Below are 112637 nucleotides of genomic sequence, written 5' to 3' on the forward strand. Positions count from 1 at the left end.
GGTCCATCGATCCGGTCAGCTCGACGATCTGGCCGCCGCCGCAGTCGATCTGCAGCGGGTTGAGCGTCTGCTCGACGCTCGTGAAGTTGAAGCGCGGCGAGATCTCGCTGCAGTAGATGGCGTGCAGCGCCAGGCCGATGCGCTCGGCGTCGCGCACGGTCAGGTCGTCCTGGTTCATGTCGACATCGCGCTCGGGCTCACGCAGCTCTTTCACGAGCACGTCGGCCGCGTCCATCGCGCTGACCGGCTCCGCGCCGACGAGGCGGCCGCGATCGAATGCGGCCGTGCTGGCGTGCACGGCGGTGCCCAGCTGTGCGCGCAGGCCCGCGGGCTTGCGGTAGCCGAGGATGTGGACGCCTTCCCACGCGTACGCGCAGTCGAAGAGGTTGCCCCAGCTCGACGCCCGCACCTTCAGCACGTTCTGCGAGGCCGCTCGCGGCACGATGTGGACAGGGTGGTCGATCATTGGTTGCTCACGTTGTCGATGAACGAGCCCAGCGCCCACAGCAGCAGGATCAGCACGAGCGCGGCGATGGTTGAGAAGCGGTCGCTGCGCTGCGACGGCGCATCGGGCGGCGTGAGGTGATCGGGCGAGCACATCGACATGTCCGGCTGCGGGCACGCCCATTCGCCGGTCTCGTCCATGGCCTCGTGATCGGGCTGCGCGACAGGGCGGTCGAGCGTCATGGCTGGATCCCCTTGGCCATCGCCACCAGGAAGTTGGCCAAGCCAACGATGCCCATAGCCAGGCTCGCCACGACCAGCGTGAAGTCGCTGAAGGCCCAGTCGGTGGGATCGATGACGGGCTCGGCACCGACCTCGGTGCAGGCCTCCGCCGGCATCGGCGGCAGCGGTTCCGTGATCTGCGCGATGCGCAGGTCGAGGTCGCACTCCGTGCACGCGCCCGGCGCGGGCAGGCCCTGGTGGAAGAGGGCGCTCATGCCGCCACCTCGCGCCGCTGATGCGTCGGGCCCCAGTCGCCGACCGGCGCGAAGCGCGCGTCCGACAGGATGTCCTCCGCGTGGCGCTCGATCAGGTCCTCCAGCTTCGCGCGCATATTCAGCGCCAGGCGCTGCGCCGCGATCTCCTGCTCGCGCGCCTGCAACTCGCCGCGCGTGAAGCTCTCGCGCTCCAGCGTCGTCTCAGCCTCGGCGCGCAGCGCTCGAGCAACGCGCGCCTTCTCGTCGTACTCGCGCTGCTGGCGCTTGAACCCGACCAGGTCGCGCATCGTCTCCACGATCGCCACGGGCAGGATCACGGTGGTGGTTCCGGCCGACATCACTGAGCCTCGCCGTTGCTCGGGACCTGCGCCGACTCGGCACGCAGCTCCGCATTGATCATGGCCAGGAACAGCTCGTGCGCGCTCAGCTGCAACTGCTCGCACGTCGGAGCCAGAGCCTTATCTGCCGCGGCGCGCGCCTCACCGTAGGTCGGCGCCGATAGGGCGGCGGCCCAGGCGGCGGCCCAGGCGGCGTCCCAGGCGGCGGCCCAGGCGGCGTCCCAGGCGGCGTCCCTGGCGGCGTCCCAGGCGGCGTCCCTGGCGGCGTCCCAGGCGGCGTCCCTGGCGGCGTCCCTGGCGGCGGCCCTGGCGGCGTCCCTGGCGGCGGCCCTGGCGGCGTCCCTGGCGGCGGCCCTGGCGGCGTCCCTGGCGGCGGCCCTGGCGGCGGCCGCAGCGCTGCGCGCCTTATCGAGTGTGGGTACCGCAGCCGCAAGCGCCTGCTCCCCATGAATCGGTGCCAGCGCACGCAGCGCCGCAGCGTGCTCGGCCATCGACGGCGAGAGATCCAGCCACGCCGGGGTGCACACGCGGATCAGCCAGTCCGCCGCCATCCAGCCGCGCAGCTGGCTCAGCTCCGCGCCCTGGTTCGTACCCGGCAGCAGCGGGATGTAGCGCTTGAGCTGCGCGCGCTCCTCGTTGCTGCGCATGCCGTCGTTCCACGAGCGGCCGAACTCCGCCAGGATCGGATCGACGCACGCCGGCGAGTCACCGAAGTCCTCGCCCGCGAACAGGCTCACCACCTCGAGGAGGCAATGGCCGGCGTCGGGACCAGGGTGGCTGCCGCTGTCGAGCTCGAGCGCCTCGAGCTGCTCCGCTGTCAGGTTGCCGGTCGCGCCGACATTCGCTTGCTGTTCCATCTGCCCTCCAAGGCGCCGGGGTGGCGCGTCGATAGAGCAAGAATAAAGCAATGCTGTACAAAATCAAGCGACGCTGTATACCCGACTCGTCGAATCAAGTATTGCTTGATACGATGTGCAGGAGGAAGCCCGCGCGGTGCGGGCTTCGTCAGAGGCCGTCAGGCCAGGAGATCAGAGATGGATAGACGCAGACTTCTACTCGGTGCGGCCGCATCGTTGGCTGCCTCGGCGGTTGCGAGCGCCCGCGGCGTCCCGTCCCCTTTGGATGACGCGCCACGGCTTCAAGCAATGCTCGATGCTGGACTGCCCATCGTCGGGGGGGATTACTTCATCTACAGCCCCCTGAAGCTGCGCAGCGGATCCCACATCCTGCGGGCCAACTTTCGCATGCCGCGCGCCATCAACCTATTCGCCGCCCCAACGGGCAGATTTGAAAGGCAGGCGATCGTCTCTCACTGCACTGTGACGGGGGTGTAGTTGGCGCCTTCATCGAAGGACTAGAGCAGATGGGGTGTCCCGGAAGGTGCTACCGCTTATTGATAGGCCCGCGACACTCATCTGCTTTTCTGTGATTTCACAGCACACACCATTCACCCAGAACAACCCAGTCACGGCTACGGTGTTCTCATCCAGAATTCGCGCGCTCGCGATTTTGTTTCCATCTGCCGATATGGCCTTGACGGAGCCAGGCTTGACCTCAATCGAAACCCCATCCGCGCTATCGACAACTTGATTTTTCTTCACCCGAATCAGGCGTCTTCCGTCCTTATCGAGTACATCAAAGTCGACAACTATCTGACCATTTTCTCCGACCTCGCGCAGGTTGAATAGTTCCGTCCCATACATAGTCACGGCGGATCCGCAGTTGATGTACCGGTTGTTTCCGAGAACGATCGTTGCCATTTCTCTCTCCCTCATCACCCGGATGCTCCGGGCGCGCTTGTCTACCAGTTTTCGCGAATCGTGTGGCGCGCTTGGCGCAGCGCCAACGGAAGATATTTAGGCGCAGCCATCAGGCATAACCAAAGTCCGATCGCGAACGGCACGCCAATCGCCGGAGCGAATGCACGCGCGATCGAGAAACTAATAAGTGCCCAGAGAACCCAAACTGCTCCTCGAAGCACGCGCCGAATGTTGCCATTGCCTTCCATGCTTTCACCCCCATCGGGCCTCCACGGCCGTTAGTACTGCGAGTATGCGCAGGCCATCCCTCTCGCTGTCCAGCGCCGCGTAGGCGGGATTCATCGCGTGCGCCTCCCAATGACCTTGGCGCCCGGAACGGAATAGCCGGAAGTAGACCTCATCGGCCATGTCCTTCACGAGCACACCATCGCCAGGACGCGGGTTATTCGCGATCGAGGTGTTGAAGACGAGTTTGTCCCCGGCGCGCACCCGAGGCGCCATGGAATCGTCATTCATCGCGACAGAGAAAAGAGTTGGTAAGTCTTTTGTATTCACGAGCAGCTCCCAATCAAACGGTCTTATGCCGTCGACTGTTTCTGCCTTGAGGCTCGCGTATTGAGCTACCCCCGTGGATAGGGTGGTCGCGCTGAATCCGAGGCTCGCACCGAGCAGTTGCTCGACCACGGGAATCCACGCCTTGTCCATGCGGCCAGTGCGCCGCCACTCGGAGACCGCCTGCGGCGAGCACGGGCGCCCCGAGAGCCGCGCACACAGGCGCGCGAACTCCGCCTGGCTGCGGCCACGCTCCGCAGTCTTCCAGGTCTCAAACAGGGCGACGAAACGCTCCCGAAGGGCGTCCGCCGTGCTGGTCTTCTCGTCAAGCATCGCTTGATTGTCCGGAGCCGCCTTGCAATACGGCAATGCTTGATGCATCATGTACAGCAATGCTTTACTTGGAGCCGCAATGAACGAGCACGTCAAGCGCGCCATCGACATCGTCGGGGGTGGGGCCAAGCTGGCCGCTGCAATCGAGCGCAGCCCGCAATTCGTGAGCCAACTGCTGAAGGGCGAGCGCAATGTGCCGGCGGAGCTGTGCCCATCCATCGAGCGCGCAACGCGCGCGGCGGTCGCCGCAGCTGGAGGCGAGGCGGTGCTGTGCGAGGACCTGCGCCCGGACGTCGACTGGGCGGTCGTGCGCGAGAACCCGATCGCGCTGGCCGAGCTGGCGACCGCCGACGCCGCGCAGGAGTGAGGCGTGGTGACCCGCATCCTTGAGGGCGACTGCCGCGAGCTGCTGGCCGGCATGCCTGAGGGCTCGTTCGACGCGTGTATGGCAGATCCGCCCTACGGTGACACCTCGCTCGACTGGGACAACCCCGTCAAGGGTTGGATCCCGGCGGTGGCACGCGTGCTGAAGCCAGTCGCCAGCATCTGGGTGTTCGGCTCGATCCGCTTCCTGGCGAAGACCTTCGCCGAAATGGAGGAGCACGGCTTCCGCTACAGCCAGGACATCGTCTGGAAGAAGCAGAACGGGACCGGATTCCACGCCGACCGCTTCCGCCGTGTGCACGAGCACGCGGTGCTGTTCTACCGAGGCGCCTGGGGCGACGTCTACCACCAGCCCCAATACACCCGCGACGCAATCGCGCGCACGGTGCGCCGCAAGTCTCGTCCGACCCATACCGGGCACATCGAGGCCGGTCATTACGTCAGCGAAGACGGTGGCCCGCGCCTGATGACCAGTGTGCTGGAGGTGCGCAACGAGCATGGCCGCGCGATCCATCCGACGCAGAAACCGCTGGAACTGCTGGCTCCGCTGATCCGCTACAGCGTGCCGCCCGGCGGTTCCTTCGTCGTGCCGTTCGGCGGCAGCGGCTCGGACCTCGTGGTGGCCAGGGCTGAGGGTCTGGACGCGGTGGCGTGCGAGCTGGTTCCCGGACACGCCCAGCGAGCGGCGCAGCGCCTCGCCGCCGATGCGCCGCTGTTCGCCGAGGTCTGACCCATGCGCGCTCACCTCCACGCCCTCAGCTGCTGCGCCAGCTCCGGCTCGCCTGCGCCGGCCAGGCGGCGCGCGACCAGCTCGAAGAGCTCGAGCACCTTGGCATGCGCCCAGTCCATGTCGGCCTGGTTGATCTCTCGCTTCATTCGTCTCTTTCCAGCTGTGTCCTCCCGTCGCTCCGCCGTCATGGCGGTGGCCTCCGTTCGCGGTGGTGCGGCGGGTTGGGCCCAGCTGGAAGGACTGACCTATCGAGCCTTCATCGTCTGCGCGGCCCAACCGGTGCATCAACCGGTGCAGCCATCGCATTTCCTCAACCCGTTCAAGGAGGCCACCTTGCAACACACTCTTCCGCTGCTCGGACGCATTGACGCGCCGAGCGTTGTTCCCCCGTCCCTGCTCAAGCACATCCGCTGCTACCGCGCCGCGGTGCGCCTGTGCTGGGCGCTGCGCCGCGCCAAGGGGCTGCGCGTGTCGGACCTGGGCCGTGACCACGGCTTCACCCGCCAGCACGTCAGCGACTACCTCAACGACGACGACCTGCCGACCAGGCGCAGCCTGCCCGCCGAGCAGATCCACCTCTTCGAGGACGTCTGCGGCAACACCGCCATCACGCAGTGGCTCGCGGGCCGCCATCGCTTCACGCTCCTCGAGGAGCTGCAGGCGGAAAGGGCACTGGCATGAGCGCGCCCATCAACGACGGCGGCCCGGCGTTCCCGATCGCCGAGACGGGCAACAACGGTCAGGTCTACGCGGCCAGCTACGGCATGTCGCTGCGCGACTTCTTCGCCGCCCAGGCTCTGTCCCCGCTGATCGCGCGCGGTACAGGCGATCCGAAGCCCATGGCGAAGGCCGCCTACGCAATCGCGGACGCGATGCTGAAGGCGAGGGCGTCATGACGGCACCGACCTTGCTCAAGCTCGCCCAGGACGCCGAGCGCATGCCCTGGGAGACCGAGCACGACGTTCCCTACGAGCAGCGCAACGCGTTCCGCAACGCCTTCAGCGCCAACTTCTTCCTGGAGATGCTGGAGGCCATGAGGACAGCTCTTGCTGCTCTCGAGAGCTGCACGCCCGGCGACACCTCGACCGGCCACGTCCTGATCCCGTACTTCGACGAGGAGAAGTGCGACAGGGCCGAGACGGCGCTGCGCGGCCTGATCGCGCACATCGAGGGGAAGACATCGTGACCGCCGCCTACACACCACAGCCCGGCACGATCCCCTTCCGCGCGCTGGCGTACCTGCGCACCCAGCCGCTGGGCAAGAAATACTCGACCGGCGAGCTGGCCGAGGCCATCGATGTTGATCCGCTGTCCATGGGCCCGTGCCTCATGACCGCTGTCACGGCCGGCCTGATCTCGCGCACGAAGGCGCCCGGACAGCGCTGGCGGCAGTGGTCGCTGGGCACCGGCGCGCCGGCAGCAGCACCTGCGCCGGCCGCTGACGCTGATGCCGAGGACCCGGCGGACTTCACCCCCAACGCGCCGCGCGCGACCGCGCCCAGCGCCAACGAGGCAGCCCTGCAGGCGTGGCCGGCCCAGCCGCCGGCACCAGCACCGGAGCCGCCGCCCGCTGAAGCGCCCGCGCCCATCGCGGTCCCGCCGGCAGCACCCAAGCCGCGCGCCGCTCGCCAGGCCGAGCCCACCTTCGCCTGCGCGCTCTGGTCCGACGGCCGCCTGCAGCTCACCCGCGGCAACGCCGTGCTGGCGCAGCTCACCGCCGACGAGACGCGCGCGCTGCTGCATTACCTCGACCGCATCGCGACTCCCGAGGTGCCGGCATGACGGCGCCCGCCATCGGCACCTTCCTGCGGCCCGTGGGTCACATCGGCTTCTGCTACTGCTACCGGCTGGACCGCGTGCTCGAGCCGCACATGTGCTGGTGGGGACCGGAGGAGCGGGTGTGGGTCTGCTCGCGGTTCGACCTGGATCGCGAGAACGACGAGCCCGTCGCCAAGCACGTCGAGGACAGGCATCAGATCACCGAGCCGGTGCTGGTCGCCCCAGGCGTCTGGCGCGCTCGCGACGAGGACCCGTGGGACCTTGATCCGCTGTACTGGCGCGAGATGGGCCAGCGCGGCCAGCTCACGCTCTTCTGACCCCGAGGCAAGCCCTTGACCGACACCACACTCCCGCCTCCGCTCGTCGCCGCCGAGGTCGACCTGCGCGACTTCCAGTACATGGAGCTGGACGTGCGCGTGCTGCGCGACTCCCGCTTCGCCGCCCAGGTGTCGGGCGATGCATTCCGCGCCGGCGTGCTGCTCTGGTGCGCCGCTTGGCATCAGGTCCCGTGCGGATCCCTGCCCGACGACGACATCGAACTGGCCAATCTCGCCGGCTACGGACGCTTCGTGAAGGAGTGGCGCAAGGTCCGCGACGAGGCGCTGCTCGGATTCGTGAAATGCAGCGACGGACGCCTCTATCACGAGGTCGTCAGCGAGAAGGCGAACCAGGCCTGGAACTCCAAGCTGCTGCACTTCTTCGAGCGCGCCAAGGATCGACTGCGCAAGACCAATAAGGCACGCCTCGCAGAAGGTAAGCAGGCACTACCGGAAGTGACCTTCGAGGCCTGGAATTCCGCCCGACTCGACGCCTCAATTCCGATGGAAAAGGCCGAGGCTTCCGCCGGAATTCCGCAAAACGTTCCGCCAGCAAATCCCGGAATTCCACCGGAAAACGCTCTTAGAGGGAACGGAGAGGGAACGGAGAGGGAACGGAACGGAGAGTTATTCCTTAAACCCCCTGACGGGGGTAGCGGCGCCGCGCCTTGCGCAGCCCCGCCGCCTGCGCCTCCCGCCTTCGACGGCAGCAATGCCGAAGCCCTCAACGGCAAGGCCGTGGTGCCGATCGCCGGCAACTGGGACCTCCCCGAGCAGTGGGGCGTGGACGCCGAAGCCCTCGGCTGGAAGCCCGGCGAGGTGCTCCGCGAGGCCGAGAAATTCCGCCAGTACTGGGTCGCCGGCAAGGGCATGGGTACGCGCCGCAGCGTCAAGGGCTGGCGTCAGACCTGGTCGAACTGGCTCGACAAAGCCGCGAAGGATCGCCGATGAGCTACCGCAGCAGAACCCAGCAGCGCGACGACGCCATCGTCGACGCCGTCAATCGCGACGCGACCATCGACAGGTCGCTCATGTGCCGCGCCGTCGGATGCCCCCTGCGCTGGAGCGTCAACGGCGAAGGCCGCGTGCACCTGTGTTCCGCCCACGCCTGGGCCGACCCCAAGGACTGGCCGCGCATCACCCAGCACCTGCAGGAGCGCACCGACGCGCAGCTGCTCGGTCACGCCCAGCAGGACCTGCTCCCCGCAGCGAGCCGCCGCGAGGCCCTCGCCAAGCTGCAGCAGTTCGTCGCCAAGCGCCGCGCGCCCGGCGAGCTGCCCCAGCAGCAGCCGCAGGAGGAGCCTTGGTGACCGTCCTCGACCTCCTCACGCGCGCCAACCGCGCCATCGCGCCCACCGCGCTGCGCCGCTGCTGCCGCCTCACCCACGAGAAGCTCTACGCCGAGCTCGTGCACCTCGAGGCCCAGGGCCTGGCTCGCGGCATCCCGCGCTGCTTCCGCCGCCGCGGCCACATGCCCGAGGCCGGCTGGATCTCGCTCCAACCCCAGGGAGAACCCGCATGAGCGACGCACAACAAAACCCCATCTGCCCGCCCTGCAGCGGCAACTGCAACCAAGGTCGGACCTATCCCGCCCGCGCGCGCATTTCGCCGCCGGAGTTCGCCAGCGTGGCGCACTGCCTGCTGACCGGCGGCACGATCGGCGCGGCCGCGGCCTCGGCGTGGTTCCTCATCGTCGGAGGCGGCCTGTGATCGAGCTCGTGCTGCCCTATCCGATCTCGGCCAACCGGTACTGGCGCTCGTTCGTGCCGCGCGGCCACCAGCGCGCGATCGTCACGCTCAGCGACGAGGCCAAGGCCTACAAGCAGGACGTGGGCTGGAAGATCCGCCAGGCCGGCGTGCGCCAGCCCATCGCCGGGCGCGTGGCCGTCGCGATCGACCTCTACCCGCAGCGCCCGCAGGACTGGGAGCGCCGCCAGCGCAAGCTGGGCGACGCCTGGGACGACGGCGTGATGTGCATCGACCTCGACAACGCCAACAAGGTCCTGCTCGACTCGCTCAAGGGCTTCGCCTTCGACGACGACAAGTGGGTGCGCGAGCTGCGCTCCCGTCGCATGGAGCCCGACGCGCAGGGCGCGCGCGTCGTCATCCGCATCACGCCGCTGGCCAGCGCCACGGCGCCGCAGCTGGACCTGCTGGGGGAGACGGTATGAGCACGATCAACGCCCGTGTGGTGCACGTCAGCATGTGCGACCTCGGATTCGTCACGGATGCCAAGGGCCGCGAGTGGACCTTCAAATACCACGAGTACTGCGGCGTGACCGTGCTGCGCGCCGATGGCGAGCAGCTGAAGCGCCAGCCAGGACGGCGATCCCCCTTCTGGCCCGCGCTGCAGGTGTGGCTGGACGAGCGCCGCGCGCACGCCTTCGTCTCTTCGATCGGAGACCAGTGATGTCGATGCTGCTGGATCTGCTGCGACGCTTGTTCGACCTCATAGACGAGATCGCTCAGGCCGTCGTCAACGAGGATATGGACGAATGACGAGCGTCACTCTCATCGATGGACGCCAGGTCGACAGCGCCAGCGAGGAGTGGCGCGCCGAGTGCGCCAAGCGCCACGAGGAAGCACGCCGCGTCGCCGACATGCCCAGCAACGAAGCCCGCAAGCGCTACATCGACACCGTGCGCGCCAGCCGCGGCGACCAGGCCGCGCAGCGGTTGCGCAAGGCGGCGTTCGAGCTGATGGGAGAAGGACGATGACCACTCTCGACCTCAGCCGCGAGCGCCGCGTCGACTGGCCGCGCGTCATCGCCAACCTACAGCGCACCGGCATGTCGCCAAGCACGATCGCCGACTGGGTAGGGGTAGGGCGCAAGACCATCACGGACTACGCCCGCGACGACCTGCCGGCCGAGCCGGCGCACTGGGTCGGGCACTGCCTCATCGTGCTGTGGTGCGAGCGCTGCGGCACCACGCTGGCCGACCTGCCCACGCGCCTGGTGCAGCCTAGCGTCTCCCAGGTGCTGCGCGAGCACGCGTAGCCGCAGGTGGCGGGATTCCGCCATCGGGCCAAGAGGACATTGCGGGCACTTTCCACCGCCGCCGGCGAAGGCGGCACCACCCGCAGGAGCCCCCGAATGGCCACCACGCCCCGCAACGTCCGCACGCCCGGCGCCAGTCAGGCCGCCGCTCCCAAGCCCAACACCCAGCCGCTCGAGCGCACGCCGACCACCGCCGCCGGCGAAGGCGGCACCGAGCTGCCCAACGCGGTCGACGTCAACCCGCGCGCGCTGCGCGCTCCGGTGCTGACGAACCAGGGCTGGATCTGCCCGGACGAGGACTGGCAGAAGAAGCATGCCGCCGAGTTCCAGGCGATGCTCGACGCGCAGGACTGAGCCATGTGCGATCCGGTGAGCGTTGGTATCGGTCTGGTGGGCGGCATGGTCGCGTCCAAGGCGCTGGCGCCGAAGACATCGACGGCCTCGGTGGTCCCGACGACCGACCCGGCCGTCGAGCGATCCGCAGCTGAGGCCGAGGCCGCCCAGTCCGCCAACCGCAAGCTCGCCGAGGATCAGCGCCGCCGGCGCGGGCAGGGCAGCCTGCTCGCCAAGGGCGCGCCGACGCCCACGCTCGGCGACACGACGAGCGCCAGCAACTCCGGCCAGAGCCCGCTCAGCGGCATCCCCACCAACCGCGGCTTGGGCACGATGCTGCGCGGCACGCTGATGGCCGCCGGCGCAACGCCCACCGCGGCCGCGCCCAGCCCGCTGGGCGGTGTCGGTGGTGGCGGCTCGCGCTCGGGCTCTCGCCCCATCCAGGCGTTCTGATGACCTCCCTGGCCGAAAAGATCTGCCTGCGCCTGGCGCAGATGAAGGGCGAGCGCGCCAAGAGCGAGCCGGCCTGGCGCAGCTGCTTCGAGTTCACCTACCCCGAGCGGATGGAAGGCCTGGGCGGCAGCGGCGTCGACGCCAGCTTCGCGCAGCAGAAGAAGACCGAGATCCTCGACAACGTCGGCACCGACGGCGTGCGGATGCTCGCCTCCAACGTGATGGGCGGCATGACGCCGGCCAACGCGGTCTGGCTGGGCTTCGACGTGCCGGACGAGACGGAGGAGGAGCGGCGCTGGCTCGACCACGCGGCCGAGGAGGTCTGGCTGGCCATCCACCAGAGCAACTACGACAGCCAGAAGTACGAGGCGATCGTCGACTCGCTGTGCGCGGGCTGGTTCGTGCTCTTCATCGAGGACCGCAACGGCCGCCCGTTCTTCCTGCAGTACCCGCTGGGCCAGTGCTTCATCGCCTGCAGCATGCTGGGCGGCCCGGCCGACATCCTCTACCGCTCGTTCCAGATGACCGCCGAGCAGGCCGTCAACGAGTACGGCGACAAGGTCAGCCAGACGATCAAGGACCAGGCCGCCGACACGGCCAAGTGCAGCACCAAGCACGAGTTCGTGCACGCCACCTACCCGCGCACGAAGTACACGCCCGGCTCCAAGCTGCCGCGCAACATGGCCTTCGCGTCGGTGCACGTCGAGGTCGCGGGCAAGAACGTCGTGCGCGAGAGCGGCTTCAACGAGCAGCCCTTCGTCTGCCCGCGCTGGATGGTGCTGCCGGACTCGCCGTATGCGCTGGGCCCGGTGTCCAACGCCCTGGGCAACATCCGCGAGCTGCAGGCGCTGCTGGCGCTGGAGAAGGTCGCGCTGGGCCGCGCGGCCGCCGGCGTCTACATCGCCGAGGACGACGGCGTTCTCAACCCGCGCAACGTGCGCGTGAAGGGCGGCACGGTCATCGTGGCCAACAGCGTCAACAGCATCAAGGAGCTGCCCACCGGCGCGGACTTCAACGTGACCTTCTCCAAGGCCGACCAGCTGCGCGCTGAGATTCGCCGCATGCTGCTGGCCGACCAGCTCGCGCCGCAGGACGGACCGGCCATGACGGCCACCGAGGTGCACGTGCGCGTCGCGCTGATCCGCCAGCTGCTGGGCCCGCTCTACGGCCGCTTCCAGTCCGAGGACCTGGCGCCAACGATCGACCGCGTGTTCGGGATGATGTACCGCCAGGGCCGCCCCGAGCTGGGCGGCGAGCCCGGCCCGGTGCTCATCGACGACGCGCCCGAGACGCTCGCCGGTGTGAAGTTCTCCAACCGGTACCTGTCGCCGCTGGCGCGTGCCCAGAAGCTCGAGGACGTGACCGCCATCGAGCGCGTCACCGCGATTGCCGGGACGATGGCTGAGCTCGGCAAGCCCGAGACGCTGGACCTGATCGACGGCGAGCAGTCCATCCGCCTGGCCGCTGACGCGCTGGGCGCGCCGGCCAAGATGTTGCGCACCGAGAAGGGCCTCATCGCTTACCGCCAGCAGCGCGAGCAGACGCAGCAGCAAGAGCAGCAGGCCGCCCAGCAGCAGCAGCTGCAGACCATGTCCGTGCAGGCCACGCTCGACCGCGCTTCCCAGCCGGTGTAAGCGCCCCGCGCCATGTCCGCCACCCCCACCGATTACGAATCGATCTTCATGTTCCCCGAGGGCCAGCGCGTCCTCGAGGACTTGATGGAGCGATTCGCAAAGGCGCCCTTTGTCGCCGGACAGCCCGACCAGACCGCATTCAACTGCGGCACCAAGGCCGTCATCGAGCACATCTGGGCACAGATCGCAGCGGCCAAAGGAGCCTGACCATGAAGAAACTGATCTCCGCCGCCCTGATGCTGGCGGCCAGCCTGACGGCAACCGCCCAGGGCTATGACCCGGTGGTCTCGCAGTACGACCCGACTGGGAACTCCGTCCAGCAGTACTCGATCCCCAAGCCCACCGGCGGTGCCAACGGACTGCTGATGTACGACGGCACGGCCAAGCTGCAGTTCCTGGCGACGCTGGACTCGAAGCTGGTTCTGTCCGGCACGACGCTGACGCTCGACCTGAGCGCCTACACCACCAGCGCCGCTCTGGCGTCGACGCTGGCCAGCTACGCGACCACCTCGGCGCTCACGTCTGGCCTGGCCGCCAAGTTCAACGCGCCCGCCGGCACGACCGCCCAGTACATCCGCGGCGACGGCTCCCTTGCCACGCTGCCCGCCAGCGGATCCGGCACGGTGACCAGCGTGGGCCTGACCTCCAGCACGCTGAGCGTCATCGGGTCGCCGGTCACCACGAGCGGCACCATGACGGTCAACCTGCCCAATGCCGGCACGGCGGGCACGTACAGCAGCGTCACTACCGACCCGCAGGGCCGCGTCACCGCTGGCACCACGCGCAGTTTCGCCAGTCCGTCCCGCGCGCTGAGCTCGTGCTTCCAGATCAGCGCCACGCGCGACGCGCTCGTGTCCTATGCCGTGGACGTGACGACCACGGTCACGCTCGGCGGGGCGCCCGAAGGCGCCGCGTTCTTGCGCACTTACACGAACAGCGCGTGCAGCGCCGGCCAGGTCGGCGTGATCAGCGGGTCCAGCGGCCAGCCCACCACGCTGACGGTCTCGGTCGGCCAGCAGATCCGCGGCTCGGTCAATCTCTACGGCGTGGTGGCCGCCGGGACCTGGGCACGCATCGAGACGGCAAGCACCGGCACGGGCACGGCGCCGACCTTCGCCATCCGCGCCGAGCAGCAGGAAGTGCAGCTCTGACCACCTCGACCTCGAATTCCCAACCGGCCGGCCTGTGAGCCGGCCTTTCTCATGGAGCAACGCGATGTATGTCCGACGCAAGTACTTCAACCAGGCCGGCGCTGATGGCGCTGCTGACGGCGGCGGTGCGCCGCCTGCTGCGGCTGCCGCCCCGGCCGCTCCCGGCCCCGCACCCGCTCCTGCTGGCGGCGCTGCTGCCCCAGGTCCCGCGCCTGCGGTCGGTGCACCAGCTGCAGCAGCTCCGGCACCTGGCAGCCTCATGGCTTCCGGCGGCGCAGCTGCCGCTCCTGGACCTGCACCTACAGGAGCGCCCGCGCCAGCTGGCAACGAACCCGCCCAGGTCATCCCGGAGAAGTACCTCGTCAAAAACGAGGACGGGACGACGAACCACGAAGCGACATCGCTGAAGGTCGCGCAGGCTCACGCGGCGCTGGAGAAGAGGATGGGCGCGGGCGAGGCGCCGCCCAAGGACGCCGACAGCTACCAGCTCGATCTGCCGCAGGGCCTGAGCATGGACACGCTCAAGGACGATCCGCTCTTCGCCGGCTTCCTGAAGGGTGCGCATACCAGGGGTCTCAACAACGCCCAGGTGTCCTACCTGGTCGGCGAGTTCCAGCAGCGCATCCAGCTCCTCGAGGAGCAGCGCAACAGCCCCGACGTTGGCGCCGCCGAGCTGCGCAAGATCTGGCAGACGGACCAGCAGATGAGCACCGGACTGTCGCGCAGCTTCAAGGGCACGCAGGCCTTCGCAGAGGACCAGGACCACGCCGCGCGGCTGGACAAGAAGTTCGGCAATGACCCGGACTTCATCCGGCTGATGGCAAAGGTCGGCAGCGAGCTCGGCGAGGACAAGCCGGTGCAGGGTGTCACGCAGGTGGACGTTGAGAACCGCGAGGCGCTCATGCGCAGCGAGGCCTACAACAGCCCGAACCATCCGGAGCACGCGGCGACCGTGGCCAAGGTCAAGGCCAGCTACGAGCGCCAGTACGCCGGACAGTGAGCCTGGCGGGATTCCGCCACGGGGTGGGCGCGACATTGGCGCCCAACCCGCCCGGCGTGGCAGCCGGATACCGGGATGGATAGCCCGGCTGCCCGCAAAACAGCGCCAAAGCGCAGCGGCCGACACAGCGGCCCGACATGGACACCCGCGACACCACGGCGTGACGACTCCAACGAGGAATCACCATGTCCACCTCTCCGACCATCACCACCGCGAATCGGATCCAGTTCCACGATTCGTTCTTCCTCAAGCTGCAGCAAAAGGTCAGCCGCTTCCAAGGCCGCGTGACTGACCGCGGCATGATCTCCGGCTCGTTGTTCACCACGAACAACATCGGCCAGGTCGAAGCCCAGCAGGTCAACGGCCGCTACCAGGACAAGCAAGCGCAGGACATCGACCACGAGACGCGCCTGTGCTACCTGTCGGACTTCGACGTCGGTCCGCTGGTGGTCGACGCCTTCGACCTGCCCAAGCTGGTGGCGGACCCGACCTACAAGTACATGGACCTGCTGATCGCGGCGACCAATCGCCGCAAGGACCGCACGATCTACCGAGCCCTGCTCGACGGTGCACTGTCTCGCAATGCCGAAGGCGCCACGCCGACGCTGGCCATCATTCCGGCCGGCCAGCAGATCGCCGCCGGCGGCACGGGCTTCACCAAGGCAAAGCTGATCCAGTCCAAGGCGCTGTTCCGCGGCAACGAGGCCGACGAGTTCAACGACGAAGAGCTGAGCATCGCTTACGACAGCGTGATGCTGCGCCAGCTGCTGAGCGACACCACGCTGACCAGCGCGGACTTCATGGCCGTGAAGATGCTCCAGGAGGGCAAGCTCGCGGACAAGTGGCTGGGCTACAACTGGATCCCCTACAACGCGCTGGACGTCCCCGCCGCCAACACCTCCCGCACCGTGGCGTGGGCCAAGAGCGGGCTGCAGTACGGCACCGGTATCGACGTCAAGACCGACATCAGCGAGAACAAGACCAAGCGTGGCAACCCCACCGAGGTCTACGGCTGGATGTCGCTGGGCGCGGTCCGTCAGGACGACCAGAAGGTCGTGCAGATCGACTTCGCCAACAACGTCTGATCGCCCACGAGCTGACGCAACTCCAAGGAGAAAGACATGGCTGAATTCAACTCGCGGCAGGTGGCGAACCTCGCTGCCTCGCCGCTGATCAAGAACCCGCCGTATGACCACGGCAAGGTCAGCATCCTGATCGCCACCACGCCGGCGGTCGCCGCCTACGCGCAGAACGACACGCTCCTGCTGGCCACAATCCAGAAGGGCTCGCGCATCCTGCGCAGCGGCAAGGCCTGGAACGGCGCGTTCGGCGCTGGCGTCACGCTGGCGATCGGCGTGCGCAACGCCAAGACCAAGGTGGTGATCGACGCCGCCGGAATCTTGGCCGCGACATCGGTGGCCACGGCCGGCCTGGTCAAGAACCTGGACACGGGCGCGCTGCTGAACCAGGCCAACGGCTATGTGGTGCCGGACGACGTGGAGGTCTATGCCACGCTCGCCGGCGCCGCGCCGACGGCCAACATCCAGGCCGAGTTCGAGCTGCACTACCTGGGCCCGAAGGCGGGTTGATCGAACGACTGCTGGCCTTCCCCGGCCAGCTCACCCAAGCGGGGGCCATCGAGCCCCCGCTTTTCATTGGAGCCCACGGCAATGAGCGCCACTCCCGTCTCCATCTGCTCGAACGCGCTGCTGATGCTGGGTGACACCACCATCAGCTCCTTCGATGACGGTACCGATCGGTCGCGCCTGGCGGCCAACACGTGGGAATCTGCCCGCGACTACGTGCTGCGCAGCCACCCTTGGAACTGCGCCACCAAGCGCGTGATCCTCGCTCCGGATGCGCAGGCGCCGGCGTTCGGATGGAACTACCAGTTCCAGCTCCCGGCAGACTGGCTGCGCACGATCTCGGTGGGCGAGGAGGGCGAGCGTCCCGGATACAAGATCGAGGGCCGCAAGATCCTCTTCGACCAGAAGGAGCTCAAGCTGCTCTACCTGTGGCGCAACGAGGTGCCCGCCACCTGGGACACGCTGCTGGTCCACACGATGACCCTGGTCATGCGGGCGATCTTCTCGTACCCGATCACGCAGAGCGGCGGCGTCGAGCAGCTCGTGGAGAGCACGCTCCAGCCGATCCTGCGCCAAGCCCGCTCCGTCGACGGGCAGGAAGATCCTCCGGACGCGCTGGACGACTGCCCGCTGCTGCAGGCGCGCTTCATGGGTGGCGGCGGCTACGACCGCTACCGCCGGGGGTGGTAAGCCATGCCGATGGTCAGCCTCAACCAGACGGCCTTCACCAGTGGCCAGCTGTCGCCGCGGGTGCGCGGCCGCACCGACATCGACCGCTACGGCTTCGGCCTCAAGCTGTCCCTAAACGGACGCCCTGTCATCCAGGGCGGCTGGAAGCGCCGTGAGGGCAGCCTCCGCAACGCGGACGCGCTCACGGACGTCGCCCGCTCGTCGATCGCCGTTCCGTTCGTGCAGGGCGATGACCAGGCGTGGATCCTCGAGTTCGGCCACCTCAAGATGCGGGTCTACAACGCTGACCGCACCTACGCCGGTATCGAGATCGCATCGCCCTACACCTCGGCCCAGCTCTACGAGCTCGACTGGTGCCAGTCGGACAGCACGATGTGGGTGTTCCACCCAAACGTGCCGACGCAGCGCGTGGAGCACCCAGCGCTCGCCGTCTGGGCGTTGTCGGCCGCGCCGTTCTCCACCATCCCATTCGACGAGGTCGGCTTCATCCCCGCGACGACGGGTACGCTCTCCCTGGCCACCGTCGGTACCGGCCGCACCCTGACCGCCGGCGCTCCTACCTTCCTGGCCTCCGACGTCGGCCGTGCGGTTCTCAGCGACGCGGGCATTGCCGTCATCACCACCTTCACCAGCACGACCGTCGTCACGGTGGAGATCACACGAGCGTTCCAAGGCACCGTGCTGGCGGCAAGCAACTGGACGGTCGACAGCAGCCCGCAAGCCACGTGCACGCCGCAAGACCTCGGCAGCGATGGCAAGGCAGATCCAGTCGGCTCGATCATCACGCTGACGCTGAGCGCGGACGGTTGGCGCGCGGCCGACGTCGGCAGCATGGTCCGCATCAACGGCGGCCTGGTGAAGATCACGGCCTGGACCAGCGCCACCGTCGTCAGCGGGCGCATCCTGCGGGAGCTGGCCGCCACGGTCGCCGCGCCGGCGCTGAGCTGGAGCCTGGAGCCTCCGGTCTGGTCCGCGACGCTGGGCTACCCACGCACCGGCGCGATCCACCAGCAGCGCCTGATCGCTGCGGGAACGAAGAAGTTCCCCCGCAACGTCTGGGGCAGCCGCATCGGCGAGCCGCTCGACTTCGAACGCTGGACCAACGACAACGACGCCTTCGCCTTCACGATCGACAGCGACGAGTCCACGCCCATCCGCTACGTCTCCGCGGGCAAGCGCCTCATCGTCTTGACCGAAAGCGCCGAGTACACGATGTACGGTGGCGCCAACAAGCCGAGCATCACGCCCACGAACGTCACCGTCGACCCGGAGAGCAACCACGGCTGCGCTCAGGTCCGCCCGGTGCAGATCAATCGCGAGAACCTCTTCGTGCAGCGCGCTGGCCGCAAGATCCGGGCGCTCGGCTACCGGTACGACATCGACGGCTTCAACGCGCCGGACCTCACGGCTCTGTCCGATCGCATCACGCTGTCCGGCGTGGTGGCCATGGCCTACGCGCAGGAGGCCGAGCAGACGCTCTGGGCTTGCCTGGCCAACGGTCGCCTGATCTCGTGCACGATCGACCGGGACCAGCAGCCCAGCGTCGTGGCCTGGGCTCCGCACACGACCGACGGTTTCGTCGAGTGGGTGACGTGCATCCCGACCGGTGATCGCGACCAGGTGTGGCTGATCGTGCAGCGCCAGGTCAACGGCGTGACGAAGCGCTACCTCGAAAGCCTGGACGACACCTTCCAGCCCTGGCACCCCAGCGTGCCGGATCCGGCGCCCGTCGACGACGAGGATGTGCCGCGTCCGACCTACGGTTGCACGGTCGACTGCGGCGTCGTGATCGACAACGCGGCCGGACAGACCGACTTCAGCGTGCCCCACCTTGCGGGCCGGGAAGTCGACATCGTCGCCGACGGCGCCAAGCAGCCGCGCCAAGTCGTCGCGGCCAACGGCGCCATCAAGCTGGCGCGGGCCAGCAAGCGAACGCTGATCGGCCTGCCGTTCCGCACGCACGGGAAGATGCTCACGCCAGAGATGCAGGGGATGCAGGGCAGCGCTCAGGGCAAGGCCATGCGCACGGGCAACGTTTCGATGCTGCTGCTCGAGTCCATCGGCGGGAAGATCCGCAACAACCAGGGCGATGAGGACGAGCTGGCCGCGCGTGTGTTCGGCGCCGGCATCCTCGACAAGCCGCCTATGCCGTTCACCGGCCCCAAGGACGTGACGAAGCTGGGCTGGAAGAAGGGCGTGTCGGAGATCTCAATCATCCAGGACGACCCGATGCCACTGCACGTGCTGGCCATCGTCCGAGACGAGAGCTTCACGGGGTGATCATGCTGACGATCTCTTCCGCACTCCCTTGCGACGTCGCCGACCTGGCCGCTCGGATCACGGAGTTCGACGCGCTCGAACTCAAGGCCGCCGGCATCACCGTGGAGGGTGCGACCGCCAACGTGCAGCCGCTGGCGCTGCGCCTGGCCGGCGAGCTCGTGTGCCTGTTCGGCGCGGTGCCGCACCCTGCCGCCGCCGGCGCCGCGATCCCATGGATGCTCTGCACCCGCACGCTCGAGCGCGTGCCGCGGCGCGCCATGGCTGCAGTCTCGGCCCGCGTGGTCGCCGACTGGTGCGGCCGCTTCACCTACCTGACCAACATCGTCCACCGGCGCAACCGGCGGGCGATTCGATTCGTCCAGTGGCTGGGGTTCACCGTCGGCGACGTGCCGTGCGGGCCCGGCCAGGAGTTCTACGCGTTCGAGTGGAGGCGCAATGTGTGATCCAGTTTCCATGCTGGTCGCGGGCACGACCGTGGCCATCGGCGGTCAGCTGCAGCAGGGCCGTGCCGCGCAGCGCGCTGCCAACGAGAGCGCGGCGCAGGACGAGTACACCGCGCTCGTCGAGCAGGACAACGCCCTAGCGCAGGCGCAGCAGATCCGCCGGCAGGGCGAGTCCGCCCGCGGGCAGATGCTGGCGGCCGTCGCATCGTCTGGCGTCAAGATCGGCGCGGGCAGCACGCTCGACGCCGAGCGCCAGGTCATGCAGGACTACGAGACCGACGCGTCCATGGCGATCCTCACCGGCAACCGCTCGGCCGCAGGGCTACGCGGCCAGGCTGAACTGACCCGCCGCGCCGGCCGCAATGCGCGTGCGGCGTCCAACATCGCCGCCTTCAACACGCTGCTGTCCTCGGGGTCTCAGGGGATGAAGCTCGCCGGCGGAAGCCTGTCGGGCTGGGATGCGCGCGGCCCCAACGGCACCAACGATCGCAGCGCGGTGAGCGTCGGCAACAACATGGACTGGTTCCTGCGCAACGGCACCAGCGGAGACTGACACATGGCACAGATTCCAGTCGGCGCCGGGCGCCGCGTCACCCCCGGCGGCTACCGTGGCCCGAACGCTTCGCCGGCGTCCTACGGCTCCCAGGTTGGCCAGGCGATGGAGCAGCTCGGCGGCACGGTCGCCGGCATTGGAATGGACGAGCTCAGAGAGCAGGCGCGCGTCCGCGAGGAGGAGCGGCGCCAGGCCGCCGCGCAGGCCGAGGCTTCGGCGCGCCAACGCGATCTTCTGGCAGTGCAGCAGGGGCAAGACCAGCTCCGCGACGCCCACGATGAGATCGCGGAGGGTATCGGCAACGGCACCGTTCCGAAGGAGCAGGCCGAGCAGGCCTGGCAAGACCGCGCCAAGCAGATCCTGGCCGACACGACACCTAAGGTGCGGCCGCAGGCCCAGGACCTGGCCACGCGTGAACTTGACGGGCTGCAGGCGCGGCTTGGCAACGGCGTGCGCAAGACGGTCCTCAAGCGCGACCAGTCCGACATCCAGGCCGGCATCGATCAGACGCTCGAGTACCAGGCGCGGCAGTACGGCACCGATCCGGCCAAGGCCTCGGCGATGGTCGAGGCGACGCTGCGCGAGCTGGGTCCGTTCAGCGGCCTGTCGCCCGAGCAACTCCAACGCAAGGGGCAGGTGTGGCGCGAGTCCACCGAGTACACGCAGGGCTTCGAGGCGGTAAGCGGAGCCCGCAACAGCCGGCCCGGGCTCGATCAGGCGGAGAAACTGGTCAACGGCGGGTTGCCCAACATCGATCCGCAGAAGAAGGCCACGCTCAACGACCGGATCCAGGCCTACCGCCTGAGCCTGGACCAGAAGGACGAGATGGCGGCGGCGCGCAGGCAGCGCGAGGCGGAGACGCGGCTCAAGAACGCCGAGGCCGCCTACAACGTCTTCGTGAGCCAGGCCGACAAAGGCACGATGCTGGACCCGGCCTACATCGACTCCGCCATCCAGGTGACCGCCGGCACGCCGTACCAGAACGGCATCGTGGCCATGGCCAAGCAGGCGCAGGAGAGCGGCGGCCTTGCCGCGCAGCCGGTGCCGGTGCAACGTCAGATGCTGACTGAGCTCGACGGAGAGATCGCGAGGAACGGCCGCAACCCCGCGCTGGACAAGCGCCGCCAGCAGCTCGAGAAGGTGCTCCAAGGGTCGGAGCAGGACCTGCAGCGTGACCCGCTGCGCGCTGGCCTGGAGCGCGGCGTCATCACCCAGCTCCCGCCGCTGCAGTTGCAGGGCGGGCTGGAGGGAATCATTCCCCAGCTCACTACCCGCGTGCAGCAGGCCGACCGTGTCGGCACCTGGGCGGGCCGGCCGGTCGCGCCGTTCACGAGCGACGAAGCGCAGAACGTCGCCAGGTTCATCCGCACGCAGCCGCCGGAACAGCGCGCCCGATCCATCCAGGCGCTGGCGCAGGTGATGCCACCGCGCCAAGCGCAGGCGCTGGCCGCGCTGATGGACAAGGAGGACCGGCCGCTTGCGATCGCGTTCGGTCTCGGCGCATCGCGCACAACCTTCGACCGCCCGGTGGCCGAGCTGGTGCTTAAGGGCGCCACTGCGCTGGAGAACAAGACCATCAAGGAAGACAAGACGCCGGTTGACGGCTGGATGGGGCGTATCAACGCCACGATCGCGGGCGTGTACGGCAACACGGAGCAGACCTCCATGGTGTCCGACGCGGCGCGCTACATCCTGGCGGGCAAGGTGGCGGAGGGTGCTGCTGGCAGCGACGGCGACGTGCGCACCGCCATCGACCTGGCCGTCGGCGGCAAGCTCTCCGACGTGAATGGCACGCAGGTCGTCATCCCCGCCGGCGTGCAGCGCAAGGACTTCGACGCGCGCATGCGCCAATACCCGCCGGATGACTTGGCCAAGCAGCTGCCCGACGGCAAGGTGTACGTGCGAGGCCAACCGATGGACCTGCAGGTCTTCCTCAACGGCCTGCCCAGCGCGCAGCTGCGCACCGTCGGCAGCGGTCGCTATGCGGTGGTGGGCGGCGGATCCATCGCCACCAACGCGCAGGGCAAGCCGATCGTGGTGGAGGTCCCGAATGCTCGATGACCTGTTCGAGGCCCAGACCCTGACCAACCTGCGCGACGAAGCGCTGCGGCCGCCTCCGGTGCCGCGCCAGGCGGCCAGCTTCAGCGCCTGGCGCACGTCTACCGCCGCACCTCGAGGCGTCGCCGCCGGCGCGGCGCAGAGCAGCGCCTTCCTGTCCGACGTCGTCGGCGCCTTCGGCCAGGTCCTTGACGCCACCGGGACGGTGAGCGCGCGCGGCATGTTCGCCACCCAGAGCGAGGAGGAGCGCAAGAACAGCCAGGCCGCCGCCGAGCGCATGCGCCAGGGCCTCGACTTCAGCAGCGAAGCTGGCGACCTGTTCCGCGGCGTGGCGCAGGGCTACGCGCCGGACGCCACGACCGCCCACGCGTCGGAGCGGCTGGTCTTCGACTTCGCCCGCGTCGGCACCAAGGCGGCGGGATACATCGCCGCCGGCGGTCCGATCGTCGGCGGCGTGCTCACGGCCGGGGACGAGGGCCTGACGGTCTCCGACGAGCTCAAGCAGCAGGGCGTCGACCTCGGCACCCGCACGGCCGTCGGCGCCGTCGTGGGCGCGGTGACGGGTCTTGGGGTGGCGCTCCCCATGGCTGGCCAGACAGCGAGACAGACGATCGGTCTCGTGGCCGCCGGCGGACCCGGCGCCTTCGTCGCTCAGCAGGCCGGGGTGCGCGCCATCCTCCAGGCAGCCGACTACTCGCACCTGGCCGAACAGTACGACCCTTTCGACCCGGTCGGCTTGGCGGTGTCGACGTTCATCCCGGGCGCATTCGGCGCCCACGGCCTGCGCGTGAATCGCCGCGCCGCCGCGGCGCGCGCGGCCGAGGACTTCCGCACCGGTCCGGTCCCGAGCGATGAGACACCCACGGCGGCCGCCGCGCGGGAAGCGGCGGGGCGCCCGTCCGACGAAGTCGCCGACGCCGCGCGCGTGCTGCTGCAGCGCGACCAGCGCGACAGCGCCAACCCGTTCCGTCCTGACGACTGGCGCGCCTACGCGGCTCACGAGCAGGCCTTCGCGCGCGCGATTGACCAGATAGCCAGCGGCCAGCCGGTGCGCGTCAACGACGTGATCGTGCCGCCCGAGCTGGGACCGGCCCGCCAGTTGCTCGAGCAAATCGACGCGCTTCAGACGGAACGCGCGGATCTGCTGCCGATGGCGGCAGACCTGGCAGAACCGGGCGCCATTCGCGACGCCCGCGCCGAGCTTGGCCAGCTGCGCGCTCGCCCACCCGACACCAGCGACGCCGGCGCGAAGGCCTTGGCCAAGCAGATCCAGGAGCAGCAGGGCGTCAGCTACAAGGCAGCGCTGACGGAGGCGCGCAAGCAGCTGCAAGGCCAGCAGGCTGACTTCGATGCCCGCGTGCAGCGCATCGAGGCCGCGATCGACCGCAACGCCAAAGCGCAGCAGGCGACCCAGCGCATCGGCGAGATCGACCAGCGCGTCTCGGCGCTCGAGCAGCAACTCGGCCCGGAATCGCGGCTTGCCCAGTTCCAGCGTGATCTCGAGGCGGGCGTGCGCCAGCTCGAGCAACAGCCGGCCGCCCGCGTGCCGGTTCGAAAGGAGACCCCACCGGATGCATCAGCACCAGCAGCACCACCGTCGCGACCAACAGAGCCAGCCCAGCCGAAAGCAGCGGATGCTGGCGGCGCTGGAGCGGAGCCGCCACTCCCGCCAGACGTCCCCGGCGAGGGACCTCGAAGTGCCGCGCCCAAGGCCGGACTGGTAGACGACGCCGCGGCCGCGCGCGTCGCGCAGATCGAGCTCGAGCAGCCTGGCCTGCTGGTGCAGTTGGACGGGATGGACGCGCCGCGCCCGTTGTCGGAGGTGATGACGGCCGTGAAGGCCGAAGCGGACGAGTTGCTGTCCGAGGCGGAGCTGTACCAGACGGCGGCGCAGTGCGCGTTGCTCAACCGTTGGTGAATAGCCTGATCAGAGCAGTTGGTCCGTGCTCGACGGCCGCGGAGACAAGCCCTAGTACACCCACCAGCGCAAATGCGGCGATGACCAGACCGTATTCCTTCAGGGCTCCCCACGCGCGACTGCGCGACCCCGTTGCCATCAGCACCGACAGGGGAATGATCGCCAGAGCTACCAGCAGGATCAATACGCCGAAAACGGCTTGGAGAGACATCGATGCACCCGAATTGCCGACAGCAACTGAACACCGCGCGGACTGCGCAAGGCCGCAATCCTCTCACAGACGCCCAGGTGAGGGCGATCGATGACCGGATGGCGGCCACGCTGCGCCAGCTCGCGCGCACCGATCCAGCCTGGCAGAGCCTCACGCGCGACCAGCGCCTGCTCGCCGCCGGCACTCGCGCGATGCAGGACATCCAGGCGGAGGCTGCGCGCAAGGTGGCCAACGCCCAGCGCCAGGCTATCCGCACGGCGGAGACCGAGAACCGGATTCAAGGCCAGCCCAGCGGCTCGCGCACCGAGCGCCTGGTCGAGGACATGAACCTGACGCACGCCTACATCGACGGCATCAAGCGCGACGCGACGCGCAACCTCATGGACCTGATCAACGCCGCCGGCGATCGGCAGGGCGCCTCGGGAATTCGGCAGCTCGGCATGGTGCTGTTCGACGTCCAGAACCCGGTAATGACGCGCGACATCGCGCTGGAGGTCTTCGCGCAGGGCAACGGCGGCACGGGCAACGCCGCGGCGCGCGCCGGCGCGCAGGCTTGGCTGCAGGTGACGGAGGCTCTACGCCAGCGCTTCAACGGCGCCGGCGGCGACGTCGGCCGCCTGGACTACGGCTATCTGCCGCAGGCGCATGACCAGGTGCGCGTCCTGTCTGTCGGCCGGGATGTCTGGGCCAACCAGACGCTGCCGCTGCTGGACCGTTCGCGCTACCTGCACGAGGATGGGCGCCGCATGACGGACGCCGAGGTGCTCGACGTGTTGCGCGGCGCCTGGGAGACGATCAGCTCCGACGGTGCGAACCAGCGCCAGCCTGGCCAAGGTCCTGCGCCAGGAAGCGGCGCCCGCGCCAACCGCGGCAGCGAGTCCCGGCAGATCCACTTCCGCGACGGCGAGTCCTACCTGGCCTACCTCGGCGAGTTCGGCCGGGGCAGCATGTTCGACGCGATGATCGGCCACCTCGGCGGGATGGCGCGGGACATCGGCCTGGTCGAGCGCTACGGCCCGAACCCCAACGCCCAGATGCGTTTGCAGTTCGACCTGGCGCAGCGCGCCGACGGCAAGCTCGAGCGAGTCTTCGGAAACCAGCCCGACGCCTACTGGGCGCTGCTCAGCGGCACCGCCGGGACTCCGGCCAACGCGTCGGTGGCCAACATCGCCTCGCACATCCGCAACATTGAGACCTTCGGCAAGCTGCAGGGCGCGGTGCTGGCCAGCGTCACGGACCTGGGCACGTACTTCGTCACGACCGGCTTCAACAAGCTCAGCTACTGGGACGCGGTGACGAACCTCGGGCGCGCTGGCGGGCGCGAGGCCAAGGACTTCATGAACGCCCACGGCATGATTGCCGAGTCGATGATCAGCGACCTCAATCGCTGGACCGGTGAGAACGTCGCGCAGTCCTGGTCCGGTCGGATCGGCAACGCGACGATGCGGCTGTCGCTGATGAATGCCTGGACCGACACGCTGCGTCGGGCGTTCCAGCTCACGCATATGGCTGGCGTCGGCCGCCTGGCCAAGACCGACTGGCCAAGCCTCAGCGCCTACGACCGCTGGCGGATGGAAAGCAAGGGACTCACACAGGCCGAATGGGATGTGATCCGCAGCGCGCAGCCGGTGCAGTTCAAAGGGCAGGACATGATCACGCCCGACGCGATCTACGCCACTGGCGCACCCAATGCTGGTGAGGTCGTCGCGAAGTACCTGGGCATGCTGTCCGATGAGTCGGAGACCGCAGTGCTCAATCCCGACCTGGCCACTCGCGCGATCGGCACCTGGGGCGCGAAGCAGGCCGGCACGCTCAACGGCGAGCTGGCGCGCGCGGTGATGCAGTTCAAGAGCTTCCCGATCGCGATGATGTCGCGCCACTGGCGCCGCATGCTCGAGACCCCGCAGGGTTTGGAGGGCGCACCGGTGGTGGCCAACCGCCTGGCCTACGCCGGCGCCATGATGGCCAGCCTCTCGATCCTGGGCGCCGTCGCGTTCCAGATCAAGCAGCTCGTCACCGGCAAGGATCCGGTCGACATGACTACGGGGAAGTTCTGGACGCGCGCGATGGCGCAGGGTGGCGGACTGGGCTTCTTCGGCGACATGCTGCTGAGCGACACGACCGAGGACCGTGGACAACTCGACACGCTCGGACGCGCCCTGCTGGGCCCCACCTTCGGCAGCGCCGCCGACGCGTGGGAGCTGACCAAGGGCAACATCGACGAGGCGATCGCAGGCAAGGACACGCACGCCGGAGCCGAGGCGCTGCGCTTCGCCCGCGGGCACCTGCCGCTCGTGAACCTCTGGTACGCGAAGGCCGCGCTCGACCATGCAGGCCTGCAAGCGCTGCAGGACAATCTGAGCCCTGGATACCTGTCGCGCATGCGCCAGAAGGCGCGCAAGGACTGGCAGCAGGATTATTGGTGGCAACCCGGCTCCGACCTCCCGGACCGCGCGCCATCGTTCGAACAACTCGCGGGGCGGTGATGCGGCAAGAACAATTCGAGCGACTTCAGCAGCGGGCCGAGCAACTCATCGACGTCTTCCTGGACGAGTCGGATCCGGCGACCTGGCCGGGCCACGGCGTGCCGGTGGCCACCATGGACAAGTCGACCCGGGGTGACCGGTACTGGTGCAAGAAGAACGCCGTGGCCACGCTGGCCGTGGCGCAGCGCATCTCAGGCCTGATCGACCTCGTGCGCCGCAAGACGGCCGACGGAGACGACAACCCCGCCGCAGTGACCGCAGAGGCGGACGAGCTCGACGTCGCCGCGGCCGAGGCCGAGCGCGAGGCCGAGCGCCTGCTCAAGGGCTTGAAGGACGGCAGCCGCGCCGGCATGCGCGCGAAGCTTGCCAAGAAGCTGCATGGCGACAAGGCGTAAAAAGCCCGCCGATCCGCCCGCGGCGGAAGCGCCGCCACCGGCGCCAAGGCCACGGCGCAAGATCTCGTTCCTCGCCTTCTACCTGATGTGGGCGAAGCACCGCCGCTGGGTGATGCCGCAGGCTCACGTCCGCGCTTGCCAATGGCTCGAGCACCGCGGCGAAGTCGCCGTCTTCCGCGCGCATCGCGGCTTCTCGAAGTCGACGCTGCTGGCCGGCTACAACGCATGGCGCTACTACCGCGACCCGACCTATCGCATCCTCCACCAGGGAGAGGCGGACGGAACTGCATACAAGACCAGCCGAGACACCCAGCACGTGCTGCGGAATCACCCCCTCACGCGCGGCATGTTCCGCGAGGGCGGCGTGGAGCAGTGGTGGGTGCAGGGTGCGAGCGACCCTCGCAACGCCTCGATGTACGCCAAGGGCATCCTGTCCAACGTCACGAGCGCGCGCGCCGACGAGTGCCAGAACGACGACGTTGAGGTGCCGCGCAACATCCAGACGCCCGAGGCTCGGGAAAAGTTGCGCTATCGCCTGGGCGAGCAGACCCACATCCTGGTGCCAGGCGGCCGCCAGCTCTACGTGGGCACGCCCCACACCCACGACAGCCTGTACGACGAGCAGGAGGAGATGGGGGCCGACTGCCTGACGATCCGCATGTTCGAGCAGGAATTCCGGCTGCGCGACGCCGCGGCCGGCCCGCATGCTGTCCCGTTCCCGCCGGAGTTCGTCTTCAGCGGCATCGGCAAGCACGCCAAGCTGCTCGAGCTGGGCAAGGACTACACGATCCGCAATCGCCAGGTCGTGCTCAAACAGCCCGCGGTGCTGATCGACTTCTACGCCGGCGTGGCCTGGCCGGAGCGCTTCGACGGCAAGGAGCTGCTCAAGCGGCGGCGCAAGACCCGAACGATCAACGAGTGGGACAGCCAGTACCAGTTGCACTCCAAGCCGATCCACGATGTCCGCCTGAACCCGGATGCGATGGTGCCTTACGACGCGGAGCCGACCTGGCGGCGCATCAAGGGCATGCTTACCATGTGGCTGGGCGACGTGCAGATCGTCGGTGCCTCGTGCCGCTGGGACCCGTCTAGCGGCAAGCTCAAGTCCGACGTGTCGGCCGTCGCGGTGCTGTTCCAGGACGAGAGCGGGCGCCGCTATCTGCATCGCATCGTCCAGCTCATCGGCAAGCTGGTCGAGTTCCGCGAGGACGGCGCCACCATCAAGGGCGGCCAGGTGCATCAGTTGTGCGACCTGGTCGAGAAGTTCCGCCTGCCGCGCGTGACGATCGAGACCAACGGCATCGGCGGCTTCGCCCCGTCCGTGCTCAAGGGCGCGCTGATGCAGCGCAAGCTCCAGTGCGGCGTCGCCGAGCTGGACAACCGCGTCAACAAGAACAAGCGCATCCTCGAGGCCCTGGAGCCGCTGCTCATGACCGATGACCAGCTCTGGGCGCACGTATCCGTGCTGGACAGCGAGGAAGGAGAGGAGGGCAAAGGCCTGCTGCCGATCCAGATGCGAGATTGGAATGCCGCGCTCACGGACCAGGAGGACGATTACGTCGACGCCGCCGCCGGCGCCGTGACTGAGACACCCGAGCGGGTGATGCGAGCGGTGGCTGGCGATGGCGGGATTCCGCCAGGATCCAACCACGACAGTTGGCGCCCATCAAGCGGCGCGCACCAGATCGAGATCGAAGCCGGAATCGTTGAATGACGTGTTGCGCGCCCCACCAGCGAGGCGCGCATGCCAGTCACCGAACAGACCCCCATTGGCAGCGCCGTCGGCAACGGCGTCGCCACCGTCTTCCCCTTCGATTACTACGTTTCCCAGGCGGCGGACCTGGTAGTGCAGATCGATGGCGTACCCAAGGTGCTCAACGTCGACTACACGGTCTCCGGCATCGGGAATCAGCAGGGCGGCCAGATTGCCTTCGCTGTCGCGCCGGGCGTCGCGACGAGCGTCACGCACTTCCGAGACACCTCGCTCGATCGCAGCATCGACTACCAGACCACGGGCGACCTCTTCGCCAATACGCTGGACTTCGACGTCGACCGGCTTTGGCTGGCACTGCAGGAAATCTACAGCGGAGGGAAGGGCGCACCCACGGCGATTCGAGTGCCGCCTGGCGAGACCGTTCCGCCGCTGCCAAAGGCCACGGATCGAGCCAATCGCGTGATCGGTTTCGACAGCAACGGCAACCCGATCGCAGTCTTGCCGACCGGCGGGGACGCGACGTCTCTGGCCATCGACCTGGCCAGTTCGAACTCCGCGGCGAAAGGCGCCGGACAGATCGGATTCGCGTACGCGTTGGCTTACGGTGCCGGAACGCTCGGGCGCTGGCTGAAAGACTTGGCTCAGTCCGCCGGCTCGTCGTTCATCGGCTTCATCCGCGGCGGGGTCGGCGCGGTCCTGCGCACCGTGCAGGACGTGCTGCGCGAGCGCGTGAGCGTGAAGGATTACGGCGCCGTCGGCAACGGCGTGGCCAACGACGCGGCCGCGTTTCAGGCGGCTGCCACCTATGCCGCAACCGTCGGCGCCGCGGTGTTCGTGCCGGACGGGAAGTACCTCATCAACGGCATCGTCACGCTTCCCGACAAGGTCTCGCTATGGGGCAACGGCAAGTCCACCAGCGAGCTTCAGTTCGGCCCGTCCGGCGCGCTGCGGATCACGGGGACGAACCTGGGCGCCGGGGCCTCCGGTCACCTGTCGATCCGCGGCCTGGGCATCACCAACCAGGGCGGTGGGCCGACCTATGCGCTTCAGCTGAGCTACGCGACGCGCGTCCTCGTCTCCGACTGCGTCATCTACAACACCAGCATCCAGCTCTCCGCCTTCTCGTACATCAACATCGAGAACTGCGACATGTTTGGCGGCAAGATCGTCGGCGACCACCCGACGGTCAACGAGATCAGCGAGGCGCTGAAGATCTCGCGCTGCAACGGCAGCAACTTCGGGATCGACATCAAGGACACTGCCGATGTCCACATCAGCCTGACGCACCTGCTGGGCCCGGCGTCGCAGATCCTGATCCAGCGCGGCGAGCAGAACAGCTCCTTCTACCCGCCGGTGCAGATCGCCAACTGCATCGTCGACAGCGGCGACGACGAAGGCATCTACCTGATCGGTGTGGCGCCTCGGGTGTCCGATACCTTCGTGAGCGGCGGGCGCACGAATCTGAAGTCGGGGGTTCGGCTGAACGACTGCGTGGAAGGTAGCCTGAAGGGCGTCACGTCGCGCTTCTGCGGCAACCATGGTCTGCACTTGGGCTTCTCGAAGCAGATCAAGGTGTTGGGCTGCCACTTCGACGACAACAAAGTGTCGGGCATTCGCCTGGGCGATAGCAGCAACATCACGATCATCGGCAACACGGCGATCAATCAGCCGTCGTGGTTCGGTGGCAACTACCCGCAGGTCAACGGCATCGTCGACGAGCCAAGCAACTGCACGAATATCACGTGCGTCGGCAACCAGGTCTCGGGCAACACATCGACGCAGATCTACCTGCCGGCTGCCAGCAACATCATCCACAGCAACAGCGGCTACAACGAGGGCCGGCTGACCTGCGACAGCTGGCGCCCCAACACCGACAACTCCGCGTCTCTCGGAACTTCTGGCGCTCGCTGGAGCGTGGTCTACGCCGCCTCCGGCACGATCAATACGTCCGACGAGCGCGAGAAGACGTCCATTGAGCCGCTGACCGAGGCGCACCGCCGCATCGCGCTGTTCCTCAAGGGGAAGATCGGCGTGTTCCGCTTCAAGGATGCGATCGAGCAGAAGGGAGAAGGCGCGCGGTACCACTTCGGTGTGGGCGCCCAGACCGTGGCCGCCGCCTTCGCCGCCGAGGGCCTGGACCCGCATGCATATGCGCTCTTCTGCTTCGACGAGTGGCCGGAATTGCCAGAGATGGTCGTCGAGCACCCGGAGGTGCCGGAGGTCCGTGACGATGACGGCAAGGTGGTGATCGAGCACCAGCCCGCGCGTCGCGAGGTCGTGCAAGAGGGCAAGCCGGCCGGCAACCGATACGGCATCCGCTACGACGAGCTCGCGATGTTCATCCTGGCCGCGATCTGAGGCGCATACATGGACCTCGATCCTGACCGCGTTCTCTCCAGCCCGTTCACCGTGGGCGGCTTCGGCGCCGTGGTGGCGCTCAAGTTCGCGCCGGGCACGAGCTGGTGGGAGCGCGTGACCAACGTGGCCAGCGGCGCGCTGGCGGCGGGCTACCTCGCGCCGGCGCTGGTCGACTGGCTCCAGCTCAAAACACCAGGCCTCGCCAACGCGTCGGCGTTCGTGATCGGACTCCTGGGGATGTCGTTGATCGCCGCCCTGCTGCAGGGCATTCGAGACCTGAAGCTGGCCGAGATCCTGAGCGGATGGCTGGCGCGGAGGTGATCACGATGATCGAAGTCTTCAACGGAGTGGTGCACCTGGTGCTGGGCCTGGTGCTGGTGGCCGCGGTGCTCAGCAAGAAGGTCAAGGACGGCATCGTCGTCAAGGCCGGACTGATCTGCCTGGCGCTGGCCTTCGCGGCCGCCGGCTGCATGCTGATCAACGGCATCGAGTGGGGCGCGGCGATCTACCTGGCGCGCGCTCTGGTGCTGCAGTCCATCGGGCTGCTGCTGCTGGTGCTGGGCTACTGGATCCGCCGGCGCCGAGCCGGCACGCCGCTTACGCGCATCAGCGACTGGGTCGATCTCGACGAATCGGACTTGCCGCACGTGAGCGGCGGGAGGAAGCCATGACCTTCAAGTTCTCCACCGCCAGCGAGCAGCGCCTGGTCGGTGTGCACCCCCACCTGGTCAACGTCGTGCGGCTGGCGTTGTCCATTTCGCCGCTGGACTTCAGCGTCACCGAAGGCCTGCGCACGAAAGAGCGGCAGGCCCAGCTTGTGAAGGCGGGCGCCAGCAGGACCATGAACAGCCGGCACCTGACCGGGCACGCGGTCGACCTGGCGGCGTTCCTCGAGGGGCGCGTGAGCTGGGACTGGCTGCTGTACCGGCGCCTGAACGACGAGGCGATGCAGCCGGCAGCCAAGGAGCTGGGAATCCCCATCGTCTGGGGCGGCTCCTGGGTCAACTTCCCCGACGGCCCGCACTGGGAGCTGAACCGGGTGAGTTACCCGTGATCAGCCCCTGGTTGATCATCGGCGCGGCGGCGCTGGCCGGCGGCGCCTACTGGCAGGGCCGCCAGGACGGCCGCGACTCCCAACTGGCCGAAGCCGCCCGCGACACGGTCGTCGCCGCCATCGCCTCGGAGGCCGCCGCCAGCGCCGCGGCCGAGGCCATCAGCAAGATCACCGTCACCCACCGGACCATCCGCCAGGAGCTGCAACGTGACATCGTCGAGAAGCCGGTCTATCGCGACCCTGACTGCCGCACTGGCTCTGACAGCCTGCGCCGCTTCAACTCCGCCATCCCCGGCTCCGCGCAACCAGGCGCTGATCGTCGCGAGCTGCCCGCCTCGGACGCCGGCCACTGACGACTCGATCGGCGGCTGGGAGATGAAGGCCTACGAGCTGGCCGAGCAGTACGACGCGTGCCGCGCGGCGGCGCTGGGCGGGCGCTGAGTTAGACACTGTCTAACTTTCGGCACTTCGGCACGATCGCGAAATTGCGCAAGTGCTTGATTTGATTGGCCTGCCCGGAGGGACTCGAACCCCCGACCTGCTGCTTAGAAGGCAGCTGCTCTATCCAGTTGAGCTACGGGCAGACGGATGCCAAGCCGTGAATTGACAAGGCCCCTTGGTCGGCGTTCCCACGCCACCCAAGGGGCCCGAATTGTGCCACGCGATCCCGCCGCTCTTCACGAGAAGCGGGGCGCGGTCAGGCTCAGATCAGCACGTTGACGATCGCGTTGCCGATGCCCATCAGCGCCGCGCCCGAGATCAGGCCCGCGCAGATCGGCTCGCAGCCGTCGACCCAGCGCTTCCAGCCCTGGGAGCCCGGCGTCTTGTAGACCTTGGCCATCACGAAGAAGATCATCGCGCCGACCCACATCGCGAAGGTGGACTCCGGCGGCAGCACCACGCCCAGGCCGATCGCCACGGACGACAGCGGGAACTTGCCCTTCGTCATCATCTTGATCACCTCGATGACCACCGCGCAGGCCGCGGCGATCGCCATCGTGATCAGCGCCGACGCCGGCAGGCTGTGCAGGCCGTTGGCGATGATCTCCGCCACGCCGCGCCATTGCACCGCGGCCGGCATCGAGAACTGGTCCGAGATGATGGTGGCCGTGCTGCGCACGCCTTCGGCGTTCTTCGGCACGAACAGCAGGAAGAACAGCGGCACGCAGAACAGCACGCCCGCGACCACGCCGATCACGTGGCCGATCGCCTGATGGCGTGGCTTGCCGCCCAGCATGTAGCCCGGCTTGATGTCGCTCAGCAGGTTGGCCGCGTTGGAGGCGATCTCCGAGGTCATGCCCGCCGGCACCAGGTTGCTGGCCGGGTTGCTGCGGTCGATCGCGCCCATCGTGAACTGCGTGATCTTGGACAGCGCGCCGGTCGGCGTCCACGAGGTCAGCGCCATCGAGTTCGTGCAGATCACCGTCAGCACGAAGATCAGCGGCAACGAGATCAGCGCCATCAGCATCGGCACGCCGAAGAACTCGTGCGCGATCCACGCCGCCAGCACGCCGAACACCGGCACGCCGACGTACGAGATCCACAGCGGCACCTCGATGCCGTTGAGCAGGTCGCTGCCGATCGTGTCCTTGCCGGCCTTGCGGCGGAAGGACTTGAAGACCGCCAGGAACAGGTCCGGCTTGGCCAGCAGCGTCGTCAGCGAGCCCGCGACCATCATCGCCACGCCCCACCACATCGACCACTGGTTGACGATCTCCACGCGCGAGATCGGGATGACCGCGCCGGTCGGGGACACGCGCTGCACGATGTCGCCGGCCTGGATCATGATCGGCGCCAGCACCGCGAAGTTGATGAAGGCGCCCAGCAGGCAGCTCGTCGCCACCGCGATGCCCATCAGGCCGCCGACGCCCAGCATGGCCGCGTCCAGCGTCAGGCGCAGGCCCAGCACGCGGATGTCGGTGCCCAGGATCTTCGGGATCCAGATGTCCGCCTTGGCGGCCAGGCCGTAGTAGTACTGGTCCAGGCGCTCGTGGAAGGTCCAGGGCTCGGTCATGCCGGCCCACTTGTCCATGCGCAGGATCTTGAACTGCAGCAGCTTCATCCAGCCGTCGCTGATGATCGCCTGGTAGATCGCGGCGCCGCCGGCCACCTTGGCCAGCAGCTTGGCCTTGTACATGCCCTCGCCACCCTCGCCGGTGTAGAGCGAGTCCAGCACCACGCCGCAGGCGCGGCCCTCGGGGAAGGGGAGCTGGTCCTCGTTGATGAAGCGGCGCTTCATCGGGAAGGCCACCAGCACGCCCAGCACCGCGATCACGATCATCCAGACCATCATCTGCCACCACGGCACGATGTGGTCCACGACCAGCATGTAGGCCGCCAGGCTGGAGAACAGCGGCGACACCACGTAGCCGGCCGCCGTGGCGATCGACTGGGTGCAGTTGTTCTCCAGGATCGTGTAGTCCTTGGCCCAGCCCAGCGACGCGAAGATGCGGAACATCGCGAAGGCCAGGATCACCGACGTCAGGCCGACCCCGACGCTGATGCCGGTCTTGCCGCCGATGTACAACGAGGTCGCCGCGAGCACGCCGCCCAGCATGAATCCCGTGAAGGCGGAACGCAGCGACAGCTGCGCCATGTCACCGCGATAGATGTTCTTGAACCACCACTCGTCCTTCTGGGCCCGCGACCAGGTCTGGACCTGCTCGTCGGTCAAATGCTGTAGCGCCATGCTTGTGCTCGATCCTTCGGGGCTTGCCCGCTGCGGCGCCCCGGCTCCGGGCTCGTGACCCGGAAGGACGCTGTTCTGAAACAAAAAACAGCGCGCATTCTCTCCGCCTGACATCGTGCTGACATGACCAAATGCCTAGGGTTTCCACCCGGTTTCAGGCGCGGATGTGCGATTCCATCGGGTCACGGGGGCGTTTTGTGCGAAGGCGCGGTCGTCGGAGGTGAAGGCGGCGTGGGGAGGGTGTCGGCGTGGGGCGGCGGGGGTGGGGTGGCCGCGGCCACCGCGATGGGCCTGTCCCGGGTCGCGATGGTGACGCACAGGCCGGCCATCGCGAGCAGCAGGCTCGCCGTCAAGGCGCCGAACCAGTTCCGCATCGAGGACTCCAGCTTGGTCGTCGCTTCGCGGATCTCCTTGATCTCGGCCTGCAGCTTGTTCCCCGTGCGCTCGATCGTCGACGTCATCTCACCGCGCAGCTTGTCGATGTCGCCACGAAACTCTGTTTTCAGCTCGTCGCGGACAGCATTGAGGTCGGATTTCGTCGCGAACATCTGAACGGCAAGGTCGTAGGGGCTGGACATCTCGGCCCTCCGGTGATTCGTTGGATCGAATCGTAGGAAATCGGTTCCGCGCCGTGAATTGCTTGAAGTCGTTCGGTTCGGCCGGATGGAAGTCACTGCGAGGGCGTCGATGCCAGAGATGAGCAGGTCGAGCGCTTGAGCCACGTCAAGACGGGCCAAGACCCGGCACCGAACTCGGGCGTGCGCAGCGGGGCGGCGCACCCGGAAGCCAGGGATGCATCGGGCGGGATCCGCCCCTTGCAGCCTTGTCGGGGTTGACTGCTTCATGCATGAAAGTTATAGTTACGCCTCTGTAGCAGATCAACCGGTTATGTTGATCGGCCTCGCCCGACTCTCGGATCGTCGCATCCGGTCGCGGTGCGGGCTTCTCGCTCCCGGGCCACGCCCGGTCGCTCCTGCCGGCCTTGTCCGGCCCACTCCCACGCCAGGCTCATCCAGGCGGCGCCCGTAGACCCGGCCCGCTGCCTGCCATTGAAGCCTCCGGCGGGTGTTGGTGGTTCGTGTCGTCTCGCCAGTGCCCGTCGGCAGCCCCTGAGGCCCGCCGGCGCCGCCGTGTGCATCGTCCGGTCGCCCTTCGGCTGACGCGTGATCGCCGCCGTGCCTCCGGGCCGGCGATCGCCCATCACTGCAGGAAAGGACTCGCGGCCATGGCCAAAGGCATTCTCATCGACCACGTCTTCAAGGTCTTCGGCGACGCGCCGGAGCAGGCCTTGGCATTGGCCCGCCAGGGCCGTTCCAAGAAGGACATCCTGGCGAGCACCGGCCAGTCCATCGGCGTGTTCGACGCCACCTTCGAAATTCAGGCCGGCGAGATCTTCGTGATCATGGGTCTGTCGGGCTCGGGCAAGTCGACGCTGGTGCGTCTGCTCAATCGCCTGATCGAGCCGAGCGCCGGTCGCATCGTGATCGACGGTGAGGACATCAACACCCACTCGCCGTCACGGCTGCGCGCGCTGCGCCGCAAGGACATCAGCATGGTGTTCCAGTCCTTCGCGCTGATGCCGCACATGAGCGTGCGTGACAACACCGCCTTCGGCTTGGAGTTGTCCGGCGCCGACCGCGAGCATCGTCTGGCGCAGGCCGATCACGCGCTGGCTCAGGTGGGCCTGGCGGGGTGGGGAGACAAGTACCCGGACGAGCTCTCGGGCGGCATGCAACAGCGCGTCGGGCTGGCGCGGGCGCTGGCCGCGGATCCGTCCATCCTGCTGATGGACGAGGCCTTCTCCGCGCTGGACCCCATCATCCGCACGGAGATGCAGTCGGAGCTGCTGCGGCTGCAGCAGGTGCAGCGCCGCACCATCGTTTTCATCTCGCACGACCTGGACGAGGCGATGCGCATCGGCGACCGCATCGCGATCATGAAGGACGGTCACGTCGTGCAGGTCGGCACGCCGGACGAGATCCTGCGCAACCCGGCCGACGACTTCGTCCGCAGCTTCATCCGCGGCGTGGACACGGCGGCGGTCTTCAAGGCGGCCGACATCGCGCGCCAGCCGCTGACGCTGGTGGCCGAGCACCGCGACCGCGGCGCACGCGCCGGGCTCAAGACGCTGGAGGACCAGGACCGCGAGTTGGCGCACGTCGTCAGCCCGACACGTCGTTACCTGGGCACGGTCTCGGCGGACTCGCTGCGCGCCGCGCTGGACGGGCATGTGGGTCCGCTGGGGCTTCAGCATGCGTTCCTGGACGGGCTGCCGCCGATTGCCGCGGACGCGCCGGTGGCGGGGCTGTTCGGCCAGGTCGCGCAGGCGCCGTGCGGCGTGCCGGTCGTGGCCGGCGACGGCCGCTTCTGCGGCGCCATCAGCAAGACCACGCTGTTGAAGTTCCTGGATCGCGACACGCCGCCCATCGAGCCTGCGTCCGGTCATCACCCCGCCCAAGCTGCCGCGCATTGAAGAAGGAATCGCCATGAATGACACCGCCCTGATCGCGCCGGCCGCGTCCGATGCCGCCCTCGATGCCGGCCTGAATGCCGCCGCCTCCCCTGTAGCGATGCCCGCGATGCCGACCGCCGCCGTCGACGGGGTGGTCGCGCCGCCGGCGCTGGATCCGTGGGAGGCGCTGTCCCAGGCGCCGGACCCGGCCGCCACCAGCGCCTGGCTGGATGCCCCGGCCCATGCCGCCGCCGCGGGCGCGGACCCGGTCGCGAACGGACCGGGCGGCGTCCTCGGCGACGCGCTGCACCGGCTGTGGGACGGCACCTTGCCCGTCGAGTCCTGGATCAACAGCGGCCTGGGCTGGGTGGTCGAGCATTGCCGGCCCTTCTTCCAGGCGGTGCGGCTGCCCATCGACGGCACCTTGAACTCGGTGCAGGGCCTGCTGACCGCGCTGCCGGCGCCCGCAATGATCGCGCTGATCGGCTTGCTGGCCTGGCAGTTCGCCGGCCGTCGACTGGCGATCGGCACCGCGGTGTCACTGCTGCTGGTGGCGACGCTGGGCATCTGGGCGGAGGCGATGGTGACGCTGTCGCTGGTGCTGACCTCGCTGCTGTTCTGCCTGTTGATCGGCCTGCCGCTGGGCGTGCTGCTGGCCGGCAGCGACCGCGCGGAGCGCGTCATGCGGCCGGTGCTCGACGCGATGCAGACCACGCCCGCGTTCGTCTACCTGGTGCCGGTGGTGATGCTGTTCGGCATCGGCAACGTGCCCGGCGTGATCGTGACCATCGTCTTCGCGCTCGCGCCGCTGGCACGGCTGACCAACCTGGGGCTGCGCCAGGTGCGGCCCGACCTGATCGAGGCGGCCCGCGCCTACGGCGCCTCGCCGTGGCAGATGCTCATGAAGGTGAAGCTGCCGCTGGCGATGCCGTCCATCATGGCCGGCATCAACCAGGCGTTGATGCTGTCGCTGTCGATGGTGGTGATCGCCTCCATGATCGCCGTCGGCGGCCTCGGGCAGATGGTGCTGCGCGGCATCGGCCGCCTGGACATGGGCCTGGCGACCGTCGGCGGCCTGGGTATCGTCATCCTGGCCATCACGCTGGACCGCCTGACGCAGGCGCTGGGCCGCTCGGCGCGCGTGGCCGGCCGGCGCTGGTGGCACACCGGCCCCGCGGGCCTGGCGCTGCGCGGCCTGCACCGCCTGGTGCGCGCGCCGCGCGTCGCGCAGGAGGTGGACGTGAACGGGGCCGAGCCGGCGCCCGGTGGAGCTCGCCCATGACCGCGCGCCTGCATTCGACCCGCCCGTCCATGACCTCGCAAGGAGAACCGCGCATGCATGCAACCCCATCCCGCGCCGGCCGATGGCTGGCCCTGGGCCTGATCCTGTTCTCGCTCGCCGTCTTCGCGCGCGCCGAGCCCTTGCCCGGCCGTGGCGTCACGGTGCAGCCGCTCAAGAGCTCGCTGGCCGAGGAGGCGTTCCAGACGCTGCTCGTGTCGCGGGCGCTGGAGCATCTCGGCTACACGGTGTTGCCGATGAAGGACCTGGAGCCGGCCACGGAACACCTGGCCATCGCCAACGGCGACGCCACCTTCATGGCCAATCATTGGCGGCGGCTGCACGCGGACTTCTACCGCAACAGCGGCGGTGACGCCAAGCTCGCACGCGGCGGCAGCTATGCGTCGGGCGCCGTGCAGGGTTACCTGATCGACCGCAAGACCGCTGAACGTCACGGCATCACGCGCCTGGACCAGTTGAAGGACCCGGCGATCGCCCGGCTGTTCGATACCGATGGCGACGGCAAGGCGGACCTCACCGGCTGCAATCCCGGCTGGGGCTGCGAGGGGGTGATCGAGCATCAGCTCGACGCCTATCAACTGAGGGGCAGCGTCACCCATCGCCAGGGCAGCTATGCCGCGCTGATGGCCGACACCATCGCCCGCTTCAAGCAGGGGCGCCCGATCCTGTACTACACCTGGACCCCGTACTGGGTCAGCGCCGAGCTGCGCCCGGGCCGGGACGTGGTGTGGCTGCAGGTGCCGTTCTCCGCCTCGACCGACGGCGAGACGGACACGCGCCAGGCCAACGGCAAGAACTACGGCTTCCCGGCGGACGAGCAGCAGATCGTCGCCAACCGCGCCTTCGTCGAGAAGAACCCGGCGGCGGCGCGGCTGTTCGAGGTGATGCGCCTGCCCATCGCCGACATCAACGCGCAGAACCTGCGGATGAACGAAGGCGCCGGATCGCAGCGCGACATCGAGCGCCACGTCGACGGCTGGATCCGCGCGCACCGGCAGGACTTCGACGGGTGGCTCGCGCAGGCGAGGGCGGCCTCGGGCTCGTGATGGGGGCGCCCGGTCGCGGGGCATGATCCGGCCGGCGGGACGTGGCTGGACGACTCGCGCAAGACCTGGCGCCAGAACGAGAAAAGCCGCAAGGAAGTGATTCCTTGCGGCTCTCGAGATCAATGGTCGGGGCGGCGGGATTCGAACTCGCGACCCTCTGCTCCCAAAGCAGATGCGCTACCAGGCTGCGCTACGCCCCGACGAAGCCTTAGATTGTAGACCGAAAATCAGGTCGCGCCGGAGAAGTCTTTCGATCGCGGTTCCGGGGGCGTGATGGCCGCGCTCAGAAGCCCGCCTTTTGCGCGAAGGCCCAGCCCAGTTCCGCCATCGGCTTCGCGCCGGCGCCGGCCTCGCGGGCCTGCGCGCTGGACGCGGTGCCGTCCTCCACGCGCTTGGCGATGCCTTGCAGGATCGCGCAGATCCGGAACAGGTTGTAGGCGAGGTAGAAGTTCCAGTCCTTCATCACCGCTTGCGCGTCGCCGCGACCGGTGCGTTCGCAGTAGCGGCGCACGTAGTCCAGCTCGCCGGGGATGCCCAGCGGCGCCAGGTCCACACCGCCCAGGCCGCGCGCCGAGCCCGTCTTGCGGATGTGCCACGACATGCAGTGGTAGCTGAAGTCCGCCAGCGGATGCCCCAGCGTCGACAGCTCCCAGTCCAGCACCGCCAGCACGCGCGGTTCGGTCGGGTGGAACACCAGGTTGTCCAGCCGGTAGTCGCCATGGACGATGGCCACCTCGCGCTCGTCACGAGCGGACTCGGGGATGTGCGACGGCAGCCACTCGATCAGGCGGTCCATCGCCTCGTTCGGGCCGGTGATCGAAGCCTGGTACTGTTTGCTCCAGCGACCGATCTGCCGCTCGAAGTAATTGCCCGGTTTGCCGTAGCCCTCCAGGCCGACGGCGCGCACGTCGACCTTGTGCAGCGCGGCGATGACGCGATTCATCTCCTCGTAGATCGCGGTGCGCTCGGCGTTGGACGCGTCCGGCAGCGTCTGGTCCCAGAGCACGCGGCCCTCGATGAACGACATGACGTAGAAGGCGCGGCCGACGACGGCTTCGTCCTCGCACAGCGCCAGCATGCGCGGCACCGGCACGTCGGTGCCGGCGAGCGCGCGCATGACGGTGAACTCGCGCTCGATCGCGTGCGCGGAGGGCAACAGCTTGGCCACCGGCGCCGGCTTGGCGCGCATCACGTAGATGGCGCCAGGCGTGATCAGCTTGTAGGTCGGATTGGACTGCCCACCTTTGAACTGCTCGATCGTCAGCGGGCCCTGGAAGCCCGGGATCGCGGTCGACAGCCAGGCGGCGAGCGCCTCGGCGTCGATGACGTGCGTGGGGGCACGGGTGCCGGTGAATGCATCGTCCACGGAGTCTCCTGGAGTTGTCGTGATGATTGATCCACGCCACCCGGAGACCGCTCCGGGGGCGCTAGCGATTGGAGATGGCCAGCAGCTTTTCCTTGCTCAGCACCACCAGCCGGGTCGGCTCGACGCGCACCGCGCCTTCGCGCTCGAAGCCCTTGAGCTCCTGGTTGACGCGCTGCCGCGACGCGCCCAGCAACTGCGCCAGGTCTTCCTGCGCGAGCTGAAGGCTGATGCGGATCTCCTCGGTGCCCTGCGTCACGCCGTAGCTGCGCGCCAGCAACAGGATCTGCTTGGCCAGCCGCGAGGCCAGGGGCCGGGTGTTGAGGTCCTCGATCGCGTCGAACATCAGCCGCAGCCGTCGGCAGTTCAGCCGCAGCAGTGCTTCGTAGAGTTCGGTGTGGCGTTGCAGCAGGTCCTTGAAGTCGGGCTTGCGGATGATCAGCAGCGTGGTCTCGCCATGGGCGCTGGCGTCGTGCGTGCGCGGCAGGCCGTCGAACAGGGCGATGTCGCCGAACCAGATGCCGGGCTCGACATAGGTCAGCGTCACCTGCTTGCCGGACAGCGAGACCGAGCTCACGCGCACCGCGCCCTTGGCCACGCCTATCCATTCCTCGGCCGGCTCGCCTCGCACCGACATCAGCGCGCCGTCCGTCAGGCGTCTCACCGTGGCGCGCGCCAGAATGTCGCTGCGCAGCGGCAGTGACAGTTTGGAAAACCACGGCCCCGTCTCGATGTTGTTGCGTTCGGAAATTGTAAGAACCGAGCTGTTCATGCTTTGTCGCTGGCGTGACAAGCCAGCTGTCTCCTGATGGTCGTGTGGTGGTCCGACCCGTGGACGGGTCGAGCCGCGTCGTCGCTCGCGGCTATTGTGCGGGAGCACGCGAGGGCTTGCCCGGGCTGGAATCATGCGCGGGCGAAGCGCATCATGGGCGGCGGAGGGGCGCTTTTCCGGGTTTGTCCCGGGGAGTGCCGTGCTAGAGTGAAACGCACACCAACAGCAACAACAGCGGGAATGAATCGAGATCTTCACGACCCGCGCGGCACCTTGCCGTCGCACAGCGTTCTCGTGCTCGCCTGTCTCGCGGTGATGTCGGCGCCAGCCTGGAGCCTGGGCGTCGGCCGGCCGCAGGCGGCGTCCTCGCTGGGGCAGCCGCTCAACTTGCTGTTTCCCGTCCAGCTCTCCGCCGGGGAGACCGTCTCCACCGACTGCGTCCGCGCCGAGGTCATCGCCGGCGACAACCCGTTGTCGACGGCCGGGCTGCATTGGCAGCTGGAGGGCGACGGCCAGCGCGTCACCGGCGTGCGGCTGCGCAGCCTGCAGCGCATCGACGAACCCATCGTGTCGGTGCAGCTCAGCCTGGGCTGCCCGGCGCGATTGACGCGCCAGTACACCGCCTTCATCGACCCTCCGGGCCTGAACGCCGAGCCGACGGTCGAATCCGGCGTCGCGGTGGCGCCGCCGGTGTCGCCTGCGCTGCAGGCGATGCAGGAAGGTCAGCCGGTGGCCGCCAATCGCGTGGCCCCCGCCGCATCGCGCGCGACGCCCGACCTGGCCGTCGCGGCCGCGACGATGCCGGCCGGCCTCACGGCCGCGGCTGCCACGCCGGCCGCGAGCGCGTCCACGCGTGCGGCGCGTCCGAATCGTCGTCGGTCCGACGCAACACCTGGCCCCGTGACCACCACCGCGGCCGCGATGCCCGCGAAGCGTGACACCCGCGCTGACCGCCGCGCCGCCACGCCGCGCCTGTCGATGGAGGCGGCCGAGGTCCTGGCCGCGCCGTCGGCCGCGCTGCTCGCCGCCGAGGCCGCCGCCAGCGCGGCCAGTGCCGCCGAGCAGGCGCAGCAGCAGGTGCTGGCCATGCAGAAGCAGATCGCCGACATGCAGGCGGAGCAGAAACGCTCGTTGGCCGCGCTGTCCGCGCTGCGCCAGGACCTGCAGGCCGCGCGCGACCAGGCCGCGCGAGGCGGATCGTCGTCCTCGGCCTGGGTGCTGGGGCTCAGCCTGTTGAGCCTGGCGCTGGCCACGAGCAGCCTGCTGCTGTGGCGCGGCAACCGGTCGCGCCGCCGCGATGCGGAGCAGCACTGGCTGAGGGACTCCCACCTCGACCCGCGCGAGGCCGCGCCCGCCGCCGCCGACTCGGCGCAGCCGCCGGCGACCGGCCCGTCGCCGTTCACGCCGACGGATCCGCAGAGTTCCCCCACGCCGCTGATGTCGCACCTGACGCCGGACCTGCCCCTGGTGGCTGCGGCGCCGACGACGATTCCGATGCCGCTGAGCGTCGCGGAGCCGACCCGGCCCGCGGTGCTGGCGCCCCGCGCCACGCCGCCGGTCCGTCCGCCCACGACCGCCGCCGACGACGCGCTGCAGGCGCTGGCCGCGCTGGAGGCGATGGAGCCGCTGAGCTTCCAGCTCGACGCCACGCAGGACACGCGCCCCGCGCCGTTCTCGTCCGACCTGGGCGGGTCGGGCGGCGTCGTGACCGTCGAGGAACTGATCGACCTCGAGCAGCAGGTCGATTTCTTCATGGTGCTGGGCCAGGACGACGCGGCGATCGAGCTGCTGTCCTCGCGCCTGAACCAGCGCGACGCCGCCAGCGGCCTGCCGTTCCTGAAGCTGATGGAGCTCTACCAGCGCCGCGGCGACCGCGAGGCCTTCGACCGCGTCGGGTCTCGCTTCGCCGAGCAATTCCGCGCCCGCGCGCCGTCGTGGAGCGATGACCTCAACCAGGGCGAGGGCCTGGAGGCGCACGCCGAGCTGGTCGATCGGCTGGAGGCCGCCTGGCCCGATGCCGACGGCAGCATGAGCCTGCTGCAGGACCTGCTGTCCAAGCACCAGGAGTACAGCGGCGACCTCGGCCTGCCGGCCTACCGCGACCTGCTGCTGCTGTACGCGGTGGCGCGCGACCGGTCGGAGCACGAGGTCGGCGGCGACCGCATCGACGTCGTGCTGCCGCTGGACGCGACCGCGCCGCCGGACATGATGGCGACGATGGTCTGGCAGACGCCGCCGCCCGCGCCCGGCGCGTCTCCGGCGCCCGCGCGCGCGGCCATCACGCAGACGGTCGACCTGGACCTGTCCCTCGTCGAGGAAGACGAGCCCAGGAGCCCGAAGGGTCGCTGAGACCCGCGAGCCCGTCGGCGAGTCAGCCGATCGTCTTCAGCCGCTCCAGCGCCAGGTCCAGCGTCTCGTCCTTCTTCGCGAAGCAGAAGCGGATCACCTGGGCCGCGCTGCCGCCGGTGTAGAACGCCGACAGCGGAATGGCCGCCACGCCGATCTCGCGCGTCAGCCACTGGCACAGGTCCATGTCGTTCATCGCGGCCAGGTGGCCCGGCAATCCGCCGTAGTCGACGGACTGGAAGTAGCTGCCGGGGCAGGGCCGCAGCGCGAAGGCGCTCCCAGCCAGTCCGGCGCGGAAACGGTCGCGCTTGCGCTGGTAGAAATCGCTCAGGCCCAGGTAGGGCGCCGGGTCCCGCATGTAGGCCGCGATCCCGTGCTGCATCGCCGAGTTCACGGTGAACACGTTGTACTGGTGCACCTTGCGGAACTCCGCCATCAGCGGCGCCGGCGCGGTCACGTAGCCGACCTTCCAGCCGGTCACGTGATAGGTCTTGCCGAAGCTGGACACGACGAAGCTGCGCGCCGCCAGTTCCGGCAGGCGGGACACGCTCTGGTGCTGCCCGCCGTCGTAGACCATGTGCTCGTAGACCTCGTCGCTGATCACCAGCACGTCGGTGCCGTCCAGCAGCGCGGCGAGCTGACGCAGCTCGTCGGCGCTCCAGACCGCGCCGCTCGGGTTGTGCGGGCTGTTGATCATCAGCGCGCGGGTGCGCGGCGTCAGCGCGGCGCGGATGCGGTCGAAGTCGGGGCGGAAGGTCGTCGGGTCCAGCGGCACCGGCACCATCGTGCCGCCGGCCAGCGCGATGTTGGGCGCGTAGCTGTCGTAGGCGGGTTCCAGCACCACGACCTCGTCGCCCGGATGCACGACGGCCAGCAGCGCCGTCAGGATCGCCTGCGTGGCGCCGGCGGTGACGGTGATCTCGGTGTCGGGGTGGTAGGCGTGGCCGTAGAGCGCCTCGACTTTCGCCGCGATGGCCTGGCGCAGCGCCGGCACGCCCGGCATCGGCGGGTACTGGTTGTGACCGGCGCGCATCGCGTCGTTCACGGCGTCCAGCAGCGCGGGATCGCCTTCGAAATCGGGGAAGCCCTGGCCCAGGTTGACCGCCTGGTGCTGCTGCGCCAGCGCCGACATGACGCTGAACACGGTCACCCCCAGTTGGGGCAGTCGGCTGGCGGGAACGGGAGTATGAACGCGCATGGTGTGACTCGATGAAGAAGCGGGGTGCGGGGGAGGCGCGGACGCTTTTCGGAATTCGTGACCCGTGGTGGCGAAGTTGCCGCGGGGAGGTCGCCGGTCAAAGGTCGCCGATCAGAGGTCGTAATCGCTGGCCTCGCCGTTCATCGCGCGCTGCAGCAGCGTGCGGTTCAGGCGGTCGGACAGCAGCTCGGCAAAGCTGTAGACATAGTTGCGCAAGTAGGCGCCGCGCTTGAACGCGATCCGCGCGACGTTCTGTCCCAGCAGGTGGCCCAGCGGGCGCCAGACCAGCTCGCCGCTCGGCGGGTCCTCGCGCACGGCCATCTCGGCCACGATGCCGATGCCCAGGCCCAGCCGCACGTAGGTCTTGATGACGTCCGAGTCGATCGCCTCCAGCACGATGTTGGGCTTGAGCTGACGCTGCGCGAAGGCGCGGTCGATGCGGGTGCGGCCGGTGAAGCTCGGGTGATAGGACACCAGCGGCTCGGCCGCGAGCTGCTCCAGGTGGATGCGTTCCTGCTGGGCCAGCGGGTGCTCGGCGCGCATCACCAGCACGTGTTGCCACTCGTAGGCGGGCAGCGTCACGAGCTCCTCGAACTGCGACAGCGATTCGGTCGCCAGGCCCACGTCCGCCGTCTCGTCGATCAGCATCTTGGCGACCTGGTCCGGGCTGCCCTGGTGCAGGCTGATGTTGACCTGCGGAAACTGCTTGCGCAGTTGCGTGACCGGCCCCGGCAGCACATACCGCGCCTGCGTGTGGGTCGTCGCGATCGACAGCGTGCCGACGTCCTGCTTGGAGTATTCCTCGCCGATGCGCTTGAGGTTGCCGACCTCCCGCATGATGATCTCGATGGACTTGAGCACCTGCCGGCCGGGCTCGGTGATGCTGCGCAAGCGCTTGCCGTGGCGCGAGAAGATGTCGACGCCGAGCTCTTCCTCCAGCTCCAGGATGGCCTTGGACACGCCCGGTTGCGACGTGTAGAGCGCCTTGGCGGTCTCGGTCAGGTTGAGGTTGCGGCGCGCGGCCTCTTGCACGAAGCGGAACTGGTGCAGGTTCATGGCGGGGTCACGGCAGGAAGGGGGCGGAAACGGTGTCGTGGGGGCCGGCGACCAAGTCCAGCGTGGCGCCGGCCATGGCCTTGATCACCGACGGCTGCTCGCCGATGGCGTCGTGCAGCAGGAAGAGGATGCCGGGGTGCCGTGAGCGCAGCGCCTCGACCAGCGGCGGCACGTCGCGCCGCACGTGGCCGCTGGCGCCCAGGAACATCGGCACGATCTGGATCCGCGTGCAACCGCGCGCGGCCAGCGCGCCGGCCGCGGTGGCGATGTCCGGGGTCATCAGCTCCAGGTAGGCCAGCGCGATCGGCAGGTCCGGGCGCTGGTCCTGCAGCTCCGCGGCGATGGCCTGGAAGGGGCCGGCCCAGGCCGGGTCGCGGGCCCCGTGGGCGAAGAGCAGCAGTCCGTCCATGGAGACTCCTCGTATCGGCGAGGCCGACGTCGCAACCGTCATCATCGATAACGCACGAGCCAGTAGAACGCGCCCATCGACAGGCCCAGGTACACCATGCTCGGCGCGGCCGCCACCAGCCACGGCGTCCAGTCGCGCAGCAGCCCGAGGTGGCCGGTGACGGCGTTCAGCACCACGAAGCTGATGCCCAGCATGATGCCGCCGAAGACCTTGACGCTGATGCCGCCGGAGCGGAAGTGCAGGTAGGCGAAGGGCAGTGCCAGCGCCACCATCACCATGCACGCGAACGGATAGAAGGCCTTGCGCCAGAACTGGATCTCCGGCTGCGCCGACGACTGCTCCTGCGACGACAGGTGGCGCGTGTAGCGGTAGAGCTCCAGCGTCGACATGTTCCAGGTCGGCTGCACCGCGGCGGCCACCACGCCCGCCGGCAGCTGGCTCTGCCAGCCGTAGGTCGGCAGCAGGATCTCGCGCACCGTGGGGTTCTCGGCCAGCTTGTCCTGGGACGACGTCGGGTCCTTGGGCTGCGGCGCCTGCGCGGCGGTGCGGCTCAGCGGGGTCGCGTCACGGGACCACTGCATCAGGCGCACGTCCGCCATCTGCCAGCGGCCGCCGGTGTCGACGGTGGCGCGTTTGGCGGTCAGCCGCGTGGCCATCGCGCCCTTGGGGTCGAACTCGAAAATCAGCACGTCTTCCATGGTCCCGTTGGACCGGGCCCGGCCGACGTGCACCGCGTAGCTGTAGTCGCCGTCGCGGTCCTTCATCCAGGCGCCTTGCGCGTTGGTCACGCCGCCGCTCGCCGAGGACTTCAGCAGCTGCGCCTGGCGATCCGCCCACGGGTTGACGAAGTCGCCCACGACGAAGGCCAGGGCCGCGAAGCCCAGCGCCAGCAGGCTCAGCAGCGCCAGCGCGCGCTGCGGGCCGAGGCCGCCGGTGCGCAGGATGGTGAACTCGCTGGACTGCGCCAGCCGCGCCAGGCTGAAGATCGTGCCGATCAGCACCGCGATGGGCATCAGCTCGTAGAAGCGGCCCGGCAGCTTCAGCACGCAGGACCACAGCGCCAGGCCGACGCCCAGCCCCAGTCGCTGGAAGCGGTCGAGGTCGTCGATGAAGTCGACGAAGAAGAACAGCGCCAGGAACCCGGCCATGACCAGGGTGAAGGAGCCGAGGATGTCGCGGTACAGCAGCCGCCTGACGGTTCTCATGTGGGCATTCCAGGCGTGGAGGAGGACATCGAGGCCGGCGCGATCACGCTGCCGGGCGTCGCCGCGCCGGCGGCGGGCGGGGCGGGCGGCGGCGAGGGCGGCGGAATCACGCCGCTGCGCGGCGCGCCCAGCCGGTTGCCCAGGTCGCGCCAGGCCAGCAACAGCATCGTGATGGCGAAGGCCGCGCCGTGCAGCGCCAGCAGGCCCGGCCCCAGCTTCATCTTGCCGGACGCGACCCAGCTCTGGCTCAGGTTGATCAGGTTGAAATAGATGATGAAGGCCAGCAGCGCGAACAGCAGGTTCCAGTTGCTGGCGCGGCGCGGGTTGGTCGCCGAGATGCCGATGCCCAGCAGCACCAGGTTGACGCAGCCCAGGATCATGCCGAAGCGCCAGGCCAGCTCGCCATCGCTCGCGTTGCCGCGCTCGCGCATCAGGTCCAGCGTGGGGCGTGTCTTGGGCTGGCGCGCGCCGCCGGCGCGCATCACCTCGTCGTCGACGATGACGCGGTACTGCTGGAAGCGCGCCACCGCCTTCTCGCCGTTGCGCGTGTCGACGTCGTTGCGCTGCCCGTGGTCCAGCACCAGCACGCGCTGGTTGTCCTGGTAGACGAGCGTGCCGCGCGCCGAGGTCGTGACCGACTCCAGGTGCTCGGTGTTGCTCATGATGAAGACGTTGCGGGCGGCGCTGTCGTCGGACGGATCGCGCTCGATGAAGAACACGCGCGAGCCGTCGTTGGAGGTCTGGAACTGCCCCGGCGCGACGCGCGACAGGTCGCTGCGCTGCTCGAATTGCTCACGCAACTGGGCGCTGTTGTCGTTGCTCCAGGGCCAGACGATGGTCATCAGCACGGCCACCACCAGCAGCACCGGCCAGGCCATCGTCAGCACCGGCCGCACGAAGCGCGAGAGACCCAGGCCGCTGGCGAACCAGATGGTCATCTCCGATTCCTTGTACATGCGCCCCAGCGACATGACGACCGCCACGAACAGCGACAGGCTCAGCATCACCGGCAACTGCGCCAGCGCCAGATAACCCAGCGAGAGCAGCACGTGCTGCGGTGCCACCGAGCCCTTGGCCGCCATGCCCAGGGACCGCACCAGCAGCATCGTCACGACGATGGTCAGGATGACCACGAAGGCCAGTCCGAAACTGCGGGCGAGTTCTTTGCGTACTGATGAATCGAATAACATCCGGGCACTTTATCTACTTCTCGGCATTATGGACTTCCGCTCTCAGTCCGCGTCCCTCGACGCACTGGCGTCGCACAACGCCGACGCCCTGGTCCTGATCGTCGCCGGCGACAGCCTGCCGGCCTCCCTCGACAAGACCGTGACCGCGCTGGTCAAGGACGCCATCAAGCTGGGCGACTTCGACCTGAAGACGGGTCAGGTCTTGACCCTGGTGCGTCCGGCCGGCCTGAAGGCCTCGCGCCTGGTGATCGCCGCCAGCGGCGCCGCCTCGCTGAAGGCCGCCCGCGTGGCGCTCGGCGCGGCGCTGGGCCAGCTCAAGGGTCGCGGCGCGGTGAGCGCCTCGGTGGCCTACGTCGGCTTCGCCGCCGAGCTGACCGAATCGCTGGCCGAGCAGTCCGTGCTGGCCGCGCTGGAAGCGGTCTACGTCTACCGCGAGACCAAGCCCAGCGCCCCCGCGGCGCCCAAGCTGGCCAAGCTGACGCTGCTGGTCGGCAAGGACGACGCCAAGGCGGTCAAGGCCGGCCTGGTGCGCGGCGAAGCCATCGGCGCCGGCATCGGCCTGGCGCGCGAATGCGCCAACCTGCCGCCCAACGTCGCGACGCCGGCCTACCTGGCCGAGCAGACCAAGGCGCTGGTCAAGAGCCACGGCATCAAGGTCGAGGTGCTGGATCAGAAGGGCATCGAGAAGCTGGGCATGGGCTCGTTCCTGTCGGTGGCCAAGGGCTCCGACGTGCCGCCGCGCTTCATCGTCGCCAAGTACGAAGGCGCCGCCCGCACGCAGGCGCCAGTGGTGCTGGTGGGCAAGGGCATCACCTTCGACTCGGGCGGCATCTCGCTGAAGCCGGGCGCCGGCATGGACGAGATGAAGTTCGACATGGGCGGCGCCGCCTCGGTGCTGGGTACCCTGCGCGCCGTGGTCGAGCTCAAGCCCAAGATCAACCTGGTCGTGCTGATCGCCGCGTGCGAGAACATGCCCAGCGCCCGCGCCGTCAAGCCGGGTGACGTGGTGACGTCGATGTCGGGCCAGACCATCGAGATCCTGAACACCGACGCCGAGGGTCGCCTGATCCTGTGCGACGCGCTGACCTACGCCGAGCGCTTCAAGCCCGCGGCCGTCGTCGACGTCGCGACGCTGACCGGCGCGTGCGTGATCGCGCTGGGCGGCGTGCGCTCCGGCATGTACGCCAGCGACGACGAACTGGCCGGCGCCCTGAGCGCCGCCGGCGATGCCGCGTTGGATCCGTGCTGGCGCATGCCGCTGGACGACGACTACGCGGAAGGCCTGAAGACCAACTTCGCCGACGTGGCCAACGTCGCCGGCCGCGAGGGCGGTTCCATCACCGCCGCCAAGTTCCTGCAGCGCTTCGCCTCGAAGTACCGCTGGGGGCACCTGGACATCGCCGGCACCGCCTGGAAGGGCGGCGGCGCCAAGGGCGCCACCGGCCGTCCGGTCGGCCTGCTGACGCACTTCGTGCTGTCGCAGGTCCGCTGAGCGACGCGTCGTTCGACTCTCTGAAGGAAGGGCGGGTCCGGTGACGGAAGTCAACTTCTATACCGGCGTGCCCGACCGTCAGGTCTACGCCTGCCGCCTGCTGCGCAAGACGCAGGCGGCCGGATTGCGCGTCGGGATCTGGGGGCCGATGCGTCTGCTCGAGCGACTCGACCAGACGCTGTGGACCTTCGAGCCCGGCGAATTCCTCCCGCACCTGCTGCTGCGTGGAGAGACCTCGGCGCTGCTGCGGGAGCGCACGCCGATCCTGATGTCCGACCGGCTGGACGAGCTGGTCGGCTGTCAGGCGCTGCTCAACTTCGAGCCCGATCTGCCGCCGGGCCTGGAGCGTTTCGAGCGCGTGCTGGAGCTGGTCTCCGCCGACCCCGACCAGGTCGCCGCCGGGCGCCAGCGCTTCAAGGCCTACAAGGCCCTCGGACTGAAGCTGAATCACCACGTGATGTCGACCTGAACAGGCGGATTTCCGCCGTCGGATCGATGAGCCATCGCGGTGCCGCGAGGCGCCGCCATGGTGCCGCGCCGGCTCTCCTTTCGGGCGTTGTCGGCGTCGATTGGGCGGAAATCCGCACTCCGCGTGCGGCCTGTGTGCGCGTCGTCGCACTCTGCCGAAAACTATCCGGGTTTGCCCCGGTGACAGACGCGCGACAACGCCCGGCTCGTGACGGCGTTCACAGCATTTTCACTATGGAGCCCCCCGCCTTTTGGGGGTATGGTCAGCCGCGTTGAGAACTCAACGTCATTCCACATATTCCGAGTCGGAGGTTCCTAGATGCAATCCAAGCTGAATGTGATCGTGGGCGCTATCGCCATCACCCTGGGCGGCGCCGCCATGGCGCAGGATGCGGTGGTCAAGATCGGCCACGTGGGTCCGACCAGCGGCGCCATCGCGCACCTGGGCAAGGACAACGAACTGGGCGCCCGCATGGCCATCGACGAGCTCAACGCCAAGGGCGTGACCATCGGCGGCAAGAAGGTGAAGTTCGAGCTGCTGGCCGAAGACGACGCCGGCGATCCCAAGCAAGGCACCGCCGCGGCGCAGAAGCTGGTGGACTCCAAGGTCAACGGCGTCATCGGCCACCTGAACTCCGGCACGACGATCCCCGCGTCCAAGATCTACAGCGACGCCGGCATCCCGCAGATCTCGCCGTCGGCCACCAACCCCAAGTACACCCGCAACGGCTACAAGACCGCGTTCCGCGTCGTGGCTGACGACGTGCACCTGGGCGGCACGCTCGGCAAGTACGCCGTGACGCAACTCAAGGGCAAGTCCATCGCCGTCATCGACGACCGCACCGCCTACGGCCAGGGTGTCGCCGACGAGTTCGAGAAGGGCGTCAAGGCCGCGGGCGGCAAGGTCGTCGGCCGCGAGTTCACGAACGACAAGGCCACGGACTTCACCGCCATCCTGACCTCCCTGAAGGGCAAGAAGCCCGACGTCGTCTTCTTCGGCGGCATGGACGCCGTGGCCGGTCCGATGCTGCGCCAGATGAAGCAGCTGGGCATCGAAGCCAAGTTCATGGGCGGCGACGGCATCTGCACGGCCGAGCTGCCCAAGCTGTCCGCCGGCACGCTGGCCGACAGCCAGGTCGTCTGCGCGGAAGCCGGCGGCGTGGAAGGCGAGTCGAAGAAGTCGCTCGACGCCTTCAAGGTCAAGTTCAAGGACAAGTACAAGGTCGACGTCCAGATCTATGCCCCGTACGTCTACGACGCGGTCAACGTGATGGTCGCGGCGATGGTCAAGGCCAACTCGGCCGAGCCGGCGAAGTACCTGCCCGTGCTGGCCAAGACGTCCGACTACAAGGGCGTGACCGGCACCATCGCGTTCGACGCCAAGGGCGACATCAAGAACGGCGCGCTGACCCTGTACACCTACAAGGCCGGTGCCCGCGAGCAGATCGCCGTCGTGCGCTGATCACGATCTCCGGGCGGTCGCCGCGAGGCGCCCGTCGCGACACGAGACGCCCACTTCGGTGGGCGTTTTTCATGGGGGCGGGACGCCGTCGCGCGTCGCCCTGCGCGACCGGGTTTCACATCGCACGTCACATCGCCGTCACGGGAGTGAAACAGCGCCTGCGCACTCCTTCACGTTCTCCTCTGAGGAGGGGTCTCCGGACTGTCCCCTGATCCGGGGATCACCCCCCTCACTCGCGTGCATTCCGGCACGCGGCGACCCCAAAGCATTCAGTCAGGGGGTTTGCACCTACCGAGGGCTACAGACAATGGCCTCCGTCATCGTGCTGCCGGGTCGATTCGGGGACCTTGCGGCGGTTGGCGAACCGGGTTTCAAAGTATCGGGATTGCAAGGCGAGGGCCCCTCCAAACAGGGGGCTTTCAAGCCAGGGGGTGGCAGGCATGATGCCCCCCGCGACGAGCACGGCCACCTGTACGTCATGGGCGGCGCAAGAAGCTCGACGCGAGCAGTCCGAGGTTCAACCCGGGTCGGCGACAGCGTCCTCCGTGGGCGCCGTGACCAGCTTTGGGGACGGGCATGATTCGAATCTTTAACCATTACCTCCATCGTCGTACGCTGATCCAGGTGCTCTTCGACCTGGGCCTGATCGTCGCGGCGGTTTTCGCGGTGGCCCTGAGCCAGGGTCGCAGCGAGCACATGATGAGCTTCGCCGCGTCCTACGGCCTGTCGCTCGCCGGCGGAATGTTCGTCATCAACTCCGCGTCCGGCCTCTACTCCCAATCCCACAAGCGCTCGCTGACGCAGTCCTGCGCCCGAGCGCTGTTCGCGCTGCTGATCGGCCTGCCGCTGGCCTACGGCCTGTTCGGCCTGATCCCGGCCACCGTCTCCCACCGCGAGCTGCTCACCTCCACCGCGATGCTGGCCGTGGCCCTGGTCATGGTGCACCGCGTCTACGCCGCGCATTCCGGCGCCCAGGGTGCCGGCCGCACCAAGATCCTGATCTTCGGCAGCGGCCATGCCGCGCTGGCCGTGAGCGAAAGCCTGCGCGCCGCGGACCCGCACGCGCAGATCGTCGGTTTCCTGCCGGGCCCGAACGAGATCGACCCGCAGGTCCCCGCGCACCAGCTGATCGCCGCCGGCGAGAGCCTGACCGATGCGGCGATGCGCCTGGGCGTGGACGAGATCGTCGTGGCGCTGTCCGAGCGCCGCGGCGGCAGCATGCCGCTGCGCCAACTGCTGGACTGCAAGCTCTACGGCATCCGCGTCGTGGACCTGGCCACCTACTTCGAGAAGACCCTGGCGCAGATCAAGATCAGCCACGTGCACGCGGGCTGGCTGATCTTCGGCGACGGCTTCAACCAGGGCGTGATCCGCAGCGCGGTCAAGCGCGTCTTCGACCTGGCCTCGTCGCTGGTGCTGCTGGTCGCGACGGCGCCGATCATGGTGGTGACGGCGATCCTGATCAAGCTGGAGTCGCCCGGCTCGATCTTCTACACGCAGGAACGCGTCGGCCTGAACGGCGCGACCTTCAAGGTGATCAAGTTCCGCAGCATGCGCAACGACGCCGAGAAGGACGGCCGCCCCCAGTGGGCGACCAAGAACGACGCCCGCGTGACGCGCGTCGGCAACTTCATCCGCAAGGTCCGCATCGACGAGCTGCCGCAGCTGATCAACGTGCTGCGCGGCGAGATGAGCATGGTCGGCCCGCGTCCGGAGCGTCCGTTCTTCGTCGACGAGCTGGTCGCGCAGATCCCGTATTACGCCGTGCGCCACAGCGTCAAGCCGGGCGTGACCGGCTGGGCGCAGGTCCGCTACGAATACGGCTCGACCATCGAGGACTCGCTCGAGAAGCTCCAGTACGACCTGTACTACGTCAAGAACCACACGCTGTTCCTCGACCTGCTGATCATGCTCGAGACGGTGGCCGTGGTCCTGACGGGCCGGGGGGCCCGCTGAACGCGGCAACGGAGCACGTCGCTCCCGACGCATCGATCGCGCCGAGCCCGCGCTCGCGCGCCTGCCGCCCGCACCGCGACCGCAACGCGGGACATTGACCCATGTGGGACCACACTCTGAGCCTGGGCACTGCGTCGGGCATCGTCGCGGTATTGGCGCATCTGGCGCTGGCCGTGGCCGTGCTGCCGCAGTTCAGTCAGCAGCGTCGCCGCGCGCTGCGCCTGGAGGCCGCGTTGCTGCTCACCGCGCTGTGGGCCGGCCTGGACGCGGCGGTGGAGCAGGGCTGGCTGGGCGGCCGCCAATGGCCGGCGCAACTGCTGCTGCCGCTGTGCGACGCGCTGCGTTACGGCGCCTGGTTCGCCTTCATCCTGGCGCTGATCGAATCGCGCGGCGATGACGGCCAGGCGCGCAGCGCCGGCGTCGCCCGTCCGCTGCAATGGCTGGCCTGGGCCGGCGTGGTGGCCGCGATCGCGTTGCCGATGTGGCGCTACTGGGGCGACACCTCGATGTCCGCGATGCAGCGGCCGATGACGATGGCCTGGCTGGGCCTGAGCGTCTTCGGCCTGGTGCTGCTGGAGCAGATGCTGCGCAACATCCACAGCGACGCGCGCTGGAACGCCAAGCCCGTGTGCCTGGGGCTGGGCGCGGTCTTCGCGTTCGATGTGTTCGTGTTCTCGCAGGCCTCGCTGTTCCAGCAGTTCGACGGCGACGCGCTGAGCGTGCGCGCCGCCGTGCACAGCCTGGCCGTGCCGCTGCTGTGGCTGGCCAGCCGCCGTCACAAGAAGTGGCTGGACAAGCTGCATGTGTCGCGCACGGCCGCTTTCCACTCGGCCACGCTGCTGATCGTGGGCGTGTACCTGCTGGGCGTGTCCGGCATCGGCTACTACGTGCGCTACACCGGCGGCGAGTGGGGCCGCGCGCTGCAGCAGGTGCTGCTGGCGATCGGCGTGCTGGCGCTGCTGCTGATGGGCCTGTCGGGCTCGCTGCGCGCCAAGCTGCGGGTCTACATCAGCAAGCATTTCTTCAGCTACCGCTACGACTATCGGCAGGAGTGGCTGCGCTTCACCGCCATGCTGTCAGCGAGCGCCTCGCCGGCGGCGCTGGGCGAGTCCGTGATCCGCGGCCTGGCCAACCTGGTGGAGAGCCCCTCGGGCGCGCTCTGGCTGCGCCGCGGCCCGACCGCCGACGACTTCCAGCAGTCCGCGCGCTGGAACCTCAACGACGACCGCCAGGTGCTGGTGCCCGACGCCGCGCTGCTGCACCTGCTGCAGGATCGCGCCTGGATCGTGGACCTGGACGAGTGGCGCCGCCGCCCCGGCGCCTATGAGCACGTGGCGCTGCCCGACGCGCTCGCGGGCGACGGCCGCCACTGGCTGCTGGTGCCGCTGCTCAACACCGGCGTGCTGATCGGCTGGGTGATCCTGGGCCAGCCGCGCACGCGGCTCGAATTGAACTGGGAAGTGCGCGACCTGCTGCGCACCGCCGCGCAGCAGGCCGCCAGCTACCTGGCGCAGATGCAGGCCGCCGAGGCGCTGCTGGAGGCGCGCAAGTTCGAGGCCTTCAACCGCATGTCGGCCTTCGTCGTGCATGACCTGAAGAACATCGTCACGCAGCTGTCGTTGATGATGAAGAACGCCAAGCGGCTGCGGGACAACCCGGAGTTCCAGCAGGACATGCTGGACACCGTGGAGAACTCCCTGGAGAAGATGCGCCAGCTGATGCTGCAATTGCGCGAGGGCGACAAGCCGCATCACGGCGGCGCCGGCGGCGTGCCGTTGCCGGTGATCGCGCGGCGGCTGGCGGCGGCGGCGGTCAGCAAGGGCCGCGCGCTGGAGCTGGAGCTGCTGGCGGACGTCAGCGCCCGCGGTCATGAGGAACGCATCGAGCGCGTGCTCGGCCACGTGGTGCAGAACGCGCTGGACGCGACGCCCATGGACGGTCGCGTGGCGATGCGATTGCAGCGCATCGGCAGCAACGCGCAGGTGGAAGTCGAGGATACTGGTTGCGGCATGACGCAGGAGTTCATGGACCAGCGCCTGTTCAAGCCCTTCCAGACCACGAAGGCGGCGGGCATGGGCATCGGAGCCTACGAGAGCTACCAGTACCTGCAGGAACTAGGAGGGAGGATCAACGTGGAAAGCGCGCCCGGAAGAGGCACCAAGGTCACCATCTTGCTGCCGCTGTTTTTTGCGCAGTCGGGCAGCGATGCCGGATTGGTGGAGGTGAGATGAGCGCTGCCGCACGGCCGTCCGAAGGCGGCGCTGCGTCCCTCTCGGAGGGACCCACGAAGTGGAGGGAGCCCACATGAGCGCTGCCGCACGGCCGCCCGAAGGCGGCGCTGCGTCCCTCTCGGAGGGACCCACGAAGTGGAGGGAGCCCACATGAGCGCTGCCGCACGGCCGCCCGAAGGCGGCGCTGCGTCCCTCTCGGAGGGACCCACGACGTGGAGGGTGCCCACATGAGCGCCCAACCTCCCTCGCTGCTGATCGTCGAGGACGATCTCGCGCTGCAGAAGCAGCTGAAGTGGTCCATGGACCGCTTCGAGTCGGTCACGGCCGACGACGTCGCCACCGCGGTGATGCAGTTCCGCCGCCACAAGCCGCCGGTGGTGACGATGGACCTGGGGCTGCCGCCCGACCAGGACTCGGTGTCCGAGGGCTTCCGCCTGCTCGAGAAGCTGATCGAGCTGGAGCCCGGCACCAAGGTCATCGTCCTGACCGGCCAGAACGACCAGAACAACGCGCTGCGGGCCATCCGCATGGGCGCCTACGACTTCCTGGCCAAGCCGGTGGATCCCGACGTGCTGGTGCTGACCGTGGAGCGCGCGATGCGCCTGCACGAGCTGCAGCAGGAGAACCAGCGCCTCATGACGCAGCAGGACGGTGAGCCCACCGGCAAGCTGCTCACGCGCGACCCGCAGATGCAGCGCATCTGCCGCACCGTCGAGCGCGTCTCCGGCAGTGACGCCACGGTGCTGCTGCTGGGCGAGAGCGGCACCGGCAAGGAAGTGCTGGCGCAGGCGCTGCACGACGCGTCCAAGCGCAAGGGCCGCTTCGTCGCGATCAATTGCGCGGCCATTCCGGAAGCGCTGCTGGAGAGCGAGCTCTTCGGTTACGAGCGCGGCGCCTTCACCGGCGCGACCAAGACCACGGTCGGCAAGATCGAGACCGCCAACGGCGGCACGCTGATGCTGGACGAGATCGGCGATCTGCCGATGTCGCTGCAGGCCAAGCTGCTGCGCTTCCTGCAGGAGCGCAACATCGAGCGCCTGGGGGGGCGCCAGGAGATCCCGGTCGACGTGCGCATCGTCGGCGCGACCCACCAGGACCTGAAGGCGAAGATCGAGCAGGGCCTGTTCCGCGAGGACCTGTTCTATCGCCTGGCCGAGATCGTCGTCGACATCCCGCCGCTGCGCGACCGCGTCGGCGACGCGGTGCTGCTGTCGCATGCGTTCCTGCGCCGTTTCTCGTCCGAGCAGCGCCGCCCGATCCTGCGCCTGAGCGACGAGGCGATCCGCAGCGTCGAGGCGCACCGCTGGCCCGGCAACGTGCGCGAGCTGCAGAACCTCATGAAGCGCGCCTCCATCATGGCCGACGGCGAGCGCATCACCGCCGACGACCTGGGCCTGCCGGTCGTGGGCGGCGATGCGCCGGCCGGCGAGCAGGACCTGGACCTGCGCACGGTGCGCGAGCGCGCCGAGCGCCAGGCCGTCGTGTCCGCCCTGGGCCGCACCGACGGCAACATCGCCAAGGCCGCCGATCTGCTGGGCGTCAGCCGTCCGACTCTGTACGATCTGATGTCCCGGCTCGGCGTCAAGGCCTGAGCGGGCCGACGCCGCGCCACCGAAGTTCCTTCCCGGTTTTCGTCCCAGACTTCCGTCCCAGACCCTGACAGCGAAAGAGACACGCATGTCCCGCAAGATCCAGAACGGTCCCGAGCTCGGGTTCACCCAACACGCCGCCGGTCGCGGCCGCCTGGCGCGCGGCGCCACGGCGCTGGCGCTCGGCTCCGCGCTGCTGCTCGCGGGCTGCCTCGGCGACTCCGCGCAGGACCTGCTGAAGTCGGCCAAGGAGCACCTCGACAAGAAGGACCACAAGGCGGCGATCATCCAGCTCAAGAACGCGCTGCAAAAGGACGACACGCTGGCCGAGGCGCGTTTCCTGCTGGCCCGCGCGCTGCTGGACAGCGGCGACGTGGCCGGCGCCACCATCGAGGCCGACAAGGCCAGGGCGCAGGGCTATTCGGGCGACGCGCTGGCCGCGCTGCAGGCCCGGCTGCTGCTGATGCAGGGCAAGGTGGACGAGTTGATCGGCCAGTTCGGCAACCGCCATCTGGCCACCGCCGTCGACGAGGCCGACCTGCAGTCCACGCTGGTCGGCGCCTATGTCGCCAAGCAGCGCCTGTCCGATGCCCGCGCCGCCGCCAACGCCGCGGTGCGCGCCGCGCCGGACAGCGTGCCGGTGCGCCTGATCAACGTCCGCCTGCTCACCAGCGAAGGCAAGTTGAAGGACGCGCAGGAGGAAGTGGAGCGCGTGCTGGCCAAGTCCCCGGACGCCGGCGAGGCCTGGCTGCTCAAGGGCGAGCTGCAGGTGCTGGCCGAGGCCCCGCCCGCCGAGTCGATCGCGAGCTTCCGCAAGGCGCTGTCGCTGGACAAGAAGCTGGTCGGCGCGCATGCCGGCCTGATCAACCTGCTGATGCGCACCGGCGACAAGGCCGGCGCGAAGGAGGCCGTCGCCGCGATGAAGACGGCCGCGCCGCAGCACGCGCAGACCTTCTACTACGCCGCGATCTTCGCGCTCGATGCCGGTCAGCTCAAGGAAGCGACCGAGCTGTCGCAGTCGCTGCTGAAGATCGCGCCGAACAACGAGCGCGCGCTGTTCCTGGCCGGCCGCGTGGCGCAGGCCAACGGCGACCTGCGCCAGGCCGAGTCCCACTTCGCCAAGCTGATCCAGGGCACGCCGGACTCGTCCGCGGCGCGCGTGGCGCTGGCGCAGCTGCAACTGCGCGGCGGCGACAACGACCTGGCGATGACCACGCTGCAGCCGGCTCTGGACGCCAAGACGCCGTCGTCCGAGGCGCTGGCGCTGGCCGCGGAGATCCGCCTCAAGCAGGGGCAGGGTGCCGAGGCCGAGCGCTACCTGGCGCGCGCCGCCGAGACCAATCCGAACGACGTGCGCAGCCGCGTCGGACTGGCCCTGAACGACATCCAGAAGGGCCGTGACGCGCAGGGCGTGGCGGCGCTGCGCAAGCTGGCCGCCGACGACAAGGGCACCGTGGCCGACATCGCGCTGATCAGCGTGCTGATCCGCAAGAAGGACGATGCCGGCGCCCGCGAGGCGATCTCGGCGATGGAGCGCAAGGATCCGAAGTCCGCCACCGCGCCCGAGCTGCGGGGCCGCCTGGCGCTGCTGCGCGGCGACCGCGCCGGCGCCCGCCAGCAACTGGCGGAGGCCGTCAAGCGCGAGCCGACCTCCATGACCGCCGCCAACAGCCTGGCCGCGATGGACCTGCAGGACGGCAAGCCCGCCGAGGCCGTCAAGCATTACGACGCCGTGCTGAAGGCCGACCCCAGGAACCAGCGCGCCGAGATGGCGCAACTGGGTCTGAAGCTGGCCAACAAGCTGATCGAGAAGGACGACGCCATCAAGCGCCTGACCGAGCTGGCCAAGGCGCATCCGGACGACCCGGTGCCGCGCCAGGCGGCCGTCGGCCTGCTGATGGAGAAGAAGGACCTGAAGCAGGCGCTGTCGATGGCCCAGGAAGGCGTGACCGCCAGCCCGGACAAGCCGGAGCTGATCGACCTGCTGGGCCAGGTGCAGGCCGCCAGCGGCGACCGCCAGCAGGCGGTGAGCAGCTTCAACAAGGTCGCGACGCTGACGCCGCGCTCGCCGCTGGGCCCGCTGCGCCTGGCCGACCTGTACGCGCAGGCCGGCGACAAGGAGGCGGCCGCCAACGCGCTCAAGCGCGCCCAGGCGATCGCCCCGACCGACGCCGAACTGGTCCGCAAGGTGGTCGAAAAGTCGCTGGCGATCCAGCGTCCCGACATCGCGCTGCTGGCGACCAAGGGCCTGCAGACGGCGCAGCCCAAGTTCGGCCTGGGCTGGAAGCTGGAGGGCGACGTCGCCCGCTCGCGCAAGGACTGGCCGGCCGCCGTCGCCGCCTATCGCAAGGCCGACCAACTGGCGGTCGAGGCCGGCGGCACCGTGCCCAATACCGAGCTGGCCATCGCGCTGCACGGCGTGCTGATCCAGTCGGGCAAGACGGACGAGGCCGCCGCCTTCGCCTCCAGCTGGACCTCCAAGTACAAGCAGGACGCGCTGTTCCGCTACCACCTGGGCGATGTGGCGCTGAACCAGGGCCGCAACGAGGCGGCCGAGCAGCAGTACCAGGCCGTGCTGGCGATGAACCCCGAGAACGCGGCCGCCGCCAACAACATCGCCTGGTTGCGCCTGCGCGCCGGCAAGGCGGACGACGGCCTCAAGTTTGCCGAGAAGGCCAACCAGCTGCGCCCGGGCGTGCCGCCCTACATGGACACGCTGGCCGAGGCGCTGGCCGCCAAGGGCCAGACCGCCAAGGCGATCGAAGTGCAGCAGGCGGCGGTGAAGCAGGCGCCGACGGTGCCCGCGTATCGGTTGCGCCTGGCGCAGCTGTACGTGGCCGGCGGCAACAAGAGCGACGCGCAGGCGGAACTGAAGCGCCTGGCGGACCTGGGACCGAGTTTCGAGCAACAAGCCGAGGTGCAGAAGCTGCAAGCCGCGATCCGCTGAGGCCTGCGCCTGAGCGATCCGATCCGCCTTGGCGGACCGTTGGCGTGCGGACCACCGCGCCCACAGGGAGACGGTCATGAGCCAGATTCGACGATCCAGTCTGCGCAAGCGGTTCCACCAGGGACTGCGGCGCATGTTCTCCAGGCTGCCCAAGGGGTTGCGCTTCGCCGTCTACCGACGCATGGTGGACTGCGATCCGGCGCCGTCCAGCCGGCTGGAGCTGAAGGTGGCGGACACGCAGGAGGAACTCGACGCCTGTTTCCGCATCCTGCACGACGCTTACGTCGGCAGCGGCTTCATGAAGCCGGACCCCAGCGGCCTGCGCGTGACGATCTATCACGCGCTGCCGACCACGACCACGCTCTGCGCCAAATACGACGGCGCCGTGGTGGGGACGATCTCGATGGTGCGGGAGGGCGTGTTCGGCTTCCCGCTGCAGTCGGTGTTCGACCTGGAGGACGTGCGCGCCAAGGGCGGCAAGATCGCCGAGATCTCGGCGCTGGCCGTCGCGCCGGCGTTCCGCAAGACCGGCGGCGCGATCCTGTTCCCGCTGATGAAGTTCATGCATCAGTACTGCACCCAGTACTTCGACACGCGGCACCTGGTGATCGCGGTCAACCCGGACAAGATCGAGCTGTACGAGGCGCTGCTGTTCTTCAAGCGATTGAAGGAGCAGACCGTCGACAACTACGACTTCGCCAACGGGGCGCCGGCGGTGGGGGCGACGCTGGATCTGGAGGAGGCGGACGAGACCTTCGAGCGCGCCTACCGCGGCCGCCGCGACCGCAAGAACCTGCATCACTACTTCTTCGGCCAGGACCTGGCCAACATCAAGCTGCCGCAGCGGCGATACCACACGACCAACGATCCGGTCATGACCCCGGAGCTGCTGGATCACTTCTTCAACAAGGTGGTGCAGGTCTTCCCGACCTTGAACGACGTCAAGAAGGCGCTGCTGTGGTCGGTGTACCGCGATGACGCGCAGTTCCGCTCGGTGCTGCCCATGCTCAGCGGCGGCGGCGAGGACCTGGGCCGGGCGCTGCGGCAGTACCCGCGTTACTCGATCCGCTGTCCCGGCCATCTGGACATCCGCGCCGCCAACGACAGCCAGCTGGGCTCGTTCGACCTGGAAGTGATCGAGGTGTCGGCGCACGGCTTCCAGGCCGAGTGCGACCTGGACCTGCCGCTGCAGGTCGACGGCAGCGTCAAGATCGAGCTGGGGGCCCAGCAAGACGGCGTCAAGAACACGGCCCACGTGATGGCCCGCGCCGTGCGCCGCAAGGACACGGAGCGGGGCAGCTACTACGGCTTCCGCATCGACGAACCCGATCGCGCCTGGCGCAGCTTCGTCTCCACGCTGGAGATGGCAACGACCACGAAAGACCTGGCCGCATGACACGCAGTACCGCTCCCACCTTCGATCCGTTGTCCGGTCCGTCGGCCGGTCCGCGACGCCGCGAGCTGCTCGCGCTCGGCGCCCTGGGCGCGATCGGCGCCATGGGCCTGATGCCGTCGTCGGCGCGGGCGCAGGAGATGTCCAACACCTTGCCCGACCTGATCGACCGCAGCCGCCAGGCGGTGGTGGCGGTGGGCACGTTCGCCGCGACGGACAACCCGCGATTCGGATTCCGGGGGACGGGGTTCGTGGTCGGGGACGGACGCTTGATCGTGACCTGCGCGCACGTGATCCCGAACCCGATCGAGAAGGATCTGGCGATCACCGTGGCGCCGACCGGCAACGCATCCGGCGCGCCGCAACTGCGCCCCGTGAAGCTGCTGCGCCGCGACACGACGCACGACCTGGCGGTGCTGGAGCTGGCGGACGACAAGCCGGCGCTGGTCAACGTGCTGCAGCTGGCGCCGGTCAACGGGGACCAGCCGGTGGTGCGCGAGGGCAGCGCGGTGGCGCTGATGGGATATCCCATCGGCACGGCGCTGGGCGTGACGATGGCGACGCACCGCGGCGTCGTCGCCGCGGTCACGCGCGCGGCGCTGCCGGCGCCGACCTCCGGCAGCCTGTCCGACCGCGCGGTGCGGCAACTGCGAGACGGGCCGATGGAGTTCCTGCAGCTGGACATCACCGCCTACCCCGGCAACAGCGGCGGGCCGCTGCTGGAGATCGCCACCGGGAAGGTGGTCGGCGTCGTCAACATGGTGGTGCTCAAGGGCACCCGGGAGTCGGCGCTCAGCGCGCCCAGCGGCATCAGCTACGCGGTACCGGTGAGGTACGTGGTGCCGTTGCTGGGGAAGTGAGCCGTCGGCGGCGCGCGTAGGGCGCCGTCAGCCCGCGTGCCCCACCGGCGCCGCCGCGCCCGCCTGCGGCGCGGGCTCCCTCAGCAGCAGCGCCAGCAGGCCGCCCGCCGCCGCGAACACCGCGCCGACCGCGAACGCCACGCGATAGCCCCCCGCCAGCGCCGCCGGCAGCGAGGCGCCCAGCGCGCCGAGCTCCGCCGTCCGCGACGCCGCCAGGCTGGCCAGCACGGCCAGGCCCAGCGATCCGCCCATCATGAAGGACGTGTTCACCACGCCGGAGGCCAGGCCCGATTCGCTGGGCGCGACCTCGCTCATCGCCGCCAGCAGCACCGGATTGAAGGCCACGCCCGCGCCCAGCCCGAGCAGCAGCATGCCCGGCAGCACATCCAGCCAGAAGCCGCCGTCGGCCGGTGCCCGCGCGAACAGCGCCAGGCCCAGCGCCGCCAGCAGCAGGCCGCCGCACAGCGGGATCCGCAGGCCGAAGCGCATCACCAGCTTGGCCGACAGTCCGACCGAGAACGCCGCCATGATGAGGTTGGACGGCAGGAACCCCAGGCCGACGTGCATCGCGTCGTAGCCCAGCACCAGTTGCATGTAGAGCGCCGACAGGAAGAACCACGCGAACATCGCCGCGGCCCACAACACGCCGATGACGTTGGACACCGCCACCGAGCGCAGCTTGAAGAGCGACAGCGGCATCAGCGGATGCGCGACCTTCATCTCCAGCACCAGAAAGGCCGCCAGCAGCAGCACCGCCACGCCCAGCAGGCCGAGCGTGCGCGGCGAGGTCCAGCCGGCCTCGTTGCCGTTCACCACCGCATAGACCGCCAGCATCAGCGACAGGGTCACCGTCACCGCGCCGGCCCAGTCCAGCGTCTCGTCGGGGGCCGTCGGGCCGCCGCGCTCGATCAGCCACAGGCACAGCGCGATCACCACGGCGCCGATGGGGAGGTTGACCAGGAAGATCCAGTGCCAGCTCAGCGTGCTCGTCAGCAGTCCGCCCAGCAGCACGCCGATGCTGCCGCCGCCGGCGCAGACGAAGCCGTAGACGCCCATCGCCTTGGCGCGCTCCGCCGGCTCGGTGAACATGTTCATGATCAGCGACAGCGAAATCGCCGACACCACCGCGCCGCCCAGGCCCTGCACCGCGCGCGCCGCCACCAGCAGCTCCTGCGTGTGCGCCAGCCCGCAGGCCGCGGACGCGGCGGTGAACAGGCCCAGCCCCGCCAGGAACATCCGCCGGTGCCCGTACAGGTCGCCCAGCCGGCCACCCAGCAGCATGAAGCCACCGAAGGTCAGCATGTAGGCGTTGACCACCCAGACCAGCGAGGTCTCGGTGAACCCCAGGTCGGCGCGGATCGAGGGCAGGGCGACGTTCACGATGGTCGTGTCCAGCACGATCATCAGCACGCCCAGGCACAGCACGCCCAGGGCCAGCCAGCGGCGACGCTTCGAATCAAGGTGAGAGGTCATGGATGACAGCGGTTCGTTGGGGATCGGAGGAGTCTCTTCGGCACGACGTTCGGCCATGCCGCAATTCGACACGTCGGTCGTGACGGTCGCCTTTTCATCGCGGCGGGGCGGCGGACTCCCGCCGTGAAGGACGCGTTTGTAGCAGCGCGCCCCGGGCCGCGCCAGTGCCGAGGGTCCCTTTCGAGACCGGGTGCTGCCATCGTCTGTCAGCTGTCGGTGGAATGCCTACAAACGCTGCCGTCATCGCTGCACTGCGCCATGCGGCTTGCCTGTCTGTCGTGCGAACGCCGTCGGCCAGATGATTCGTTCCATCAACAGGGAGCCACCGACATGAGCATCACCAAGCAAGCCCAGGCGATCCGCGCCCAGCGGCACAGCAGTTTCAAGACCGCCGTCCTGCTTTCCGGCCTGGCGATCGGCGCCGGCCTGATGTTCAGCGTGGCGCAGGACGCGCGGGGCGCGACCCCCGTCACCAACACCTTCCAGGTGACGGCGACGATCAACAGCTCCTGCACCGTGTCGGGCTCCAACCTGAACTTCGGCTCCGCGATCGATCCGCTGGCTGCCGCGACGCCGCTGGACGCGACCTCGACGCTGACGGTCACCTGCTCCAACAGCACGCCGTATGCGGTCGCGCTGAACGCCGGCGCCAACGCCGGCGGCGCGACCAACTTCTCCAGCCGCACGATGTTGAGCGGCGCCAGCACGCTGGCCTATCAGCTGTACCTGGATTCGGGCCGCTCCACCGTGTGGGGCGACGGCACCTCGTCGTCCAGCAGCAAGAGCGGCACCGGCACCGGGTCGGCGCAGTCGATCTCGGTGTACGGCCGGATCCCGTCGCTTGCGAACGTGGTGCCGGGCAGCTATACCGATACGGTGACCGTCACGGTCACCTACTGATTCAGCGTCCGGACCTCCCTGTCCGGGCCCCGTTTGCTCGAGTGCTGACGCTCAGCGTCGCCCGCCGCGATTGACGACCCAGGCGATCCCCCCTCGCCACGGACGCACGCGGACGGCCTCCCCCTCTGTCAGGGCGGCGAGTCAGCACTCGACAATATTCACCGCGAGACCGCCGCGGGCGGTTTCCTTGTACTTGGTCATCATGTCGGCGCCGGTCTCGCGCATCGTCTTGATGACCTTGTCCAGGCTCACGTGGTGCGTGCCGTCGCCGCGCAGCGCCATGCGGGCCGCGTTGATGGCCTTGACCGACGCGATCGCGTTGCGCTCGATGCAGGGGATCTGCACCAGTCCGCCGACCGGATCGCAGGTCAGCCCCAGGTGGTGCTCCATGCCGATCTCGGCCGCGTTCTCGGCCTGCTCGGGCGTGCCGCCCATCACCGCGCACAAGGCCCCGGCCGCCATCGAGCAGGCCACGCCGACCTCGCCCTGGCAGCCGACCTCGGCGCCGGAGATCGACGCGTTTTCCTTGTAGAGGATGCCGATCGCGGCCGCGGTCAGCAGGAAGTCGATGATGCCGTCCTCGTTGGCGCCATGGAAGAAGCGCGCGTAGTAGTGCAGCACCGCCGGCACGATGCCGGCCGCGCCGTTGGTCGGCGCCGTGACGACGCGACCGCCGGCGGCGTTTTCCTCGTTCACCGCCAGCGCGTACAGGTTGACCCAGTCCATCACCTGCAGCGGATCACGCAGCGCCGCTTCCGGGTTGCCGGTCAGCTCGCGGTACAGATGCGCCGAGCGCCGCCGCACCTTGAAGCCGCCCGGCAGGACGCCCTCCGTGCGGCAGCCTCGGGTCACGCATTCCTGCATCACGCGCCAGATGTTCAGCAGACCGGCGCGGGTGTCCTCGTCGGTGCGCCAGTGGCGCTCGTTGCGGCGCATGATCTCGGCGATCGAGCAGTTCTCCCGCGTCGTCATCTCCAGCAGCTCCGCGCCGCTCTTGAACGGGTAGGGCAGCACGGTGGTGTCGGGCGCGATCTGCTTCTGCTTGCTGCCGTCGGCCAGCACTTCCTCGCTGACGACGAAGCCGCCGCCCACCGAGTAATACACCCGGTTCTGCAGCTCGTTGCCGTCGGCGTCGAAGGCGATCATGCGCATGCCGTTGGCGTGCAGCGGCAGGCTCTGGCGGCGGTACATCGTCAGGTCGCGCGCCTCGTCGAACGCCACGGGGTGGTCCCCGCCCAGCGCCACGCGTTTGTCGCCGCGGATGGCGGCCAGGATCTCCGGGATGCGTTCCACGTCGACCGTGTCCGGCTCATGGCCGGCCAGGCCCAGCAGCACCGCCGTGTCGCTGCCGTGGCCCTTGCCGGTGGCGCCGAGCGAGCCATACAGCGCCGTCGCGACCCGCACCGTCCGGTCCAGCACGCCCTCGTGACGCAGACGCTGCACGAACATGCGGGCGGCACGCATCGGCCCCACGGTGTGGGAACTGGACGGCCCGATGCCGATCTTGAACAGGTCGAATACGGAAACAGCCATGAGGAACCTTCTGGGGACCTTCGGGGAACGGGATCACTCGTCGGCGTAAGCCGACAGCGGTGGGCAGCTGCAAACCAGGTTGCGGTCGCCGTAGACGTTGTCCACGCGTCCGACCGGCGACCAGTACTTCACTTGCCTGAGCGCGGGCACCGGATAGGCGGCGTCGTCGCGGCTGTAGCCGTGCGTCCACTCGGCCTTGAGCAGGCTCTCGGCGGTGTGCGGGGCGTTGACCAGCGGGTTGTCCTCGCGAGGCCAGGCGCCGGACTCGACCTTGGCGATCTCCTCGCGGATCTGGATCATGGCGGCGATGAAGCGGTCCAGCTCGTAGCGCGATTCGCTCTCGGTCGGCTCGACCATCAGCGTGCCGGCCACCGGGAAGGACAGTGTGGGCGCGTGGAAGCCGTAGTCGATCAGGCGCTTGGCGACGTCCTCGGCCGAGATGCCGGAGCTGTCCTTGAGCGGGCGCAGGTCCAGGATGCACTCGTGCGCCACGCCGCCGCCCTTGACGCCGTCGACGTTACCGCTGAAGTGGATGTCGTAATGGTCGGACAGGCGCGCGGCCACGTAGTTGGCCGAGAGGATGGCGGTCTCGGTGGCGGCCTTCAGGCCGTCCTCGCCCATCATGCGGATGTACATCCAAGAGATCGGCAGCACCGCCGCGTTGCCCAGCGGTGCCGCGGACACGGCGCCGATGGCGGACTTCTCGCCCAGGCCGGCCGAGCGATGCGCCGGCAGGAAGGGCACCAGGTCCTCGACCACGCAGACCGGGCCGACACCCGGGCCGCCGCCGCCGTGCGGGATGCAGAAGGTCTTGTGCAGGTTCAGGTGGGACACGTCGCCGCCGAACTGGCCCGGCGCGGCGATGCCGACCAGCGCGTTCATGTTGGCGCCGTCGACGTAGACGCGGCCGCCGTGTTCATGCACCAGCGCGCAGATCTCCTTGACGTGCAGGTCGAACACGCCGTAGGTCGACGGGTAGGTGATCATGATCGCGGCCAGGTTGGCGCTGTGCTGTTCGCACTTGGCCTTCAGGTCGACCAGGTCGATGTTGCCTTCCTTGTCGCACTTGGTCACGACGACCTGCATGCCCACCATCTGCGCCGACGCCGGGTTGGTGCCGTGCGCGGACTCCGGGATCAGGCAGATCTTGCGATGCGCGTCGCCGCGCGACTCGTGCCAGGCCTTGATGATCAGCAGGCCGGCGTACTCGCCCTGCGAGCCGGCGTTCGGCTGCAGCGACACGCCCGCGTAGCCGGTCGCCTGGCACAACCAGGCGGTCAGTTGCTGGTCCAACTGGGCGTAGCCCTGCAGCTGGCTCTGCGGCGCGAACGGGTGGACGTGCGCGAACTCGGGCCAGGTGATGGGGATCATCTCGCTGGTCGCGTTCAGCTTCATCGTGCAGGAGCCCAGCGGGATCATGCTGCGGTCTAGCGCCAGGTCCTTGTCGGCGAGCTGGCGCAGGTAGCGCAGCAGTTCCGTCTCGGAATGGTGGATGTTGAAGATCGGGTGCGTCAGGTAGGCGCTGGTGCGGACCAGCGCGGCCGGGATCAGCGCGGCGGCCGAGTCGGCGCCCGCGAAGGCGTCCGGCACGGCCTTGCCTTCGGCGAAGACCGTCAGCAACGCCTGGATGTCGGCGCGCGAGGTGGTCTCGTCCAGCGTGACGCCGATGCTGTCGTCGCTGGCGCGGCGCAGGTTCATGCCGGCGGCGACGGCGGCGGCCAGCACCGGACCAGTGTGCGCGCCGGTCAGCACGTGCACCGTGTCGAACGAGGTCTCGTGGACCAGCGTCAGGCCCAGCGCCTTCAGGCCCTGGGCCAGCACGGCGGTGTAGGCGGCCACGCGCTGCGCGATGCGCTTGAGGCCCTGCGGACCGTGATAGACCGCGTACATGCTGGCCACGACGGCCGGCAGCACCTGCGCGGTACAGATGTTGGAGGTGGCCTTCTCGCGGCGGATGTGCTGCTCGCGGGTCTGCAGCGACAGGCGGTAGGCGGGCTTGCCGTGCGAGTCCACCGACACGCCCACCAGGCGGCCCGGCAGGCTGCGCTTGAACTCGTCGCGGCAGGCCATGTAGGCGGCGTGCGGGCCGCCGGCGCCCATGGGCATGCCCAGGCGCTGCGTCGTGCCGACGACGATGTCGGCGCCTTGCTCGCCCGGCGCCTGGATCAGCGTCAGCGCCAGCAGGTCGGCGGCGGCGACCAGCAGGCCGCCCCGCGCGTGGACCGCATCGGCGATCGCCTGCAGCGGGCGCACCACGCCGGTCACGCCGGGGTACTGCACCAGCGCGCCGAAGCATTCCGCCTGGCCGGCGTCCTCGGCCTTGCCGACCTGGACCGTGATGCCCAGCGGCTCGGCGCGCGTGCGCACCACTTCCAGCGTTTGCGGCAGCACGTCGTCGGCGACGAAGAAGACCTGGCTCTTGCTCTTGCCCATGCGGGCGGCCAGCGTCATGCCTTCGGCCGCGGCGGTGGCCTCGTCCAGCATCGAGGCGTTGGCGATGGCCATGCCGGTCAGGTCGCAGACCATGGTCTGGAAGTTGACCAGGGCCTCCATGCGGCCTTGCGAGATCTCGGCCTGGTAGGGCGTGTAGGCGGTGTACCAGGCGGGGTTCTCGAGGATGTTGCGCAGGATCACGCCGGGCGTCAGCGTGCCGTGGTAACCCTGGCCGATGAAGCTCTTCAGGATCTGGTTGCGGCCCGCGATGGCCTTGAGCTCGGCCAGCGCCTGCGCCTCGGTGACGGCGGCGGGCAGGTCCATCTTCGCGGCGCGCTTGATGGCGGCCGGCACGATCGCGTCGATCAGCGCGGCGCGCGAGGCGGCTCCGATCGCCGACAGCATCAGCTGCTCGTCATGAGCATCGGGGCCGATGTGGCGGGCGTGGAATTCGCGATCGTTCTCGAGTTCGGCGAAGGAGGGCAGGGCGGACATGGCGGGGCGATCCTGGAGAGAGGTATTCGTTGCCGAGCGCATTCATGCGCGCGGCGATGACCCGAAGGTCGTCGGGGTGCGGAGTCGGGAGGGGCCGCCAGGCGCAAACCGCAGCCATGGCAGCGCCATGGCGAGGATTTGCAACGACATGGACTGCCCGAATCCGCGGCCCGATCAGGAGTTTTTGACGAGGGTGTCGTAGGCGGTGGAGTCCATCAGGCCGTCCAGCTCCGACGGGTTGGACAGCTTGACCTTGAAGAACCAGCCGCTCTTGAGCGGGTCGCTGTTGGCCAGCGACGGGTCGTCGCGCAGGGCCTCGTTGACCTCGACGATCTCGCCCGACACCGGGGCGTAGACATCGGCGGCGGCCTTGACCGACTCGACCACGCCGGCCACGGCCTTGGCGTCGAAGGACTTGCCGACTTCCGGCAGGTCCACGAACACCACGTCGCCCAGCGCGTCCTGCGCGTGGACCGTGATGCCCACGGTAACGGTGCCGTCGCCGGCGATGTCGACCCACTCGTGGTCAGGGGTGTACTTGATGGTCATGGAAAGGCTCCGTCGAGTCGGAAGGAAAGGGTTGAAACGGGGCTGACGCGCGAGGCCGGCCCGGCGGCCGCGACCGCCGGATGCGCATCAGCCGCGGAAGTATCCGTTGGGCGTGAACGGCGTGGAAGAGACCGTCATCGGGGTGCGCTTGCCGCGCACCTCCGCGAACAGCTCGGTGCCCAGCGCGGCATGGGCCGTCTGCACGTAGGCCAGCGCCACCGGCTTGCCCACCGTCGGGCCGAGCGTGCCGCTGGTGACCACGCCGATCTCGGCGCCGTCGGCGTTGACCAGCCTGGCGCCTTCGCGCACCGGCATGCGTTCCGAGCTCACCAGGCCGACGCGCTTCTTCGCGACACCCTCGGCGAACTGGCGGTCGATCACGGCCGCGCCGGGGTAGCCGCCGGCACGCGCGCCACCGGCGCGGCGCACCTTCTGGATCGCCCAGGTCAGCGAGGCCTCGACCGGCGTGGAGGTCGTGTCGATGTCGTGGCCGTACAGGCACAGGCCGGCTTCCAGGCGCAGCGAGTCGCGCGCGCCCAGGCCGATGGGCATCACCTCCGGCTGGGCCAGCAGCTTGCGGGCCAGCTCGACCGCGCGGTCGGCGGGGACCGAGATTTCGTAGCCGTCCTCGCCGGTGTAGCCGGAGCGGGTGACGAAGGTGGGGATGCCGTCCAGGTCGAAGAAGTTGCCGGTCATGAAGACCAGCTTGGCGACGTCGGCGTTCAGGCGCGACAGCGCGGTCACCGCCTGCGGCCCCTGCAGCGCGAGCAGCGCCTGCTCGGGCATCGGGCGGACCTCGCAGCGGCCGCCCAGGTGCTTTTGCATGTGGGCGATGTCCTGGTCGCGGCAGCCGGCGTTGACGACGACGAACAGGCCGTCGGTGCGGCGAGCCACCATCAGGTCGTCGAGGATGCCGCCCTCGTCGTTGGTGAACAGCGCGTAGCGTTGCTTGAACAGGCCCAGGTCGACGATGTCGACGGGGACCAGCGTCTCCAGCGCGGCGGCGGCGTCGTCGCCCACCAGCAGCACCTGGCCCATGTGCGAGACGTCGAACAGGCCGGCGGCGGCGCGGGCGTGCTTGTGCTCGGCCATCACGCCGGCGGGGTACTGGACCGGCATGTCGTAGCCGGCGAAGGGCACCATCTTGGCGCCGAGTTCGATGTGCAGTGCGTGCAGCGGGGTCTGCAGCAGGGTCTGGTCAGCGGACATGTCTCGCTCCGAGGGCATTCGTCGTAGCCACCCCCGACTGTGAACCGATCACGTCCGGGGTGGGGATATGCCCTCGCTGTCCGCTTTACCTGAGAGATTGGCCGTCGGTGGTTGACCGGCGGCTTGCCCCTTCGGTGGACGGGCTCGACCGATGGTCCGCCCCGCCTCTCTCCAGTGAGGAACGCCCGAAATCTCGGACGTCTCGTCAGTCCTTTTGCCTGAGCGTTCGCAGCATGGGATCACCGGTGCCACTGCGCCTTCGGCGGCCCCCGCGAGGGGGCTCTCTCCTGACTGGGGCGCATTGTAGTCACGGATTCGGCCCCGGCGGGCGACTAGGCGTCACACGTGAACTTACCGATGTCGGGTGCAGACCCAAGACCTTCCTCTGCCGATCTCGAAAGGAACGACCATGTCCAGGATCACCGCTTTCAACGAGGGGCTGTTCTTCGGCCGGAACGTCGGACGCAACGACCACGATGCGATTCGCGCGCGGATCGCGGACTGGGATGCGCGGAGCGTCCCCGGCGAAGGCAACGATCCTTGCGATCGGCCGCCGCGCGGGCAAGGCGAGCCGCCGCCCTCGACGTCCGCCGTGCTGAGGCGGCCCATGCACTTTCATGTCGCCAGGCTCGGTCGATCGCAGCAGGTGCGACCGCCGCCAGGGCATGCGCCGCTGGCGAAGGCGGAAAGCACGTCCATCGCGCCGTCGGCCAGCGGCGCTGGCGCCGCGGCCGCCGTCGGAGGGCCTCGATGGACGGCCAGTACGTCCACGCAGTTCTTCCAGACGGTGGCCATCTGCGACCACCGCAGCGATCAGGTCCAGGCGTTGTCTGACCGCATGACCGCACCGACGGGTCTGAAGGGCTGGTGGCGGCGCGTGACCGGACCGAGGCAACCATCGGTCCACGAACTGGCTTCGAATCTGGCGCGGCCGTTGCTCCACGAACTGCGAAACACACCGGCGCTCGGCGACCCGAGGCAGACCTTCGACGCGCTGAGCGAGCGGCTTGTCCGCCACAGTTTCGATGCGTTGGACGAGGTGGGACGCGGGCGCTGGACGGAGCGGGTCAACGGCTCCGTCAAGGGCAGCTTCGCAGCGGCTCTGCGGTATCAGGAAAAGCTCTGCGGCGATCTGGACCTGGATTGTCAACACACCTCGAAGATCGAAGCGGAGATCGCCACGCTGATGGTGCTGCGGCGCATGAAGGAGGTCGCCACGGCGAAGCGCGGCTGAACGGCCCACCCCGGTCCCCCGCCACCGCATGAGGCCCGCCGATGCTGGGCCCTCGCCACGTGATTGGGTTGTCATGTGCCGTCAAGGTTCGGATGCACACAGCGTCGTGGCTCGCGCGGGCGGGCCGAGAGCGAAACCAGCGACATGCCGAACATTGCATCGATCTCCGCGTTCTTCACGCGTTGTCTTGGGTTTGAGCCGGACTTCGGACGAAAGCCGACGTCCGCCGACACGAAGGCCTCGCCGTTCGAGTTGCTGTCGGCCGCTCGAAAGCCGAAAACGCTGCCGAACTGGCGCCTCGCCGAGGGCGTCACGGCATGGAAGGACGCGTTGCGGTCGGGGCTGTCGTCCACGTCGGCGCCACTGGCGTCCGGGGGTGTCCTGCCGAGCATCGCCATCGAACGGGGCGCCCGGCGAGACAGCGACCTGCTCGTGCATCTGGCCGATCTGGCGTTGAACCGGGGCGTGGCCAGCGTGGCGGTGCCCGTCACGGCCGAGCCCGATGCCCGCACCGCCGCCCCGCACCGCTCGCTGGTCGAGCGCCTGCTCGGCGGGGAGCTGTCGGTCACGGGGGCGTCCCCTTGCCACGGTGAGTTGTCGATCAAGACCCGACCGCGACCGGAGCAGTCGCGGAACGTCTCCGGCGTGATCGACGTCATCGTCGAAGGCGAGGGCGGGCTTCGGTACGTGAGGACCCTCTCGGTTCACGCGCTGCCGCTGAACGGGCCGCGGCAATTCGCCGAGCGCTTGCGCTCGGCCCTGGTGCTGGGCGCGCGTTATCGCTCCGAGCCGGTCCGGTCCGGTCTGGGCAAGCCCCCTCACTGCGCCGGGTCCGCCGAGCCGGTGGCCGGTGTCGCCGTGCCGGGCGTGGCCCTGATCCACGACCTGGGCGCCGAGTCGCTGGGGCCGTGCATCGCGGCGGTGGACCGGCTGCGGGCGGGTCGATCGTCCCGTCGCGCGGTCGGGGCGGCGGCCGCGGCGGTCGAGAAGGCGAATCGACCGCGATTGCCGCCGCCGCCGCGCGATCCGCGGCGCGATTGGCGTGCTCCGGTGGTGGTGCCGATCGGGCCGGTGTTGATCGCGCCCATCAAGCCGGACCGCCTGCGCTAGGGGGCGGCCGCCATCCGTGCGGGGCCACCGGCGGCGAGTGGGGCGTGCACAATCGCGCCCATGCGACTCCTCCTGGTTGAAGACGACCTGATGATCGGCGAGCAACTGCTCGAGCTGTTGCGCGCCGAGGGCTATGCGGTGGACTGGGTGCGTGACGGCGAGATCGCCGACACCGCGCTGCAGTCCCAGACCTACGACCTGGTGCTGCTCGACCTGGGCCTGCCCAAGCGCGACGGCATGAGCGTGCTGCAGGCGCTGCGCGGTCGCAAGCAGGCGGTGCCGGTGCTGATCGCCACCGCGCGCGACGCCACGGCGCAGCGCGTCGCCGGCCTCGACGCGGGCGCGGACGACTACGTGCTCAAGCCCTTCGAGCTGGATGAACTGCTGGCCCGCATCCGCGCGCTGCTGCGCCGCGCCGCCGGCCGCGCCGAGCCGGTCTACGAGCACATGGGCGTCAGCATCAACCCGGCCACGCGCGAGGTCACCGCCAACGGCCATCCGGTCACGCTGTCGGCGCGCGAGTGGGCGGTGCTGGAGCCGCTGCTGGCGCGTCCGGGCATGGTGCTGTCGCGTCAGCAACTGGAGGAAAAGCTCTACGGCTGGAAGGACGAGATCAGCAGCAACGCGGTCGAGGTCTACATCCACGGGCTGCGCAAGAAGCTCGGCGCGGAGCTGATCCAGAACGTGCGCGGCGTCGGTTATCGGGTGCCCAAGGAATGACCGGGCGCCGCCTGACGCTGCTGCCCCGTTCGCTGCGTTACCGGCTGCTGCTGTTCCTGCTCGGCGCGATGCTGATGAGCGCGCTGATCCAGGGCATGAGCGCCTACCGCAATGCGCTGATGGAGACCGACGAGATCTTCGACTACCAGATGCAGCAGGTGGCGCTGTCGCTGCGCGCGGGCATGGGCACCGGGCTGCCGTTGCCGCTGGGCGAAGAGCAGAGCATCGACCTGATCGTGCAGGTCTGGGGGCTGGACGGCACGCCGCTGTACCGCTCCGCCGGACCGGACTGGTTGCCGCAACGCGCGGTGCTGGGGTTCTCCAACGTCGAGCTGCGCGGCAAGCGCTATCGCGTGCTGGCGATCCAGGGGCGCTTCCAGGTCGTGCAGGTCGCGCAGGACATCGCCGTGCGTCAGCGCATGGCCGGTCAACTGGCGTGGCGCACCGTGCTGCCGACGGCGCTGATGCTGCCGATGCTGGCGCTGGTCGTCTGGTGGGTGGTCAGCCACTCGCTGGCGCCGCTGGAGCGGGTCCGGCAGCAGCTGTCGCGCCGCGTCGCGCAAGACCTGGCCCCGGTCGACGAGTCGGATGTACCGAGCGAGGTGCAGCCGCTGGTCGGCGAACTCAACGGCCTGCTGGATCGCGTGCGGCAGGCCTTCGACAAGCAGCAGCAGTTCGTCGCCGACGCGGCGCACGAGTTGCGCTCGCCGCTGGCGGCGCTGAAGTTGCAGTTGCAGTCGGTCAAGCGCGCGCCGGACGAGGCGGCGCGGGCGCAGGCGCTGGAGCGGCTGGGGCTGGGCATCGACCGGGCCTCGCACCTGATCGAACAACTGCTGGCGCTCGCCCGCCAGGACAGCGCCAAGGCGCAGGCGCCGGCGCAGCCGCTGCCGCTGGACGCGCTGTGCCGCGCGGTCGTCATCGACGGCGCGACGCTGGCGCAGGCGCGCGGTGTCGACCTGGGCCTGGGGCGCTGCGACGCGGCGCAGGTCGACGGCCATCCCGAAGCGCTGACCATGCTGCTGCGCAACCTCGTGGACAACGGCATCAAGTACGGCCGCAGCCGCGTCGACCTCAGCCTGGAGCGCAGCGGCGGCCAGGCGCTGCTGGTCGTGGAGGACGACGGCCCCGGTATTCCCGACGCGGAGCGTGGACGGGTCTTCGACCGCTTCTACCGCTCCGAATCGCAAGCGCAGCAGGCGCCCGGCAGCGGCCTCGGGCTGGCGCTGGTGCGCAGCATCGCGCAGGACCACGGCGGCGCGCTGCGACTGGGGCACAGCACCGCGCTGGGCGGACTGCGCGTCGAGCTGGCCCTGCCGTTGTCGCGGCGCGGGCAGACGGCCGCGCCGGCCTTGCCGCCCGCGTCCGCGCCCCAGCCGCCGAGCCTGCCGCCAGCTTAAGAGCGACCTAAGCGAAGGTCCCCACACTTCAGCCATCGAGTCTGCACGCCGGTCCGTCGGACCGGGATCCGCGGGATCCAGACCCTCCGCGGACGTCGTCGCACGGCAGGCTCCCTGTTCTCAGGAGGCTCAGATGGCTCAAGTGGAAAAGATGATCTCGCTGAAGAAACTGGTGTGGGCGCTGGCCGCGGCCGGCGTGCTGGGCGTGACCGGCGGCGCGCTGGCGATGCGCGACGCGAAGCTGACGCCGGCCGCGGCCACGTCCGACGGGACCGCCACGTCGACGGCGCCGTCGGCGCTGTCGACCGACACGCAGGTCGCCGCCGTCACCACGCCGCTGGCCAACGCCGCGGCCCCCGTCAACTACACGCCGCCGCCCGCCGGCATGCCCGACTTCGCGCAGATCGCCGCGACGCAGGGTCCGGCGGTGGTGAACATCAGCGTGTCGGGCACGGTGAAGATGCGCGCCTCGCGGGCGCCGCAACTGGATCCGGACGATCCCTTCTACGAATTCTTCCGCCGCTTCGGCGTTCCCGGCATGCCCGGCGGCCCGGGCGGCGGCGAGGGCGGCAGCCGCGAGGTTCGTGGCCAGGGCTCCGGCTTCATCGTCAGCGGCGACGGCATCGTCCTGACCAATGCCCACGTGGTGCAGGACGCGCAGGAAGTCGTCGTCAAGCTGACCGACCGCCGCGAGTTCCGCGCCAAGGTGCTGGGCAGCGACAAGTCCACCGACGTGGCGGTGCTCAAGATCGAGGCCAAGAACCTGCCCACGGTGCGGCTGGGCGCGACCAAGGACCTGCGCGTCGGCGAATGGGTGCTGGCGATCGGCTCGCCCTTCGGTTTCGAGAACAGCGTCACCGCCGGCGTGATCAGCGCCAAGGGCCGCTCGCTGGGCCCGGACGAGAGCCGCGTGCCCTTCCTGCAGACCGACGTCGCGATCAACCCCGGCAACTCCGGCGGCCCGCTGTTCAATGCGCGCGGCGAGGTGGTCGGCATCAACTCGCAGATCTACAGCGCGTCGGGCGGTTACCAGGGCCTGTCCTTCGCGATCCCGGTCGAGGTGGCCAACAAGGTGCGTGCCCAGATCGAGAAGGGTGGCAAGGTGCAGCACGCCAGGCTCGGCGTGATGGTGCAGGAGGTGAACCAGGGCTTCGCCGACTCCTTCAAGCTGGAACGCCCGGAGGGCGCGCTGGTGGCGAATGTGGAGGAGGGCGGTCCCGCGGCGAAGGCCGGCCTGCGCTCCGGTGACGTGATCCTGAGTTTCAAGGGCCAGCCCATCGTGGCCAGCGGGGACCTGCCCGCGCTGGTGGACCAGACCAGCCCCGGCGACAAGGTCGCGATCGAGGTCTGGCGCGGCGGCAAGCGCGAGACGCTGTCGGCGACCATGGGCAATGCCAACGACAAGGCCGCCAAGGTGGCCAAGGCGGACGACGCCAATGCTGGCGCGCACGGCAAGCTCGGCCTGGCGCTGCGTCCGCTGCAGCCCGAGGAGCGTCGCCAGCTCGGTACCCGCGACGGCTTGCTGATCCAGGAGGTCAACGACGGCAGCGCCGCGGCGCGCGCCGGTGTGCGGCCGGGCGACGTGCTGCTGGCCGTCAACGGCACGCCGGTGCAATCGATCGAGCAGGTCCGCAGTGCGGTGCAGGGCGCCGACAAGTCGGTGGCGCTGCTGGTGCAGCGCGGCGGCGACAAGATCTTCGTGCCGGTGCGCATCGGCTGACATCGGCCGGGGTCGGCCCGGCCCAGATTTTCCGGTCTCCCAACCAACCGCTGCCTGTGGCGGTTGCTCCGTGGGCCCGCGCGTGGTGGCGCGGGCCCTTTTTTTTCGCGGCCTTCGTCGACGCCAGGGTGATCCTGCGTGTCGGCCTCCGGTGGCGGCGCGTGTCCCGCATTGACCCCGATGGCACGCCGAATCAGGGCTGGCATCATGCGCGCCATGTCGTCCTCGCCCTCGACCCCCCAACCGCCCACCGCGACGCCGCGGTCCGCCGTCCGCGAGCAGAGCCAGCGCGCCATCGACGCGTTCATCGAGGCGCTGTGGATCGAGGAAGGCCTGTCGCGCAACACGCAGCTCGCCTATCGGCGCGACCTGCAGCTGCTGGCCGACTGGCTGGCGGCGCAGCCCGGGCAGTCGCTCGACCAGGCGTCGGAGGTGGACCTGATGGGGTATGCCGGCAGCCGCCACGAGGGCAGCAAGGCGACCTCGACGAATCGCCGCCTGTCGGTCTTCAAGCGCTACTACCGCTGGGCGCTGCGCGAGCGCCGCGTCGTGCGTGATCCGACGCTCAAGATGCTCGCCGCGAAACGGACGGTGCGGTTGCCAGGGACGCTGACGCAGGCGCAGATCGAGGCGTTGCTCGACGCGCCCGATGTCGGTACCGCGCAGGGCCTGCGCGACCGCGCGATGCTGGAGCTCATGTACGCCAGCGGTCTGCGCGTCACCGAACTGGTGACGCTCAAGAGTGTCCATGTCGGCCTGCGCGAGGCGGTGCTGCGCATCACCGGCAAGGGCGGCAAGGAGCGGCTGGTGCCGTTCGGCGAGGAGGCGCATGCCTGGCTGATGCGTTACCTGCGCGAGGCGCGGTCGCTGCTGCTGACGGCGCAGAACACCGATGACCTGTTCCTGACGAAACTCGGCAAGGCGATGACGCGGGAGACCTTCTGGCGGCTGGTCAAGAAGTACGCGCTGATCGGCGGCATCACCAGCCCGATCTCGCCGCACACCTTGCGGCATGCCTTTGCCACGCATCTGCTGAACCATGGCGCGGATTTGCGTGCGGTGCAGCTGTTGTTGGGCCATGCGGACCTGTCGACGACGCAGATCTACACCCATGTGGCGCGGGAGCGCCTCAAGGCGCTGCACGCCGCACATCACCCGCGGGGCTGAAGGCGCGAGGGTGGTCGGCCGGGCTCGCGAACCCTTCCGCGACGGCCCGACACCAACCCCGCATCCCCTCCTTTCCGGACCGGCCCGCTTGCCCGGCATGCGGCCTTCCGCCCTCCGCATGACCTTCATTCCCACCTTTGCCGCCCATCCCCGTCTCGACGGCTGGTCCCAGCCTTCCTGGTCCACGCGGCAACCACCCCCGAACACGCCCTGGCCGCCGCTGGATCCGGGCATCAACCCCGCGCATCTGCTGCATCTGGAGCACGACGTCCTGGGTCTTCCCCCCAGCATTCCCACATATCTCAACGCGACGATGCTGCCTTTCACTGGCAGCTATCTGCCGCCGGTCATGCAGGCCGCCTTGCCGCCCGTGGGCACCCCCTTGCATCCGCAAGGGTTCATCGGCTTCCTGGCTGGGCTGCATCAGCAGAGCATCACCGACGTGATGATGGTGCGTGGGGGCCAGGGGACGTTCGGATCGCCGCTGCTGCAGCAACTCGGCCGCCCGGGGCAGTCGGTGACCTGCTCGGTGCCCGGGGCGGACGGCCAGCCGGTGACGGCCACGGTCTATCGCACCGATGTGCCTTGCGAGGATGGCAGCTGGCTGATGCAGTCGATCTGTCGCATGGGGCGCGCATGATGTCGTCGCAACTGCTTCGCGTGCATGAGGCCGACGCGCGCCCGGATCGTCCCGCCGCCCTCCTTGACGGCGTGTCGCGAGGCTTCGGTTCCTGGCACCAGGGACTGGCCCGCGGCGAGGATCGCCGCATGGCGGTCCTCTGCGACGACGGCGCGCGGCGTTCCGGCGCGGCCATCTCCCTGATGCATCAGATGCAGCTGCAGCACATGAGGACGACTCTGGGGCAGGGCGCGATGATGACGCTCCAGTCCCGAGAGGCGATGCATCAACGCTTCGACCTCGAGTGCCGCGAACAACGCGGTGAAGCGTTCGGGCAAGGCCAGCAGGGGTTGCTCCATGCCGCGTTCAGGCAGATGGCGGAGCCGCCCCGGCCAATGCCGGAGCAGCCAATGCCAGCCGGTTTCAGGCCCGCGTCGAGTGCGGTGTCGGCCGATCAACAGGTGTTGGACCAGACCATTCCGCCCCAGGACGCTGCGCAGTTGCCGGCGCTGTTGCAACGCCCGCCTCGGGCCATGCCGGCGCCTTCGCCCGGTCCCGCCCCGGTCAGGGACGGCGACACGCAGACAGAGTCCATCGACGAGCCGCCGCCTCGTCCGACCACTCCACCGCCGGGACGCCCCGCCTCTCGGCGCGCGACGACAGTCAATGACGGCGGAACGCAGACCGAATCGACGCCAACCACGATGCCGGCGGTAGCCTCGTCGACACCCGCACCCGCACCCGCACCCGCACCCGCACCCGCACCCGCACCCGCACCCGCACCCGCATCGACATCGAAACCTGCGCCCGCACCCCAACCTGCACCAGCGTCGGCGCCCACCGCAACCGATCCGGTAGCGCCTCCCCGCCCTCGAAGGGATGAGCGGCGGGCCGCCATCGGTGCGGGGTCCGCGCCCCTCCCCAGGTCATCGATTTCAGCGCCAGGGCTTCAGCGCAGTCTGTCCATGCCGAGCCCGCCCACCCATGATCCGGAGGCAGAGGAGGCTCGGACGATTGCCGCGAAGCTGTCTCACGCGGCCAAGCCGCCGACACTGGATCCCGGCGCCGCGGATGCCCGGCGTGAGGCCGCGGCCCGGGCTCAGGCCCAACAAGCGGCGCTGACCCGCTCGCTGGAGAAGGCGCGAGGCGATGTCGCGAAGTCGGCGACGGTTGCGCGCGCTTCCAGCGAGTCGGCGCTGAACATCGGTGCCTCGTCCAGTGCGACGAGCACCTCGATCCGGCGCGCCGCGACCACCGGCGATCTCACTGCGTCCGGAGATCGCTCGGCAAGCGCTCCAGGTCCGGTCGCACGCGAAATGAGGTCGCTCTTCCAGGCGCTCTATGTGAAGAAGGATCCCGTCGGTCTCGAGAAGCGGATCGAAGTCCACATGCAGCCGCTGGTCGACCGCATCCGTCAGCACCACCGCAACCTGCCGCCAGAGGAGCGGGCGAAAACCACCGAGGCCGAGTACGTGCTGCGCGCCCTGGTCCGGTCCGCCGGTAGTGCGGCCGCCTCGCTGCCGCCGCAGGAGCAGGCGCGGCTGGCGACGCTGGTGACCCAATCGGGCGGCAGCTTCGACCTCGCACGGCGCGCGCACGGAACGATGTTGGAGGAGCTGTCGCAACTGGCTGGCAGCGATCGTCTGGATGCGTCCGCCGTGTCGCGCCGGTTGAAGGACGTGACCCGTCGCCAGGAGACCTTGAACTACGTGTTGGTGGCCATGGAACGCGCCGCGCGATCGAGCGAAAGCGACGCCTGAACCACCATCCCGGCGGTTCACTCCAGCCACCGGATCAAGCCACCGGCAATCCCGCCGGTGGCTTGATCTCCTCCAGACAGATCATCGACCGCACGTCCGCGACGCCGTCCAGCTGCATCAGCTTGTCGGTCAGGAACTTGGACAGCGCCTGCAGATCACGCGCCACCACCTTGAGCAGGTAGTCGCAGTCCCCCGATACGGTGTGGCACTCCAGGATCTCGGGGAAGTCGCGGATCAGCGACTCGATCTCCCGCACGCGCACGAAGGCCTGGGCGGTGATGTTCAGGCTGACATAGGCCGTCACGCTCAGCCCCAGCGCCAGCGGCGCCACGTCGGCGCGGTAGCCGCGCAGCACCCCGCGCTCCTCCAGCGCCCGTACCCGACGAAAGCATTGCGGCGCCGAGAGGTGGACTTGCGTCGCCAGGTCCACGTTGGACATGCGCCCGTCGCGCTGCAGCGCGGCGAGGATGCGCCGATCGATTGCATCGAGCGCGCCACCGGCGCCAGTCGCCGCGGTCCGTGACGGACGATCGGCCCTGTCCGGGGTCGTCGGCGCGTTCGTGAGCGTGTCTTTGTCCAAGTCGTTCATCCCCGGCATCGTGATGAGAAATTGTTGCGATTCTATGCAGAACAATGAACGAAGCTTTCGTGGCCTGACGCCAACGCCTGTGGGCGCCAGGCGCGCCTTCGGGGACAATCGCGGCCATGGATCACAGCTTTCTCTCCGCCCTCATCCTGCTGCTGCTGGTGCTCGACCCGCTGGGCAGTCTGCCGATCTTCATCCCGATCATGCGATCGGTGCCGCGCGAGCGCCGCCTGCGCGTCGCGCTGCGCGAGGTCGGCATCGCCTTCGGCGTGCTGCTCGCGTTCATGTTCCTGGGCGAGGGTTTCCTGCGCCTGATGCACCTGTCCGAGCGCTCGCTGGAGGTGGCCGGCGGCGTGATCCTGATCATCATCGCCATCCGGATGATCTTCAGCCACGCGGGCGAGTCCGCCTACGGCGTCGAGACGGGGCGCGAGCCGCTGATCTTCCCGCTCGCGGTGCCGCTGCTGGCCGGTCCGTCGGCGATGGCGACGGTGCTGCTGCTGGCCTCGCGCCAGCCGGACCGCATCGGCGAATGGGTCGGTGCGCTGTTCACCGCGATGGTGATCTCGTTCCTGGCGCTGATCCTGGCCGACCGCATCCGCAAGGTGCTGGGCGACTCGGTCGTCTCCGCGATCGAGAAACTGATGGGCCTGGTGCTGACCGCCATCGCGGTGGAGATGATCCTGGCCGGCCTGAAGCGTTACTTCGTCGGCGGGCTCTGAGCGGCGGAAGCTGAGCGTCCTTCCCCGGCGACGGCCGCGATCTCCTGCGCGGCCTTGCTCGACGCCGGGCAGGCGCGCCACTCGTCCACCGTCATGCCGTAGACCGCGCCGTCGAAGTCGTACCAGTGTTCGATGCCGCGAAAGCGCATGCCCAGCTTCTCCATGACGTGGGACGAGCCGGCGTTCTCCTGGTCGCAGAAGGCGACCAGTTGCGGCGCCCGCAGGTCGTCGAACGCGAAGGCCGCCATGCGGCGCGCCGCTTCCGACGCGTAGCCGCGGCTCCAGCGGTCCGGGCGCAGGCGCCAGCCGAGCTCGTGCGGCAGGGCCTGATCACGGCCCAGATGCTGGACGCAGCCGGCGCCGACGATCTGGCCGGTGTCCCGCTCGAAGAAGGTCCACCAGCTGTAACCCCACTCGGCCCAGCGCGCCTTGACGCGGTCGATCATCGCCTGCGTGTCCTCGATCGTGTCCGGCTTGCCGGTGATGTAGCGCATCACCTCGGGCTCGCGGTTCATCTCGAACAGTCCTTGCAGGTGCGTATCGGCCATCGGCACGAGACGCAGACGGGGCGTGAGGAGGGTGGTCATCGGCTGACTGTAGCCGCGCTCAATCGGCATGACTGCGGTCACCCCGAGGCGATGTCGGCGAGGTTCCGGGCGCCTCTGCCGAAGTGGCTGCTGTCGTGCGCGACGGGCCTTGCCGCAGCGCGGACAGGTCCACCTCGATCGGCTCCGCGCCGCCGTTGAGCAACCGGATCCGGCAACGCCCGGCGCGCTTGGACTCGAACATCGTCTGGTCCGCGCGGCTCAGCAGCACCTCGGGTGCGAGCCCGTCCATGGGGAAATGCGCCACGCCGAACGAGCTCCCCACCTGCACCACCGCGCCGCTGGACAGGCGCACCGGCTCCAGGATGGCGCGCAGCAGCCGTTCGCAGACGCCGCGGCCGTCCTGGTGCGACGGCAGCGGCGTGAGCACCACGACGAACTCGTCCCCGCCCACCCGTGCCGCCGTGTCCGAGGCGCGCAGGCCGTCCCGCAAGCGGCGGGCGATCGCTTGCAGCACCTCGTCGCCCGCATCGTGGCCGTGCGTGTCGTTGACCGCCTTGAAACCGTCCAGGTCGAGGAAGGCCACGGCCACCATCTGGTCCTGCCGCTGCGCCGCGTGGATCGCCTGCTGCAGCCGGTCGGCCAGCAGTACCCGGTTGGGCAGGCCGGTCAATGCATCGTGGAAGGCGGCCTGCTCGACGCGCGCCTCGTAGGCCTTGCTCTGCGTGATGTCGGCCATCATCCACAACGTGGTGTCTTCGTCGCGCTCGCCGGGCAACGCGACGCCGTTCAGGTCGATCCAGATCGGCGAGCCGTCCTTGCGCCGCATCTGGATCTGGCTGCGGTAGTGGCCGCCACGCTGCAGCACCGGATAGGCGTTCTGGCCGAGCGCGAGGTAGGTGGCCTCGTCCAGGTAAAGCTGCCGCACCGGCACGCCCAGGAGTTCGTCCTCGGCGTAGCCGAACAACCGCTCCAGCGCGCGGTTCTTCCAGACGATGTTGCGCTCGCGCAGCTTGGCGATGCCGATGATGTCGGCGTCCAGCATCGCCTGCTGGTCCAGGGTCAGGCGCCGCAGGTCCTCGGTCATCGTGTCCGCCAGCGCCTGGGCACGGGCCCGGCCGGCCGCCAGCAGGTAGGTGGTCGCCGCCAGCAGTCCGGTCAGCAGGCAGCCGATCAGTCCGGGCCCCCAGCCGGCGGCGTCGATGACGCGGCGCTCGTACGCGCGCGACATCGCCGCCTCGATGCGGAAGCCGCGACCGCCAATTTCCAATCGGCGCTCCGCCGACACGATCCGGTTGTCGAAGCCGGCCCGCGACGACGGATCCGCGTCCAGCGCCTGGATGCCGGTGGCGGAGTCCAGCAGCAGGTCTTCCGTGTGGGTGTGGTCGTCGACCATCAGGCGGAAGTCCACCGGCGCGGCGGCCATGCCTTCCTTGAGTCCGGCCAGGATTTCCTGCGCCACCAGCGGCGCGTACAGCAGGCCGATCAGCGCGCGTCGCCGCTGGACGGGATCGATCGGATCGGCCCCCTCGCGGAACACCGGCACCACCAACTGCATGCCCGGGCCGTGGGCGCGGTCCTGCAGCAGCGGCACGGGCGCAGACAACGAGGTCTCGCCGGTGCGGATCGCCCGCTCGATGTTGTCGCGACGGATTGCCTCGGAGCCGAGGTCGTAGCCCCATGCCGCGTAGTTGGCCGCCATCGGCTCCACGTGGGCGATGACGAACAGGTCCGGCGCATCACCGCGGGTGTGCACCGCGAACTGCGGCGCGCCGTCGGCCTGTTGCTCGGCGACGAAGGTCGACAGTTGATCGCGCGGGACATGGGCGGCGAAGCCGAAGCCGCGCACGCCGGGGAATTCCCGCGGCAGGTCGCGCGACTCGACGTAGGCGCGGAAGGACTGCCGGGTGATGTGACCCTGCATCGCCGCGATCGCGCCGCGCGCGCCCTTGAGCCCGTACACCGGCTGCACGAAACGCTGCACGATGTCCCGCTGCAGGCGGTCCATCTGGGCGTCGAGCTGCAGGCGGGCCTCGGCCACCACGCGGTTGCGGTTCCAGAGCATGCCGCTGAGCGTCAGGGCCAGGCCGATCAGCAGGACCAGCAGCGCGCCGACCACGGCGCCCATCGACGGGCCGTCGCGACGGTCGGGCGGGCCCACGACGATGGCGGGGCGGGGGGCGGTGGAGGCGTGGGTCACAGGCGGGGCGGCTCGTGGCCGCGGGCGCTGAACACAGCCGCCAACTGTAGAGCAGCCCCGGCGCGCGCGCACGGGCGGCCGTGCATGGGCGGGGCTCGTTACATCTGAGGCGTGCCGGACGTGACGGACGGGGCGGGGAAGTCCTATCCTCCCCCGCTCAAGGGGGCGGCGCGTGGCTTGCTCCTGTGCTGCAATCAATCCTCATATCCGGCGAAGGCGGGCAGCAGCATGTCTCAAGACTCGGACAAGGGCCCCGGGGCCTGGTGGATGTCGTTGCGGCGGCGTTGGCAGATGCGCCGCGACAAACCGGTGCGCGTCGCCGCGACCGACGAGGCGCAACTGATGGACGGCCTCAAGCGCGAGGCCGCCCGGGCGCAGCGCCACGGGCATGACGGCGTGTTGATCCTGCTGGAGCTCGACCCCTGGGTGCGGCTGCAGCAGCAGCACGGGGACGACTGCCTGCGGGCCCTGGACGAGCGTCTGGGCCAGCTGGCCCGCCAGCAACTGCGTGGCGGCGACTGGCTGCTGCCGCTGCCGCGTGGCGTCTGGGCCGTCTACCTGCCGTGTACCGATCCGCTGGGCGCGCTGGACGCCGCCGACCGGCTGCGCTCCCGCGTCGCGACGCTGGACTACCGCTGGCAGGGCCAGGCCCTGCCGCTCAGCGCCAGCCTGGGCCTGGCCCATTGGCAGGACTGGAAGCGCGAGCCGCAGCAAGGCGCCGACCAATTGCTGCAGCAGGCGCGCCAGGCGCTGGCCATGGCGCGCGGCGCCGGTTGCAACTGCGTGCGCGCCTATGCGGCGATCCCGTCGGGACGCAACCGCTACAGCGGCACCCGGCCCGCGTAGCCGGTCATCTCCAGGTAGCCCCAGCCGAGCGTGCGGCCGGACTCGTCGGCCAGCCGCGAGACGCCTTCCCAGTACAGGAAGCCGGTGCTGCGCCGGCCATCGATCTCCTGGGCGTCGTAGGCCGCCTCGACCAGGAACACCCCGCGCGGCGTGCGCACGCGCCACTTGACCGGGTAGGTCGCCAGGCTCACCGGGCTGCGCCAGAAGGCGAGCGGCTCGAAACGCAGCTGCTGCTGGAAGTCCACCTGACGGCCGTCCGCGCCGCGCCAGCTGCCGCCGGTCCAGATCGGCGCGCCGTCCCCGCCGCGCATCTGGAACAAGGTCATCGCCGAGCCGTCGTCCAGGTTCAGGCCCAGCCAGTCCCAGCCGACCGCGCTGTCGGCGCTGGCCTCGGCGCCGCGGCCCAGGTACAGGTTGCTCCACTCGTGGTCCAGCCAGCAGCGGGCCTGGACCTCGCGCGTGCCGCCGTCACGCAGGGCGAGCTTGCCGGTGCCGGACAACTGCGGCTCGCTGACGTAGCGGCTCGCCTGCTGCTCGCCAGGGCCCTTGCGCGACCAGCCCTCCTGCCCCTGCAGCAGCGGGGCCTGCGGCGCCTGCAGGGACAGCGACAACGCGAAGCCGGCGGTCTCGCCGTGCATCACCAGCGTGTAGCGGCTGTGGCCGTTCGCGCCGTCCAGACGCCGCAATTGCCAGTCGCCAAGACGCACGGCGGTGTCGCCGATCTCCGTGCGCGCATTGGCGAAACCGTGGCGCAGCACACGCTGGTCGTGCAGCAGACGTCGCCGGCCGAGGTCCGACACCGCCGCGTGGCCAAGCATCAACTGGTCCGGCGCGAACGCGGAGTCGAGTGGACGCTCCAGGTCGTTGCGCACGCGGAAGAAGGTCAACTGAAAGCCGTTGTCGGGCGGTGCGTCGCTGGCCGCCGTCGCGGCGCGCAGAACGCCGGTCACGTACCACCATTCGACCCGAGTCTCCGGGTGCGAGCCGTGATCGCGCGGGAAGCGCAGCGGCGCGTTGGAGAGCGCCGAGTCCGCGGCGGGCGTCCGTGCCCTCGCGCTGCCGGGCGCCAACCCCGCGGCGCCGAGCGCCAGCAGCAGCGGTCGTCTTGCGATCATCACCAGTCCTCCCGCACCGCGCGCAGCGCCTCGCCCTGACCGGCGCGCAGCGCGCGCGCGCTGGCCCAGGCCGCGGTCAGGCCCGTGGCCACGAGGCTGGCCGCCAGCAGCGCCGCGACGCGCCAGACGGGCACCTGCCAGTCCATGCTCCAGTGGAAGCTCTGCGGATTGAGCCGAAACACCAGCACCGCGCTGATCGCCAGCCCGACGATCAGTCCCATCACCGCGCCCGCGACCGCCTGCAGCAGGCTTTCCGCCAGCACCAGCCGGCGCAGCATCGCGCGCGTCAGGCCCAGGTGCAGCAGCAGGCCGAATTCACGCCGGCGCGCCAGCAACTGCGCCGACAGGCTGGCGGCGACGCCGAACAGCCCCAGCCCCAGACCGACCGCCTGCAGCCAGTAGGTGATCGCGAAGCTGCGGTCGAAGATGTCCAGCGAGAAGCGTCGCAGGTCTCCGGCCGAGGCGATCTCCAGCGAAGCCGGCGCGCCGGTCAGGCTGCGCAGCGCCGCCTGTGTCGCGACCGGGTCGGCGCCGGGCTTCAACCACAGGGCAAGTTCGGTGACCGCGGTGTCCCCGCTGAGGCGGCGCCAGTCGGCGCGTTCCATCAGCACCGCGCTGGTCTGCCGGCTGTAGTCGCGCCAGACCGCCTTGACCGCGACCGGCAACTGGCGGCCGTCCAGCCGCAGCATGAAGGCGTCGCCCGGCGACAGGCGCAGCGCGTCGCGCATCGCCTCGTTGATGTAGACCGGCTGCACGCCGGCCGGCAGCGCGACGGCCTCGCCCTGCAGCGGCAGGCGGTGGTCGAGCGGGCGCGCCAGCAGCGTCGCGCCGCCGGTCATGCCGCGCACGGTGATGCCGATCGCGCGGGTGCGCTGCGCCGCGACGCGTTCGATGCCGGGCAGCGCGGCGGCGGACGCGGCCAGCGCCGCCGGCAGCGGCTGCCCTTGCTGCGCGCTGTCGTGCGCGGTCTGGCGCAGGTAGAGATCCGCGGGCAGCATGTCGGTCAGCCATTGATCGAGGGACAGGCGGAAGCTGGCCACCATCACCAGCATCGCCACGGCGAGCGCCAGGGCCACCAGCACGCCGGCGATCAGGCGGCCCGCCTCGCCGGCCTGGTCGCGGGCGCGCTCGACGGCCAGCAGCGGCAGCGCACGCCGCGCGGCCCAGCCGCGCAGCAGGCCGGTGATCACGCGCAGCACGAAGGGCACCGTGCCCAGCGCGCCCAGCAGCAATGCCAGCATCGCCGCATAGGCGCCGATCGGCACGCCGAAGAGGGGGCGCATCGCCGCCAGCGCCGGCGCCGCGACCAGCAGCGCGGGGCCGAGCAGCCACCAGCGGCCGTCGGACTCGCCGCTGCCCAGGCCCTTGAGCACCTGCGCGACCGGCAGCCGGCGCAGCCGCGCCAGCGACAGGGCCGCCGCGCCCAGGCTCACCAGCGGTCCCAGCGCCAGCAGGCCGATGATCGACGCCGGCGTGGTCCGCAGCGCCGGCCGACCGCCGTGCAGGCCCATCAAACCGCTGCCCAGATCGCCGCCGAGCGCGTGCAGGCCCAGCTCGGCCAGGCCGATCGCCAGGCCCAAACCCAGCACGGCGCCGGCCAGTCCGAGTACCACCGCCTCGGTCACCAGCATGCCCAGGCGCTGGCGGGCGCTCATGCCGAGCACGCCCAGCAGCGCCAGCTGCGGCAGGCGCTGCGCCACCGACAGGCTGTGCACCGCGAAGACCATGAACGCGCCGACGAACAGCGCCATCAGCGACAGCACCCCCAGGTTGAGGCGGTAGGCGCGTGTCAGGCGGCGGGCCTCGTCGGCCTGCTGGCGGGCCTGATCCTGCGGTGCGCGGGCGATCAGGCCGGGCGGCCAGTCCGTCGGGACCACGTGGCCCGGCGCCATGCGCAGCAGGATCGCGTCGAGCTGGCCCGGGCGACGCAGCAGTGGCTGGGCCCAGGCGATGTCCATGATCAGGATCGCCTGTTCGCGATCGGGGATGCGGCCGGCGATCGGCAGCGGGGCGTTCGTGCCCGAGTCCGCGTCGGCGAGGTCCAGGCGCAGCGCGCCGGCCGGGGCCGTCGTCCCGGCGCCCACGCTGTTGCCGCCGCTGCCACCGTCGAGTCCGAGCCGGGCGAGCGCCGCGTCGCTGACCAGCACGGCCGGTCGACGCAGCGCGCCGGCCAGATCGGCGCCGGCCGTGCGCGGCAGCCATTGCGGATGGAAGGCGCCGAGCTGCAGCAGGTCCAGCCCCAGCAGTCGCACGCGCTGCCATTGCCCGTCGCGGGCCTGGACACGTACGCTGGCCTCGAGCCGCGGCGCCAGCGCGGCGATGTCGTCGCGCGCCGCGAGCTGCGCATAGAGCCGGTCCGACAGCGGCGGCGCGCCGGGCGCGGCGCTGATTTCGGTGTCGGCCTGGGCGCTGCTCTGGCGCGCGGCGGACTCGAACTGTGCCAGCGCCGACGCGTTGATCCAGTGCACCGCGCCGGCCAGCGCCAACCCCAGCGCGATCGTCAGCAGCGCCGCGAGCTGCCGTCCCCATTGCAGCCGCAGCGCCGGCCAGGACAACTGCCACCACCAGCCCCAGGCGCGGCGCAGGCCGGACAGCGGGGCGAAGGCGGCGGCGGTGCTCATCGTGGGGCGAGGCGCGCGGGCGACGGCTCAGGCCTCGACCAGCCGGCCGCCGTCCAGGCGCAGGCGGCGGTCGGCCAGCGCGGCGGCGTGGGCGGAATGGGTCACCAGCAGGCAGGCGGCGTTCTGCTCGCGCAACTGCTGGCGCAGCAGCTGCAGCACCTGATCGGCATGGGCCGGATCGAGGTTGCCGGTGGGTTCGTCGGCCAGCACCAGGACCGGGCGATGCACCAGCGCGCGGGCGATCGCGACACGCTGCAATTGGCCGCCCGACAGTTGCCGCGGCAGGTGCCGGGCATGGGAGGACAGGCCGACGGCCTCCAGCATCGTGGCGACGCGCGCCGGATCCGGCTTGCCCTGCAGCAGCAGCGGCAGCGCGACGTTGTCCTGCACCGTCAGATGCGGCAGCACATGGAAGGCCTGGAACACGAAGCCGAGCTGCTCGCGGCGCAGCGCGGCCTGACCGGCCTCGTCCAGCGCCAGGATGTCGCGGCCTTGCAGCACGACCTGACCCCGGTCCAGCGGCTCCAGCGCGGCCAGCCCGTTCAGCAGCGTCGACTTGCCGCTGCCGGACTCGCCCAGCAGCGCGAGCATCTCGCCGCGATGCAGCGTCAGCGACAGCTGCTCGAACAGCGTCTGTGTGCCGTAGCGTTTGGTCAGGCCGGAGGCGGTGAGAAGGGGGACTTCCATCGTCGGGGACGAGCGGGGCGTCGGAAGCTGCGAATCGGCGATTGTGGCGTGCGGCCAGGCCGGGATCGGTCGTGCGGATCGGATGGCGATCACGCAGCGCCCAGTCGCGGGCGTGTCAGGCACTGGCCTGAATCGGCTGGTTGTCATGGCGGATCGCCCGTCAACGGGGCGTATTGAGCGACGGTGGGTTGCCAACTGACGGACATCGTCAACTTCCGAAGGAATCGCCATGCCCATGAATCGCCCCATCGCCGGATCGAGCCGAGAGGACCTCACGTCGTCCTGGGAGGATCTCGGCGCCGCAGGCGTCACACGACGGGACAGCTTGTCCGAGCAGGCGATGTCGGACTTTCTGGACGGACTCCGCGCTCGCGGGGACGGCGGCGTCACCTACGCCCGGGCGCAGGCGCCGGATTTCGAGGACGAGGTCGAGGTTGACGCTCCGGAGGAAGTCATGCGCCGTCCCGCGCATCGCCAGGAGGTCGCCGTCGCTACTCGCCGGCACGGCGTGGTGGTCGAGGACAACTCGCGGCGGCAGCCCTCGATCGATGCGTCGAGTGGGTCGAGTGCCGCGAATGTCGAATCGGCCGGCGTCGTTGCGGATCGTCCCGCCGCCGACCGCGTTCTCCTTCCCAACATCGACGCCTTGCGCCACGCAGAGGAGACACACGGCGTGTGGGCTCCCGGTGCGAAGGGATCTGGGGATCGGACCTTTCGTCAGTCTGTCGCTTGCCTGCTCAAGGACATGAGCGTCATGTGCGCCAAGGCGCCGACCCGGTGGCGCCCGGGTGCTCAGGGCAAGGCGATGCTGGCGACACTGCGGACGCACTTCGCGCCGCTGTCATCGGTGCTGCGCGAGGACTACCGTCAACGCCACGAGCAAGCTGGCGACCTCTACCGGGCGCGTGAATCGAGTCTGGTGGAACGGGTTCTGCGCGAGCACCTCGCCGTTGGCTTGGGCACGGTCGCGCCGACCGAGGGCGTCGCGATGCACATGCGGGCGCATCTCCAGTTGGCCAGGACGGCGCTGCTCGGGGCCAACAGGCCGTCACAGCGGCGCCACGACGAGATGGCCGACGAACGCGAGACGCTCATGTTCGCCATCGACGCCTTGTCCGATGTGTTGGGACGCTACACGGGTGCCTCCGTCGCCCATCCGGCCCCGGCGCGTTGAGCGGGCGTTGGCTCAAGCCACTTCGGGAGCGACCAGGCGCATCAACTGCCGCAGCGCATCCGGAGCCTCGGCCGGCACGATGCGTCGTGCCGGCATGCCACGCAGCCAGGTGATCTGGCGCTTGGCGAGCTGGCGCGTGGCGGCGGTGCCGCGTTCGCGCAGCACGTCGAGGTCGGGCGCGGCCTCGTTGTCATCGAGCAGTTCCCACGCCTGCCGATAACCGACGCAACGCATGGACGGCAGACCCGGGTGCAGGTCGCCGCGCGCGCGCAGCCGGCGGACTTCGTCGACGAAACCTTGTTCGATCATCAGCGCGAAGCGCTGCGCCAGGCGCTCGTGCAACCAGGCGCGCGCTTCGTCCGAGGGCTCCAGCGAGATCAGCGGCCAGTCCACGCCCTGGCTGCGCTGCCGCGCGTAGAGCGCCGACATCGGTTCGCCGCTCAGCAGGCAAACCTCCAGCGCGCGCTGGATGCGTTGCGAATCCAGCGGCGCCAGACGCGCGGCGGTCTCCGGATCGAGCGCCGCCAGCCGCGCATGCATCGCCGGCCAGCCGTCGCGGGCGGCGTCGGCATCGAGCCGGGCGCGCAGCGCCGGGTCGGCTTGCGGCAGCTCGGACAGCCCGTCGAACAGCGCCTTGAAGTACAGCATCGTCCCGCCGACCAGCAGCGGCCTGGCGCCGCGCGCCTGGATCGTCGGCACCAGCGCCGTCGCGTCGCGGACGAACTGCGCGGCCGAGTAGCTCGCCGTGGGCTCCAGGATGTCGATCAGGTGATGCGGCACCGCCGCCAGCTCATCGGGCGTGGGCTTGGCGGTGCCGATGTCCATGCCGCGGTACACCAGCGCGGAGTCGACGCTGATGATCTCCACCGGCTGGAGGCGCGCGATCGCCAGCGCGGCCGCGGTCTTGCCGCAGCCGGTGGGGCCGGCGATGCACAGGGGGCTCAGGTCGCCCGCGTCAGCGCTCAAAAGCGCTCCCACGGCGCGAGGTACCGCCACTGGCCCGGAGGCAACTGGCCCAGCGGGATGCGGCCGATGCGCACGCGCTTGAGCGCCAGCACGTTCAGGCCGACCAGCTCGCACATGCGGCGGATCTGGCGCTTGCGGCCCTCGCGCAGGACGAAGCGCAACTGGTCCTCGTTGGCCCAACTGACCTTGGCTTCCTTGAGCTGGACGCCGTCCAGCTCCAGACCGTGGTTCAGCATCGCGATCGCGCGCGGGTCGAGCTGATGTTGCGGGTGCTTCTCCGGATCGCCGTTCGCGACGGCGACGCGGACCAGGTACTCTTTCTCGACGTCCGAGTCCTCGCCGATCAGGTGGCGCGCGATGCGGCCGTCCTGCGTCAGCACCAGCAGGCCGGTGGAGTCGATGTCCAGCCGGCCGGCCGGCGCCAGGCCGCGGCCATGGCCCGGGGCCCAGTGGATCTTGGACGGGTCCTCGCCCCAGTGCGTGTCGGCCTTGACCAGCACCGACGCGGGTTCGTAGCCGTCCTCGGCCTGGCCGGAGACATAGCCGATCGGCTTGTTCAGGATGATGGTCACGCGCTGCGCCTGCTGCTCGCGGGCGGCCGGGTCGACCTCGATCTTCACGTCCGGTCCGACGCGTTGACCGAGCTCGGCGAGCTTGCCGTCGACGGTCACCCAGCCGGATTCGATCCACTCGTCGGCCTCGCGGCGCGACGCCAGGCCGAGTTCGCTCATGCGCTTGGACAGGCGCTCGCCGGCATCGGCCTCCGCCAGGCGCGTGGGCGCGGGCTGGCGCGGCGCGTCGGGCTTGCGGGGACGGTCGGTGCGTTCGGCGTATTCCTGGCGCTCGGCGCGGGCATGCACGTCGGCGGTGCCGGGACGATCGCGATCGCCAGCGTGCCCGCCGCGCGAGCGGCCGTCGCCGTAGCGTGAGCGATCGTCGCCGTGGCGCGAGCCTTCGTTGCGCGTGCCGAAGCGGTCGTCAGGACGGCGCGGGCGGTCATTGTCGAAGCGCGGCCGATCGCCTTGCGGACGGTCGCCGTAGCCGCGGTTGCCTTGCGGACGATCGCCATACGGTCGGTCGCCTTGTGGGCGGTCTCCGTAAGGACGATCCCCGTAAGGGCGAGCGCCCGGGGCACGGCCGGGGCCGTTGCCGTAGCGGTCATCGGGGCGGCGTGCGCGGTCGCCGTCGAAGCGGGGACGGTCCTCGAAACGCGGACGGTCGCCACCCTGGCCACCGCCCTGATAGCGGTCATCGCCACCCTGGCGCGGGCGATCGCCGCCGAAGCGATCGTCGGGACGGCGCGGGCGATCGGCGTCGAAACGCGGACGATCGCCGTAGGGACGGTCGCCCTGCGGTCGATCCCCTTGCGGCCGTGGTCGATCGCCCGGGGGGCGATCTCCATACGGACGACGTTCGCCGCCCTCGCGATCGGGCCGGCCGGCGAAGCCGCCGCGATCGTCGCGCGGACCCCGGTCCTGGCGATCGCCGTAGCCGCCCGTGCCGCCCATGTGGCCTCGAGCGCCCTGGCCGCCTTGAGGTCCGCCGTAGCCACCGCCTTCACGCGGCGGGCGACCCTGCCGGTCGTCGCGGCCAGGGGGGCCGCTGCGTCGATCGTCGCGACCTTGCGGACCGCGCGCGTCAGGCCGGCGTTCCTGGCGGCCTTCCTCGGCGCGGCGCTGTTGATAGGCCGCTTCGCGTTCGGCGCGTTCGGCCTGTGCCTGCGCGAGCGTCGGGCGTGGCTTGTTGACGCCCTGGCCGCGCAGCGGCGCGCGCCGAGGGCCGGCCTTGTCGGAGGTGCCGTCCGGACTGGCCGGTTTGTTCTTGTTGAGCTTGAGGGTGGCCATGTCGGTACTGCTTCAAAAAAGGGGGCGGGGCGGAAGGGCGGCGTGCGGTGAAACGAGCGGGGCGAGGGCGGGGACGGAGACCGTCACCGACCGCGCAGGAACAACGCGTCCAGGTCTCGCACGGTCAGTTGGCGCCAGGTGGGACGGCCGTGATTGCACTGGTCGGCGCGCTCGGTGCGTTCCATGTCGCGCAGCAACGCGTTCATCTCGTCGAGCGTGAGTTGGCGATTGGCCCGGACCGCGCCGTGGCAGGCCATCGTCGCCAGGATCTCGTGCTGTGCGCGTTCGATCGCGTGGCTGGCATCGAATTGCGCCAGCTCGGCGAGCACGCCACGCGCCAGTTCGACGACGTCGCCGCCGGACAGCAGGGCGGGGCGCTCGCGCACCGCCAGCACCTTGGCCGACAGCGGCGAGATGTCCAGGCCGAGCCGGCGCAGCGTCTCGGATTGGGCCTCGGCGGTGGCGATCTCGGACGGCGTGGCGGCGAAGGTCACCGGGATCAGCAGGGGCTGCGAGTCGATGCGGGTCTCGCCGAGCGAGGCCTTCAGGCGTTCGTAGACGACGCGCTCGTGGGCCGCGTGCATGTCCACGATGACCAGGCCCTGGGCGTTCTCGGCCAGCACGTAGATGCCCTGGATTTGCGCGATCGCCCGGCCCAGCGGCCACTCGCCGGCCTGGCTGGCGGGCAGCGGGGCGGCCGGCGCCGTGCCGAAGCCGGCCAGCGCGGACGCGGGTGCCGGCGCGGTGGGCAGGCCGGCGGGTGGCGCGGGCGCATACAGCGCCTCGGCCTGCTCCAGCGCCAGCGCGGTCTGCGCGCGGGTGGGGATCGGGGAGCGCCAGCCGCCGGCCGCGTTCCCGCCGGTGTTGCCGGCCGCATGGTGGCCGACGCCATTGGACGGGGCGGCGGGATACGACCCGCCGGCATCGCTCACCATCGGCCGATCCCAGGCGGGCGTGCCACTCCAGCTGGTCGGCACGACGGGCGTCGGCGCGGCGCCCGGCTCGGCCGTCGCGGCGGCGCCTGCCTCGTCGCTGCGGGACAGCGCCAGCGCGGCCACGACGGCGCGGCGCACCTGCTGGTGGATCTCGCGGCCGTCGCGGAAGCGGACCTCGATCTTGGTCGGATGGACGTTGACGTCGACCAGCTCCGGCTGGATGTCGATGAACAGCACGTAGCTGGGCTGACGCTGGCCGTGCAGCACGTCGTCGAAGGCCGAGCGGATCGCGTGGGCGATCAGCTTGTCGCGGACATAACGGCCGTTGACGTAGACGTACTGCATGTCGGCGCGGCTGCGCGCCGCTTCCGGCAGGCCGACGCGGCCGTGGATGCGCATCGGGCCGGCCTGCGCCATGACGTCGCGGCTCTGGGCGATGAAGTCGTCGTTGAGGACTTCCGCGATGCGCTGCGGCAGCGGCGCCGCGCGCCACTGGTCGACCAGCTTGCCTTCGTGCCAGACCGCGAAGCCGACGTCGGGCCGGGCCAGCGCGTGGCGGCGCAGCGCCTCCAGGCAATGGGCCAGTTCGGTGCTTTCGGTCTTGAGGAACTTGCGGCGGGCGGGCGTGTTGAAGAACAGCTCGCGCACCTCGACGCTGGTGCCGCGCGACCGGGCGGCGGGGCTGAGCTCGCCGCTGCGCGCGTCGAGCCGCCAGGCATGGGAGGCGCCGGAGAAGCGCGACACGATCGACAGTTCCGCCACCGAGGACACGGCGGCCAGCGCCTCGCCGCGGAAGCCCATCGTGGCGACGGCCTCCAGGTCGGACAGGCTGCCGATCTTGCTGGTGGCGTGGCGCTTGATGGCGAGCGGCAGTTCACTGTCGGGGATGCCCAGGCCGTCGTCCTCGACGACCAGGCTGCGGATGCCGCCCGCCAGCAACTTCAGCTGGATCTGGCCCGCGCCGGCGTCGAGCGCGTTGTCGACCAGCTCGCGCACGACCGAGGACGGGCGTTCGACGACCTCGCCGGCGGCGATCTGGCTGATCAGTTCATCGGGGAGTTCGCGGATCGCGCGGCGCGCGGCGGGCGCGTCGGCCGCAGGAATCTCGGCCGGGGCGAGGGTGTCATCCATAAGGGGGAGATTGTAGGAGGTGCCGATCACCGCCCGACACCCTCATCCGCCGGGCGAGTCACGAGTGGGGCGTGCGTGCCTTTGGGAGCGCCAGGCCCAGTAGACGACGATGGCGGTGAGCCAGACGGCGGGCAACGGCTCGACCCAGTCCGCCGAGATTTCCTCGACTGCGCGCTGCGTGTACCAGTTCCAGGTCGGCCGAGTCTGGGCGAGGCAAAGGTTCATCATGAAGTGCAAGGCGACGCTGGGCCACAGTGAGCGCGTGGCGACGTAGAGCGTGCCCAGCGTGAGCCCCGCGGTGAAGTACCAGGCAAAGGGCCCCGGGGTCGATGCGGCACTCTTCCCGTGGAGCAGGACGAACACCAGCGCCTGCAGCACGACCGCCAGCAGCATGGGGACGCCAAGCCGAGTCAAGCGCGAGATGAGCACGCGCCGGCCGATGAACTCTTCGAGCGTGGCCGCGGCGAGGATGGGCAGGATCGACGCAGCCAGTGACAGCGGCACCATCAGCTCGAAGGCGTGGCGGTCCGAGAACCGGGACGTGCCAGCCAAGAACGCGATCGGAAGGGAAACGAGCAGAACCGTCGCGAGCCGTCTTCCTGCCACGCGGCTGCGTTGCTCCTCGATGCCCACCGGCCCGGCCAACGCATAGCGATGTCTGGACAAGGCAATGGCGCACAGGAGGACAAGCAGCACCGCCAGGAACGGGAGCGCGATCGAGGCGGCGGCGTCATCCACCCACAGGCGCCAGTGGAGGGAGAACAGCCAGCCGATCAGGGCATACGAGGCGATGAGAAGGAAGATCGGTTCCAGCAGCACGCCCGCCGACGCGACAGACAGATTGCTCTTGCGCACTTCAGTTTCCTTTCAGGTCCATCAACAGAATGGACGCCCGTCGGCGCCCGTTGAGAAACCTCCGGAGGCGAAGCCATTCTTCGAGCGCCCGGACTGCCCGTCGATAGGCAGTTCTTCCATCACATCGACAGGCCGACATCGCTGCGCCGACCAACACCGATCAGTCGGCCGCACAGCATTTCCAAGTGGGTGCGTCCCACCTTTCGACATCAGTCGGTCTTCAACCCCCCGCCATAATCCGCGCCCATGGATCTCCTGCACTTCCTGATCGATTTCATCCTGCACGTCGACGCCCACCTGGCCGAGTTCGTGACCACCTACGGCGTCTGGGTCTATGCCCTGCTGTTCCTGATCGTGTTCGTCGAGACCGGACTGGTGGTGATGCCCTTCCTGCCGGGGGATTCGCTGCTGTTCGTGGTCGGCGCGCTGTGCGGCGCGGGCATGATGAGCCTGCCGCTGGCGATCGGGGTGCTGCTGGTGGCGGCCATCCTGGGGGACCAGTGCAACTACACCATCGGCCGCTACTTCGGGCCCAAGGTGTTCCAGTGGGAGCAGTCGCGCTTCTTCAACAAGCGCGCCTTCGACGCGGCGCACGAGTTCTACGAGAAGCACGGCGGCATCACCATCGTCATCGCGCGCTTCATGCCCTTCATCCGCACCTTCGCGCCGTTCGTGGCCGGCGTCGCGGAGATGACGCGCAGCCGCTTCACGGCCTACAACGTCGGCGGCGGCGTGTTGTGGGTCGTGAGCCTGACGGTGGCGGGATATCTGTTCGGCAACATCCCGTTCGTGCAGACCCACCTCAGCAAGATCATCTGGGCCATGATCATCATCCCCGGCCTGATCGCGATCTACGGCGGCTGGCGCGCCTCCCGCCAGTCGAAGGCCGCGGCCTGAACCGTCCGGACCCCGGCCGGGCTGACGCGCGGCCGCCGGTCCTCGGGAAAACACCGACGCCGTCGGTGCGCAAAGCAACGGGGTGAGCTTCGTCAGGGGGAAATGCGACGGCTATTCTCGGCCGCTGCTTTCCTACCGGACCCAAGCTCCATGCAACTCAGCACCCTCAGCAAGGCCGTCACCCTGGCCCTGAGCCTGACCGCCGGTATCGCCGCCGGTCCCACGCTGGCCCAGCAGGCCGTGACCACCACCACCGCCGCGACCGGCGCCAAGGCGCCCGCGCAGGCCGCCGCGATGCTGCTGCGCGATCCGGCCGTGTCGGCGCGCAACCTGGCCTTCGTGTACGGCGGCGACCTGTGGATCGCCAATCGCGACGGCAGCCAGCCGCGCCGCCTGACCAGCCACGCGGCCGCCGAGTTTTCCCCCCGCTTCTCGCCCGATGGGCAGTGGATCGCGTACTCCGCCAGCTACGACGGCAACACCGATGTCTACGTGATCCCGGCCGGCGGTGGTCAACCCCGGCGCCTGACCTGGCACCCGGCCGCGGACCAGGTCACCGGCTGGAGCCCGGACGGCAAGCGCGTGCTGTTCGCCTCGTCGCGCGAAGTCCTGAACAACCGCAGCAACCAGCTGTTCGAGGTGCCCGCCGACGGCGGCTACGAGCAGAAGGTCATGGAGGCCGTCGCCTACGAGGGCGTCTGGTCGCCCGATGGCACGCGCCTGGCCTACCGCCCGTATCGCCAGGCCTACAACGGATCGAGCGGCTGGCGCCAGAGCCGCGGCGGCACCACACCGCCGATCTGGATCATCGATCCCAAGGGCAAGACCTGGGAGCAGATCCCGCACGTCAACGCCACCGACAGCAACCCGATCTGGATGGGCGACGAGGTCGTCTTCATCTCCGACCGCAACGACGGCGCGGCCAACCTCTTCGCCTTCAACACCAAGACCAAGGCCCTGCGTCAACTGACGAAGGAAACCGTCTGGGACATCCGCGGCGCCGACGGCCGCGACGGCCGCATCGTCTACGAGGCTGGCGGTCAACTGAAGGAAGTCGGCCTGGACGGCAGCCCGGCCCGCGTCCTGAGCATCGCCCTGAACGAGCCGAGCAACCAGGCCCGCGAGCAGTGGAAGGACGCGTCCAAGACGATCGAGAACGCCTCGCTGTCCGCGACCGGCAAGCGCGTGGTGATCAGCGCGCGCGGCGAGATCTTCACCGTGCCGGTGAAGGACGGCGTGGTGCGCAACCTGACGCGCACGTCCGGCGTGCGTGAGAAGGACGGCGTCTGGAGCCCCGATGGCCAGCAGGTCGCCTACCTCTCCGACGAACCCGGCATGCGCCATCAGGTCGTGATCCGCGACCAGCTCGGCGACGAGGCCGCCGGTAAGCCGACCCGCAAGATCCTGTTGCCCGAGGTGGGTTATTTCTCGCTGCTCGACTGGTCGCCGGACGGCGCGCGCCTGGTGCTGCAGGACAACCACCTGAACCTGTTCCAACTGCCGCTGACCGGGCCGCAGTCGGGCAAGCTGACCAGGATCGACACCAGCGAGCGCCGTGCCGGCTTCGACACCAGCTTCTCGCCGGACGGTCGTTTCCTGGCCTATACGGTGGCCGGCAAGAATTTCTTCAGCCAGATCCGCGTCATCGACTTCCAGACCGGCCAGCAGCACACGCTGACCGACGGCCAGAGCCACGCCGGCCAGCCGGTGTTCTCGACCAAGGGCGACGTGCTGTTCTTCGCCGCGTCCATCAACTCCGGCCCGGCGCAGGTGGGGCTGGACATGTCGACCCAGGAGCGCGCGGTGCGCATGGGCCTCTACGCCGCGGTGCTGCGCGCGGACGGCAAGTCGCCGCTCGCGCCCAAGGCCGGCGACGAGGACGGCAAGGATGCCAAGGACAAGAAGGACGACGAGAAGAAGGACGCCGACAAGGCGGGCAAGGCCGACGGCGCCGCCAAGGATGGCAAGGACGAGAAGGACGGCAAGGACGCGAAGGCCGACAAGAAGGACGACGCCAAGGACGCCAAGCCCAAGGTCAAGCCGGTGCGCATCGACTTCGCCGGCATCCAGGATCGCATCGTCGGCCTGCCGGTCGCGACCGCGCGCTATGGCGCGCTGGGCGTGGCGGACGACGGCGCGCTGTTCTACCTGGAGTACCGCCAGCCGGGCGTGTCCATCGAGCCCAACGGGGGCGAGGGCAACAAGGGCGAGCTGTACCGCTTCGACTTCGAGGAGAAGAAGGCCAAGCTGGTCAAGCCGCAGGTGCAGAACTACAGCCTCAGCGCCGACGGCAAGAAGATCCTGCTGAATCTGGGCGGCGGCCGGCTGGAGATCTCCGACGCGCGCGAGAAGATCGACACCAAGAGCATCGACCTGTCGGGCCTGAAGACCCGCATCGATCCCCGTGCCGAGTGGAAGCAGATCTTCGACGAGACCTGGTGGATGGAGAAGGAATACTTCTACGACCCCAAGCTGCACGGCCTCGACTGGAACGGCATCTACCAGCGTTATGCGCCGCTGGTGGCGGGCGTGCAACGCCGCGAGGATCTGAATGACCTGCTGGTCGAGATGATCGGCGAGCTGCAGGTCGGCCACAACCGCATCGGCGGCGGCGACGTGCATCAGGAGCCGCGCGTGCCGGTCGGCTTGCTGGGCGCGGACTTCAGCTTCGAGAATGGCAAGTACCGCATCAAGCGGATCTTCAAGGGCGACCGCTGGGATCCCTACCTGAAGGCCCCGCTGAACGCACCGGGCGTCGGCGTCAAGGAAGGCGAGTATCTGCTGGCCGTCAACGGCCAGCCGGTCGACGGCACGCGCAACCTGTACCAGCAGCTTGAGAACACGGTCGGCAAGCAGGTGCAGTTGACGGTGTCGGCGAACGCGAACGGGCAGGGCGCGCGTCAGGTGACGGTCGAGCCGACCGGCAACGAAGGGCGCCTGCGCCAGTGGGCGTGGATCGACCACAACCGCCAGGAAGTGGATCGCCTGAGCGGCGGCAAGATCGCCTACGTCTACATGCCGGACACGGCGGGCTCGGGCTTCCAGCATTTCAACCGGATGTTCTTCGCGCAGGTCGACAAGACCGGCCTGATCGTCGATGACCGCCGCAACGGTGGCGGCCAGGCCGCGAACTACGTGACCGAGCTGCTGAACCGCGCCTACCTGGGCAGTTGGAAGGACCGCGACGGCCTGATCTACGACACACCCGCCGGCGCCATCTACGGACCCAAGGCGATGCTGATCGACCAGGACGCGGGCTCCGGCGGCGACTTCATGCCCTACGCGTTCAAGCGCACGGGCCTGGGCCCGTTGATCGGCAAGCGGACCTGGGGTGGTCTGATCGGCATCTCGGCGAACCCGGGGCTGATCGACGGCGGTTACCTGGTCGTGCCGTTCTTCCGCTTCTTCACGCCGGAGGGCGAATGGCGCATCGAGAACGAAGGCGTGGCGCCGGACATCGATGTGGACCTGGATCCGGTGGCGGTCAACCAGGGCCGCGACGTGCAGCTCGAGGCCGCGGTGGCCAATGTCCAGGAACGGCTGAAGACCTGGAAGCCGATTCAGCGCACGACGGCGCCAGCGATGCCGACGCAGGTGGGCAAGTGATCGCTGGGTTGATCTGATCCGAACGAACCGGGGCGAAAGCCCCGGTTCTTCATTGGGAGCTCGAATAGGAAACCGATCGGGCAACGAAGGGAGATCGGATAATTTTCGAATTTTGCGTTTTTTTCGTTTATTGCCTATGCTAGGTGGCATCACAGGAGAGATGCCATGTCACGCGCGACCCACCCCGCAGTTCGAGCCGTAGCGGCGCAGCGCTATCTGCCCATGTTGACCAGCGCGCTGGAGCCCTTGGCGGACAGTATTCAGGAGGTTGTGGTCGTTCGATTGCAGGATGCCGGGAGTGCTCGTCGCGCAAGGGATCCCAAGACGACCGACTACCGCGACGTGCGTGCGGCGATAGAGGGGCTCAAGCACCACATCCTCCTGGCGATGGAAGCCTCGCTGAGCGCGAACACCGCTGCGGGCAAGGCGCTTCGAATGCAATTGATCGCCATGCTGGCGGCGACGGAGGGGGGGAACGCAGCCATGTCGGCGCCATCCTCCAACCAGGCCGACGCGGACGCGCTGATCAGTACTGCGGACGCGGCCCAGCGGCTCGACGTCAGTCGTCCATACATCGCGATGCTCTGCGACACGGGCAAGCTTGGCGAGATCGTTCGGACCGAGGGCGGTCATCGTCGTATTCGAACGTCGGCCCTCGACGCCTATCTGGCGGCACGGGCGAAGGCGGTGGAAGGCGTGCCATCGCCCAGGGAGGCGGGCATGGCGATGGGGTTGTACGACCGGCCCGACCACGAGTATCTGAACGTCTTGCGCGACGAGCGCAAGGCCGCGAAGACTGTGGCCTCGACTGCCAAGAAGCGGTCGTCGGCGAGCCGAGCACAGCCCGCTCGGCCCGCGGTCAAGAAGACGGGGCGGCAGGGTTGACCTCTGAAGGCCTCTCGGTCGTGCTCGACACCTGCGTGCTGCTCTCGCCGCGAGTGGCCGATGTGCTCATGGATCTCCGTGCTGAAAAGCTGTTCTTCGCCCATTGGACGGCGACCATCGACAGCGAGTTCATGCGGCACATGCCGAGACTGTTCAACGCGACGCAGGCACAGGCCGCGTCCCGATTGATGGCGATGAAGAAGCGTTGCCCGGAGTGGGAGATCGAGCTCTCCAACGCTGACTTCACCCAAGTTCCCTCAAGCGTTGACAGTGGGGATCGCCATGTGGCCGCGGCGGCCATCGCGGTGCGGAACCTACCGGATAGCGATCGGAATGCGAAAGTTCTCCTCGTGACGGAAAACTTGCGAGACATGGCGCCGACGGCAATGGCGCGACTGGGCATCCAAGTACTGCGTCCAGGAGCTTTTCTCGACGAGCTCTATATGGCTTTCTCAAAGCCAACGACCCGCGCGGTACTGCGGGCGGCCGGTGATCTGAAGAATCCGCCCTACACCGTGGCGGAACTGCTCTTTGCTTTGAAAAGGCAGGGCGCCAAGGCGCTGGCGGCGGGAATGGCCGAGGCTCTCCAAGTCAAGCCGGTGAAGAAGGACAAGCTGCGCGCGTAGGCCTGGGTGATGGGCCGTGATCGATGCGATTTCGCGCATCGGTGCTTGGCCTCACAGCGCCCGATGCCTTGCCGCCAGCGGCGGATTCTTCGCGAAGTACCGCGCGATGCCGGTCGCGAGCGCCTTGACCAGGTCGTCCTGGTAATCGGGATCGCGCAGCTTGGCTTCTTCTTCGGGGTTGGAGATGAAGGCCGTTTCCACCAGGATGGACGGCACGTCCGGCGCCTTCAGCACCGCGAAGCCGGCTTGCTCGACGCTGCCCTTGTGCAGCTTGCCGACCTTGCCGATCTGGCCCAACACCTCGCCGCCCAGCTTCAGGCTGTCCTTGATCTGCGCCGATGTGCTCATGTCCAGCATCGCGCGCAGCACGCCGGCGTCCTTCACGGCCTTGCTGTTGACGCCGCCGATCACGTCCGCGGCGTTCTCCTTGTCCGCCATCCAGCGCGCGGCGGTGGAGCTCGCGCCGCCGGTGGACAACGCGAAGACCGACGCGCCCTTGGCCTTGGGCGTGATGAAGGCGTCCGCGTGGATGGACACGAACAGGTCGGCCTGCACGCGCCGCGCCTTGCGCACGCGCTCGTTGAGCGGGACGAAGAAATCGGCGTCCCGGGTCATCATCACGCGGATGCGCGGATTGGTGTTGAGCCGGTCGCGCAGCTTCTTGCCGATCGCCAGCACGATGTCCTTTTCCTTCAGCCCGCTCGGGCCGATCGCGCCCGGATCCTCGCCGCCGTGGCCGGGATCGATCGCGATGACGATCAACCGGTCGAGCTTGGTCTGGCTCATTTCCGGCGCGATCTCCTTGAACGGCGGCGCGGGCGGCGCGGCGGGTTCGGTCGAGGCGACCGCGCTGGCCTTGCGGGTCGGCGCGGCCGCGGCGCTCTCCGCCGACGAGGCCGCCGACTGGGGACGGTCGATGCGGCCGATCAGCTCGCCCAGCGCATCGTTCACCGACTGCGCGGCGGTGCGCTCGGCGGCCTCCTTGCCGCGGACCAGGTCCAGCAGCGGGTCGCGCTCCTCGGTCGGATACAGGTCCAGCACCAGCCGGTTCCGGTAGGCCGCCACCGGCTCGATCGTGAAGACCTGCGGCGCCACCGCCTGCTTCAGGTCCAGCACAATGCGCACCACGCGCGGCTGGTTCTGGCCCACGCGCACCGAGGCGATGAAGGGGTCGTCCGGCTTCACCTTGCCCAGCAGCTCGCGCAGGCTGGGGTTGAGCTCCAGGCCGTCGATGTCGATGACGAGGCGATCGGGATTCGCGGCGAGGAAGCTCTTGGCGGCCAGCGGCCGGTCCGATTCGAGCGTGACCCGCGTGTAGTCCGAGGCCGGCCAGACGCGTACCGCGACGATGGTGGCGGCGCTCGCGGCACCGGCGGCGAGCGCCGACGCCGCGGGCACGGCGGGGAAGCTCAGCACCACGGCGCCCATGCGGCGCAGGGCCTGGCGGCGTCGGGGCGACGGGGTCGATGGCTTGCCAGTCATGGGTGCGGGCGTGTCTCCAGTCATCGGGTGTATCGGGTCTATCGGGTCTATCGATTCTGCAAGGGGCGGCCGGCTGGAGCGGCCATCAGCCCGCCAGTCGCCGCGACAGCTCGACCAGCAGCGCCTGGCCGCGCGGGGTGTGGGCTTCGGCTCGAACGTCACGGCTGTCGTCGGCGTTGACCGTGAGGAAGAGTTTCAGATCCGGCGGCGGCAGCATGCCGGCGGCCTTCTCCGGCCATTCGCTGAGCTTGAGCCCGGGCGCGGCGAAGAGGTCGCGAAAGCCCGCGTCCTCCCATTCGCGCGGATCGCTGAAGCGGTAGAAGTCGAAGTGATGCGCGGGCAGACCGTTCAGCGCGGGCGGCTGGTAGTCCTCGACGACCGCGTAGCTCGGGCTCTTGATGCGGCCGGTGACGCCCAGCGCCCGCAGCAGGTGCCGCACCAGGCTGGTCTTGCCGGCGCCCAGGCCGCCATCGAGCTCGATGCTCAGGTCCGCGACTTGCGGACAGCTCGCCAACGCCTGCGCGAAGCGTTCGCAGGCGGCCTCGTCGGGCCAACGGAACGGGCGGGTTTCTAGAATGCTCAAAACCTATGAATTCCTTGATCGATACGCCCGGGCCCGATGCGCCATCGAGCCCCTCCCGAGACCCCGCCGCGCTGGCAGCGCTGATGGTCGAGGTCCGCGCCTGGGCGCATGGGCTGGGATTCTCACAGATTGGCGTGGCCCACGTCGACCTGAGCGACGCGGAAGCGGGCTTGCAGGCCTGGCTCGACGCGGGCTTCCACGGCGACATGCAGTACATGGCCGCCCACGGCCTGAAGCGCGCCCGGCCCGCGGAACTCGTGCCCGGCACCATCAGCATCCTGACCGCGCGCATGGACTACCTGCCCGGATCGGTGGGCCCCGACTGGCAGGACCGCGAGTGGGCCGCGATGCGCGACCCGGCACGCGCGCAGGTCTCGCTGTATGCGCGCGGCCGGGACTATCACAAGGTGCTGCGGCAGCGGCTGCAGCAACTGGCGGACCGGATCCAGGCGGCCGTCGGTCCGATGGGCCATCGCGTGTTCACCGACTCGGCCCCGGTGCTGGAGGTCGAGCTGGCCAGCCGCTCCGGCATCGGCTGGCGCGGCAAGCACACGCTGACGCTGCATCGCGACAGCGGCTCGATGTTCTTCCTCGGCGAGATCTACCTGGACCTCGAACTCCCGCCCAGCGAGCCGGTGACCGCGCATTGCGGCCAATGCCGCGCCTGCATCGACGCCTGCCCGACCGGGGCGATCGTCGGGCCGTACCGGCTGGACGCGCGGCGTTGCATCAGCTATCTGACCATCGAGCAGGACGGGCCCATTCCGCTGGAGTTCCGCGAGGCAATCGGCAATCGCATCTACGGTTGCGACGACTGCCAATTGGCCTGTCCCTGGAACAAGTTCGCGCGAACGAACGCGCTGCCGGACTTCGACTGGCGCGAGCCGCTGGGGCAGGCGTCGCTGCTCGAGCTCTGGGCGTGGGACGAGGCGACCTTCCTGCGGCGCACTGAAGGGTCGGCGATCCGCCGCATCGGCCATCAGCGATGGCGCAGGAACATCGCCGTGGCGATGGGCAATGCGCTCAGGCAAGACCTGGCCCCGTCACTGCGGGCCAGGATGCGGGCGGCGCTCACGGCCGAACTGGCCGGCGCGACGGCGATGGTGGCCGAGCACATCGACTGGGCGCTGAGTCAGGGTGTCGAGTAACGCTCGGACTCCGCCGGCGGGACCTCGGGCGAGGGCCGCGACATCGGGGAATCCGAAGACGGCGTTCGGGCATGCCTGCGCTTGACCGCCCCGCTCGTGCGGTCTCTACGTAGTTCCGCTAGGCCACCTCGACAGGCGACATACTTAAGCTCCCCCGATCGAAAGTCCTTTCGACCTTTTTCAGAAGACGAGGAGATCATGAACCGTCGCAAGATCATTCAACGCGGCCTGGCACTGGGCGCGCTGAGCCTGGGTAGCGCCGTGGCGCTGGCCCAGACCTATCCGAGCAAGCCGGTGAAGCTGGTCGTTCCGTTCGCGCCGGGCGGCACGACGGACATCATCGCCCGCGTCGTGGCGCAGTACATCAACGGCCCGCTGGGCCAGACGATGATCGTCGAGAACAAGGCCGGCGGCGGCGGCATCATCGGCGCCAACGACACCGCCAAGTCGGCGCCGGACGGCTACTCGCTGGGCGTGGCCACCGTGTCCACCACGGCGACCAATCCGGCCATCAATCCCAAGACGCCGTACAACCCGCTGACCGACTTCACGCCGATCATCAACCTGGCCGCCACGCCCAACGTGATCGCCGTGCATCCGTCCTTCCCCGCCAAGGACTACAAGGGTTTCCTTGCCGAGCTCAAGAAGAACCCGGGCAAGTACAGCTATTCGACCTCCGGCACCGGCGGCATCGGCCATCTGCAGATGGAGCTCTACAAGAGCCTGACCGGCGTGTTCGTGACCCACATCCCGTACCGCGGCGCGGGTCCGGCGCTGAACGACACGGTCGCCGGCCAGGTGCCGATGATCTTCGACAACCTGCCGTCCGCGCTGCCCTTCATCAAGGACGGCCGCCTGATCGCCATCGCCGTGGCCGCGCCGCAGCGCCTGGCCGTGCTGCCCAACGTGCCGACCTTCAAGGAACTGGGTCTGGAGCCGGTGAACCGCATGGCGTATTACGGGATCCTGGGTCCGAAGAACCTGCCCAAGGAAGTGGTCGCCAAGATCCACGACGCCGCCCGCAAGACGGTCGAGATGCCCGAGGTGAAGAAGCGCATCGAGGAAACCGGCTCGATCATCGTGGCCAACACCCCGGAGCAGTTCACCGAGCAGATCAAGGCCGAGTTCGCCGTGTACAAGCGCGTCGTCGAGGTGCAGAAGCTCAAGCTCGACTGATTCGCCGGAAGCCCGCCCCGGGAGGGGCGCGCCAATGACAAGGGGCGTCCGAGGACGCCCCTTGTGCTTTCAGGGCCGGGAGGTCTTCCCGGTCCGTGAGGGTCAGAACATCTTGCCCATGCCGCCCATCAGGTTGCCCAGCAGGCCCTGAGCCAGGCCCCCGGTCATGCTGTTGAGCAGGCCGCCCAACGGGCCGCCCGCCGCGCCGGCGCCGCCCGCGCCGCCGGCGCTTTCGCCGCCGCCGATGCCGCCCAGCAGTTTGGAACCGATGCCAAGTAGTGCAAACATTTTCTTCTCCAGGTAGAGCCGCCGGATGTCCCGGAACCAGGGCCGTCATGCCGCTGAAGGTGCGCCTGCGCCGCGAAGGTTCGTCGCGCTGGCGGACGGCTGGTGATCCGGAGCCGGCGGCCTGAAATCAGGTCGCGGCACCCGGCTCTAGTGGGCATGCCGTCGACAACCGATTGCTGGGAAGGTTTGCGGACGAAATCCCGTGCGCTGCCGCATTTGAGCGATGTCTTGCGCAAATCTCACCAGCCCGGCCGAGGTTGGACGTGGCGGGATAAAGATTTCAAGTTATGAAATGAGATTGGCGGGATGCAAAAAAACCGCGTGCTGCACCGCCGCAAAATTTCTCATGATGGAAGAACAGGTTCCGCAATCCGGTATGAATGGTGCAAGTCGTTGATTTGCATGGGTTAAAAATTCAGTCTTATATAAGACATGAGGCCACACGGCTGAATGGGAGAAGCCTAGATTTAGGGTCATCGGTTCTTGATTTCGACCACCGTCTGACGACACCAGCGATTCAGGCGGCCCGTCCAGCCCACCCGGCTTGGCGGACCCGGTCAACAGACCGCAGCCCGTGCACCGACAAGTTCATTCATTCCAAGGAGTTTCCTCATGACCAACCCGACCCGCGAACAGCAAATCGCCGCCCTCGAAAAGGACTGGGCCGAGAACCCGCGCTGGAAAGGCATCCAGCGCGGATATTCCGCCGCCGACGTGGTCCGCCTGCGCGGCTCGTTGCCGATCGAGCACACACTGGCCAAGCGCGGTGCCGAGAAGCTGTGGAACCTGGTGAACACCGAGCCCTTCGTCAACTCCCTCGGCGCGTTGACTGGCAACCAGGCGATGCAGCAGGTCAAGGCCGGCCTGAAGGCGATCTACCTGTCCGGCTGGCAGGTTGCCGGCGATGCCAACAGCAACGGCGAGATGTACCCCGACCAGTCGCTGTACTCGGTGGACTCGGTGCCGAAGGTGGTCCGCAAGATCAACGCGACCTTCAAGCGCGCCGATGAAATCCAGTGGAGCGAAGGCAAGGGCGACATCGACTACTTCGCCCCCATCGTGGCGGATGCCGAGGCCGGCTTCGGCGGCGTGCTGAACGCCTTCGAGCTGATGAAGGCCATGATCGAGGCGGGCGCGTCCGGCGTCCACTTCGAAGACCAGCTCGCCGCCGCCAAGAAGTGCGGCCACATGGGCGGCAAGGTGCTGGTCCCGACGCGCGAGGCGGTGGCCAAGCTGGTCGCGGCGCGCCTGGCGGCCGACACCATGGGCGTGCCCACCGTGCTGCTGGCCCGCACCGACGCCGAGGCCGGCGACCTGGTCACCAGCGACATCGACGACAACGACAAGGCCTTCTGCACCGGCGAGCGCACGGTCGAGGGTTTCTTCCGCACCCGCAACGGGCTGGATCAGGCCATCAGCCGCGGCCTGGCCTACGCGCCCTACGCCGACATGATCTGGTGCGAGACCGGCAAGCCCGACCTGGCCTTCGCCAAGGCCTTCGCCGAGGCGATCCATGCGAAGTTCCCGGGCAAGCTGCTGGCCTACAACTGCTCGCCGAGCTTCAACTGGAAGAAGAACCTGGACGACGCCACCATCGCCAAGTTCCAGCGCGAGCTGGGCGCGATGGGCTACAAGTTCCAGTTCATCACGCTGGCCGGTTTCCACAGCCTGAACTACTCGATGTTCAACCTGGCTTACGGCTACGCGCGCAACAACATGAGCGCGTTCGTCGAGTTGCAGGAAGCTGAATTCGCCGCCGCCGAGAAGGGCTTCACTGCCGTGAAGCATCAGCGCGAAGTGGGCACCGGTTACTTCGACGCGGTCACCACCACGATCGAAGCGCAGGCGTCGACCGCGGCGCTGAAGGGCTCCACGGAGGACGAACAGTTCTTCGACGCGAAGCACGGCTGATCGTCGCGCACCGCGATCGTCCCGGCCGGCCTCCGAGATCCTTCGGACGGCGGCGGGGATAGCCGCAAAGGGAAGGGGCTGGCGTACTGCCAGCCCCTTGTTCATCGCGCGTTCATCGCGAGGTCGCGCGCGCGATGGCTCGCGTCATCGATGGCGCGAGAGGTGGGTTCGATCAACCTCAGAACATGCGACCCATGCCGCCCATGGACATGCTCATCAGCGGGCCGGCCATGCCCTGGATCATCTGAGCGATCCCGCTCATTGGATTGGATCCGCCGGCCTGACCGACACCTCCCATCAACATTGGCGCCAACGCGGCGGCGATCGGTGCAACCATGGTTCTCTCCTTCATGCGCCCGGACCGGATCGGCACCCGTCGCCATGCCGCGCCCTGATCGTCCACCCGGCAAGTCCGGGAGACGCGGCGACAGGATGCCGGGCCCGGGGTGCTCGACAGCGGCGCGAGGTAGTGGCCGCTCAGCGGGCCGCTGTTTCCGGATGCCGCGCGGAGATTTCGCGATGGCGCCATTCCTGAATCAGCTCGACCACCGCATCGGGGTCGGCCGGTTTCACCAGGTGCACATCGAAGCCCGCTTCGTGCGCCCGTCGGCGATCGTCCTGCTGGCCATAACCGGTCAGCGCGATCAGCAGGCATTGCGCGGCGCCCGGCACGGTGCGCAGCCGCCGGGCGACCTCGTAGCCGTCCAGGCCCGGCAGGCCGATGTCCAGCAGCACGACCTGCGGTGGTTGCGCCGCCGCTTGCTCGAGCGCGCGCGGCCCGTCGAGCGCCACGACCGTCTCGAATCCGGCGAGCTCCAGGAACACCGCCATCGAGTCGGCCGCATCGCGGTTGTCGTCGACGACCAGGACCCGGCAACGATCGTTCGCCCGCGCGGGCGCGGCGGCGTGCGCCGGCACTGACGCCTGGAGGTGCGGCTCGCGCGGCTCCTGCGGCTCGGCGACCTCGACCGCCTTCGCGGCGGGCAGACGCACCAGGAACTCCGAGCCGCGCCCCGGCCCGTCGCTGCGTGCCTCCACGCTGCCGTGATGCAGCTGCACCAGCCGCTGGACCAGCGTCAGCCCCACGCCCAGCCCGCCCTGATTGCGGTCCAGGCCGCGCGGACCTTGCTCGAACAGGTCGAAGACATGCGGCAGCAGGCTGGACGAGATGCCCCGGCCGTTGTCGCGGACGACGAGCTCGAAGCCGTCCGGGCCGCCGGTCAGCGCCAGCTCGATGCGGCCGCCCGCGTCGGTGTACTTGCTGGCGTTGTGCGCCAGGTTGGTCACGACCTGGATCAGCCGCGCCGCATCGCCGCGCACGCGCGCCGGCTGAGGCGGCAGATCGATGCGCAGGTGCTGGTGCTGCGCGTCCAGCAGCGACTGCACCGGCTCCACGCCCTGGCGCACGATGTCGCGCAGGTCCAGCGTCTCGGTCTTCAGGACGATCTTGCCCTGGCTGATGCGGGCGACGTCGAGCAACTCATCGACCAGCCGCGTCAGGTGCTTGACCTGGCGATCGGTCAGCGCGACCGCCTGATCCAGCCGAGGGTCGCGGCCGTCGGCCAGCGAGCGCATCACCTCGACCGCGTTGCGGATCGGGGCCAGCGGGTTGCGCA

General features: G+C 69.2%; 110 protein-coding genes, 2 tRNA genes and 2 riboswitches (2 of these 114 running past the window's edge). Of the genes, 70 read left to right on the forward strand and 42 right to left on the reverse strand.

Translation table 11 applies throughout. The features are described 5' to 3' along the window. The 7 genes from CDN99_RS06500 to CDN99_RS06530 all read right to left on the reverse strand — a co-directional run. On the reverse strand, positions 1–466 hold the 5' portion of the coding sequence (locus CDN99_RS06500; RefSeq protein WP_088383813.1) for a RecB family exonuclease. The gene continues 380 nt to the left of window position 1, outside the view; the window shows 466 of its 846 coding nt (coding positions 1–466); the start codon lies at positions 464–466; its stop codon lies off the left edge, out of view. Beyond that, positions 463–687, reverse strand: a complete 225-nt coding sequence (locus tag CDN99_RS06505; protein WP_088383815.1) for a hypothetical protein — start codon at positions 685–687, stop codon at positions 463–465. The genes CDN99_RS06500 and CDN99_RS06505 overlap by 4 nt, the downstream gene beginning before the upstream one ends. Further along, positions 684–941, reverse strand: coding sequence for a hypothetical protein (locus CDN99_RS06510; protein ID WP_088383817.1), 258 nt, complete (start codon positions 939–941; stop codon positions 684–686). Before CDN99_RS06510 ends, CDN99_RS06505 begins: the two co-directional genes overlap by 4 nt. Beyond that, positions 938–1279 carry a hypothetical protein gene (locus CDN99_RS06515; protein ID WP_088383819.1) on the reverse strand — a complete coding sequence of 114 codons (342 nt, stop codon included), beginning with the start codon at positions 1277–1279 and terminating at the stop codon, positions 938–940. The genes CDN99_RS06510 and CDN99_RS06515 overlap by 4 nt, the downstream gene beginning before the upstream one ends. Beyond that, positions 1279–2136 (reverse strand): hypothetical protein, encoded by an 858-nt coding sequence (locus CDN99_RS28970; RefSeq protein ID WP_193531693.1) that lies wholly within the window; start codon positions 2134–2136, stop codon positions 1279–1281. The genes CDN99_RS06515 and CDN99_RS28970 overlap by 1 nt, the downstream gene beginning before the upstream one ends. Before the next feature lie 486 nt (positions 2137–2622). Then, entirely contained in the window at positions 2623–3039 is a 417-nt protein-coding gene (locus CDN99_RS28130) for a hypothetical protein (RefSeq protein WP_141100668.1), read from the reverse strand. Positions 3040–3291: 252 nt separating this feature from the next. Further along, positions 3292–3975 carry a S24 family peptidase gene (locus CDN99_RS06530; protein ID WP_158218768.1) on the reverse strand — a complete coding sequence of 228 codons (684 nt, stop codon included), beginning with the start codon at positions 3973–3975 and terminating at the stop codon, positions 3292–3294. Positions 3976–4003: 28 nt separating this feature from the next. Between CDN99_RS06530 and CDN99_RS06535 the strand changes: the two genes are divergently transcribed. Together CDN99_RS06535 and CDN99_RS06540 are read left to right on the forward strand one after the other, a co-directional pair. Further along, a complete protein-coding gene (locus tag CDN99_RS06535; RefSeq protein WP_088383825.1) occupies positions 4004–4291 on the forward strand; it encodes a transcriptional regulator in 288 nt (95 codons plus the stop codon). A gap of 3 nt (positions 4292–4294) precedes the next feature. Continuing rightward, a complete protein-coding gene (locus CDN99_RS06540) occupies positions 4295–5038 on the forward strand; it encodes a DNA-methyltransferase (RefSeq protein WP_238139401.1) in 744 nt (247 codons plus the stop codon). 11 nt (positions 5039–5049) lie between these two features. On the opposite strand, the gene CDN99_RS29510 is transcribed toward CDN99_RS06540, so the two are convergent. After that, on the reverse strand, positions 5050–5184 hold the full coding sequence (locus tag CDN99_RS29510; protein ID WP_259374712.1) for a hypothetical protein: 135 nt from the start codon (positions 5182–5184) through the stop codon (positions 5050–5052). A 187-nt stretch (positions 5185–5371) separates the two neighbouring features. On the opposite strand from CDN99_RS29510, the gene CDN99_RS06545 reads away from it, so the two are divergent. The 27 genes from CDN99_RS06545 (at position 5372) to CDN99_RS06675 (ending at position 24231) form a co-directional block, all read left to right on the forward strand. Continuing rightward, complete coding sequence (locus tag CDN99_RS06545; protein ID WP_141100670.1) at positions 5372–5719, forward strand: hypothetical protein; 348 nt, start codon at positions 5372–5374, stop codon at positions 5717–5719. Next, positions 5716–5934, forward strand: coding sequence for a hypothetical protein (locus CDN99_RS06550; RefSeq protein WP_088383829.1), 219 nt, complete (start codon positions 5716–5718; stop codon positions 5932–5934). Before CDN99_RS06545 ends, CDN99_RS06550 begins: the two co-directional genes overlap by 4 nt. Then, on the forward strand, positions 5931–6224 hold the full coding sequence (locus tag CDN99_RS06555) for a hypothetical protein (RefSeq protein WP_088383831.1): 294 nt from the start codon (positions 5931–5933) through the stop codon (positions 6222–6224). The genes CDN99_RS06550 and CDN99_RS06555 overlap by 4 nt, the downstream gene beginning before the upstream one ends. Further along, entirely contained in the window at positions 6221–6820 is a 600-nt protein-coding gene (locus CDN99_RS06560) for a hypothetical protein (protein WP_088383833.1), read from the forward strand. The genes CDN99_RS06555 and CDN99_RS06560 overlap by 4 nt, the downstream gene beginning before the upstream one ends. Continuing rightward, positions 6817–7134 carry a hypothetical protein gene (locus tag CDN99_RS06565; RefSeq protein ID WP_088383835.1) on the forward strand — a complete coding sequence of 106 codons (318 nt, stop codon included), beginning with the start codon at positions 6817–6819 and terminating at the stop codon, positions 7132–7134. Before CDN99_RS06560 ends, CDN99_RS06565 begins: the two co-directional genes overlap by 4 nt. A gap of 15 nt (positions 7135–7149) precedes the next feature. Then, the gene (locus CDN99_RS06570; protein ID WP_088383837.1) at positions 7150–8085 is read left to right on the forward strand and encodes a DUF1376 domain-containing protein; all 936 of its coding nucleotides are present in this window, start codon (positions 7150–7152) and stop codon (positions 8083–8085) included. After that, the gene (locus CDN99_RS06575) at positions 8082–8444 is read left to right on the forward strand and encodes a hypothetical protein (protein ID WP_088383839.1); all 363 of its coding nucleotides are present in this window, start codon (positions 8082–8084) and stop codon (positions 8442–8444) included. The genes CDN99_RS06570 and CDN99_RS06575 overlap by 4 nt, the downstream gene beginning before the upstream one ends. After that, positions 8441–8656, forward strand: a complete 216-nt coding sequence (locus CDN99_RS06580) for a hypothetical protein (RefSeq protein ID WP_141100671.1) — start codon at positions 8441–8443, stop codon at positions 8654–8656. The genes CDN99_RS06575 and CDN99_RS06580 overlap by 4 nt, the downstream gene beginning before the upstream one ends. After that, complete coding sequence (locus CDN99_RS06585; RefSeq protein ID WP_088383843.1) at positions 8653–8844, forward strand: hypothetical protein; 192 nt, start codon at positions 8653–8655, stop codon at positions 8842–8844. The genes CDN99_RS06580 and CDN99_RS06585 overlap by 4 nt, the downstream gene beginning before the upstream one ends. Further along, positions 8841–9305, forward strand: a complete 465-nt coding sequence (locus CDN99_RS06590; RefSeq protein WP_088383845.1) for a RusA family crossover junction endodeoxyribonuclease — start codon at positions 8841–8843, stop codon at positions 9303–9305. The genes CDN99_RS06585 and CDN99_RS06590 overlap by 4 nt, the downstream gene beginning before the upstream one ends. Then, positions 9302–9544, forward strand: coding sequence for a hypothetical protein (locus tag CDN99_RS06595; protein ID WP_088383847.1), 243 nt, complete (start codon positions 9302–9304; stop codon positions 9542–9544). The genes CDN99_RS06590 and CDN99_RS06595 overlap by 4 nt, the downstream gene beginning before the upstream one ends. An 85-nt stretch (positions 9545–9629) precedes the next feature. After that, complete coding sequence (locus CDN99_RS06600) at positions 9630–9851, forward strand: DUF7696 family protein (protein WP_088383849.1); 222 nt, start codon at positions 9630–9632, stop codon at positions 9849–9851. Then, positions 9848–10132, forward strand: a complete 285-nt coding sequence (locus CDN99_RS06605; RefSeq protein ID WP_088383852.1) for a hypothetical protein — start codon at positions 9848–9850, stop codon at positions 10130–10132. The genes CDN99_RS06600 and CDN99_RS06605 overlap by 4 nt, the downstream gene beginning before the upstream one ends. Before the next feature lie 96 nt (positions 10133–10228). Further along, positions 10229–10486, forward strand: coding sequence for a hypothetical protein (locus CDN99_RS06610; RefSeq protein ID WP_088383854.1), 258 nt, complete (start codon positions 10229–10231; stop codon positions 10484–10486). 3 nt (positions 10487–10489) lie between these two features. Next, the gene (locus CDN99_RS06615; protein WP_088383856.1) at positions 10490–10918 is read left to right on the forward strand and encodes a hypothetical protein; all 429 of its coding nucleotides are present in this window, start codon (positions 10490–10492) and stop codon (positions 10916–10918) included. Next, positions 10918–12552: a portal protein gene (locus tag CDN99_RS06620; RefSeq protein ID WP_088383858.1), complete on the forward strand. Its 1635-nt coding sequence runs from the start codon at positions 10918–10920 to the stop codon at positions 12550–12552. The genes CDN99_RS06615 and CDN99_RS06620 overlap by 1 nt, the downstream gene beginning before the upstream one ends. 12 nt (positions 12553–12564) lie before the next feature. Then, positions 12565–12759, forward strand: coding sequence for a Bbp19 family protein (locus CDN99_RS06625; RefSeq protein ID WP_088383860.1), 195 nt, complete (start codon positions 12565–12567; stop codon positions 12757–12759). Between the two features lie 2 nt (positions 12760–12761). Then, positions 12762–13703 (forward strand): hypothetical protein, encoded by a 942-nt coding sequence (locus CDN99_RS06630; protein ID WP_088383862.1) that lies wholly within the window; start codon positions 12762–12764, stop codon positions 13701–13703. Positions 13704–13962: 259 nt separating this feature from the next. Next, positions 13963–14703, forward strand: a complete 741-nt coding sequence (locus CDN99_RS06635; RefSeq protein ID WP_158218769.1) for a hypothetical protein — start codon at positions 13963–13965, stop codon at positions 14701–14703. A gap of 185 nt (positions 14704–14888) precedes the next feature. After that, complete coding sequence (locus tag CDN99_RS06640; protein ID WP_088383866.1) at positions 14889–15788, forward strand: phage capsid protein; 900 nt, start codon at positions 14889–14891, stop codon at positions 15786–15788. Between the two features lie 36 nt (positions 15789–15824). Next, a complete protein-coding gene (locus CDN99_RS06645) occupies positions 15825–16292 on the forward strand; it encodes a hypothetical protein (protein ID WP_088383868.1) in 468 nt (155 codons plus the stop codon). 81 nt (positions 16293–16373) lie between these two features. Continuing rightward, entirely contained in the window at positions 16374–16979 is a 606-nt protein-coding gene (locus CDN99_RS06650; RefSeq protein ID WP_088383870.1) for a phage connector family protein, read from the forward strand. A 3-nt stretch (positions 16980–16982) separates the two neighbouring features. Beyond that, entirely contained in the window at positions 16983–19259 is a 2277-nt protein-coding gene (locus tag CDN99_RS06655) for a phage tail protein (protein WP_088383872.1), read from the forward strand. Between the two features lie 2 nt (positions 19260–19261). Further along, on the forward strand, positions 19262–19702 hold the full coding sequence (locus CDN99_RS06660; RefSeq protein ID WP_088383874.1) for a hypothetical protein: 441 nt from the start codon (positions 19262–19264) through the stop codon (positions 19700–19702). Beyond that, entirely contained in the window at positions 19695–20255 is a 561-nt protein-coding gene (locus tag CDN99_RS06665; RefSeq protein ID WP_141100672.1) for a hypothetical protein, read from the forward strand. The genes CDN99_RS06660 and CDN99_RS06665 overlap by 8 nt, the downstream gene beginning before the upstream one ends. A 3-nt stretch (positions 20256–20258) precedes the next feature. After that, entirely contained in the window at positions 20259–22316 is a 2058-nt protein-coding gene (locus tag CDN99_RS06670; protein ID WP_141100673.1) for a hypothetical protein, read from the forward strand. Then, the gene (locus CDN99_RS06675; protein ID WP_088383880.1) at positions 22306–24231 is read left to right on the forward strand and encodes a hypothetical protein; all 1926 of its coding nucleotides are present in this window, start codon (positions 22306–22308) and stop codon (positions 24229–24231) included. The genes CDN99_RS06670 and CDN99_RS06675 overlap by 11 nt, the downstream gene beginning before the upstream one ends. Here the strand turns inward: CDN99_RS06675 and CDN99_RS28135 are convergent. Further along, on the reverse strand, positions 24218–24442 hold the full coding sequence (locus CDN99_RS28135) for a hypothetical protein (protein WP_141100674.1): 225 nt from the start codon (positions 24440–24442) through the stop codon (positions 24218–24220). The two genes, CDN99_RS06675 and CDN99_RS28135, sit on opposite strands and share 14 nt — an antisense overlap. A 98-nt stretch (positions 24443–24540) precedes the next feature. On the opposite strand from CDN99_RS28135, the gene CDN99_RS06680 reads away from it, so the two are divergent. From CDN99_RS06680 to CDN99_RS06715, 8 genes are read left to right on the forward strand one after another with little or no spacing between them, the layout of a single operon-like run. After that, complete coding sequence (locus CDN99_RS06680; RefSeq protein WP_088383882.1) at positions 24541–26928, forward strand: hypothetical protein; 2388 nt, start codon at positions 24541–24543, stop codon at positions 26926–26928. Continuing rightward, positions 26928–27323: a hypothetical protein gene (locus CDN99_RS06685; RefSeq protein WP_088383884.1), complete on the forward strand. Its 396-nt coding sequence runs from the start codon at positions 26928–26930 to the stop codon at positions 27321–27323. Before CDN99_RS06680 ends, CDN99_RS06685 begins: the two co-directional genes overlap by 1 nt. Next, positions 27307–29037 (forward strand): phage terminase large subunit, encoded by a 1731-nt coding sequence (gene terL / locus CDN99_RS06690; RefSeq protein WP_158218770.1) that lies wholly within the window; start codon positions 27307–27309, stop codon positions 29035–29037. The genes CDN99_RS06685 and terL overlap by 17 nt, the downstream gene beginning before the upstream one ends. Positions 29038–29067: 30 nt before the next feature. Continuing rightward, positions 29068–31395: a glycosyl hydrolase family 28-related protein gene (locus CDN99_RS06695; RefSeq protein ID WP_088383888.1), complete on the forward strand. Its 2328-nt coding sequence runs from the start codon at positions 29068–29070 to the stop codon at positions 31393–31395. Positions 31396–31404: 9 nt separating this feature from the next. Then, complete coding sequence (locus CDN99_RS06700; protein WP_088383890.1) at positions 31405–31716, forward strand: hypothetical protein; 312 nt, start codon at positions 31405–31407, stop codon at positions 31714–31716. A gap of 5 nt (positions 31717–31721) precedes the next feature. Continuing rightward, positions 31722–32066, forward strand: coding sequence for a hypothetical protein (locus CDN99_RS06705; RefSeq protein ID WP_141100675.1), 345 nt, complete (start codon positions 31722–31724; stop codon positions 32064–32066). Next, positions 32063–32449: a M15 family metallopeptidase gene (locus CDN99_RS06710; protein WP_088383892.1), complete on the forward strand. Its 387-nt coding sequence runs from the start codon at positions 32063–32065 to the stop codon at positions 32447–32449. The genes CDN99_RS06705 and CDN99_RS06710 overlap by 4 nt, the downstream gene beginning before the upstream one ends. Next, positions 32446–32802 (forward strand): hypothetical protein, encoded by a 357-nt coding sequence (locus CDN99_RS06715; RefSeq protein WP_088383893.1) that lies wholly within the window; start codon positions 32446–32448, stop codon positions 32800–32802. Before CDN99_RS06710 ends, CDN99_RS06715 begins: the two co-directional genes overlap by 4 nt. Positions 32803–32956: 154 nt before the next feature. On the opposite strand, the gene CDN99_RS06720 is transcribed toward CDN99_RS06715, so the two are convergent. From CDN99_RS06720 to CDN99_RS06730, 3 genes are all read right to left on the reverse strand, one after another. Beyond that, positions 32957–33033 (reverse strand) — tRNA-Arg (locus CDN99_RS06720). Positions 33034–33152: 119 nt separating this feature from the next. Beyond that, on the reverse strand, positions 33153–35138 hold the full coding sequence (locus CDN99_RS06725) for an OPT family oligopeptide transporter (protein ID WP_158218771.1): 1986 nt from the start codon (positions 35136–35138) through the stop codon (positions 33153–33155). Between the two features lie 182 nt (positions 35139–35320). Beyond that, the gene (locus tag CDN99_RS06730) at positions 35321–35716 is read right to left on the reverse strand and encodes a hypothetical protein (protein WP_088383897.1); all 396 of its coding nucleotides are present in this window, start codon (positions 35714–35716) and stop codon (positions 35321–35323) included. Positions 35717–36363: 647 nt separating this feature from the next. Here CDN99_RS06730 and proV point away from each other — a divergent pair. The 3 genes from proV to proX are packed head-to-tail and all read left to right on the forward strand — an operon-like array spanning position 36364 to position 39936. Then, complete coding sequence (gene proV, locus CDN99_RS06735; RefSeq protein WP_088383899.1) at positions 36364–37611, forward strand: glycine betaine/L-proline ABC transporter ATP-binding protein ProV; 1248 nt, start codon at positions 36364–36366, stop codon at positions 37609–37611. A gap of 13 nt (positions 37612–37624) precedes the next feature. Then, positions 37625–38872, forward strand: a complete 1248-nt coding sequence (gene proW, locus CDN99_RS06740) for a glycine betaine/L-proline ABC transporter permease ProW (protein WP_193531694.1) — start codon at positions 37625–37627, stop codon at positions 38870–38872. Positions 38873–38925: 53 nt separating this feature from the next. Beyond that, positions 38926–39936: a glycine betaine/L-proline ABC transporter substrate-binding protein ProX gene (proX, locus tag CDN99_RS06745; protein ID WP_088384416.1), complete on the forward strand. Its 1011-nt coding sequence runs from the start codon at positions 38926–38928 to the stop codon at positions 39934–39936. A 123-nt stretch (positions 39937–40059) separates the two neighbouring features. On the opposite strand, the gene CDN99_RS06750 is transcribed toward proX, so the two are convergent. The 3 genes from CDN99_RS06750 to CDN99_RS06760 all read right to left on the reverse strand — a co-directional run bounded on the left by CDN99_RS06750 (position 40060) and on the right by CDN99_RS06760 (position 42071). After that, a tRNA-Pro gene (locus tag CDN99_RS06750) sits at positions 40060–40136 on the reverse strand. An 83-nt stretch (positions 40137–40219) separates the two neighbouring features. After that, complete coding sequence (locus tag CDN99_RS06755; RefSeq protein WP_088383901.1) at positions 40220–41302, reverse strand: phosphotransferase; 1083 nt, start codon at positions 41300–41302, stop codon at positions 40220–40222. A 61-nt stretch (positions 41303–41363) separates the two neighbouring features. Then, positions 41364–42071, reverse strand: coding sequence for a Crp/Fnr family transcriptional regulator (locus CDN99_RS06760; protein WP_088383903.1), 708 nt, complete (start codon positions 42069–42071; stop codon positions 41364–41366). Positions 42072–42311: 240 nt separating this feature from the next. Between CDN99_RS06760 and CDN99_RS06765 the strand changes: the two genes are divergently transcribed. Continuing rightward, on the forward strand, positions 42312–44420 hold the full coding sequence (locus CDN99_RS06765) for a type IV pilus assembly protein FimV (protein WP_088383905.1): 2109 nt from the start codon (positions 42312–42314) through the stop codon (positions 44418–44420). Between the two features lie 22 nt (positions 44421–44442). On the opposite strand, the gene CDN99_RS06770 is transcribed toward CDN99_RS06765, so the two are convergent. From CDN99_RS06770 to lptF, 5 genes are all read right to left on the reverse strand, one after another. Then, positions 44443–45615 (reverse strand): pyridoxal phosphate-dependent aminotransferase, encoded by a 1173-nt coding sequence (locus tag CDN99_RS06770; protein ID WP_088383907.1) that lies wholly within the window; start codon positions 45613–45615, stop codon positions 44443–44445. 111 nt (positions 45616–45726) lie between these two features. Then, positions 45727–46671, reverse strand: coding sequence for a CysB family HTH-type transcriptional regulator (locus tag CDN99_RS06775; RefSeq protein WP_088383909.1), 945 nt, complete (start codon positions 46669–46671; stop codon positions 45727–45729). A 7-nt stretch (positions 46672–46678) separates the two neighbouring features. Next, positions 46679–47080 (reverse strand): sirohydrochlorin chelatase, encoded by a 402-nt coding sequence (locus CDN99_RS06780; RefSeq protein ID WP_088383911.1) that lies wholly within the window; start codon positions 47078–47080, stop codon positions 46679–46681. Between the two features lie 41 nt (positions 47081–47121). Beyond that, positions 47122–48285 carry an LPS export ABC transporter permease LptG gene (gene lptG, locus CDN99_RS06785; RefSeq protein WP_088383913.1) on the reverse strand — a complete coding sequence of 388 codons (1164 nt, stop codon included), beginning with the start codon at positions 48283–48285 and terminating at the stop codon, positions 47122–47124. Next, the gene (gene lptF / locus CDN99_RS06790; RefSeq protein ID WP_088383915.1) at positions 48282–49475 is read right to left on the reverse strand and encodes an LPS export ABC transporter permease LptF; all 1194 of its coding nucleotides are present in this window, start codon (positions 49473–49475) and stop codon (positions 48282–48284) included. Before lptF ends, lptG begins: the two co-directional genes overlap by 4 nt. 28 nt (positions 49476–49503) lie before the next feature. On the opposite strand from lptF, the gene CDN99_RS06795 reads away from it, so the two are divergent. The 9 genes from CDN99_RS06795 to CDN99_RS06835 all read left to right on the forward strand — a co-directional run bounded on the left by CDN99_RS06795 (position 49504) and on the right by CDN99_RS06835 (position 63873). Then, positions 49504–50967, forward strand: a complete 1464-nt coding sequence (locus tag CDN99_RS06795; RefSeq protein WP_088383917.1) for a leucyl aminopeptidase — start codon at positions 49504–49506, stop codon at positions 50965–50967. A 40-nt stretch (positions 50968–51007) separates the two neighbouring features. Beyond that, positions 51008–51436, forward strand: coding sequence for a DNA polymerase III subunit chi (locus tag CDN99_RS06800; RefSeq protein ID WP_088383920.1), 429 nt, complete (start codon positions 51008–51010; stop codon positions 51434–51436). 318 nt (positions 51437–51754) lie between these two features. Next, a complete protein-coding gene (locus tag CDN99_RS06805; protein WP_088383922.1) occupies positions 51755–52897 on the forward strand; it encodes a branched-chain amino acid ABC transporter substrate-binding protein in 1143 nt (380 codons plus the stop codon). 576 nt (positions 52898–53473) lie between these two features. Then, positions 53474–54853 (forward strand): TIGR03013 family XrtA/PEP-CTERM system glycosyltransferase, encoded by a 1380-nt coding sequence (locus tag CDN99_RS06810; RefSeq protein WP_088383924.1) that lies wholly within the window; start codon positions 53474–53476, stop codon positions 54851–54853. A gap of 101 nt (positions 54854–54954) precedes the next feature. Beyond that, positions 54955–57084, forward strand: coding sequence for an XrtA/PEP-CTERM system histidine kinase PrsK (gene prsK, locus CDN99_RS06815; RefSeq protein ID WP_088383926.1), 2130 nt, complete (start codon positions 54955–54957; stop codon positions 57082–57084). A 227-nt stretch (positions 57085–57311) separates the two neighbouring features. Next, positions 57312–58676 (forward strand): PEP-CTERM-box response regulator transcription factor, encoded by a 1365-nt coding sequence (prsR, locus tag CDN99_RS06820; protein WP_088383928.1) that lies wholly within the window; start codon positions 57312–57314, stop codon positions 58674–58676. An 85-nt stretch (positions 58677–58761) separates the two neighbouring features. Further along, positions 58762–61620, forward strand: a complete 2859-nt coding sequence (gene prsT / locus CDN99_RS06825; protein ID WP_088383930.1) for an XrtA/PEP-CTERM system TPR-repeat protein PrsT — start codon at positions 58762–58764, stop codon at positions 61618–61620. A gap of 76 nt (positions 61621–61696) precedes the next feature. Further along, entirely contained in the window at positions 61697–63016 is a 1320-nt protein-coding gene (locus tag CDN99_RS06830) for a GNAT family N-acetyltransferase (RefSeq protein ID WP_088383932.1), read from the forward strand. Next, positions 63013–63873, forward strand: a complete 861-nt coding sequence (locus tag CDN99_RS06835) for a S1 family peptidase (protein WP_088383934.1) — start codon at positions 63013–63015, stop codon at positions 63871–63873. Before CDN99_RS06830 ends, CDN99_RS06835 begins: the two co-directional genes overlap by 4 nt. 27 nt (positions 63874–63900) lie before the next feature. On the opposite strand, the gene CDN99_RS06840 is transcribed toward CDN99_RS06835, so the two are convergent. Further along, positions 63901–65346 (reverse strand): MFS transporter, encoded by a 1446-nt coding sequence (locus CDN99_RS06840; protein ID WP_088383936.1) that lies wholly within the window; start codon positions 65344–65346, stop codon positions 63901–63903. 330 nt (positions 65347–65676) lie between these two features. Here CDN99_RS06840 and CDN99_RS06845 point away from each other — a divergent pair, with 330 nt between their 5' ends. Continuing rightward, the gene (locus CDN99_RS06845; protein ID WP_202820237.1) at positions 65677–66246 is read left to right on the forward strand and encodes a Csu type fimbrial protein; all 570 of its coding nucleotides are present in this window, start codon (positions 65677–65679) and stop codon (positions 66244–66246) included. A 141-nt stretch (positions 66247–66387) separates the two neighbouring features. Here the strand turns inward: CDN99_RS06845 and CDN99_RS06850 are convergent, their stop codons facing one another. From CDN99_RS06850 to gcvT, 4 genes are all read right to left on the reverse strand, one after another. Continuing rightward, entirely contained in the window at positions 66388–67779 is a 1392-nt protein-coding gene (locus CDN99_RS06850; RefSeq protein WP_088383938.1) for an L-serine ammonia-lyase, read from the reverse strand. Between the two features lie 33 nt (positions 67780–67812). Further along, on the reverse strand, positions 67813–70707 hold the full coding sequence (gcvP, locus tag CDN99_RS06855; protein WP_088383940.1) for an aminomethyl-transferring glycine dehydrogenase: 2895 nt from the start codon (positions 70705–70707) through the stop codon (positions 67813–67815). A gap of 174 nt (positions 70708–70881) precedes the next feature. Next, positions 70882–71256, reverse strand: coding sequence for a glycine cleavage system protein GcvH (gene gcvH / locus CDN99_RS06860; RefSeq protein ID WP_088383942.1), 375 nt, complete (start codon positions 71254–71256; stop codon positions 70882–70884). 87 nt (positions 71257–71343) lie between these two features. Next, positions 71344–72465 (reverse strand): glycine cleavage system aminomethyltransferase GcvT, encoded by a 1122-nt coding sequence (gcvT, locus tag CDN99_RS06865; protein ID WP_088383944.1) that lies wholly within the window; start codon positions 72463–72465, stop codon positions 71344–71346. 66 nt (positions 72466–72531) lie between these two features. Further along, a riboswitch (glycine riboswitch) is annotated at positions 72532–72650 on the reverse strand. An 11-nt stretch (positions 72651–72661) separates the two neighbouring features. After that, a riboswitch (glycine riboswitch) is annotated at positions 72662–72765 on the reverse strand. A gap of 109 nt (positions 72766–72874) precedes the next feature. Between gcvT and CDN99_RS06870 the strand changes: the two genes are divergently transcribed. Then, on the forward strand, positions 72875–73699 hold the full coding sequence (locus tag CDN99_RS06870) for a hypothetical protein (protein WP_088383946.1): 825 nt from the start codon (positions 72875–72877) through the stop codon (positions 73697–73699). 71 nt (positions 73700–73770) lie between these two features. Here CDN99_RS06870 and CDN99_RS28140 read toward each other — a convergent pair whose 3' ends face one another. Next, positions 73771–74097 (reverse strand): hypothetical protein, encoded by a 327-nt coding sequence (locus CDN99_RS28140; protein ID WP_141100676.1) that lies wholly within the window; start codon positions 74095–74097, stop codon positions 73771–73773. Positions 74098–74131: 34 nt separating this feature from the next. Between CDN99_RS28140 and CDN99_RS06875 the strand changes: the two genes are divergently transcribed. From CDN99_RS06875 to CDN99_RS06900, 6 genes are all read left to right on the forward strand, one after another. Next, the gene (locus CDN99_RS06875) at positions 74132–74809 is read left to right on the forward strand and encodes a hypothetical protein (RefSeq protein ID WP_141100677.1); all 678 of its coding nucleotides are present in this window, start codon (positions 74132–74134) and stop codon (positions 74807–74809) included. Positions 74810–74869: 60 nt separating this feature from the next. Further along, positions 74870–75529, forward strand: coding sequence for a response regulator (locus CDN99_RS06880; RefSeq protein ID WP_088383950.1), 660 nt, complete (start codon positions 74870–74872; stop codon positions 75527–75529). Beyond that, positions 75526–76926: an ATP-binding protein gene (locus tag CDN99_RS06885; RefSeq protein WP_088383952.1), complete on the forward strand. Its 1401-nt coding sequence runs from the start codon at positions 75526–75528 to the stop codon at positions 76924–76926. The genes CDN99_RS06880 and CDN99_RS06885 overlap by 4 nt, the downstream gene beginning before the upstream one ends. A 133-nt stretch (positions 76927–77059) precedes the next feature. After that, positions 77060–78646, forward strand: a complete 1587-nt coding sequence (locus CDN99_RS06890; protein ID WP_193531695.1) for a DegQ family serine endoprotease — start codon at positions 77060–77062, stop codon at positions 78644–78646. Between the two features lie 216 nt (positions 78647–78862). Beyond that, positions 78863–79813 carry a site-specific tyrosine recombinase XerD gene (xerD, locus tag CDN99_RS06895; RefSeq protein ID WP_088384422.1) on the forward strand — a complete coding sequence of 317 codons (951 nt, stop codon included), beginning with the start codon at positions 78863–78865 and terminating at the stop codon, positions 79811–79813. Positions 79814–79931: 118 nt separating this feature from the next. Next, complete coding sequence (locus tag CDN99_RS06900; RefSeq protein ID WP_088383954.1) at positions 79932–80453, forward strand: hypothetical protein; 522 nt, start codon at positions 79932–79934, stop codon at positions 80451–80453. Here CDN99_RS06900 and CDN99_RS28145 read toward each other — a convergent pair. Then, positions 80381–80791 carry a hypothetical protein gene (locus tag CDN99_RS28145; protein ID WP_141100678.1) on the reverse strand — a complete coding sequence of 137 codons (411 nt, stop codon included), beginning with the start codon at positions 80789–80791 and terminating at the stop codon, positions 80381–80383. The two genes, CDN99_RS06900 and CDN99_RS28145, sit on opposite strands and share 73 nt — an antisense overlap. A gap of 606 nt (positions 80792–81397) precedes the next feature. On the opposite strand from CDN99_RS28145, the gene CDN99_RS28155 reads away from it, so the two are divergent. Next, positions 81398–82192, forward strand: a complete 795-nt coding sequence (locus CDN99_RS28155) for a hypothetical protein (protein WP_141100679.1) — start codon at positions 81398–81400, stop codon at positions 82190–82192. Between the two features lie 34 nt (positions 82193–82226). On the opposite strand, the gene CDN99_RS06910 is transcribed toward CDN99_RS28155, so the two are convergent. Further along, positions 82227–82781, reverse strand: a complete 555-nt coding sequence (locus CDN99_RS06910; RefSeq protein ID WP_088383958.1) for an Lrp/AsnC family transcriptional regulator — start codon at positions 82779–82781, stop codon at positions 82227–82229. Between the two features lie 116 nt (positions 82782–82897). Here CDN99_RS06910 and CDN99_RS06915 point away from each other — a divergent pair, with 116 nt between their 5' ends. Beyond that, entirely contained in the window at positions 82898–83500 is a 603-nt protein-coding gene (locus CDN99_RS06915) for a MarC family protein (protein WP_088383960.1), read from the forward strand. On the opposite strand, the gene CDN99_RS06920 is transcribed toward CDN99_RS06915, so the two are convergent. Together CDN99_RS06920 and CDN99_RS06925 are read right to left on the reverse strand one after the other, a co-directional pair. Next, positions 83479–84087 (reverse strand): GNAT family N-acetyltransferase, encoded by a 609-nt coding sequence (locus CDN99_RS06920; protein ID WP_088383961.1) that lies wholly within the window; start codon positions 84085–84087, stop codon positions 83479–83481. The two genes, CDN99_RS06915 and CDN99_RS06920, sit on opposite strands and share 22 nt — an antisense overlap. A gap of 19 nt (positions 84088–84106) precedes the next feature. Beyond that, the gene (locus CDN99_RS06925) at positions 84107–86245 is read right to left on the reverse strand and encodes a CHASE domain-containing protein (RefSeq protein WP_088383962.1); all 2139 of its coding nucleotides are present in this window, start codon (positions 86243–86245) and stop codon (positions 84107–84109) included. A gap of 228 nt (positions 86246–86473) precedes the next feature. On the opposite strand from CDN99_RS06925, the gene CDN99_RS06930 reads away from it, so the two are divergent. Continuing rightward, entirely contained in the window at positions 86474–87091 is a 618-nt protein-coding gene (locus CDN99_RS06930; RefSeq protein WP_088383963.1) for a GGDEF domain-containing protein, read from the forward strand. Here CDN99_RS06930 and CDN99_RS06935 read toward each other — a convergent pair. The 3 genes from CDN99_RS06935 to CDN99_RS06945 are packed head-to-tail and all read right to left on the reverse strand — an operon-like array spanning position 87067 to position 91514. Further along, complete coding sequence (locus CDN99_RS06935) at positions 87067–88206, reverse strand: lipocalin-like domain-containing protein (RefSeq protein ID WP_088383964.1); 1140 nt, start codon at positions 88204–88206, stop codon at positions 87067–87069. The two genes, CDN99_RS06930 and CDN99_RS06935, sit on opposite strands and share 25 nt — an antisense overlap. Further along, positions 88206–90827 carry an ABC transporter permease gene (locus CDN99_RS06940; protein WP_088383965.1) on the reverse strand — a complete coding sequence of 874 codons (2622 nt, stop codon included), beginning with the start codon at positions 90825–90827 and terminating at the stop codon, positions 88206–88208. The genes CDN99_RS06935 and CDN99_RS06940 overlap by 1 nt, the downstream gene beginning before the upstream one ends. 27 nt (positions 90828–90854) lie before the next feature. Continuing rightward, entirely contained in the window at positions 90855–91514 is a 660-nt protein-coding gene (locus CDN99_RS06945; RefSeq protein ID WP_088383966.1) for an ABC transporter ATP-binding protein, read from the reverse strand. 235 nt (positions 91515–91749) lie between these two features. Between CDN99_RS06945 and CDN99_RS06950 the strand changes: the two genes are divergently transcribed. Further along, on the forward strand, positions 91750–92688 hold the full coding sequence (locus CDN99_RS06950; RefSeq protein WP_141100680.1) for a hypothetical protein: 939 nt from the start codon (positions 91750–91752) through the stop codon (positions 92686–92688). A 12-nt stretch (positions 92689–92700) separates the two neighbouring features. On the opposite strand, the gene miaA is transcribed toward CDN99_RS06950, so the two are convergent. Continuing rightward, complete coding sequence (gene miaA, locus CDN99_RS06955; protein WP_088383968.1) at positions 92701–93654, reverse strand: tRNA (adenosine(37)-N6)-dimethylallyltransferase MiaA; 954 nt, start codon at positions 93652–93654, stop codon at positions 92701–92703. Then, complete coding sequence (locus CDN99_RS29160) at positions 93651–94514, reverse strand: pseudouridine synthase (protein WP_238139403.1); 864 nt, start codon at positions 94512–94514, stop codon at positions 93651–93653. Before CDN99_RS29160 ends, miaA begins: the two co-directional genes overlap by 4 nt. 81 nt (positions 94515–94595) lie before the next feature. Here CDN99_RS29160 and CDN99_RS29165 point away from each other — a divergent pair, with 81 nt between their 5' ends. Continuing rightward, on the forward strand, positions 94596–95549 hold the full coding sequence (locus tag CDN99_RS29165; protein ID WP_238139404.1) for a hypothetical protein: 954 nt from the start codon (positions 94596–94598) through the stop codon (positions 95547–95549). 32 nt (positions 95550–95581) lie between these two features. Here the strand turns inward: CDN99_RS29165 and mutL are convergent, their stop codons facing one another. Together mutL and CDN99_RS06970 are read right to left on the reverse strand one after the other, a co-directional pair. Next, a complete protein-coding gene (mutL, locus tag CDN99_RS06965; protein WP_088383970.1) occupies positions 95582–97564 on the reverse strand; it encodes a DNA mismatch repair endonuclease MutL in 1983 nt (660 codons plus the stop codon). Between the two features lie 42 nt (positions 97565–97606). Next, entirely contained in the window at positions 97607–98419 is an 813-nt protein-coding gene (locus tag CDN99_RS06970) for a CPBP family intramembrane glutamic endopeptidase (protein ID WP_088383971.1), read from the reverse strand. A gap of 246 nt (positions 98420–98665) precedes the next feature. On the opposite strand from CDN99_RS06970, the gene CDN99_RS06975 reads away from it, so the two are divergent. From CDN99_RS06975 to CDN99_RS06990, 4 genes are all read left to right on the forward strand, one after another. Further along, positions 98666–99316: a DedA family protein gene (locus CDN99_RS06975; RefSeq protein ID WP_088383972.1), complete on the forward strand. Its 651-nt coding sequence runs from the start codon at positions 98666–98668 to the stop codon at positions 99314–99316. 150 nt (positions 99317–99466) lie between these two features. Next, the gene (locus CDN99_RS06980) at positions 99467–102922 is read left to right on the forward strand and encodes a S41 family peptidase (RefSeq protein WP_158218772.1); all 3456 of its coding nucleotides are present in this window, start codon (positions 99467–99469) and stop codon (positions 102920–102922) included. 165 nt (positions 102923–103087) lie between these two features. Further along, on the forward strand, positions 103088–103807 hold the full coding sequence (locus CDN99_RS06985; RefSeq protein ID WP_088383976.1) for a helix-turn-helix domain-containing protein: 720 nt from the start codon (positions 103088–103090) through the stop codon (positions 103805–103807). Further along, complete coding sequence (locus CDN99_RS06990; RefSeq protein WP_088383978.1) at positions 103804–104433, forward strand: VapC50 family PIN domain-containing toxin; 630 nt, start codon at positions 103804–103806, stop codon at positions 104431–104433. Before CDN99_RS06985 ends, CDN99_RS06990 begins: the two co-directional genes overlap by 4 nt. 51 nt (positions 104434–104484) lie before the next feature. On the opposite strand, the gene CDN99_RS06995 is transcribed toward CDN99_RS06990, so the two are convergent. Together CDN99_RS06995 and tsaE are read right to left on the reverse strand one after the other, a co-directional pair. Further along, the gene (locus CDN99_RS06995) at positions 104485–105915 is read right to left on the reverse strand and encodes an N-acetylmuramoyl-L-alanine amidase (protein ID WP_088383980.1); all 1431 of its coding nucleotides are present in this window, start codon (positions 105913–105915) and stop codon (positions 104485–104487) included. An 85-nt stretch (positions 105916–106000) separates the two neighbouring features. Further along, entirely contained in the window at positions 106001–106498 is a 498-nt protein-coding gene (gene tsaE / locus CDN99_RS07000; RefSeq protein ID WP_088383982.1) for a tRNA (adenosine(37)-N6)-threonylcarbamoyltransferase complex ATPase subunit type 1 TsaE, read from the reverse strand. An 83-nt stretch (positions 106499–106581) separates the two neighbouring features. On the opposite strand from tsaE, the gene queG reads away from it, so the two are divergent. Next, complete coding sequence (queG, locus tag CDN99_RS07005) at positions 106582–107646, forward strand: tRNA epoxyqueuosine(34) reductase QueG (protein WP_088383984.1); 1065 nt, start codon at positions 106582–106584, stop codon at positions 107644–107646. Positions 107647–107844: 198 nt separating this feature from the next. After that, complete coding sequence (locus CDN99_RS07010; protein WP_088383986.1) at positions 107845–108822, forward strand: tripartite tricarboxylate transporter substrate binding protein BugE; 978 nt, start codon at positions 107845–107847, stop codon at positions 108820–108822. Positions 108823–108924: 102 nt separating this feature from the next. On the opposite strand, the gene CDN99_RS07015 is transcribed toward CDN99_RS07010, so the two are convergent. Beyond that, on the reverse strand, positions 108925–109110 hold the full coding sequence (locus CDN99_RS07015) for a hypothetical protein (RefSeq protein WP_088383988.1): 186 nt from the start codon (positions 109108–109110) through the stop codon (positions 108925–108927). A gap of 612 nt (positions 109111–109722) precedes the next feature. Here CDN99_RS07015 and aceA point away from each other — a divergent pair. Then, the gene (aceA, locus tag CDN99_RS07020; RefSeq protein WP_088383990.1) at positions 109723–111021 is read left to right on the forward strand and encodes an isocitrate lyase; all 1299 of its coding nucleotides are present in this window, start codon (positions 109723–109725) and stop codon (positions 111019–111021) included. Between the two features lie 178 nt (positions 111022–111199). Here the strand turns inward: aceA and CDN99_RS28600 are convergent, their stop codons facing one another. Both CDN99_RS28600 and CDN99_RS07025 read right to left on the reverse strand, forming a co-directional pair. Then, positions 111200–111358, reverse strand: a complete 159-nt coding sequence (locus CDN99_RS28600) for a hypothetical protein (RefSeq protein ID WP_158218773.1) — start codon at positions 111356–111358, stop codon at positions 111200–111202. Between the two features lie 140 nt (positions 111359–111498). After that, positions 111499–112637, reverse strand: partial view of a response regulator gene (locus CDN99_RS07025; RefSeq protein WP_238139405.1) — the 3' portion only. Its footprint extends 1084 nt past the window's final position; 1139 of the gene's 2223 nt are visible here — the last part of the coding sequence; its start codon lies off the right edge, out of view — the gene reads right to left on this strand; it ends in the stop codon at positions 111499–111501.

This window comes from Roseateles aquatilis (genome assembly GCF_002205645.1).
Lineage (GTDB): Bacteria > Pseudomonadota > Gammaproteobacteria > Burkholderiales > Burkholderiaceae_C > Roseateles > Roseateles aquatilis.

Excerpts from the sequence above, each read along its gene's own strand:
- CDN99_RS06505 (WP_088383815.1), bottom strand. The coding sequence starts at position 687 with ATGACGCTCGACCGCCCTGTCGCGCAGCCCGATCACGAGGCCATGGAC.
- CDN99_RS06510 (WP_088383817.1), bottom strand. The coding sequence starts at position 941 with ATGAGCGCCCTCTTCCACCAGGGCCTGCCCGCGCCGGGCGCGTGCACG.
- CDN99_RS06515 (WP_088383819.1), bottom strand. The coding sequence starts at position 1,279 with ATGTCGGCCGGAACCACCACCGTGATCCTGCCCGTGGCGATCGTGGAG.
- CDN99_RS28970 (WP_193531693.1), bottom strand. The coding sequence starts at position 2,136 with ATGGAACAGCAAGCGAATGTCGGCGCGACCGGCAACCTGACAGCGGAG.
- CDN99_RS28130 (WP_141100668.1), bottom strand. The coding sequence starts at position 3,039 with ATGGCAACGATCGTTCTCGGAAACAACCGGTACATCAACTGCGGATCC.
- CDN99_RS06530 (WP_158218768.1), bottom strand. The coding sequence starts at position 3,975 with ATGATGCATCAAGCATTGCCGTATTGCAAGGCGGCTCCGGACAATCAA.
- CDN99_RS06535 (WP_088383825.1), top strand. The coding sequence starts at position 4,004 with ATGAACGAGCACGTCAAGCGCGCCATCGACATCGTCGGGGGTGGGGCC.
- CDN99_RS29510 (WP_259374712.1), bottom strand. The coding sequence starts at position 5,184 with ATGAAGCGAGAGATCAACCAGGCCGACATGGACTGGGCGCATGCCAAG.
- CDN99_RS06550 (WP_088383829.1), top strand. The coding sequence starts at position 5,716 with ATGAGCGCGCCCATCAACGACGGCGGCCCGGCGTTCCCGATCGCCGAG.
- CDN99_RS06555 (WP_088383831.1), top strand. The coding sequence starts at position 5,931 with ATGACGGCACCGACCTTGCTCAAGCTCGCCCAGGACGCCGAGCGCATG.
- CDN99_RS06565 (WP_088383835.1), top strand. The coding sequence starts at position 6,817 with ATGACGGCGCCCGCCATCGGCACCTTCCTGCGGCCCGTGGGTCACATC.
- CDN99_RS06575 (WP_088383839.1), top strand. The coding sequence starts at position 8,082 with ATGAGCTACCGCAGCAGAACCCAGCAGCGCGACGACGCCATCGTCGAC.
- CDN99_RS06585 (WP_088383843.1), top strand. The coding sequence starts at position 8,653 with ATGAGCGACGCACAACAAAACCCCATCTGCCCGCCCTGCAGCGGCAAC.
- CDN99_RS06595 (WP_088383847.1), top strand. The coding sequence starts at position 9,302 with ATGAGCACGATCAACGCCCGTGTGGTGCACGTCAGCATGTGCGACCTC.
- CDN99_RS06600 (WP_088383849.1), top strand. The coding sequence starts at position 9,630 with ATGACGAGCGTCACTCTCATCGATGGACGCCAGGTCGACAGCGCCAGC.
- CDN99_RS06605 (WP_088383852.1), top strand. The coding sequence starts at position 9,848 with ATGACCACTCTCGACCTCAGCCGCGAGCGCCGCGTCGACTGGCCGCGC.
- CDN99_RS06610 (WP_088383854.1), top strand. The coding sequence starts at position 10,229 with ATGGCCACCACGCCCCGCAACGTCCGCACGCCCGGCGCCAGTCAGGCC.
- CDN99_RS06615 (WP_088383856.1), top strand. The coding sequence starts at position 10,490 with ATGTGCGATCCGGTGAGCGTTGGTATCGGTCTGGTGGGCGGCATGGTC.
- CDN99_RS06620 (WP_088383858.1), top strand. The coding sequence starts at position 10,918 with ATGACCTCCCTGGCCGAAAAGATCTGCCTGCGCCTGGCGCAGATGAAG.
- CDN99_RS06625 (WP_088383860.1), top strand. The coding sequence starts at position 12,565 with ATGTCCGCCACCCCCACCGATTACGAATCGATCTTCATGTTCCCCGAG.
- CDN99_RS06630 (WP_088383862.1), top strand. The coding sequence starts at position 12,762 with ATGAAGAAACTGATCTCCGCCGCCCTGATGCTGGCGGCCAGCCTGACG.
- CDN99_RS06635 (WP_158218769.1), top strand. The coding sequence starts at position 13,963 with ATGGCTTCCGGCGGCGCAGCTGCCGCTCCTGGACCTGCACCTACAGGA.
- CDN99_RS06640 (WP_088383866.1), top strand. The coding sequence starts at position 14,889 with ATGTCCACCTCTCCGACCATCACCACCGCGAATCGGATCCAGTTCCAC.
- CDN99_RS06645 (WP_088383868.1), top strand. The coding sequence starts at position 15,825 with ATGGCTGAATTCAACTCGCGGCAGGTGGCGAACCTCGCTGCCTCGCCG.
- CDN99_RS06650 (WP_088383870.1), top strand. The coding sequence starts at position 16,374 with ATGAGCGCCACTCCCGTCTCCATCTGCTCGAACGCGCTGCTGATGCTG.
- CDN99_RS06655 (WP_088383872.1), top strand. The coding sequence starts at position 16,983 with ATGCCGATGGTCAGCCTCAACCAGACGGCCTTCACCAGTGGCCAGCTG.
- CDN99_RS06660 (WP_088383874.1), top strand. The coding sequence starts at position 19,262 with ATGCTGACGATCTCTTCCGCACTCCCTTGCGACGTCGCCGACCTGGCC.
- CDN99_RS06665 (WP_141100672.1), top strand. The coding sequence starts at position 19,695 with ATGTGTGATCCAGTTTCCATGCTGGTCGCGGGCACGACCGTGGCCATC.
- CDN99_RS06670 (WP_141100673.1), top strand. The coding sequence starts at position 20,259 with ATGGCACAGATTCCAGTCGGCGCCGGGCGCCGCGTCACCCCCGGCGGC.
- CDN99_RS06675 (WP_088383880.1), top strand. The coding sequence starts at position 22,306 with ATGCTCGATGACCTGTTCGAGGCCCAGACCCTGACCAACCTGCGCGAC.
- CDN99_RS28135 (WP_141100674.1), bottom strand. The coding sequence starts at position 24,442 with ATGTCTCTCCAAGCCGTTTTCGGCGTATTGATCCTGCTGGTAGCTCTG.
- CDN99_RS06680 (WP_088383882.1), top strand. The coding sequence starts at position 24,541 with ATGGCGGCCACGCTGCGCCAGCTCGCGCGCACCGATCCAGCCTGGCAG.
- CDN99_RS06685 (WP_088383884.1), top strand. The coding sequence starts at position 26,928 with ATGCGGCAAGAACAATTCGAGCGACTTCAGCAGCGGGCCGAGCAACTC.
- terL (WP_158218770.1), top strand. The coding sequence starts at position 27,307 with ATGGCGACAAGGCGTAAAAAGCCCGCCGATCCGCCCGCGGCGGAAGCG.
- CDN99_RS06695 (WP_088383888.1), top strand. The coding sequence starts at position 29,068 with ATGCCAGTCACCGAACAGACCCCCATTGGCAGCGCCGTCGGCAACGGC.
- CDN99_RS06700 (WP_088383890.1), top strand. The coding sequence starts at position 31,405 with ATGGACCTCGATCCTGACCGCGTTCTCTCCAGCCCGTTCACCGTGGGC.
- CDN99_RS06705 (WP_141100675.1), top strand. The coding sequence starts at position 31,722 with ATGATCGAAGTCTTCAACGGAGTGGTGCACCTGGTGCTGGGCCTGGTG.
- CDN99_RS06710 (WP_088383892.1), top strand. The coding sequence starts at position 32,063 with ATGACCTTCAAGTTCTCCACCGCCAGCGAGCAGCGCCTGGTCGGTGTG.
- CDN99_RS06725 (WP_158218771.1), bottom strand. The coding sequence starts at position 35,138 with ATGGCGCTACAGCATTTGACCGACGAGCAGGTCCAGACCTGGTCGCGG.
- CDN99_RS06730 (WP_088383897.1), bottom strand. The coding sequence starts at position 35,716 with ATGTCCAGCCCCTACGACCTTGCCGTTCAGATGTTCGCGACGAAATCC.
- proV (WP_088383899.1), top strand. The coding sequence starts at position 36,364 with ATGGCCAAAGGCATTCTCATCGACCACGTCTTCAAGGTCTTCGGCGAC.
- proW (WP_193531694.1), top strand. The coding sequence starts at position 37,625 with ATGAATGACACCGCCCTGATCGCGCCGGCCGCGTCCGATGCCGCCCTC.
- proX (WP_088384416.1), top strand. The coding sequence starts at position 38,926 with ATGCATGCAACCCCATCCCGCGCCGGCCGATGGCTGGCCCTGGGCCTG.
- CDN99_RS06760 (WP_088383903.1), bottom strand. The coding sequence starts at position 42,071 with ATGAACAGCTCGGTTCTTACAATTTCCGAACGCAACAACATCGAGACG.
- CDN99_RS06765 (WP_088383905.1), top strand. The coding sequence starts at position 42,312 with ATGAATCGAGATCTTCACGACCCGCGCGGCACCTTGCCGTCGCACAGC.
- CDN99_RS06770 (WP_088383907.1), bottom strand. The coding sequence starts at position 45,615 with ATGCGCGTTCATACTCCCGTTCCCGCCAGCCGACTGCCCCAACTGGGG.
- CDN99_RS06775 (WP_088383909.1), bottom strand. The coding sequence starts at position 46,671 with ATGAACCTGCACCAGTTCCGCTTCGTGCAAGAGGCCGCGCGCCGCAAC.
- CDN99_RS06780 (WP_088383911.1), bottom strand. The coding sequence starts at position 47,080 with ATGGACGGACTGCTGCTCTTCGCCCACGGGGCCCGCGACCCGGCCTGG.
- lptG (WP_088383913.1), bottom strand. The coding sequence starts at position 48,285 with ATGAGAACCGTCAGGCGGCTGCTGTACCGCGACATCCTCGGCTCCTTC.
- lptF (WP_088383915.1), bottom strand. The coding sequence starts at position 49,475 with ATGTTATTCGATTCATCAGTACGCAAAGAACTCGCCCGCAGTTTCGGA.
- CDN99_RS06795 (WP_088383917.1), top strand. The coding sequence starts at position 49,504 with ATGGACTTCCGCTCTCAGTCCGCGTCCCTCGACGCACTGGCGTCGCAC.
- CDN99_RS06805 (WP_088383922.1), top strand. The coding sequence starts at position 51,755 with ATGCAATCCAAGCTGAATGTGATCGTGGGCGCTATCGCCATCACCCTG.
- CDN99_RS06810 (WP_088383924.1), top strand. The coding sequence starts at position 53,474 with ATGATTCGAATCTTTAACCATTACCTCCATCGTCGTACGCTGATCCAG.
- prsK (WP_088383926.1), top strand. The coding sequence starts at position 54,955 with ATGTGGGACCACACTCTGAGCCTGGGCACTGCGTCGGGCATCGTCGCG.
- prsR (WP_088383928.1), top strand. The coding sequence starts at position 57,312 with ATGAGCGCCCAACCTCCCTCGCTGCTGATCGTCGAGGACGATCTCGCG.
- prsT (WP_088383930.1), top strand. The coding sequence starts at position 58,762 with ATGTCCCGCAAGATCCAGAACGGTCCCGAGCTCGGGTTCACCCAACAC.
- CDN99_RS06830 (WP_088383932.1), top strand. The coding sequence starts at position 61,697 with ATGAGCCAGATTCGACGATCCAGTCTGCGCAAGCGGTTCCACCAGGGA.
- CDN99_RS06835 (WP_088383934.1), top strand. The coding sequence starts at position 63,013 with ATGACACGCAGTACCGCTCCCACCTTCGATCCGTTGTCCGGTCCGTCG.
- CDN99_RS06840 (WP_088383936.1), bottom strand. The coding sequence starts at position 65,346 with ATGACCTCTCACCTTGATTCGAAGCGTCGCCGCTGGCTGGCCCTGGGC.
- CDN99_RS06845 (WP_202820237.1), top strand. The coding sequence starts at position 65,677 with ATGAGCATCACCAAGCAAGCCCAGGCGATCCGCGCCCAGCGGCACAGC.
- CDN99_RS06850 (WP_088383938.1), bottom strand. The coding sequence starts at position 67,779 with ATGGCTGTTTCCGTATTCGACCTGTTCAAGATCGGCATCGGGCCGTCC.
- gcvP (WP_088383940.1), bottom strand. The coding sequence starts at position 70,707 with ATGTCCGCCCTGCCCTCCTTCGCCGAACTCGAGAACGATCGCGAATTC.
- gcvH (WP_088383942.1), bottom strand. The coding sequence starts at position 71,256 with ATGACCATCAAGTACACCCCTGACCACGAGTGGGTCGACATCGCCGGC.
- gcvT (WP_088383944.1), bottom strand. The coding sequence starts at position 72,465 with ATGTCCGCTGACCAGACCCTGCTGCAGACCCCGCTGCACGCACTGCAC.
- CDN99_RS06870 (WP_088383946.1), top strand. The coding sequence starts at position 72,875 with ATGTCCAGGATCACCGCTTTCAACGAGGGGCTGTTCTTCGGCCGGAAC.
- CDN99_RS28140 (WP_141100676.1), bottom strand. The coding sequence starts at position 74,097 with ATGGCGATGCTCGGCAGGACACCCCCGGACGCCAGTGGCGCCGACGTG.
- CDN99_RS06880 (WP_088383950.1), top strand. The coding sequence starts at position 74,870 with ATGCGACTCCTCCTGGTTGAAGACGACCTGATGATCGGCGAGCAACTG.
- CDN99_RS06885 (WP_088383952.1), top strand. The coding sequence starts at position 75,526 with ATGACCGGGCGCCGCCTGACGCTGCTGCCCCGTTCGCTGCGTTACCGG.
- CDN99_RS06890 (WP_193531695.1), top strand. The coding sequence starts at position 77,060 with ATGGCTCAAGTGGAAAAGATGATCTCGCTGAAGAAACTGGTGTGGGCG.
- xerD (WP_088384422.1), top strand. The coding sequence starts at position 78,863 with ATGTCGTCCTCGCCCTCGACCCCCCAACCGCCCACCGCGACGCCGCGG.
- CDN99_RS06900 (WP_088383954.1), top strand. The coding sequence starts at position 79,932 with ATGACCTTCATTCCCACCTTTGCCGCCCATCCCCGTCTCGACGGCTGG.
- CDN99_RS28145 (WP_141100678.1), bottom strand. The coding sequence starts at position 80,791 with ATGGAGCAACCCCTGCTGGCCTTGCCCGAACGCTTCACCGCGTTGTTC.
- CDN99_RS28155 (WP_141100679.1), top strand. The coding sequence starts at position 81,398 with ATGCCGAGCCCGCCCACCCATGATCCGGAGGCAGAGGAGGCTCGGACG.
- CDN99_RS06910 (WP_088383958.1), bottom strand. The coding sequence starts at position 82,781 with ATGAACGACTTGGACAAAGACACGCTCACGAACGCGCCGACGACCCCG.
- CDN99_RS06915 (WP_088383960.1), top strand. The coding sequence starts at position 82,898 with ATGGATCACAGCTTTCTCTCCGCCCTCATCCTGCTGCTGCTGGTGCTC.
- CDN99_RS06920 (WP_088383961.1), bottom strand. The coding sequence starts at position 84,087 with ATGACCACCCTCCTCACGCCCCGTCTGCGTCTCGTGCCGATGGCCGAT.
- CDN99_RS06930 (WP_088383963.1), top strand. The coding sequence starts at position 86,474 with ATGTCTCAAGACTCGGACAAGGGCCCCGGGGCCTGGTGGATGTCGTTG.
- CDN99_RS06935 (WP_088383964.1), bottom strand. The coding sequence starts at position 88,206 with ATGATCGCAAGACGACCGCTGCTGCTGGCGCTCGGCGCCGCGGGGTTG.
- CDN99_RS06940 (WP_088383965.1), bottom strand. The coding sequence starts at position 90,827 with ATGAGCACCGCCGCCGCCTTCGCCCCGCTGTCCGGCCTGCGCCGCGCC.
- CDN99_RS06945 (WP_088383966.1), bottom strand. The coding sequence starts at position 91,514 with ATGGAAGTCCCCCTTCTCACCGCCTCCGGCCTGACCAAACGCTACGGC.
- CDN99_RS06950 (WP_141100680.1), top strand. The coding sequence starts at position 91,750 with ATGAATCGCCCCATCGCCGGATCGAGCCGAGAGGACCTCACGTCGTCC.
- mutL (WP_088383970.1), bottom strand. The coding sequence starts at position 97,564 with ATGGATGACACCCTCGCCCCGGCCGAGATTCCTGCGGCCGACGCGCCC.
- CDN99_RS06975 (WP_088383972.1), top strand. The coding sequence starts at position 98,666 with ATGGATCTCCTGCACTTCCTGATCGATTTCATCCTGCACGTCGACGCC.
- CDN99_RS06980 (WP_158218772.1), top strand. The coding sequence starts at position 99,467 with ATGCAACTCAGCACCCTCAGCAAGGCCGTCACCCTGGCCCTGAGCCTG.
- CDN99_RS06985 (WP_088383976.1), top strand. The coding sequence starts at position 103,088 with ATGTCACGCGCGACCCACCCCGCAGTTCGAGCCGTAGCGGCGCAGCGC.
- CDN99_RS06995 (WP_088383980.1), bottom strand. The coding sequence starts at position 105,915 with ATGACTGGCAAGCCATCGACCCCGTCGCCCCGACGCCGCCAGGCCCTG.
- queG (WP_088383984.1), top strand. The coding sequence starts at position 106,582 with ATGGTCGAGGTCCGCGCCTGGGCGCATGGGCTGGGATTCTCACAGATT.
- CDN99_RS07010 (WP_088383986.1), top strand. The coding sequence starts at position 107,845 with ATGAACCGTCGCAAGATCATTCAACGCGGCCTGGCACTGGGCGCGCTG.
- CDN99_RS07015 (WP_088383988.1), bottom strand. The coding sequence starts at position 109,110 with ATGTTTGCACTACTTGGCATCGGTTCCAAACTGCTGGGCGGCATCGGC.
- aceA (WP_088383990.1), top strand. The coding sequence starts at position 109,723 with ATGACCAACCCGACCCGCGAACAGCAAATCGCCGCCCTCGAAAAGGAC.
- CDN99_RS28600 (WP_158218773.1), bottom strand. The coding sequence starts at position 111,358 with ATGGTTGCACCGATCGCCGCCGCGTTGGCGCCAATGTTGATGGGAGGT.